Origin of the sequence: Ensifer sp. YR511, from assembly GCF_900103045.1 — a bacterium.
GTDB classification, from domain to species: domain Bacteria; phylum Pseudomonadota; class Alphaproteobacteria; order Rhizobiales; family Rhizobiaceae; genus Ensifer; species Ensifer adhaerens.
The window spans coordinates 1-100,646 of sequence record NZ_FNGR01000024.1 but is presented as its reverse complement, the minus strand read 5'-3'; the positions used below and the strand labels follow the sequence as shown (position 1 = coordinate 100,646).

Here is a 100,646-nt window from a genome sequence, read left to right as displayed (position 1 = left end):
GGGTCCTACATGCAGCCCGTCTAGTAAATTCCCGCGTAGCGAGGAAGGTCTCAGGATGGCATGGCCGAAGAGTTTGAACGGAGCTCGGAAAACCAGATTGAGGATAAGTGCTAGCAGCACGCAAGCCTGAAGTGGACCGAGCTCGCGTAATCCATACTGGCTGGCGGCGGTGTTCTGCCGCACAAGAAGCCGAACACATGTCCGCACCAAACTTTGACGTCACACCCGAAAGATTCTTCTTGCGCGCCCGGAGGCGTCCACACATGTCCTCAAGCCTGTGCTTGAGCCTTTCTGCTTATGCCGACTGTCCGGTCGAATTGGGGGGCAGTTCACCCCACGACCCAGCGGCGGCGGCCAGCGCGCCTCTCGCGAACATGCCGCGATCGAGCGCAGAACGTGAAAGCGTCACCACTTCCTCGCCGGCAGCAAACACAACGCTATGCTGTCCGACGATGCCACCACCCCGCAGGACCGAAAAGCCGATCTCCCCGAGCGGGCGCTCGCCGACGATGCCGTCGCGGCTTCGCCGCTCGACTGATGAGAGCGAGACGCCACGGCCGCGTGCAGCGGCTTCACCTACGTCGGAGCCTGTCCTTGGCCATGTTGCCCTTGTCCTCGATCTTGAGCTTAGCCTTCCAGGCCGCGGTGGCGGCGGGGCCGCTCTGTTCTTGTCCAGTCCGCTCAACGCGCTTGCGGTGGCACGACGTGGCGGCGGTTGATGGTCGCCGGACGGCCCTTGATGGAGAGGGCCGTATCGCGCTTCTCGCGTTCAGCCACGACCTTGCCCTTCGCCACGACACAGAGCCGCTCGGCGCGCAGGCGCACCGCTTCGATGGGGTTGCCTGCATCGAGAACGACAAGGCTTGCCGATCTGCCGACGGCCAGGCCGAGATGATCGAGCCCCATGATCTCGGCATTTACCTTGGTGACCATGTCGAAGCAGGAGTGCATGTCCGCTGGCGAGGACATCTGGGCGACGTGCAATCCCATGAAGGCGACGTCGAGCATGTCGGCTGTGCCGAGGGAGTACCACGGGTCGAGCACGCAATCCTGACCCCAGCCGACGCGGATGCCGGCCTTCAGCATCTCGGGCACGCGCGTCATGCCACGGCGCTTGGGATAGGTGTCGTGCCGCCCCTGCAGCATGATGTTGATCAGCGGATTGGGGATCGCCGAGACGGCGGCTTCCGCAATCAGCGGCAGCAGCTTCGAGACGTAGTAGTTGTCCATCGAATGCATCGAGGTGAGGTGCGAGCCGGCGACCCGGCCTTGCAGGCCGAGCCTTTGGGTTTCATAGGCTAGCTGCTCGATATGGCGCGATAGCGGGTCATCGGTCTCGTCGCAATGCAGGTCGACCATCAGGCCGCGCTTGGCGGCGATCTCGCAAAGCTCGGTCACGGACCGCGTGCCGTCGGACATGGTGCGCTCGAAATGCGGAATGCCGCCGACGATGTCGACGCCCATGTCGAGCGCACGGATGGTGTTTTCGCGCGCATTCGGCGAGCGATAGAGCCCATCCTGCGGAAAGGCGACGAGCTGGAGATCGATATAGGGCGCGATCTCTTTCTTCACCTCGAGCAGCGCCTCCACCGCAAGAAGTCGGTCGTCGCAGGTATCGACATGGGTGCGGATGGCGAGCAGGCCCATCGAGACGGCCCAGTCGCAATAGGCCAGCGCACGTTCCTTGACGGCCTCATGGGTCAGGATCGGCTTGAGCTCGCCCCAAAGCGCGATGCCTTCGAGCAGCGTGCCCGAGGCATTGATGCGCGGCAGGCCGTAGGACAGTGTTGCATCCATATGGAAATGCGGGTCGACGAAGGGCTGGCTGACGAGGTTGCCCGAGGCATCGATGACACGACCAGCCTCTGCATCGATGCCTGGCTCGATGGCCGCGATCTTGTCACCTTTGATGGCGATATCGGCGATGGTTCCATCGGGCAGCGTTCCGCCCTTTACGATCAGATCGAAACTCATCTTTCGCCTTTCTGGTACGGGATCATCAGAGCTTTGGGGTAGGTCGCGCGCCGCGCGACCAGGATCAGTGCCAGGATCGATAGCGCATAGGGCATCATCAGGAAAACCTGATAGGGCACGATGCCGCCGGAAATGTGCTGGAGGCGAACCTGATAGGCATCGAAGGCGGCAAACAGGATTGCGCCGATCAGCGCCTTTCCTGGTCGCCAGGAACCGAAGACGACCAACGCGATGCAGATCCAGCCGCGGCCGTTGATCATCTGGAAGAAGAACGAGTTGAAGGCCGAGGTGGTGAGAAAGGCGCCGCCGACCGCCATCAGCGCGCTGCCGACGGCGACGGCGCCCATGCGGATGCCGGTGACCGAAATGCCCTGTGCTTCGACCGCCGACGGGTTTTCGCCGGCAGCCCGAACGGCAAGGCCAATTGGCGTGCGATAGAGTATCCAGGCAACGGCTGCGACCGATACGAATGCGAGATAGGTAAGCGGCGTCTGGGTAAACAGCGCCTCGCCAACTATGGGAATGCTGGACAGGCCCGGGATCGGCAGGGGCTGGAACGGCTCGATCTTGGGCGGCGACGTCACCTCGGGCAGCACAAGGCGATAGGTGAAATAGGTAAGGCTCGTGGCAAGCAGCGTAACGCCGATACCGACGACGTGTTGCGACAGGCCGAGCGGTACCGTGAGCGTGGCGTGCAGCAGGCCGAACATGCCGCCGACAAGGGCAGCGACCAGCAAGCCGGCCCAGAGATCGCCGCCGGAATAGACGGTGAACCAGCCGGCAAAAGCGCCTGCCGTCATGATGCCCTCGATGCCGAGGTTGAGGACGCCCGCGCGCTCGCAGATCAACTCGCCCATGGTCGCGAAGATCAGTGGGGACGCTATGCGGATGGCTGCAACCCAGAACGAGGCGGTGAAGAGGATTTCAAGCGCGTCCATGTCACCTCCACCTGATCCGGTAGCGCGTCAGAAGGATCGCGACAACCATCGTCAGAAGCGAGGTGGCGACCATGACGTCCGCTATGTAACTCGGCACCTTGGCCGCACGGCTCATGGCATCGGCGCCGACGAAGATGCCGGCGACGAAGATGGCCGATGCGATGACGCCGAGCGGATTGAGCATGGCAAGCATGGCGACGACGATGCCGCTGTAGCCGTAGCCCGGCGACAGATCGAGCGTCAGGTTGCCCTTGAGCCCCGAGACTTCGGAAAAGCCGGCGAGTGCCGCCAGACCGCCCGAAAGCAACGCCGTCTTCATCATCGTGCGATTGACCAGGATACCGACGAACCGCGCGCCTTCCGGGTTATGGCCGACGGCACGCATTTCGTAGCCGAGAACCGTCTTTTTCATGACGAGCCAGACGAGAACGGCCGAAACGATGGCGATGACGAAGCCATAATGCAGGCGCTTGCCCTGGATGATGCGCGGCAGCTGGGCTTCGGCGATGACCTTCTGCGATTGCGGCCAGCCGAGTCCCATCGAATCCTTGAGCACGCCTTCAAGCAGCATCGACACGAACAGCAGCACGATGAAATTGAGCAGCAGCGTGGTCACCACCTCGTCGACGCCGAAACGGGTCTTCAGCACCGCCGGGCCGAGCAGAAGAGCCGCACCTGCGGCCATGGCAGCGATCATGATCACCGGGATCAGAATGACCGAAGGCAACGGCAGTGCGCCGGTTCCCAGCACCACGGTGACGACGCCACCGATGTAGAGTTGGGCTTCCGCGCCGATGTTCCAGAGTTTGGCCCGAAAGGCGACGGCGACGGCCAGGCCGGTGAAGATCAGCGGCGTCGCGCGGGTCAAGGTTTCCACGAGCGCGAACTGTGAGCCGGCCGCACCCTTGGCCACGAGATAGAAGACGGAGAGGGGCGAGGCGCCAGCGGCAAGCACCAACAGCGATATCAGGAAAAGCGTCGTGGCGATGGCCGCCAGCGGAAACATCAGGGTGACCGCCAGGGACGGTGCCGACTTCGGCTCAAGCCGCATGGTCGCTGTGCTCCCCGCTATGGCCTGCCATCAACTCTCCCAGTTCCCGAATGCTCCGCTCGCCGCGCGAAGACGGCGTCGAAAGGCGTCCCTTGGACATGACGATGATGCGGTCGGACAAGGCCAGGACTTCCTCGAGGTCTTCCGAAATCAGCAATATTGCCGCGCCCCTGTCGCGTGCTTCGAGCAGCATGCGGTGGACATAGGCGACGGCGCCGACATCGAGGCCGCGGGTCGGCTGGCTTGCCAGGATGACCGTCGGGTCTGGGTCAAGGGCCCGCCCGAGGATGAGCTTCTGCATGTTGCCGCCCGAGAGGAGCCGTATCCTTGCCTCGGGCGAGGGACATTTGACCTCGTAGTCGGCGATGAGTTTCTCGGCGAACTGGCGGGATGCCTTCCAGTTCAGGAAGCCCATGCGGCTGAACCGTGGGCTCCTGTAGCGTTCGGCGATGACATTCTCCGTCACGCTCATGTCGCCGATGCTGCCGATGGCGTGGCGGTCTTCCGGAATGCGGGCCACGCCATGGGCGAGGGCTGCGCGGGGTGACCAGTCGGCGACGTCTTGCCCGGCGATGGAGATGCGCCCGCTCGTCGGGCGCCAGATGCCGGCGATGAGGGCAGCAAGGACGGCCTGGCCATTGCCGGCAACGCCGGCAAGCCCGGTGATTTCGCCGGCTGTGAGCGTGAGCGATACGTTATCGAGGCCGGAGCCGTTAAACGGCGTCGTGGAGACGCGTTCGAGCGCCAGCAGCGGTGCACCCGGTTTCACCAGGCTGACCTGCGCCGGCTTGACCTCCTGGCCAACCATGAGGGCCGCCAGTTCCTTGCGATCGGTGGAGCCTGTGTCGCGCTCGCCGACGAGCCGGCCGGAGCGGAGCACCAGCACGCGATCGCTGACCGCCATCACCTCGTGCAATTTGTGCGAGATGAAGATGATCGACAGGCCCTTGGCGACCAGCAGCTTCAGTGTCCGGAACAGCGCGTCGGTTTCGGCGGGTGTCAGAACGGCCGTCGGCTCGTCGAGGATCAGGACGCGGGCGTCACGGTAAAGCGCCTTCAGGATCTCGACGCGCTGGCGTTCGCCGACCGAAAGGGTGGAGACGGTGACTGCGGGATCGACGGCGAGGCGGAAATCGCTGGAGAGTTGCTCTATATGTCGTCGCGCTGCGGTCCGGTCGAGCCGCATGCGCCAGAGGCTCTGCGTGCCAAGCGCGATGTTTTCCTGCACCGTCATGTTGTCGGCAAGGGTAAAATGCTGGTGGACCATGCCGATGCCGGCATCAAGGGCAGCGCGCGGATCTCCGGGCGGAAGAGGTTTGCCAAAGGCCTCCACGGTCCCTTCGTCGGCGACGTAGTGACCGAAGAGAATGTTCATCAGCGTCGTCTTGCCGGCGCCATTCTCGCCGAGAAGCGCTATGACTTCGCCCCGCTTCAACTCGAAGGAAATGGCATCGTTGGCCCTGAGCGGGCCGAAACGCTTGCTGATGCCGGACAGACGAAGGGCAGGGGTGCTTGACACGGCGGTGACCGGAAGTGGCGTTGCGGGAAGGCTCCTTTCCCGTCCAGGGAGGTCATGGTCGCTATCGACGGAGGGAGTTCCTCGCCCGCCACGGCCATCACCGTCCCATGAACGGGAGGACAGGCTAGCTCGACTTCGGCTCGGCGTCGTTGACCTCGACGGTGAAAGAGCCGCCCTTGATCGCCTTTTCCTTCTCCGCGACCTTGGCCTTGACGTCGTCGGGAACCTTTCCGTCGAAGGTGCCGAGAGGTGCGAGCGAACAGCCGCCGTTCTTCATGAAGGAATAGTCGCCGTAGTCGTCCGCCTTGAATGTGCCGGCCTTCACTTCGGCGATCGCCTTGTCGAGCGTCGGTTCGAAGTGCCACAACGCGGAGGCGACAACCGTGTCCGGATAGTCCGCCTGGGTATCGATGACATTGCCGATGGCCAGGATCTTCTTTTCCTTGGCGGCATCGGACACACCGAAACGTTCGGCATACAGGAGGTCTGCACCGCCATCGATCTGGGCGAATGCGGTCTCCTTCGCCTTGGGCGGATCGAACCATGAGCCGATGAAGGCAACCTGGAACTTGGTGTCCGGGGCAACTTCCTTTACGCCTGCCATGAACGCGTTCATCAGCCGGTTGACCTCCGGGATCGGATAACCTCCCACCATGCCGATGTTCTTGGACTTGGTCATTGCCCCGGCGATGAGGCCGGACAGGTAGGATGCGTCCTGGATGTAGTTGTCGAACACCGAGAAGTTGGGCACGGCGGCATCGGGCTTGAAGCTCGAGCCCATCAGGAAGGCGACATCAGGATAGTCCTTGGCGACGGCGCGGGCGGCATCCTCGACGCCGAAGACTTCGCCCAGGATCAGCTTGTTGCCGGCCTCGCAATATTCGCGCATGACGCGTTCGTAGTCGTTGTTGGCTGTGTTTTCGGAGTAGACGTATTCGATATCGCCACGTTCTTTGGCGGCGTTGGCCGCCTTGTGGATACGGCTGACCCATTGCTGCTCGACCGGGACGGTATAAACGGCTGCCACCTTGATCGGGTCCGCAGCCAGCGCACGACCTGGTAGACCCGCCGCAGCCACTGCGGCGGATACGCCGGCAACTTTCATCAGGGTTCTTCTGGAAATGGCGGAATTGAAGGAATTGCTATGCATGAAATTCCCCTCTGATTGATTGCGCGTGTTGGAACGCGTCTTTTTTACCACTTGGTCAATGTAAGTGAAGTTGGGGGTGGCAGCAATTGGGTCCCGCGGAAAGATCACCGCGCTTTCAGGAGATGAAAACAAACAGTGGGAGCGCAATGGCCGTTTGATCGTGAACGCCCGGTGTGAGCCACCCCAAGCGTGGTCGTCATTGGTCGCGTTTGTCGGCGCGCCTACACTCTGGGCGTACATCGATTTATAACTTCGACTATAATGGTCATCTTTGATTTGGTGGCGACGGGTGCGGTGGGTTCTCCGAACCGGGGGCCTTTTCCCTGTGAAGAACGCCTCCGCTCTCCATCGCTAACGTTCAGAGTGATTTCATGGGTGTAGGAAACAACGGTGAGCGGTACCAGATGTACCTCAGGCACCGCACTGATCGAGTGTGCCAAGCCCATTGTCGGATCCAGATAAGACGCGGAAGACATCGTCCAGGAGGCCTACGTGCGGTTCGTTCCGAAGCGAAATGATGCGCCGGCATTGTGCGCAGTCTACCCTTCAACAAGAGATCGCATCTAAACCACCAGGAAGCAGTGCATCCCGCGAGGACGAAGTCCTGTTTAACGAGCGGGTGCGGCGAGCGACGAATGCAATGGACCGCCTCCGGAAAACGCACGGCGGTCTCTGGTGATGTATTGCCGCAGGCCGTGGTGGTCGTCGGCTATGGGGAGGAGTTGGTAACGCCGTGCGACGGTTGCCGACAGAAACTGCGCGAGTCGACTCCCGCGACACCTCCGTTCTGGTCGCGGATCGACATGGTATCAGGCGAACCTTCACTTTGGATGAGCCGCTGCCCTCGAGTTTCGACCCTGACAATTTACCGGACCACCTGGCCTGAACGGGACAGGTTAATGAATAGGCCTCTCTCGAAGACATGGCAGATGATGTTCGAAATCGCGGAAACGAAGCGGACCCGCAGTTTCGTTTCCGCGATCCGCTCGAGCATAGTCTGCGCCGCCTCAAGGGGCGGTTGGCTGGTGGGTCACCACAACTGGCGTGACCCAATCCCCCATCACCTCTTACCCTCCTGCAGCCTTCTCATCGTTTCGAGGTTGTTAAGTGTGGTCTCTGACGTGATGCGTGCGCGTTCCGCAGCAAGTAACTGCTCTTGATCCCGGCGCTGTTGCTGCTGGAGCATGCATTGGGTATATCCCTGCGACCCATAACGCGTACCGAAATCGGAGCATGTGCTCCCGTCCTCATACAAGTTGGCCCGGCGTTGCTCTTCCGCGGACATGCATCCGGTGAGCGTCAGGGCGAGCACGATCACGCCGCCGATCGAGAGCGTCGCCCGAGTGACCGTCTTCATTTCGAACTGGTCCATGTAGTTTTCTCATCCTTGCTTGGTTGTGATTGTCAGTTTAAGGCACACGCTTCCGGCCCCATCCAATTGGCGGCGAACGCCACCGGTAGGCTGCCTGGAAGGCGGCGCCCCACTTGAACGAATGTCTCGGAACGGACGCGTGCGTCCATGTTGATAGGGGTTTGGGGGTCGACGGTCCTCGACCGGCGACATGTCGTCGCCGAAACGTTTCGTCCCGACAGGATCACAGGAAAACCAGGCTGCTGACTGCCCGGACGGCGCAAGTCATCTGTGCAATTGTTTGTCTGAAGCGTAGCGACTTGCTAGCGGCGCCCTGTTCGCTACCGCGGGCTCGCTGCAAGCCAACCGTAATCGGAAATCGCCGCGTCTCCAGACTTCACGTCGTACAGACAAATAAGGTCGACGATTTGTTTGGACTTCCCCTTTCCTATCTTCCCCCTCAGCAGGACGGCAACTTTGTCGACCCGGTCACCAAATATTGCCGGCGTTGACGCTATAGACGCTGCCATTCCTGACTGGTCAGTACATCGTTTATTTGCTTTGGCGAACAATTCGTTCCATGCGGAATCGCTGGATGCGACAGCTATGTGAGTGGTCGACAAGATTGTCGCTACGGCAAGGATCAATCCCTTGAACATAAAAACCTCAGATCTTTAAATATGGATTAGCGAGCACGCGGTGCCGATAGAGCGTCGGCGCGTATGGGTGGGCTTACCGGCTGCTTTGAACACGAACATGCCTCTGGATGCCGATCGTGGCCCTGCCGTCCGTATGATCGTTCTAGGCCGTGTCGTATGGCCTCGGTTTAGACGAGATACGGCATCACATAGATCGCCGAGAAGACCTCGTAGATTGCACCCACGAACAAAGCGAGGATCACGAGTACATAGAGCCTGGCGACGAGGTGGAGCCCGGCCTTCCATGCTTCCCAGCGAGCGCTCAGCCGATAGTGGCTGATTTGCAGAAAAGCTCTGCCGTGAACATAGGCGCCAAAGGCCGCAAGCACATAGGCCTGCCCCTCGATCAGGAGCGTGATCGAGTGCGGAATTAATATTGCATTGTAGGGGCCAATCGGGGCGAACATGATGCCCCATAGCAATGCGCGATGCAGAGTTACGAGAATGCCAACAAATGGAATGATTAGCGAAGGCAGCGTCGTCATGGCGGATGCGACGATAAAGTTGATCGTGAAAGTGAGACCTATAGCAACAGGTAAATTCTTGCTGGCGTAGGCGTCGCCAACCGTCTTGAAAATACCGGGCTGCAGGTACGCCTGATCGATGTCCCCTTTGAAGTGGAGCTGGATTTCAGGAACGAGCAACGTGACGGCCATACTGAACGCAAAAAGGCCGTAGAAGGCGACATTCAAACCTATGAACGCTTTCCTGTGCCTTTTGATAATTGAAAACGCGTCTGCCAACAAAGTCATGCTTTTCCCTTTGATGTGAGACGGACAATGCGCTGCCCGCTGCGACCGGCCTGGGTCCGCTACCCAACGCAACGCGACCGACCGAATCGGTTTGCTACCGACCGTTTTGGTATATAAGCCGTTTCGACGGACGTCAATACGATAGTAAGTCGGCCAACTGGGGCTTGCAGGTCGTTCGCCCTAGGCGTGTGTTAGAAGAAACTGTAGGGTATGGGATTGGCTGCCCTTCCGGGGGGGGGTCCTCGTCGGCGCTCTTCTGCGCCTTTGTCGAAGCCCGGACATATCTGGCGAAATCAGCCGGATTCGATGTCCCGCCGTAACGAAACCCGCTCATGAAGGTGAGCGTCGAACAGCTCAAAACAGTGCGATGCGTCAAGTGCGTAGCTTTGCCGGCTCTCCATGTAGCCAACTGTTGATCGCATAAGTATTGCTGAATTATCGCCGGCCGTTCGTACGCCACGCTCCGTTCACAGCTAGACGTGACCCGAAAGGCGCCGTCACTCAAAGCCGGGACGGCTCTCCTCTTGGTGGCAGGCCTGACGAATACTAAACGACGCTTGGAAAGAGCGGTGCACCCAGTGCTCTGCCAGCAGTTCCCTAGAGCGCCGCAGCGGCAATAAATCGCGCTTTTGAAAGCGCGGGGGGAGGTTGCGTAGCCTGTTTTGTACCTCCAAATTTGACTCCCTTGCTTCAACCAGATAGCGTTTTCCTGATGCCTAGACCTACCAGATCTGAAATTAACGCAGAAATCGTTGATCGCGCCGCGGGCCTGTTCGCCAAGCATGGATTCGAACACACCTCAATTCAGCAAATTGCAGATGCTGTTCGGTACTCCAAGGCAGGGCTGTTGCACCATTACCCAAGCAAGAAGTCGATATATGACGCTGTCATAAAGGCTTTATGCGAGCATACGCAGGCGATTCTGGCGAATGTGGACCATATTGCTGTCGGCGCTGAACGTGATCGAGCGGTAGTCGAAGCCTCCGTCGATTTTGCATTCGATTGTCCAGGCGTATCGGCCCTCGGCAATCGCATCGCCGCGACTGAACATACGGTTGATCCGGTGCTAGGCGAAATCGGTCTCATCTTCTATGCCGCACTCGGCATTGACCTCACGAATCTGGAGCTCGAACGAATTATCCGGGTTACGACCGCATTTAGTGGTCTCAGCGTCACTGCTGTCCAGGCTGCTCAGATTGGGCAAGCGCGGGAATGGCGCGGATACATTATTGACGCGGCGATGGATGCACTAGGCCATGCAAAAAACATGGCCGCAAAGGCAAAATAATCTCGAAAAATCGGAATTGGCCGCGCAGCGCCAACGACATAAATTTCAACGCATTTGTGGCGGCAACCGCGGCGCCGACCGCCGCCCCCGATGATCAAGGCGATTGTCAGTCGAGCAGGGCCTTTGCTCGGGATCGTGCCTTACTTTGGGCTGAAAGGTGATCCGCAGTTGCCGGCCAACTATCAAGATTTTTCGCGACAGCACCTTTTGACATTGTTCGAAGACAATGCCTATCGCCTCGCCGCAATCTCCAGTCTTCGATGACTTGTCGGGCGAGTTCGCCCTTCAGGTTTGCGGTTTGGCGGGCAAGGGGTCAATGTCTCATGACGTCAGCGCCATTGGCTGTACGACCCAGAGACAGGAGAAGCCGTTCTTTGGAAATAACGCTGACGTAACCAACGGAAAATCAGCTTCGAAAACGCGAAGACAGGTCGCGCCCCCCGGCTCGGCTTCGGGACGCTGAGCGGTCCGTGCGTCTTGACAGTTCATAAATTGGCTGCAATGTAATAACTAACTAGTTACATACTAAATGCAGACCGCCATATCGACTTGCGTGAATGGATCGTTCAGGGAGGAACCTATGAAAATCTTTGGAGTACAACATATCGGCTTCACCGTGTCTGACCTGGAAGAGGCCGTCGGCTTCTTTGAGGCGGTGTTCGGTGCGGTGACATGCCTGGAAACTGGTCCCATCGATGTGGACGACACTTTCATGCAGAAGCGCCTTGGTGTGCCTGCGGGCCGACGGATCGAGAACATCAAGGTCCTGCGCGTCGGCAACGGCACCAACTTGGAGATCTTTCAATATTCCGGGGAAGGCGACAACGGCGATCCGCTCAAGCGCAACAGTCAGCCGGGCGGCTTTCATCTGGCCTTCGAGGTTGACGATTGCGATGCAGCGGCAACGCGCTTGCGGGCGGCAGGTGTCGAGGTGCTCGAAGGACCGACCTATGTCGATAACGGCGCCATGGAGGGGCTGACATGGCTGTATCTGAAAGCGCCATGGGGGCAGTTCCTCGAGATCGTCAGCATGCGGGGTCCACTTGGCTATGAACGAGCAGGCGGACCGACGCAATGGTCGCCGGTGACCGGTCGTTGACACGCATCCTTGCGGTTTGATCGGCCAGGTCCAACCTCTAAGCTATTCATCAAGCCAACAATATTCATTGCCTCGAACTCGGCCTTCTTCGTCGGTCGGAAAGGACCTTCATGCCTAATGAAATCGTCATCGCCGCAAAGCAGGCCTTTGAGCTGGCGTCCTATGAGGACCTGCCGTTGAAGCCCGGTGAAGTTCGCGGACGAACGCTCTACACCCTTGTCAGTCAGGGGACTGAACTGGGCTGGGCTAACGGCGATGCTTTTCCCATACGCCCGGGTTATGCCGCAGTCTTCAGGGTTGATGAGGTTGCTCAGGATGTCGTCGGTATACGGCCCGGCGAACTGCGGTTTGCGATGGGCGCTCATCGCGCCACTCAAACGCATCTCGCCAGATACACCTTGCCACTGCCGGCTGATCTGGAACCCGGAACTGCGACGCTCGCACGTCTGATGGGCGTGTCGATGACAACGCTGATGACGACGAAGGCCCGCGCCGGCGACCGCGTCGTCATAACGGGCGCCGGCCCGGTCGGTTTTATCGCGGCGCATCTGTTCAAAATCGGCGGCTACCGCGTGACCGTCGTCGATCCCGACGAGCTGAGGCGGGCTCAGCTGGAACAAAGCGGCCTATCCGACTGCCGGGAGCGGATGCCTCTCGAAGACGATGCCTTTGCCGGCAAGGTTGCGCTGGTTGTGGATTGTTCAGGCCACGAAAATGCGGTGCTCGAGGGCTGCCGCCTCGTGCGCAGGCTCGGCGAGGTCGTCATGGTCGGCGTTCCTTGGCGCAAGTGGACGGATGCGTCCGCTCATGAACTGATGAATGCCGTCTTCTTCAATCTCGCCACCTTGCGCTCCGGCTGGGAGTGGGAGATTCCGATCCAGTCGCGTGGCTTTCAATGGGAGGAACTTCTCGAAGGCTACAACAACGCCCCCCATTCCGTGTTCAGCGGTTTCTCGCTTGCGCTCGATTGGCTGGCTCAGTCCCGGATCCCGCTTAACGGTCTGATACGGCGGTTCGTGCCGAACGATCCCTCAGCGCTCTATTCGGATATCGCGGCCAAGCGCATCGAGGAGCCGTTCATCGTTCTCGATTGGGCTCGTCTCGAGGAGGACAAATAGTGGAACATCCTCACCAGAAAGAAGAACTGGTCGTCTCCACCCAGGTGCTGGCTGCAAACGCTGCTTTGCGCCTTGTCGGTCATGTGATTGCGCACGCCACGGCAAATGCTTGGCGGGTGGCCGTTTGCGTGGTCGATACTCAAGGCGTGACACTCGCGGCGGCGCGAATGGATGAGGTGGCACCGCCGATCCTCGACTTCGCGATGGACAAAGCCTTCACCGCGGCAACGATGCGGCGTACGACGGAAGCGTTCTTCGAGCGGATGGACAACAGCCCTTCGTTGCGGCTGGGTCTGGCCAATCGGTCGCGGCTGCTGGTCTGGGGCGGAGGCCTGCCAATCCTGCACCGCGATGGCATCGTCGGTGCGATCGGCGTATCCGGTGCGCGCGACGTCGAAGATATCGAATGCGCCCGTCACGCACTTGAACGTGAGGGGCTGTCTTTCGAGATCTAGGCGCAAACCAGCCGCATGATCGTCTCGATATTGAACCGGAGGCGCTCGTCGACCGCCTCCTTCGCCATCAGGTCACGTTCAAACACGATCGAGCCGGTGAACCGGTTGGTCAGGTAATAGTAGCCGATTGCCGCGATGGTAATGTTCAACTGCACCGGATCAATTCCGTTGCGAAAGACGCCTTCAGAGGCGCCTCGTTCCAGCAACACTTCCACCATGTTGACGAACTTGCGGCTGGCCGTTTTGATCACCACCGATTTTTTCAGGTGCTTGGCGCGATGCAGGTTCTCGCTGTTGACCAGAGTGATGAATTCGGGGTTTTTCAGATAGTATTCCCAAGTGAAGCGAACGAGCTTTTCCAGAGCTGCCTTTGGCTCCAAGTCATCCAGATTAAGCTTCTGTTCGGCCGTGCGTATGTCGATATAGGCGTCTTCCAGGACGGTCTGGAACAGACCCTCCTTGCTTTCGAAATAATGATAGATCATCCGCTTGTTGGCCTTGGCCTTCTCGGCGATCACGTCGACACGGGCACCGCCTAAGCCATTCTTGGCGAACTCTTTTTTGGCAGCGTCGAGAATGCGTGCCTTGGTCGCTTCCGCATCGCGGATGCGCGGTTTGCGGCCCGGCTTTTCGGTCGGTTCGTTGATCATGCTCAAGGCCATTCCTCCGGCGCACTCGCGGCTCATGTTGAGGCAGTCATACACGTGAGCGTGCGTATCCGTCAAAGTGGTCAGTCGAAAATCGTGAAAGCTGCAACCGCGAAAGGCACTTGACTCCGCCCTCATTAACGAAGTAACTAGTTAGTGCGTTAAGTGGGCGTGGGAGAGCTGAGGAGGCTCGGCCCCGAAGGCGTGATCGCCTTTGTTGCCCTCTGAAAAACCCGCCGGATGCGGGGGACGTAAAACGTGGATTTGGGAGGAACACCATGTCGACCTTTATCAAGGACTTTATCGAGCGCGAGACGCTTAGCCGCCGCAACTTCATCCTGGCGGCTGCCGCCGGCGTTGGGGCCATGACGGTTCCCGCCATTATCGGGCGCAGTGGTGCTCATGCCGCCCTGACCGATCCCGCTATTGCATGGAGCTATCGCGATCGCGCCTCCGCCTATTGGAACTCGGTCATCTCGGGTGCCGAGGCATTTGTCGAAACGATCGGCAAGCCGAAAGGCGCGCTTGTCAGCCTGATCAACGAAGGCTCGTCAGAGAAGTCTCTGGCCGACATCAAGGCGTTCCTTGCCAAGAACAACGGCAACTGCGCGATCGCCTGCGACGCCAACGACAGCCCGAATGCAAGGCCGGTGGTGGAGGCGGTGTCTGCCGCCGGTGGTTACATCTCGACAATCTGGAACAAGACAGACGATCTGCATCCCTGGGACTTCGGCGATAATTACGTCTCCCACATGACCTGGTCGGACGAGAAGCCGGCGGAAGAAACCGCTCGCATCCTGTTCGAGGCAATGGGCGGAGAGGGCGGCGTGGTTCACCTTGGCGGCATCGCCGCCAACAACCCCGCGGTCGAGAGGCTCAACGGCCTTAAGAACGCCCTGAAGGATTATCCAAAGATCGAACTGCTCGATGCGCAGCCGGCCGACTGGGACACGCAGAAGGGCGCCGAACTCATGGCATCGTTCCTGACCCGCCACGGCGACAAGATCAAAGGCGTGCACTGCGCCAATGACAACATCGCCTATGGCGTGATCGAGGCTCTGCGGGCCGAAGGCATCGAAGGCATGCCGATCGTCGCTTACGACGGCAATCTCGAGGCAGTGCAGATGGTCCTGGAGGGTCAGCTCCTGGCGACTGTCTTTACCAATCCGCATTGGGGCGGCGGCGTCACGGCGGCGCTCGCTTATCACGCGGCAATCGGCAGCTTCAAACCTTCGGAAGAGCCGAAGGAGCACCGTGAATTCTACGGGCCGACGATCCTCGTCACCGCCAAGGATGCGGCGGAATTCAAGGCAAAGTATCTCGATTCCGTTCCGGCTTACGACTGGAAGGACTTCTGGGGGCCGTCCAACGGCCAGATCCAGTACTGAGCCATCTCACCTGATGGAGGCGGCCGCGTCGCCGCATCCGCCTCCATTTCATTCATCACAGACCGGGCGAAGGGGTGCCTAACGTGACACGTCGCATATCGCGCGAAACCTTGATCAAATGGGCGCCGTTGCTGGTGCTGATCGCGCTGGTGATCTTTTTCACCGCCCTCAATCCGACCTTCTTCTCGGTCCGCAATTTTGCCCGTATCGCTATCGCGGCGGCGCCGGCGCTGATGGTCGCCGTCGGAGTGACATTCATCATCATCATGGGATCGATCGACCTTTCCATGGAAGGAGCAATCTCGCTCACGGCGGTCGTGTTCGCGTTCGCCTTTGCGAAGTTCGGCGGCACGCTGATGAGCGCCGGTTGGCTGGCCATTCCGCTTATCCTTATGGTCGGCGGGCTGATCGGGCTCGTCAACGGGCTCGTTCACGTCAAGCTGCGAATACCCTCCTTCATGGCCAGCCTTGCGATGGGCTTCGTGGGCACTGGCGCTGCAATCCTCCTGACGGGCGGCGATATCGTGAAGGTGAGCGACGCAACGTTTCGGGGACTCTTGACCGTGCGTTGGTTCGGTTTCCCGATCATGGTCTACATCGCCGGATTCTTCCTGCTCGTTGCCTGGTTCATACAGGCCCACACCACACTCGGCCGCAACTTTTATGCCGTCGGTGGCGGCGAGGAACTGGCGCACGCATCCGGTCTCAACGTCAACCGCGTGCGTGTAACAGGTTTCGCGCTTGCCGGCGTCTTTTACGCACTTGCCGCGATCCTGGTCGTGGCGCGCATCGGTCAGGCCGAGTCCGTGACCGGCTCGAACTTTATGTTCATCTCGATCACCTCGGTCGTTGTGGGTGGCGTAGCGCTCTGGGGCGGGATCGGCGGCGTCTGGAACGCGCTCGTCGGCGTGCTGATCGTCGGTGTCATCAACAATGGAATGGTCGTCGTCGGTTTGCCCGATTTTCTCCAGGACGGGGTTCTCGGACTGCTCGTCATTCTTGCCGTCGTGCTGTCGACCGACCGCAAGATGGTTTCCTTCGTGAAGTGAGGCAGGGCCATGTACGAACTGAAAGCCGTCGATAAGAAATTCCCCGGTGTTCACGCACTCAAGGCAATCGATTTTCACATCAAGCGCGGTGAGATCGTCGGGCTGGTCGGCGAGAATGGCGCGGGCAAATCCACATTGATGAAGGTGATCTACGGGGCCTACCAACCCGATGGCGGGCACATCCTGATCAATGGCCAGACCGTGCGCTTTGCCAATCCGCGCCAGGCCATGGAGAAGGGCATTGGCATGGTCTTTCAGGAGCAGTCGCTGATTGCCAACCTGACGGTGATGGAGAACATCTTCCTTGGTTATGAACAGCAGTTTGTAAGGTTCGGCGTCATCAACTGGAAGGCGATGGCCACGGCCGCCAAGGCGCAACTCGCCAAGGTCAAACTCGATATCGATCCCGCGACCATTACCTCGAAGCTATCCTTCGCCCAGCGCCAGCTTGTCGAGCTTGCCAAGGTTCTCACCCTCGAAGAACGCGTTGACGGTGATCTGGTCATCCTTCTCGATGAACCGACTTCGGTTCTGTCCAAGGAAGAGGTGCAACTGCTCTTTAAGCTGGTCCGCGAGCTGGTCACGCGCGCGTCCTTCATTTTCGTCTCCCACCGCATGGACGAGGTTATGGAGCTATCGGACCGTATCTACGTGATGAAGGACGGCCATGTCGTCGATGTCGTCGAACGCGGTGCCGCCCAGACCGAGGCGATCCAGCACAAGATGGTCGGCCGCAATGTCGACAAGGAATACTATCGTGAACAGCTGCAGAAACCCTACGACCGCTCGAAAGTTCTGGTCGAGATGGATGGGGTGGGACTGCCCGGACGCACGAAGGACATCTCCTTAAAACTGCATGCAGGCGAAGTCTTGTGCCTGGTGGGAACGGAGGGGTCGGGGCGCGAGGCGATCCTGCGCATGATCTACGGAATGCTCACCCCAACCCAGGGAAATCTCCAGATCAAGGGTGGCAAGGTGAAGATTTTCTCGCCCCGCCACGCAGTGAGCCAAGGCGTCGGCTACGTCCCTCGCGAGCGCAAGATCGAGGGCATCGTCGCCGGCATGAACGTTTACGAGAACATGACACTCTCGCAAATGAACAAGCATTCTCGCGCCGGCGTGCTGCGGATATCGGAAGAACGCGCGCTTGCTCGCGACTGGATCAAGAAGCTTTCGATCAAGGCGCATTCCGAATTCGCCGATTGCGGAAACCTGTCCGGCGGCAACCAGCAGAAGGTCGTTCTAGCCAAGTGGCGATCGGCGGGATCGGACATCATGCTGCTCGATCACCCGACCCGCGGCCTGGATATCGGAGCCAAGGAAGATGTCTACGACATGATCCGCGAAATGAGCGGTGCCGGTGTCGGCATCGTCCTGGTCGCAGACACCCTGGAGGAGGCCATCGGGCTGTCTCACACGATCGTCGTCGTAAAGGACGGCCGCATTCAGAAGAACTTCGATTGCGTGCCGGGGGCAAAGCCCTCGCTATACGATCTCCTGCATTACATGATCTGAGGGAAACATGGACATTCAGCGTCTCAAACCGCATCTTCCCTGGATAACGCTGCTGGTGCTCGTCGCCCTGGTCGGCGTTACCCACCCGGGCTTCCTGAAGCCAACCAATCTCATGAGCTTGGCGGGTGATATCGTGCCGCTTTTCATCATGGCGCTCGGACTGACCTTTGCCATCTATATCGGCGGAATAGATCTGTCCGCCCAGTCGATGGCGAACATGGTGACTGTCATTGCATCGGTCTACCTTGCCTCAATGGGCGCTTGGGTCGCTGTCGCCTGCGTTGCCGCCGGCTTCCTGCTGGGCACATTGTCGGGGTATGTGACGACGCGGCTCTATGTTCCGTCGTTCATCTCCACCCTTGCGGTCGGCGGTGTAGCGTTCTCGGTCGCGCAATGGCTTTCCGGGCAGCGCGCCCTCAACATGGATGCGACCCAGCGAAACGAGACCTTCGGATGGATGATCGGTCGCACCTGGGGGGTCCCGAACGAGCTTTTGATCTCGGCCGTACTGCTTTGCATCTGCCTGTTCATCGAACGCCGCACGACGCTCGGCCGCGCGCTGAAAGCAGTCGGCGCCGGCGAACTCGCGGCTGCGGCCTCCGGGCTCAACGTGGCACGCTACAAGATCCTTGCCTTTGCAATATCAGGGGCGCTGGCGGCGATTGCCGGACTGCTCTTTGCCGTCAAGCTTTCAGGCGGTGCCCCGACGATTGCGAACGGTTTCCTGCTGCCGGCAATCGTTGCGGTTTTGGTCGGTGGTACGCCCCTGACGGGCGGTGTCGGAGGAGTTCTCAACACGGTCATCGGAACGCTCATTGTCGCCGTTATCCGTGCCTCTATGCTCTATTTCGAGATCGACGCGACACAGCAGCAGATGGTTTTTGGCATCGTGCTGATTGTCGCGATCGCACTCACGATCGATCGCGCCAAGCTGCGCACCGTGAAATAGGAGGCGGTGATGGGCAAGATGCAAGCCGCCATTCTGGTCGAACCAGGTCGTTTCGAGATCATGGCGGTCGATGTTCCGTCGATTGGCCCCGACGATGCGCTTATCCGTGTGACGCGAACGGGCATATGCGGAACCGACGTCCATATCTTCAACGGCCATTATGCTGCCGACCGCCTGCCGCTCGTGCCAGGCCATGAGTTCTGCGGCACTGTCGCCGACCTGGGCGCAAGCGTACGCCATCTGCAGCATGGCATGCGCGTGGTCGTGGACATCAATATCGGCTGCGGCACCTGCTATTGGTGCCGCCGCAACGAGGTCCTCAACTGCGCCGAGGTTGTCCAGGTCGGCATCGGTCGCGATGGCGCCTTCGCCGAATACGTCGCCGTCCCGGCGCGTCTGGTCATCCCGGTTCCAGACACCGTGCCCGATGCCGTTCTTGCCTTGACAGAGCCGGTTGCATGCGTCGTGCGCGCGGCGCGCAAGGCGCAGGCGACATTCGGGCAATCGGTCGTCGTTTTCGGGGCAGGCCCGGTCGGCAATCTGCACGTTCAGATGATGCGTCTGGTGGGCGCTGCTCCGATCATCGTCGCAGACCTGTCGCCCGACCGTTGTCGTATGGCGCTGGAGGCGGGAGCGGATGCGGCCGTGTCGGATCCCGCCACGCTCAAGGCAACGGTTCTGGCCATGACCGACGGTCGAGGCGCCGATATCGTCATTGAAAGCGTTGGAAGCAAGGCTCTTTATGGCCAGGCGTTCGACCTCGCCCGCCGCGGCGGCCATGTCGCCTTTTTCGGCATCACCGCTCCGGGCGAAACGGTGCCGGTCGATATCCTGAAGACCGTGCTGGAAGAGCGCGGTCTGAAGGGGTCGGTCGCCGGCATGGGCGAGGATATGCACGACGCGTTGACGCTGCTTGCTCACCGGCGGTTCGAAACGAAGGATTTCACCGGCGCCGATTATCCGTTGGAGCGGATCCAGGAGGCTTTCGATACGCTTGCCGATCGGCCCCATCACCTCAAGACCCAGATTATGATGGCGTGATCGCGCAGGCGTTGCTAGATCGCGCATAACCGTTCAGTTACTAATCCGTCGCCTGATGGATACGGAATCTCAGAGTGGAGGCATCCCATGGACCAAGTCAAAAACTACCTTCTCCCGCCAAAGGCCCCGCGTGAATTCGGCTTCTTCGTGGACGGGCGGTGGCATGAGGGTCGCGAACAGTTCGAGCGCCTGTCGCCCGGCCATGGTGTAGCCGTCACGCGCACTGTGAAATGCACTCCCGAAGACCTGAACGCAGCCGTTGCTGCGGCTCGTCGGGCTTTCGAGGATCGGCGTTGGTCCGGCCTTTCCGGTGCGGCCCGCGGTGCCGTGCTGCTGCGGGTTGCCGAGATCCTGCGCCGGCGCCGAGATGAGATCGCCTACTTCGAAACATTGGAGAATGGCAAGCCGATCGCCCAGGCCCGCGGAGAGATCGATCATTGCATCGCCTGCTTCGAAGTCGGCGCGGGTGCCGCGCGTCTCTTGCACGGTGACAGTTACAATTCGCTCGGCGACGGTCTGTTCGGTATGGTTCTTCGCGAGCCGATCGGGGTGGTCGGGCTCATTACCCCGTGGAACTTTCCGTTCCTCATCCTTTGCGAGCGCGTGCCCTTCATTCTTGCGTCAGGGTGCACGATGGTGGTCAAGCCTTCCGAGGTGACGTCCGCGACCACGCTCATCCTTGCCGAGGTGCTTGCCGAGGCGGGACTGCCTGATGGCGTCTACAACGTCATTACCGGCTCGGGCCGCACCATCGGCCAGGCTCTGACGGAACACCCTGATGTGGACATGCTGTCCTTCACCGGCTCCACCGCGGTCGGGCGCTCGTGCGTTCACGCGGCCGCAGACAGCAACTTCAAGAAGCTCGGGCTGGAACTCGGCGGCAAGAACCCGATCATCGTTTTTGCGGATTCGGATCTCGAAGATGCGGCCGACGGGGCGGCATTCGGCATCAGCTTCAACACGGGGCAGTGCTGCGTCTCGTCGTCGCGGCTCATCGTCGAACGCTCCGTGGCTGCGGAATTCGAAAAGCTCCTCGCCGAAAAGATGGCGCGGATACGCGTCGGCGACCCGCTCGATGAGGCGACCCAGGTCGGAGCGATCACCACCGAACAGCAGAACACGACCATTCTGGATTATATCGCCAAGGGCAAGGCGGAGGGCGCACAGCTCGTGACCGGTGGTCAGGCCATCGATCTCGGCAAGGGCCAATACATCTCGCCGACGCTGTTTACCGGCGTTTCCCCTGATATGGCGATCGCGCGCGACGAGATCTTCGGGCCTGTCCTCTGCTCAATGTCGTTCGACACGATCGAACAGGCGATCGAGTTGGCCAACGACACAGTCTATGGTCTTGCCGCCAGCGTATGGACCAAGAACATCGACAAGGCGTTAACGGTGACCCGCCGCGTTCGCGCTGGTCGTTTCTGGGTCAACACGATCATGGCGGGCGGGCCGGAAATGCCGTTGGGCGGCTTCAAGCAGTCCGGCTGGGGTCGCGAGGCCGGCACCTATGGCGTGGAGGAGTACACCCAGGTCAAATCCGTTCACGTCGAGATCGGCAAACGTTCGCACTGGATCGCATGATGGTGCAAGGATTCGACTATGTGATCGTTGGAGGTGGCTCCTCGGGCTGCGTGCTTGCTGCCCGCCTTTCGGAAAATCCCGCAATAAGGGTGTGCCTCATCGAGGCCGGCGGTCGTGACAGTCATCCGCTGATCCATATGCCTGTCGGCTTTGCAAAGATGACCTCAGGTCCAATGACCTGGGGTCTGACCACGGCGCCGCAGAAACACGCCAACAACCGGGAAATCCCCTATGCCCAGGCAAAAGTGCTCGGTGGCGGGTCATCCATCAATGCCGAGGTGTTCACCCGCGGCCATCCGAGCGACTACGATCGCTGGGTCGAAGAGGGGGCGGAAGGCTGGGGCTTCAAGGATATCCAGAAGTACTTCCTTCGTTCTGAGGGCAACACCATTCTATCTGGACAATGGCACGGAACCGACGGGCCGCTCGGCGTCTCCAACATCGCCAATCCGCAGCCATTGACGCGGGCTTTCGTTCAAAGCTGCCAGGAGTTCGGGATTCCGTACAATCCGGATTTCAACGGCCCAGTTCAGGAGGGCACGGGCGTCTACCAGACAACGACGCGCAACAGCCGGCGTTGTTCGGCGGCCGTCGGATATCTGCATCCGGCCCTCAAGCGGAAGAATCTAACACTGATTACCGGCGCGTTGGTGCTTCGGGTCGTTTTCGAAGGGCGCCGCGCCGTGGGCGTGGAATACATGGCGGGCGGTGCGCCCAACATCGTTCGCGCCGACAGTGAAGTCATCGTGACCTCCGGCGCTATTGGAACGCCCAAATTGATGATGCTTTCCGGCGTCGGTCCAGCAACGGCCCTGCGCGGCCATGGTATCGACGTGGTCCAGGATATGCCCGGCGTCGGGGAGAACCTGCACGATCATTTCGGCGTCGATATCGTTGCCGAACTTAAGGGGCACGACAGTCTCGACAAGTACAACAGGCCACATTGGATGCTTTGGGCCGGCCTGGAATATGCGATGTTCAAGTCCGGGCCGGTTGCATCGAATGTCGTTGAAGGCGGCGCGTTCTGGTACGCGGACAAGGCCAGTCCCTATCCCGATCTTCAGTTCCATTTTCTGGCAGGCGCTGGCGCGGAAGCCGGCGTGCCGAGTGTTCCCAAGGGTGCCTCCGGAATTACGCTTAATTCGTACACCGTGCGCCCGAAATCGCGCGGCTCGGTTGCCTTGCGCTCCGCTGACCCGCGTGCTCTTCCGATCGTGGACCCCAATTTCCTCGGCGACCCAGATGACCTACGGATCTCCGTAGAAGGCATCAGGATCAGTCGGGAAATCTTCGCTCAGCCTTCGCTGCAGAAGTACATCAAGACCGTGCGTTTTCCAGACCAGAACGTGCGCACCACCGCCGATTTCGAGGCCTATGCACGTCAGTACGGGCGCACGTCCTACCATCCAACCTGTACCTGCAAGATGGGACGAGACGAGATGTCGGTCGTGGATGCCAAGCTGCGTGTTCACGGCCTCGATGGCCTGCGAATCTGCGACAGTTCGGTCATGCCGAGCCTTGTCGGCTCCAACACGAACGCGGCCTCGATCATGATCGGCGAAAAGGCCTCCGACCTGATCCGCGGTAACGCTTGAGGCAACGTTCATGCGAGCGGAAAGGCGGCCTTGCGGCCGCCCTTCCGTTAGTCCCATTCAGGAACCCAAGGCAACATGCCCGGGGTGATGATGCGATACCCGGTATGTGTCATGGAATCGATCCGATCCATATCGATCGAGGACAGCGTAAAGTCCATGATCTCGAAATTCGCCCGGATATTCGCCGGCTTGGTGGACATCGTGTTGAGCGGCACGCCTTTCTGCAGGATCCACCGCAAAGCCACCTGTGCTGCGGATTTTCCATAGGTCGCGCCGATTTCCCCGAAGACCGCGTGCTTGAAGACCTCGCCGCGGGCAACCGAAGCGTAGGACGAGAGCGGAATTCCCGTCTCGGTCGCGGCAGCCAGAAGCGCCCGCTGATCAAGCAGCGGATGAAACTCCACCTGGTTGGTCACGAGCGGGACGTCCGAAATCGCTTGGGCCTCGCGCATCATTCGGGCGGTGTAGTTGGAGACGCCAATATTGCGCGCCATCCCGGCGGCATGCGCCTTTTCCAGTAGGCGCAACGACGGTGCGACATCACCGCCGACCGGCGGCCAATGCAGAAGCAGGACATCCAGCTGGTCGATCTTCAGCGCCTTCAGGCTTTTTTCCACCGAGGGCAGGAACTGAGCCTCGGCGTAGTTGTCGGGATGGACCTTGGACGTGATGCAGAGTTCGTTACGCGCAACACCGCTCTCGAGCAGCGCCTCTCCCGTGTCGGCCTCATTGCCGTACATCTGTGCGGTGTCGAATGCCCTGTAGCCAACCTCCAGCGCGGTCTCGATCGCGGCTTTCAATTCGCCTGCCTTCAGCGGAAAGGTGCCGAAGCCCCGTTGATGGCATTTCTCAAAATAGATGTTCATCGCTCCTCCTTCGCGTTTTGCGGCTTTCCACCGTAGTGGGTCACACAAATTGCCCTTGCCTGCCTCTTGCTGCCGTGTTTAATGTATAACTGGTTAGTTACTTAGCGCAACGAAAAAAGGAGTGTTCAGCAATGTCGAAGGTGAAAACCGCAGCGGAAGCCGCCGGCTTGGTCAAGGACGGCGCCGTGCTTGCGGTTAACTCTTCGTCGGGGCTTTGCTGCCCCGATGCCGTGCTCAAGGCGCTCGGCGAGCGGTTCGAGCAGGAAGGGCATCCCAGGGGATTGACGTCCGTTCACCCCATCGCTGCCGGCGACTTCTTCGGCACCAAAGGTGTCGATCACATTGCAAGGCCCGGCATGCTCTCCAGGATCATTGGAGGATCCTACCCGTCCGGGCCGAGCAATGCTGAACCTCCGCTGATCTGGCAGATGATCTTGAAGGAGGAGGTCGCTGCCTGGAACGTCCCTTCAGGTATTGTCTTCGACATGTTGCGCGAGGGGGCGGCCAAGCGGCCGGGCGTGTTGACGAAGGTCGGAATGGAGACATTTGTCGATCCGGATCAGGAAGGCTGCGCGATGAACGCGACCGCTCGTGCCGCGCCGATGGTAAGCCGTGTGGAATTTGCCGGCGAGGAGTGGCTGCACTTTCCGGCAATCCATCCCGATGTCGCCATCATCCGGGCGACGACGGCCGATGAGAATGGCAATCTGACATTCGAGCAGGAGGGTGCGACCCTCGGTGCGATGGAGATGGCTCTTGCGGCGAGAAATTCCGGCGGACTGGTAATCGCCCAGGTGCGCAGGGTCGCCGCGACAGGGACGCTGCGGCCACACGACGTTCGCGTGCCCGGCATCCTAGTCGACGTCATCGTCGAGGCTCCCGACCAGTTGCAAACGACGGCGACCCCGCACGACCCCGCGATATCAGGTGAACTGTTTCGTCCCTTGCACACGTTCCGAACTCCTGCTCTGGACGTAGGCAAGGTTATTGCGCGTCGCGTCGCACAGGAACTGCAAGCCGGTTGGGCGGTCAATATAGGATTCGGCATCTCGGCCAACGTGCCACGCGTCCTCATCGAGGAGGGACATCACGGCAAGATCACCTGGGTGATCGAACAGGGCGCTGTCGGCGGCGTTCCACTGCTCGACTTCAAGTTCGGCTGTGCCGCCAATGCCGAAGCCTTCGTCGCATCACCGCACCAGTTCTGCTATTTCCAGGCCGGCGGTTTTGACTGCTCGCTGCTTTCCTTCCTCGAAATCGACGCCGAGGGCTCGGTGAACGTCAGCCGCCTTGCCGCCACACCGCACCGCACGGCCGGCGCTGGCGGTTTTGTCGACATCACGGCACGCGCAAAGAAGATCGTCTTCTCCGGAAACTTCAACGCCGGCGCCAAGATGCGTCTCGAAGATGGGCGCCTGATTATCGACAAGGAGGGACGGGTCTCCAAGATTGTGCCGAAGGTCGATCAGGTCAGCTTTTCGGGCAAACGGGCCCGTGCGCAGAGCCAGGATATCACATATGTTACCGAACGTTGCGTCATGCGGCTGGAGGCGGATGGGCTGGTTATCACCGAGATCGCGCCCGGCATCGACCTGCAGCGGGATATCCTGGATCAGGCGACGACGCCGCTGCGCGTCTCCGAAATGGTCAAGACGATGGACGATGCGCTGTTTCGCGCCCCGGTGATGGGGATGTCGCTGTGATCGATCCTCGCCTTGACCTTGTTATTTCCGGGGATATCGCCTGGCTGACAATCAGGCGGCCGGACAAGCTGAACGCGTTCGATGCCGACATGGTCGATGCCCTGATAACGGTCTGTCGCGCAATAGAGCGATCCGCTGCGAAGGTCGCGATCCTGACGGGGGAGGGATCGCGATCATTCTGCGCAGGCGGCGACATCGATGCGTGGAGCAGAGAGCCACCAAAGGCGTTCGCCCGTCATTGGGTGCGCGATGGTCACGCTGCCTTTGACGCGCTCACGCGCCTTTCTATACCGCTGATCGCGGTCCTGAACGGGCATACGCTCGGTGGCGGCCTGGAACTGGCTGCCTGTGCCGATCTGCGGGTAGCCGAAACCCATGTCCGCATCGGTCAACCGGAGCCGGGTCTGGGCATCATCCCCGGCTGGTCAGGCACGCAGCGTGTGGCGCGCCGCTTCGGCGCCCAGATCGTGCGGCGGATGGCGCTCTTCGGTGAGGTCTATACGGCGCAAGAGGCACTTGGGCTCGGCCTGGTCGATCAGGTGGTTGCGACTGGCGAGGGCCTGGCCGCGGCCGAGAAAGCGGCTGCACGGGTGATCGGTCGCTCGGCTCGTGCGGTCGAACTGACCAAGATGCTGATCAACGCGGCCGAAGGCGAGGAAGTCGAGCGGGTCGTCGAGAGCTTTGCTGGCGAGATCGCCGCAGGTTCCGAGGAACTTCAGGAGGGCCTGACGGCATTTCGAGAGAAGCGTCCGGCGCGCTTTGCGCAAAAGCTGCAGCCTTGATTGCCGCAGCCGGGTCTTGTTGGTCGGCGGCGCTCTTTATCGAAAACTATAAATGCGGGACCGATGAACGCCATGGATGGGATTTATGACCCCTGAGGACCGGAAACTCCTGAGTGATCTGTTCAAGGTCGCCGTGAAGGCGGCCGATCCGGAAACGGCGCTTCGCGCGTATCTTCCTTCACGCCCGCGCGGTCGCACGATCGTCATCGGTGCTGGCAAGGGAGCGGCACAATTGGCCGCGGCATTCGAGCGTCTGTGGGATGCGCCAGTGGAAGGGGTCGTCGTCACGCGATACGGCTACGGCGTGCCATGTGAGCGGATCCGCGTCGTCGAAGCCGCTCATCCGGTCCCCGACCTTGCTGGCCTCGAAGCCGCACGCCTGCTTTTCCAGGCGGTTGAAGGGCTGACGGCAGACGATCTTGTCGTTGCCCTTGTCTGTGGCGGCGGATCGGCGCTCCTTCCATGCCCGCCAGGTGGCTTGACGCTCGAGGACGAATCGGCGCTGCACCGGGCCATGCTTGCTAGTGGCGCGCCGATTTCGGTGATGAACGCCATCCGCAAGCAGGTCTCGGGCATAAAGGGGGGCCGGCTTGCCGCCGCCTGCCATCCGGCGAAGGTCGTCAGTCTGGTGGTCTCCGACGTGCCGGGCGATGACCCGGCGCAGGTTGCGTCAGGGCCGACGATACCCGATGCCACTGGCCGCGCGCACGCTCGCGCGATGACGGACGCCTGGCGCATCCCCATCCCGCCTAAGGTTGCCGATTGGCTTGCCGGCGACAAGGGGCTTGCGCCGTCGCCGCACGACCCTGTTTTCGCGGGGCATGAGGTGCATGTAATCGCCTCAGCACGGCTCTCGCTCGAGGCCGCGGCGATGCATGCGCAGGCCAACGGGATCCCGGCGGTCATCCTGTCGGACGCAATCGAGGGTGAGGCGCGGGACGTGGCGCTGGTCCACGCAGCGATCGCGCGCGAGGTTGCCCTGCGCGACAGGCCCTTTGCCCGACCGGTGCTGATCCTGTCCGGTGGTGAAACGACGGTTACGCTTCGCGGCAACGGAAAGGGTGGACGCAACACCGAATTCCTCCTGTCCCTTGTGATTGCTGCTGACGGTGTTCCTTTCACGGCTATCGCCGGTGACACCGATGGTATTGACGGCTCCGAGGACAATGCCGGTGCATTCGCCGATGGACAGAGTGCGGGTCGGCTGCGCGCGCTCGGCCTCGATCCTGTCGCCATGCTTTCCGCCAATGACGCCTGGACGGCGTTTGACCGTCTGGGGGACCTATTCGTGCCTGGCCCGACCGGGACGAACGTCAACGATTTCCGTGCCATCCTGATCAGGTGAGCCCGGAGGCTTTGCAACGCCGCTCCACCCTGCGTCCGGTACCGACGCAAATTGCAGAAGAGGCTGGGCGGAGCCGGCCTCTTCTGCAAGCGTATCGTACTAGTCGGCTGCCGGCGTCGGCGCATCCTCGCGCAATAGCCCCTTGGCCTTCAGATCGATCCAGAAGGCGGCAGGAATGGGATGAGAAAACCAGGCGAGGTTCTGGTTCAACTGCTCAACCGTCCGCGTGCCGGCCATGAATGCTGGCACGGCTGGGTGCGCGACCACGAACTGCAGCGCAGCTGCAGCGAGCGGCACGTTATGGTCCCTGCAGACAGCCTCGATCCTTCCGACCTTGTTGAGGATGTCCGCCGAGGCGGGCGCATAGTTATACTTTGCTCCCTCTTTTGCCCCAGTCGCCAGAATGCCTGAATTGAATCCCCCGCCAACGATCACTGCGGCACCTCGCTCCTCGCATAGGGGCAGGAACGTATCGAGCGCATCTTGTTCGAGAAGCGTGTAGCGGCCGGCGAGAAGGAAACAGTCGAAATCCCTCTGTTTCAGAGCTTCGTGGCAGACCTCCCATTCGTTGACGCCGACTCCGATCGCCTTGACCGCTCCCTCGTCTCTCAGCCGCTCAAGGGCTCGCCACGCTCCGTCCATCGCTTGGCTGAAGACCTCCGGCTGATCCTTGCCGCGTGTGAAGACATCGATGTCATGGATGAAGCAGATGTCCATCCTTTCAAGCCCCATGCGCTGAAGGCTGTCCTCGAAGGCCCGCATCGTGCCGTCGTAGCTGTAGTCGAAATCCATCGTAAAGGGAGCGGCGTCAACCCAGGGCGCGAAGTCGATCGTCTCGCGCCTTGCCGGCTTCAGCCGGCGACCGACCTTGGAGGAAAGAACGAAGTCGCCCCTGTTCTTCCAACGCAGGCTGTGACCCGTGCGCAGTTCTGCAAGCCCATGACCGTACATCGGTGCGGTATCGTAAAACCGCACGCCGGAGTTCCACGCAGTGTCGAACATTGCCTCGGCTGTAGGTTCGTCGATCGGGCGAAAGATGTTGCCAAGCGGCGCTGTTCCGAAGCCGAATGTGGTCACCTCTATATCGACGCGGCCGAGTTTGCGCCTTTTGCTGGGGTTCATGCTTATCCTCCTCAAGTAACTATCTGGTGAATTGTAGGCATGCCAGGAAGGCGGCGCAAGCAGGATGATGGCACCAAGAGAATTTTTCTGACTTGACGGCCATGAGGTTGTAGCAGTATGTAACTAGATAGTTACTAAAATTGGGATGGAGATCATGTATCTGACCGAAACACAGGACCAGGTGCGCGAAATGGCGCGCGCCTTTGCCGATGAAGTCATCCGGCCGATGGCAGAGCAGCTTGATCGGGAGGAGCGCTTCCCGGCCGACCTCTATGATGAGATGGGCAAGCTCGGACTGTTTGGGGTTGGTGTTCCCGAGGCGCTCGGCGGGCCAGGTTTCGACACCTTGACCTATGCCGTGGTGATGGAGGAGCTCAGCCGCGGCTATGCTTCGGTCGCCGACCAATGCGGCCTGATCGAGCTCATCTCCACACTGTTGGTGCGCCACGGGACGCCGAACCAGCAGAAGATGCTGCCCGCCGTCTTGAGCATGCGAACGAAAGTCGCCTATTGCATCACCGAACCGGAGGCCGGTACGGATGTTTCAGGCATTCGCACCACGGCGACGCGCGAAGGCGAAGGCTGGCGACTGAACGGCGGCAAGATCTGGATCCACAATGCGCCGGTCGCAGACGTCGGCTTCGTGCTCGCGAGAACCGACAAGGAAGCGGGCAATCGCGGCATGTCGATCTTCATCGTCGATCTGCACGCGGCTGGCGTCGAGAGGGGACCGAAGGAACACAAGATGGGTCAGCGGGCAAGCCAGGTCGGCGCGTTGACGTTCACGGATGTGCGTCTTCCGGCAGATGCGCTGCTGGGCGAACCAGGCCGTGGTTTCCACATGATGATGTCCGTTCTCGACAAGGGGCGTGTCGGCATCGCAGCGCTGGCGGTCGGCATTGCGCAAGCCGGCCTGGAGGCTGCCGTCGACTACGCCGGTACCCGCAAACAGTTCGGCAAGTCCATCTCCGACTTCCAGGGCGTCCAGTGGCTTTTGGCCGACATGGCAAAGGATATCGAAGCAGCGCGGCTTTTGGTTCATTCGGCCGCATCCAAGATCGACGCCGGCGCGGACGCGACAAAGGCGTGCTCTATTGCCAAATGTTTCGCGGGCGACATGGCCGTTCAGCGCACGGCAGACGCCGTTCAGGTATTTGGCGGATCGGGCTATATCCGTGGTTTCGAAGTCGAGCGCCTCTATCGCGATGCGAAGATCACCCAGATCTATGAGGGCACCAATCAGATCCAGCGCATGATCATTGCACGCGAACTTCTGAAAAAGGGAGCACGGGCATGACGGCGGCCGATATGCGCCCGGTAGCACTGGTGACCGGCTCGTCGCGCGGTATCGGTCTGGCAGCGGCGGAGGCATTGGCGAAGGAGGGGTTCGCAGTGGCCGTCAACGGTCGCGGCGATGATCGCGAACTTGCGGCGGCGGTTGCTCGCGTCGCCGTTCACGGCAATCCCGTGATGGCTGCCTCCTTCGACGTCACCGACATTGCGGCCCACGAGAAGATTCTGGGAAATATCGAGGCCCAACTCGGACCTTTGACGACTCTCGTCAACAACGCGGGCGTCGGGGTCCTGCAGCGGGGCGACCTGCTTGATGTAACGGAGGCGAGTTGGGATCGCTGCCTCGACGTCAATGCGAAAGCCATGTTCTTCCTCAGTCAGGCCTTTGCGCGCCGATTATTGTCTCGTCAGCGGTCCGGCCTGTTTCACTCGATCGTCAACGTGACATCGTCGAACGCAGTCGCAGTCGCCGTTCAACGTTCGGAGTATTGCGCCTCGAAATCTGCAGCGGCGATGATCTCCAAGGCCCTCGCCGTAAGGCTCGGCCCTGAAAATGTCGCCGTTTATGACGTGCAGCCCGGACTGATCGCCACCGACATGACGGCACCAGTCATCGACGCCTATCGTGAGCGAGCCGAGAAGGGCCTGACACTGTTTCCGCGCCTTGGCCAGCCCGAAGACATGGGTGCGATCATCGCATCGCTCGCGACCGGCAAGTTTCCCTACACAACTGGACAGGTGATTTCGGCCGACGCCGGGATGCTGGTCCCCCGCTTCTGAGGTCCATCATGAAGATAGCGCTTCCCGATACGAACGGCAGGCTGACCGACTATTCGCTGACAGGCCGACCGATCGCACAGGCCGTGCTCGGCGAAAATCCTGCCCGGGTTGTCTATTCCGCCGCTCATGTGGTCGCCGATCCCTTCACCGCCAATGACCCGTCGGGACGCGCGACCATCGACTGGGAAAAAACCATGGCATTTCGCCGATATCTCGCCGGTCTTGGCCTTGGGATCGCTGAAGCCATGGACACCGCCCAACGAGGAATGGGGTTAGACTGGCCAGGCGCACTGGAATTGATCCGCCGCACGAAGGCCGAAATACCGGACGCCCTTGTTGCAAATGGTTGCGGCACAGATCATCTGGATCAGGCAACGTCCTATACGCTTGATGATGTCAGGCGGGCCTATCTCGACCAGCTCGAGGCCATCCAGAAGGTCGGCGGCCGGGTCATCCTGATGGCATCGCGAGCATTGGTGAAGGCGGCCAAGACACCCGACGACTATGTCAAAGTCTATTCCGACGTGCTCGCCGCCTGCGACCAGCCCGTCATCCTTCATTGGCTTGGCGAGATGTTCGACCCGCAGCTAGCCGGCTACTGGGGATCGAAGGATTTCAAGCAGGCGATGCCGATAGCGCTTGCCGTCATCAAGGAGAACGCCTCGAAGGTCGACGGCATCAAGATTTCGCTTCTCGACAAGCAGAAGGAGATCGACATGCGCCGGCTCCTGCCGACCGGCGTGAAGATGTATACCGGCGACGACTTCAATTACCCGGAATTGATCGAGGGTGACGCCGAGGGCTTTTCGCATGCGCTGCTGGGCATATTCGATCCGCTCGCACCCGCGGCGGCATTTGCGGTGAAGAGCCTTGGCGACGGCGACACGTCCGCGTTTCGAGCCACGCTGGATCCGACAGTGCCACTGGCGAGGCTGATCTTCCGTGCGCCGACGCAGTACTACAAGACAGGCGTCGTGTTTCTCGCCTGGCTCAACGGCTTCCAGGACCACTTCGTCATGCTGAACGGTGCGCAGGCGATGCGGCCCCTGCCTTACTTTGCCGAGGTTTTCCGGCTGGCAGATGCATGCGGCCTGCTGCGCGAGCCCGAATTGGCCGTCAACCGGATGAAGCAGCTGCTCGCATTGTACGGAGTCTGAGATGAGGGACTTTTCCAATGACCACAGGGCGTTGGCTCTCAACACGGCAAGCCTCGGCCACAATCTCGAAGGGTCCGGCGCGGGATGGTCTGCGGAGCGGATCATTGACGCCTGCGCCGAGCGCGGTCTCGGCGCGGTCGTCTTCTGGCGCCGCGAAATAGGATCGCGAGCGTTCCAGATCGGAGAGCGGGTCCGTGCTGCCGGCATGACGGTCGCGGGTCTCTGCAGAACGCCCTTTCTCGTCGGCTCGCAGGCGAGTGATGCGCGCGCGGTCATGGATGATTTCAAGGCCTCGATCGACATGGCGGCGGCTCTGCGCGCCAATGTCTTGACTATCGTCGTCGGCGGCGTCGAGCCGGGGACCAAGGGTGTCGAGGACAGTCTCAAGATCGTCGCTGACCGTGTCGCGGAGGCCGCACCCTATGCCGCGGCACGCGATGTCAAACTGGCGCTCGAGCCACTCAATCCGGTCTATGCCGGGAACCGCTCCTGCCTGACGACGCTTCGTGACGCCGTCGATCTTTGCGACTTGATTGCCGCGCCGAACATCGGCGTCGCGGTCGATGTCTATCATGTCTGGTGGGACACGGACGTTGCCGCTCAATTGCAGCGGGCGGGCGCCGACCGCATCTTCGGCTTTCACCTCTGCGATTGGCTTGCCGACACCACCGACGTGCTTCTCGACCGCGGGATGATGGGTGACGGAGTTGCCGACCTCAAGGCACTTCGCAACGCGGTGGAAGGGGCAGGCTATTCGGGTCCTTGCGAGGTGGAGATTTTCTCGGCGAACAATTGGTGGAAGCGCGAACCCGGCGAGGTGCTCGACGTCATGGTCGAGCGCTTCCGCACTGTCTGCTGATGACCGGAGAGAATGCCATGAAAATACTTGTGACGGTTAAGCGGGTGGTTGACTACAACGTCAAGATCCGGGTGAAGGCTGACGGCTCGGGTGTCGAGCTTGCCAATGTGAAGATGTCGATGAACCCGTTCGACGAGATCTCGGTGGAAGAGGCGCTGCGGCTGAAGGAAGCCGGCAAGGCCGACGAGGTCGTGGTCGTCTCGGTCGGTCCGGCCAAGGCCGAGGAGACGCTGCGGACGGCGCTCGCCATGGGTGCCGACCGGGCGATCCTGGTCGAGACCGACGACCAGGTCGAGCCGCTCACTGTCGCCAAGATCGTCAAGGGTGTGGCAGACGCCGAGCAGCCGGGGCTGATCATCGTCGGCAAGCAGGCGATTGATGACGACAGCAACCAGACCGGCCAGATGCTGTCGGCGCTGTTGGGCTGGGCCCAGGGCACCTTTGCCTCCAAGGTCGAGATCGGTGACGGCAAGGCGCCAGAGGGTACAGCAAGGGTGACGCGCGAAGTAGACGGCGGCCTGCAGACGATCGACATCAAGCTGCCGGCGGTGGTGACCACCGACCTGCGTCTGAACGAGCCGCGCTACGCCTCGCTGCCCAACATCATGAAGGCGAAGAAGAAGCCGCTCGACAAGAAGAGCCCTGCCGATTTCGGCGTCGACACGACGGCGCGGCTGAAGGTGCTGAAGACCGAGGAGCCGGAAGGCCGCAAGGCCGGCATCAAGGTCAAGTCGGTGGCAGAGCTGGTCGAGAAGCTTAAAGTCGAAGCCGGCGTATTGTAAGTTCAGGAAAGGGAGATTTCATCATGGCTATTCTGCTTCTGGCTGATCACGACGGCAGCCACCTTTCCGACCAGACCGCAAAGACGCTGACGGCGGCCACCAAGATTGGCGGCGACGTGCATGTGCTGGTCGCCGGTGCCGGCGCCAAGGCGGCAGCCGACCAGGCAGCCAGGCTTTCCGGCGTCGCCAAGGTGCTGGTGGCCGAGGATGCAAGCCTTGCCAACAATCTGGCCGAGCCCTTGGCAGCCCTCATTGTTTCGCTGGCCGGCAGCTACGACACCATCCTTGCCGCCGCCACCTCGGTCGGCAAGAACGTGCTGCCGCGGGTTGCAGCGCTTCTGGATGTCGTCCAGGTCTCGGAAATCACCGAAGTTGTCTCTTCCGACACCTTCAAACGGCCGATCTATGCCGGCAACGCCATCCAGACGGTGCAGACGAGCGAAGCCAAGAAGGTCATCACCGTGCGCACCGCCTCGTTCGCCTCGGCCTCCGAAGGCGGCTCTGCCTCGGTCGAAACGATCGCGGCAGCCGCCAATCCGGGTCTGTCGACCTTCGTTGCCGACGCGCTGTCGTCGTCGGATCGCCCGGAACTGACCTCGGCCAAGATCATCATCTCGGGCGGCCGTGCACTTGGTTCGGCGGAGAAGTTCAAGGAAGTGATCCTTCCGGTTGCCGACAAGCTCGGTGCTGCCGTCGGCGCATCGCGCGCCGCGGTCGACGCCGGCTACGCCCCGAACGACTGGCAGGTCGGCCAGACCGGCAAGGTGGTGGCGCCCGATCTCTACATCGCCTGCGGCATCTCCGGTGCGATCCAGCACCTGGCGGGCATGAAGGATTCGAAAGTCATCGTCGCCATCAACAAGGACGAGGAGGCACCGATCTTCCAGGTCGCCGACTACGGCCTCGTCGCAGACCTGTTCGAAGCCCTGCCCGAGCTCGAAAAGGCGCTGTGAGCAAGGACATGAGTGAGCACCAAGACCTACCCGAGCGCGAGAGCATGGAGTTCGACGTGGTGATCGTCGGCGCAGGGCCCGCGGGTCTTTCAGCCGCGATCCGGTTGAAGCAGATCAATCCCGAGCTTTCCGTGGTGGTTCTGGAAAAGGGCGCCGAAGTCGGCGCGCATATCCTGTCGGGCGCCGTCGTCGATCCCATCGGCATCGACCGGCTTTTGCCAGGCTGGCGCGACGAGGCGGATCATCCGTTCAAGACAGAAGTCAAGGACGATCATTTCCTGCTGCTCGGCCCCGCGGGCTCGATCCGCCTGCCGAACTTCGCCATGCCGCCCTTGATGAACAATCACGGCAACTACATCGTCTCGCTCGGCAATGTCTGTCGCTGGCTTGCCGGCCATGCCGAAGCGCTCGGCGTCGAGATCTATCCGGGCTTTGCCGCAACCGAAGTGCTCTATAACGACGAAGGCGCTGTGATCGGTGTCGCCACCGGCGACATGGGCATCGAGCGGAACGGCGAACCGGGCCCGAACTTCGCCCGCGGGATGTCGCTCCTCGGCAAATACACGCTGATCGGCGAGGGCGTGCGCGGCTCGCTCGCCAAGCAGCTGATCTCGAAATTCGATCTCTCCAAAGACCGCGACGTTCCGAAATTCGGCATCGGCCTCAAGGAGCTCTGGCAGGTCAAGCCGGAGAACCACAAGCCGGGTCTGGTGCAGCATTCGTTCGGCTGGCCGCTCGGCATGAAGACGGGCGGCGGCTCGTTCCTCTACCATCTCGAGGACAACATGGTCGCCGTCGGTTTCGTCGTGCACCTCAACTACAAGAACCCCTATCTCTTCCCGTTCGAGGAGTTCCAGCGCTTCAAGACCCATCCGGCCATCCGCAGCACCTTCGAGGGCGGCAAGCGGCTGTCCTACGGCGCCCGCGCCATCACCGAGGGTGGCTACCAGTCGGTGCCGAAGCTGTCGTTCCCCGGTGGCGCACTGATCGGCTGTTCGGCCGGCCTCGTCAACGTGCCGCGCATCAAGGGCAGCCACAATGCGGTGCTGTCGGGCATGCTGGCGGCCGACAAGCTGGCGGAAGCGATCGCATCCGGTCGGGCCAACGACGAGCCGGTCGAGATCGAGAACGAATGGCGCCAGACCGACATCGGCAAGGATCTGAAGCGCGTCAGGAACGTCAAGCCGCTGTGGTCGAAGTTCGGTACGGCGCTCGGCGTGGCGCTCGGCGGCTTGGACATGTGGACCAACCAGCTGTTCGGCTTCTCGTTCTTCGGGACGATGAAACACGGCAAGACCGACGCGCAGAGCCTCGAACCGGCAGCTCAACACCAGAAGATCGACTATCCCAAGCCCGACGGCGTTCTGACCTTCGATCGGCTGTCCTCGGTGTTCCTGTCGAACACCAACCACGAGGAAGACCAGCCGATCCACCTGCAGGTGAAGAACCCGGAGCTGCAGCGCACGTCGGAACTCGACGTCTTTGCCGGTCCGTCGACGCGCTACTGTCCCGCCGGGGTCTATGAATGGGTGGAGAAGGACGGCAAGCCGGTCTTCGTCATCAACGCGCAGAACTGCGTGCACTGCAAGACCTGCGACATCAAGGATCCGAACCAGAACATCAACTGGGTGCCGCCGCAGGGCGGCGAGGGGCCGGTCTATCCAAACATGTGAGGTTCGAAAGGCGGGCCGCACGGAACTGCGTTAAATAAGGGAGGCCCTTACTCTCGAATCAGAGGCGGGACCGTCTTGTGGTTTCGAGGCGGATTGGATAGCGTCGCCTCAAATTCAGGAGAAGGCCTATGATTGCCCTTGTGTTGCTTCCGGAATCGCTGGCCGCAGCGGTGAGCGGAATGGCGTTCGTGTCCTCGGACATAGGCTAACACGCGTTCACTGTTCGGCTTGAACACCTGTTTGGTTATCAGAAAGCCGAAAATGCTCATTGAAGCGATTGCAGATGATTTCAATGCGATACCTGGCGGTATCGTACGACCTGGCCTTCATCTTGCGCCTGACACCGTGATCGCACCACCGGATGTGCTGGACATGCTGCGAGACCTCGCCGACGACATCCGGCAACTGTTCGCGCCGTCGGCGTGGTGGATCGTGAACGGAAGCGAAGTCGTTGGTCTTTGCTCCGTAATCCGCGCTCCCCATGACGGGGACGTGCACATCGGCTACGGCGTCGCACCAACCCATCAGGGGCGGGGCTTGGCCACCATGGCTGTCGGCCAAATTCTCGCCTGGGCGCGGCAGGATCCACGGGTCACGCAGATCTCGGCGGAGTCTGGCCTAGAGAACATCGCGTCACAGCGTGTGCTCGAACGAAACGGCTTCTTGCGTGTCGGAGAACGCCTCGATGCCGATGACGGACCGGTCATCTGCTGGCGTGTGGTCGTGGCGTAAAACTGACGGCCGACGCTTCAGGGCGAAATCACCCTGGAGCGTCGGTTACGTCACCTGAGTATTCGCAGATCGAGCCTCATGCACATCTCTGCCGCAGCGGCTCGCGCGGCCGCTGCCGTTGCGACCGCAAGGGGATCGCCCTTATACGTAAAGTACCTTAGAGCCGAACTCCGAGGTTGCGTCGAAATTCGTCGTCCCAATTCGTTCGCTTTCCCCGGAAAGCTTGGATGTGCCCTGCAAATCCTCATTCTGCTTGGTGTCGGCGTTGGTGCTTTGGGTTTGGGTTTGGGCTGCGATAGCCTTCTGAATTTTGGCTTCCAGTTCAGTTATTGTTTTACGGATCGCCGCTTTCTTTGATTCATCATCGGCCCTCGAGAGCTCTTCGTTTTTCGCTGCGAGATCTTGCTTGAGCTTTGACAACTCGTCTGCCGGTGTTGTCAGCGTAGCCTTGGCTTGAGCGGTGGCGGTGATGGCGGTGATAGTCATTGAGCATACTCCCGTTCATTCATACGATACATTACATGTAATCTACATGCGTAAAGATGCTCTTAAACATGGTGTCCAAAGTCGGAAATGTACGGCAACGCATGGTGGAACGATGAATGGCTGTGCGCTTCCTCGTCCAGCCGTAACGCTAGCTTGCGCAAGCGGGCGTGATCGAGGTCGAAGCCAATTACGCAGCAGTCGTGGGTTTGTTGGTTGACTGCATAGGAATGATGCGTCCAAGCAATCTAATGGTTGCCTCTTTCATCTCGTCGATAACCACATAAACGGCCGGAACAACAACAAGACTGAGGACGGTGGACGTTATTAGCCCGCCAATGACGACCAGTCCCATTGGCTGCCGAAAGCTAGCATCACCTCCGCTCAATCCCAATACGATTGGGACCATGCCGCCAATCATCGCGACCGTCGTCATCAGAATTGGCCGTGCGCGTTTGTGACAAGCGTCCAGTAGCGCCTCGGTTCTGTTCAAGCCATCGCGCTTGCGCGTGGATGCAAACTCCACCAGCAAGATGGAGTTCTTGGTGACGATGCCGATCAACATCAGCGCGCCGATCGCGGTCGCCATCGAGAAGCTGGTTCCCGTGACCACAAGGGGGACCAATCCTCCGACAATCGCAAGCGGCACCGGTGACAAGATGGTGACGGGTTGGAGGAAGTCGTGAAACAGCAACGCCAGAACCGCGTAGATGAACGCTATACCGACCAGGATTGCGAAGACAAAGCCGTCAAACATCGACTCCATACGTTCCAGTTCGCCCTCGTGGACGAGGCGAACGTCGTTCGGAATGTTTTGCATTGCAGACAGTAATTGAACCTGTGCCATGACTGAGCTAACGGTCTGATCGTTGAGTTCGACGCTGATAGTTATGTTTCGTTCGCGGTCAATTCGCGTAATCTTTGCGGGGCCGCTCGAAAGCCGAATGTCCGAAATAGAGCCCAAGCTCACACTTCCGGTTGCCGCCGAAATTCGCAAAGTGGAAAGCAGGCTTTGGTCCGACAGGGATCGTTTATCGAGACGTACTCTTATTGGCAGCTGGCGTTCTTCCAAGTCGAGCTTCGATTGAGCTGCAGCATAGTCCCCGTAGCTGGCGATACGAGCAACGCGCGCGATCTGCGTCGCCGTCACTCCAATTTGAGTGGCATATGGCAATGGTCTGATCTGAACCTCTGGGACCTCCAGCGACGCCGAGGACGTAACAGCTCCGATGTTGCGTAGGCCTCTTATCTGTTGCTCGAGGTTTCGCGCGACGCTGCTCAGCGAATGTTGGTTTTCACTCGTTAGCACGATGTCGAGTTTTTTGCCGTCTCCTTCGGCGCCAACGAGAACTCTGGCACCCGGTAGCTTGTCCAACGCCGATCGGATCTCATTTTCGATTTGCGTTTGCGAGCGAGTGCGGTCCGCGATCGGCAAGAGGTCGACCGTCAAAACAGCGCCGCTGGGATCCAGCCTCATGGCCGCATCCGGTCCCTGACCGTCAATGGAGGATCCCACCAGTGCCAAAACGGATGTTACCTCAGGAGTTTGGGAGATTATCTGTTGGGCGCGATTCGCCACTTCGGCTGTCTTGTGCAACGTGCTTCCCGGCTGAAGCGTGATTTGAACAGACGTTTGCCCGACGTCCGCCGCGGGCACGAAGGCGCTGTCCAACAGAGGGACCAGGCTGATACTGCCGACAACCACGGCAATGGCCGCAAAGATCGTCTTGCGGCTGTGGAAGATGCAAATTCGGACAAGGCGAAGATAGGTCCGCATCCATCGGCCATCGCTCAACGTTCCGCGCATTTTGGGCTTCATCAGCCTTGCCGCGAGCATAGGTGTAAGCAATCTGGCAACCACGAGAGACGTCAATACGGCCGCAGATGCGGTGAGGCCAAACTGCCTGAAGACGATGCCCGGAACGTCACCCATGAAGGCTGTTGGTAGAAACACGGCGACGAGTGTAAATGTAGTGGCTGTAACCGCGAGGCCAATTTCCTGGGTTGCATGGATGGTCGCAGTTGCTGCATCTGTGCCCGCCTCAAGGTGACGGTCGATGTTCTCAACTTCGACAATCGCATCGTCAACCAGGATGCCGACAACGAGGGACAAAGCCAGTAGGGAAATGGCGTTCAAGCTGAAACCCAAATAGTCCATCACGATGAAAGTCGGCAGAATGGACAAAGGCATTGCTATTGCCGAAATGATGGTCGCCCGTACGTCACGTAGAGACAGCCATACAATGACCACCGCAATCGCGATCCCTTCGTAAAGCATCTGCATTGACACGCCGTATTCATCAAGCGTTGGCGCTAACGTTGAACTTGCCTCCACAATGGATACATCCGCATGCTTGGCTGCAAGATTGGCCACGATCGATCGGGCGCCTTCAGCGACCCGCACATCCGAAAAACCGTTCAAGCGCTTAATCTGAACGGCTATGACGGATCTCCCATCCTGGAACGCGAGAGAACTGCGATCCGCGCTCGCATCTGTAACCTTTGCGATCTCCCCGAGCCGCGCGGCGCCCATCCCGTTCAACGGGATCGTCAGATTTGAGAGCTGGTCAAGCTGGTTGATCTGGGAGACGACGCGGATGGATTGTTGCGCATCCCTTGTCTCGAGTTTTCCACCGGGGGCATTGACTTGCATCGCGCCAATACGATCAGCGACCTCGCTGGCGGTCAGTTGGAGGGCGGCAAGTCTTGCCGGGTCGAGTTCTACCAGAACCTCGCGTTCGAGCCCTCCAATTCTCGTGATTGTCCCGATGCCCCTGACCGATCGCAGTGCCTTTGCCATCTCGTTGTCGACAAACCATGACAGCTCCATCTCATCGAGGTCGTCGGAGCTGACGGCCAGAGTTAGAAGCGCCGTGCTCTGGACTGTGGATCGCGCAATCACTGGATCTTGTATATTGGGAGGCAAGTCAGCGCGCACTGCCTCAACGGCGTTTCGTACCTCCTCCAGAGCAATTTGCGGATTGATGTTTATGTCGAATTCGACGGAGATCGATACCGAGCCATCCGTGATCGTCGTGCGTATGTGACTGACACCATTGAGGGTCGCCACGCGATCCTCAAGTTTGCGCGCCATCTCGGTCTCAAGTTGCTGCGGCGATGCCCCTTCGAGTTGGACGTCAATCGAAATGACGGGCAGATCGAGATCAGGGAAACTTTGGACAGCCAGTCGACTGAAGCTGAAAAGCCCGAATGCACACAGGAACGAAAAAAGGAGGACGACGGCGACGGGATTTTTTACGGCCCAAGCAGAGACGTTCATTTCCCGCTCCGCTTCTTGTCCAAGACGAACACGCTTGCGCCATCGAAGAGAAATGCTCCCCCTGTCTGGACGATCTGCGCATGCAGATCGATGGGTGACGTAATTTCTATCAACTCATCCGATTGCCGGCCCGTGGTGACGCTGATCTGCTTCACCTTCGAACCATCAACCACCGCATAGACCGTTCCCACGCCACCACGCATGACCACCGCACTGTGCGGCAGCGCCAATGCCTCTTCGGTTTCAAGATGGATTTTGCCCGTCGCAAAAGCACCTGATCGCAGATCCGCCGAAGAAAGAGCGACGTTTACAACTCCCCGGCCCGTCGCGCGGTCGATGACGGGTGAAACGCTCCTCACCCTGCCCAGGATAGGAGGTTCTCCCATCACATCGATTTTGACCTGCTGTTGAGGCTCAATCTTCGCAAGATCACCGACGGGCACCTCAGCGCGCCATTCCAATCGCTGGTGCCGGATCAATCGGAATAGCTCATCTCCCACTGCGGGGAGCGCTCCGAGGGTAGCGGATTTCGACGAAATTACACCGTCATCTGGTGCCAAGATGACGGTCCTGTCAATGTTGAGTTGTTCGGCAGCGAGCGACGCTCGTTCAGCTGCCAGGCTTGCCGTCGCTATTTTTTCTTCTATCTGCGCGGTTTGCAGCGCCTTCTGCGATTGCGCATCCGGTGCCCTGACGCTGAGTAGCCTCGAACGCTCTGCATTTGCCGCAGCTTGCTCAAGCCGAGCTTGGGCGCCATCGACAGCTGCCAACTTCCTCAATTTTTCAACATTCAGTGGTTCCGCAGAGAGGGTCGCAAGCACCTGACCTTTCCTTACGACGTCGCCTACGTCTGCCTCAATCGTCTCAATCTTTGCCCCGTCAATGTCGGATGACACGAGCGCCTCGCTCCATGGTGCGATCCAACCACCTGCCTCGATGGTCTTTGGCCATATGATCGGCACGGGAGAGACGACTTCGACGGCCAGCGCCGGCTTTTGATCGAGAGTTGTCACGTCCTGAAAGGAATGAGTTGCTGTCGGAACGAGCGCGAAGGAGGCGCTCACGAGTGTGAGATTAACTATCGACCAGTAGCTCGCCATGGCATGCGTCCTATCTTGATGCATTGTATGGTATCGATACGATGTATCGCGATGGCTGCTGTATTGTCAATTGCCGGAGGTTGCTCTAAAAAGCCGTGTATGGAAAAAAACCCTTCTCCGCTCGACCTTTGGGACAGACCCGAACCCGTTGCCAAACCGACACCGGTTCCTCTCTCTAGGAAAATGATCATCGACAGCGCCATCAAGCTCGCAGATAGCTGCGGATTGGATGCGGTCTCGTTGCGGGCTGTTGCCGGGAACCTGAAAGCAGGGCCTATGCGCCTTTACGGCTTCTTCCATTCAAAGGAAGAGATTCTCGATATGATGGTCGACGCGGTCTATGCGGAAATCATTTTGGGCGAGGGGGTGCTTGACGATTGGAGAGAGGCCTGCAAGCATTTCTCCGCGCGTTTACGGGAGGCTTCCGTTCAACACCCCTGGTTTCCTTCACTGCTTGGCGGGCGGCCGCACCAAGGCCCGAACGCCTTGAAATATCTCGAGAACTCGCTCGCGGCAATGCAGCGCTCGGGTGACTTTCGCAGCATTGACGATGTCTTGCTCGCCGTGCGGACGGTGAATGCCTATGTCCTTGGGTTCATCCAGAGCGAGGCCGCCGAGCGGCGCCAGGAATCGGCGACGGGTCTGACGAAGGAGGAGTGGCGAGATAGGACGCATCCCTATCTCCTGAAGAGGCTTGCAACCGGGCAATTCCCGACGATCGAACGGGTGGTGAACGATGCTCGTCACGAAGTAATCGACGGAGGATTCGAAGCAGGGCTTTCTGCCGTCCTGATGGGCATCGAACAGAGTTTTACACATTCGGCAGCAGCGGATGTTAAGCGGAAATAATCTGCTCTTCTGGTCGCTTATCGGAATGACGATAATTGCTGGAGGATTGGTTTACACCTTGACGTTCCGCGGGCAGTCCTGGGTTGGACCTGTCTCCTTCCTGGCGATGGCCTTTCCAGTTGCCTTGCTTGAACGGTCCCGACGAAGCAGTCGTTGCGCGAGCGATGGAGCACATTCTCGTCACACAGAATTATCTCGCTGGGCGTGCAGCAGTCGAACAACCTCCCATGGCACGGATGCTCAATCGAATGGCAAAGGAAGGACTTGTATCCAGGGAGCCGGATCCGTTGGATGGCCGCGCACCCTTGCTCAGCCTTACCGAAAAGGTTCGCTCAAAACGTTCGGCGATCTTCAATGAAATGGCACTCGGCAACCAGTTTGCAAGTCGCGGCTTGAGCGAAGACCAAGTCGAAGTAATGCTGCAACGCCTGGTTCGGATCAACCGCAACTTCGCTGACGCCCACGTCATTCCCCCCATCCCTTGATGCGCGGACCGACGAGGGACGTTGATTGCGGGGCGTCGCATCCCTCCATCAGCCGCAGCGGCCTGCGCCCGCCGGTCGGCCATTGCTCCCGGCCTTTGGCCGGTTGCTCATAGCTGAACCTCCTGGGGCAAGCTTGTAACCAGTCATGGCGCGCGAACGTCCTTGGACCACTTTCTCTGCTGGTGCTTATGAGAACGACGAGGTTCAGATTGTTCCTGGTGATGGCGAGGTCGAGGTCGGAGAGGCGGAGCGCCAATTCCAGATCTGCCAAGATCAACGGGCACCCTGTCCATAGACTGCCAGATCGGATGTGACGTAGTGCGACCTACAGATAAGGACCGCAAAGACGCACTACTTAGGATGACTTCTTCAAGCTCGCCGGCGGTGCATATGGTCGAGCATACCCGCTGGGGCGTCTGCGGAGAACAAGTCTGCGAAGCCGGCGGCGGCCTGATCGGCGGCGCGGGCTGCGCGATTCAGCATGATCGTCTCATATTGCTGGACAGCCATCAGCCAATCGGGTGCATAAACTAAACATTCGGCCAGATTGGCGGCATCCAGCATGGCCAGATTTACGCCGACGCCCACTGGCGGCATCACATGAGCAGCATCGCCAACGAGCGTGAGGCCCGGCCGATACGTCCAACGAAGGCCTGGAGGAAGCGCGACGATCGGGCGGATGGCCGCTATCGCGTAGGCGTCGGAAATCAGCCCCAAAAGCGTGTCGGACCAGCCCTCGAACCGCTTCAAGAGCCCGCCCTTGGTCATCCCGGCGAGTGCGACATCCGGTCGCTGCGTTTCGTCCGGCGAAACGGGAATAGCGGCATAAACACGAACATGCCCTCCGCCATTTCGCTGGGCAACAAGGCCCAGTCCTGCGTGCACAGCGAACATCGTCCCGCGACCGACCATGCGCGCGAGCGCTGGGTGCCGCACATCGATCTCGTCAATCCATAGTTCAACGAAAGTCGTACCGGTGTAGACGGGCTGGACGTCCGTGAGAGCCGGACGCACGCGAGACCAGGCTCCATCGGCGCCGATGACCAGATCGAAGCTCTCACTTTTGCCATTCTCAAAATTCAGGCGATGCTTGCCGCTACCCTCATTCGTTACCTTTTCCAGGCGATGACCCCAGCATACTGAGTCTGCGGCAAGCGATGAAAGGAGAAGTTCTCGCAAGGCGCGACGGTCGATCTCGGGCCTTTGCCCTTCGCCCGGAGCCGGGAGATCCTCCGCCAGCACCATTGCGGATCGATAGTCGAGCACGCGGCTGTCCTGATCTTCATGTCGGGCGATCTTTCGAAAATCAGCAAGCAAGCCAGCCTTTTCAAGGGCCAATTGGCCTGTCCCGGCGTGTAAATCCAGCGTACCACCCTGGTCGCGCGCTCGCGCCGAGGGCTCAGCATCGAATATCGCGATTTGCCAGTCGTGCTGTTGGAGGATCGACGCTACTGTCAGCCCCGCGGGACCGGCTCCGATAATGGCGACGGTGGGATGTTGTAACATTCAATAATCTCACTTATAAAAACATAGTCTCCTATGTTATATAAATAGGATCCTATGCAGATGCAAGCCGGGATGACGCAGATGATGAATGACGAAGCTGATTGGCGGCCACAGGAAATGCCTGCGCTCGTGATTGGGCGGATCGCGCGGCTATTGGCAAGACTTGACGACGAAGGGCTGAAGGACGTCGGGATCAGCGTAGCTCAGCTTCCGGTACTGGTCGCCTTGAAGAACGGCGAAATGCTGACGCAGAAGGAACTTGCTGCGATTGCGGGGGTGGAACAGCCCAGTATGGCGCAGCTACTCGCCCGAATGGAGCGCGACAGCCTAATCCGGCGCACCCGTGATCCGAGCGACAAACGCAGCAGCCTGATATCTCTTGAAGCCGAGGCATATCGCAGACTGGAACCGGGACGCGATGTGCTGCGCGGCAACAACAAGGAAGCGCTCGCCGGGCTTACGCCTGACGAGGTGCGAACGCTGACGGACATGCTCCATCGCATCCACGCGAACCTGGCGGGTCGTTGAAAGTCGAGGTCCCAATCGAACGCTGCTTTCACGCGGCCCCGGCTCACACCATTCTGGAACGCGAATAGCGAGCTACTTTCCACTCGCCGGAAGAGAGCTCCGTCGACGGTGTGAGGCGGCATACTCTTTGTCGCGCAGGCCAGCGATGAGGCGTGCTGGCGCTAGCCTCATCGCGCTAAAGGAGAATGACTAGGTTGCCGGGGGTTCGAGCCAGCTTTCCAGGCGTAAGAGCGAGGTCTAAAGCTTCCTCGCAGATCGTCCGCACCACGGCAGCCCCCGGCTACGAGCCGCCCTGCTGATGGTTGGAGCCATAGGCGTGCATGGCGTTGAGGCCGACACGGTGCAGCGAGATCGTGGTTGAGAAGGCGGGGAGAGGTGCGGTTTCCTGTGGCACCTGGATACGGACCAGATGGTCGTTGGCTGCCCTAAGCGGTGCAAGGTTGGCAGCTTGGGTGCCGCTGACCAGTCGAACACGGCATAAAGGGATTGGTGTTGCGTCCGCAGCTTCCACTCGTCCTTCCAGCCTTCGGCGCGGTGGATCTGCCTGGCTGGCATACGACGAGCATTTGCCTCTGGTGGGGGAGTTCGTCCAGACGGTGTCGGTGAAAGCCCCTTGTATAAGGCCGCCGTCACGGCTCCCGACCTGGCTGGCAAACGCCGTTGCCGCCGGAACTGGCTGGTCGGTGCTTCCTGATTGCCTTGCCGCAGAGTATCTCGCCTCCAGAAGGAAGGCTGAATTGCGCCTATCCACCCATGCCCGGAAAATCTGCTTCATCTCATGAAGAACCGGAATACTCATCGAGCTGGTTCTCGGTTCGGTTCGTTGGTTCGAATCCGGTCGAGCCCAAGGATTCAGGCGGGACGTTGTCCGCGTCCTGTGCGCGGTCAATAGGGGCATTCATGGCCTCGTGCGCTAAGGGCCCAGATGCCGACCTTTCTGCTGACCAGAGGGTTCTGGAGAGATCTTTTTCTCATCAACAGAATATATGATGCATGATATTTGACAATCAAGACTGCCTCTGATACCTCCCAACCATCGCTTGAGGATGCGTGAGGGGGTTGAGTATGGCTTATCGGACAGCGCTGATTGTCGGTGTGACCGGTATCGTGGGGCGCAACCTCGCTGACCGGTTGTTGGAAGATGGCTGGACGGTCTACGGTCTGGCGCGGCGGCCTGAGGCAGCACCTGCCGGCGTCGTCGCCCTCAAGGCGGATCTCAATAAGCCTGAAGAAGTGCGCTCCGTTCTGGCATCAGTGCCGGTGACGCATCTCTTCCAGGCGACGTGGACGCCGGCGGATACCGAAGAGGAGGCGTCGGAAATCAACGCGCGCCAGTTCGACACCGTGCTGGACGCACTTCGCAACGGTCCCGGCAGGCTGGAGCATGTCGTCCTCGTCACCGGCGTGAAGCACTATCTCGGCCCCTTTAAGGAATTCGGGCGCTACTTGCCGGAGACGCCGTTCCGTGAGGACACGCCCCGCCTGCCGCTCGAGAACTTCTACTATGCGCAGGAGGATCGTCTCTTCGCCGCTGCCGAGCGCGACGGCTTCACCTGGAGCGTGCACCGGCCGAACGCGATCGTCGGCTATGCCGTCGGTGCGCTGATGAACACGGGGGTAACGCTCGCCTGCTACGCCACCCTCTGCCGTGAGACTGGTCGACCGTTTGTATTCACCGGCATTCCCGAACAGTGGGACATGCTGACAGAAGTCAGTGATGCACGTCTCATCGCCAAGCAGCTTGCTTGGGCCTCTGTTACGCCAGCCGCGGCCAATACCGCCTTCAACACCGGCAATGGCGATGTTTTTCGCTGGCGCTGGATCTGGCGCGTGATCGCTGACTATTTCGGTATTGAAGTAGCGGCGTATAAGGGTCGGCAGCAATCGCTGCAGGAAATCATGTCCGATGCCGGGCCGATCTGGCGGGACATTTCGGCCCGGCACGGCCTCGTCGAGCCCGATATCAACAGGCTCGCGACGTGGTGGCACAGCGACGCGGACTTCGGCCGCAAGGTCGAATGCATCTCCGACATGACGCGCAGCCGTAAGGCCGGGTTCCTAGAGTATCAGCCTTCCGACGAGACCTTCACCGATCTTTTCCGCCGTCTACAAGCGGAGCGCATCGTTCCCGCCTACTGACTAAACGAAATCTGAAAGATACAGGAAAGTACAATGATCATCTTCGGCTCGCCGTCGAGGTATTATCAGGGGCCCGGCTGCTTCGATCGCATCGGCGATATCGTGAGTGGGATCGGCAAGCGCGTGGTCGTGCTCGCAGACTCCTTCGTGCTGCCGATGCTTGAGGAGCGGCTGCATAGGCGCTTCGCACAGTCGGCGCTTGAGGCGCAGATCCTACCGTTTTCTGGCGATGTCACGCATGGCACTATTGCCACGCTCACAGCGGAAGTGGAGGCGGGGCCCCTCGGCAGACAGGTGGATGTCGTCGTTGCAATCGGCGGCGGTAAGGCGATCGATGTCGGTAAGGCGCTCTGCCACAAGCTTGGCTGCGCGGTCGTGACCGTGCCGACAGCGGCTGCAAACGATGCGCCGACGTCGAAGAACTACGTCGTTTATGACGACCACCATGTGCTCGTCGAAGTCGCCCATCTTTCAGAGAACCCGAAAGCGGTGATTGCCGATACGGACATCATCGCTGGCGCGCCGCGTGCGTTGCTGGTGGCCGGCATCGGCGATGCAGTCACGAAGGCTTTTGAGGCGGCGCAATGCTATGCCGTTCAAGGCAAGACCATGTTCGGCGAGAAACCGTCGCTCTCCGCGCTGGCGCTCGCCGAGGCCGGGTACCGCGTCGTGCGGGACCATGCAGTAGAAGGGTTGGCCATTGCGGGGACAGCTCCGCCGAATGCCGCCTTTGAGAAGCTGGTGGAAGCCCTCTTCGTTATGGGAGGTATTGGTTTCGAAAGCGGCGGTCTTTCGATCGCCCACGCAATGACGCGCGGCCTGTCACTTGTACCGGAGGTGGCAATGGCGATGCATGGGCAGCAGGTCGCCTATGGATTGCTGGTACAGCTGACGCTGGAAGGGCGAAGCGAAGACTTCCTTGCTGACATGCGCGCCTTTTACGATGCTGTTGGGCTTGCGACAAGCCTTTCCACACTCGGTTTTTCCGGTGTGGAGGATGGGGCTTTCCGCGTTATCGCCGGGCCAACGCTCGCCGCACCTCACACCAAGAATTTCACACGCACTCTCAGCGAAGCCGACTTGATCGACGCGATGCGTCGCGTGGAGGCTGCCGGGGTGAATTTCCCTACCCGAACAGGAGATATCTGATGGCTTCATCGACCAGCACGACAGTGGCGCTCAAGTCGAACAGCTTCACGCCGTCCGAAGAAACGGTGGCCATGCTGAAGGAGCGCGCGCGCTTCATCCGCCTCGAAACCGTTCGCCTCATCGACATTGCAAAGACCGGGCATTACACCTCGGTCTTCTCTGCGGCAGAGATTTTCTCAGCGCTCTACTACGACGTCATGCGGCTGCGCCGCGGTGAACCCGGCTGGGCCTCGCGTGACCGCTTTACCATCGGCAAGGGGCATGCGGCCGTGGGTCTCTTCCCTATCTATGCGGACCTCGACTTCTTTCCCAAGGAGTGGCTGGACAGCTACACCCGCCTTGGCAGCCCGCTGGGCGATCATCCCGACATGCGCAAGGTTCCCGGCGTCGATTTCTCGTCCGGCTCGATCGGGCATGCTCTTTCCAACGGTCTCGGAATGGTGCTTGCGCAGCGCTGGACCGGCGAGGACTACAAGGTCTTCTGCATGATGGGCGACGGCGAGATGCAGGAAGGCCAGGTCTGGGAAGCGGCGCTAGCTGCCGCCCAGCACAAGGCGAAGAACCTGATCGCGATCATCGACCGCAACGGTTACCAGCTCGACGGCAAGGTCGACGATGTCATGAACATCGAGCCGCTGGATGAGAAATGGCGTGCTTTCGGTTGGGAGGTGCATGTCGTTGACGGCCATGACGTCGCCGCGACTACCGAACTCCTGCGCCAAGTAAGGGCGGATGACGACCGGCAGGTACCCTGCTGCATCATTGCCAAGACCGTGAAGGGTAAGGGCGTCTCATACATGGAGACCGAACCGGGCTGGCACCTCGGTTATCTCGATCCGTCAGACGCAGACGCCGCAATCGCTGAAATCAACTCCCGGGAGATCTGACATGAACGGCCCCCTTTCCCCCAATTCCTGGCAGTATCGCGGCCTTAACGCAGTCAATCCGGGTCTGGACCACCTTTCGAACGGTCTCATCGACCTGGTGAAGACCGGCCACAATGTCGTCGCCGGTTCCGCCGACCTGCAATACTCCAACGGGCTCAACCGCTTCGCCTCGATCTATCCCGATCGCTATATCTCCTTCGGCATTTCCGAACAGAACATGGTGAGTACGGCAGCGGGCATCGCCACCTGCGGCGTCACGCCTTTCGTCGCTACGTTCGCGTCGTTCATCGCGCTGCTCGCCTGCGAGCAGATCCGCATGGATGTCGCCTACTCTGCACAGCCCGTGCGATTGATCGGTCACCACACAGGGATTTCGCTCGGTTTCTACGGCACCTCCCACCATGCAACCGAGGATATCGCGACCACGCGCTCGATCGCGGACCTTTCGGTGGTTTCGCCCGCGGACGGTGCGCAGCTCGAAGCGGCGATCCGCGCTTCAGCTGACCATGACCGCCCCATCTACTTCCGTATCGGACGCGGTCGCGATCCGGTCGTCTATGAAAAGGGCACTACATTCGCCTTCGGCAAGGCGCACGAACATCTTCAGGGCGAGGAACTGACTATCATCGCCTGCGGCATGGCTGTACACGGTGCTCTCGAAGCGGCGAGAGCGATGAATGCCGAAGGTCGTTCGGTAGGTGTCATAGACATGGCTTCGATCAAGCCGCTCGACCGCGAAGCTATCCTCGCAGCCGCCGCACGCTCTAAGAAGATGATGACTGTCGAAGAGCACAATGTACTCGGCGGTCTCGGAGCTGCCGTTTCCGAAGTTCTGACGGATGAGGGATCGGGCGTCAAGCTGAAGCGCCACGGCATTTATGACGAGTACAGCCTAATCGCCCCACCGACACACCTTTACGCACATTACAAGCTGGACGGCGCCGGCATTCGCAGCGTTGCAGAAGAGTTCCTGAAATCCTGAAGGGAGGAACTGCAATGAAAACGGCCATCAATGCCGGCGGCGATGCCTCTTAAGTGCACGGCGTGGTAATGCCGATCGATGTTGGTTACTCCATCGCGTGATGGGTTTGCGACTAATGATGCATGATGCATCATTAGTCGCCGGAACGACCTCCTTCGTGGCTATGAGACAGCAAAGAGAGGTAGGGGAAGAGAATGGTAACGGCGAACGCCACGATAGATACAGGTTGGGTTTCGGAACGCGCGCGGAGGATTGCGGTTGCAGTCGTCTCCACGCCAGCCTATCCGGCGCTCGTATTGCTCGTCGTGATTGCCGCAATCATGCAGCCACGGCTGCTTTCGATCCCCTTCATGCTTATCGTCCTTCGGCAGGCCGCGCCACTGGCGTTGGCCGCCATCGGTCAGAGTCTGCCGATGGTTGGCCGGTCCATCGACCTTTCAATCGGTGGCGTGATGGCGCTTTCGAACGTCATGCTTGCGCTGCCGCTCGTATCGAAAGGTCCGGCTTGGTGGTCGCTCGCCTTGCCACTTGCCATCGGCGCTGCGGTGGGCCTTGTCAACGCGGTTATGATCGCGGGCATCAGGGCTTCTGCGGTTGTCACCACGCTCGGCATGTCGATCATGTTGATCGGGGCGAGTTACATCGTGAGCGGCGGTGCACCCGGTGGCCAGGTCAATCCCATCATCCGCACCATCGCGACGGGGCGGATCGGTATGATGCCCGTTGCCGGGATCGTGCTGATCGTCGTTGCGGGTGCTGTAGCGGTGCTCATGCGGCGCTCGGTCTTCGGCCATACGCTCCAGGCTGTCGGCAGCAGCCACGCCGCCGCGTGGCTCGGTGGTCTCTCAGTCGCGCCCATATTGTACGCAGCGCATATTCTCAGCGGGATGATGGCGGGCGCCGCGGCGATCGTTCTTACCGGGTATATCGGCACAGGCACTCTCAATCTTGGCAGCGAACTGGTGCTGGCATCCGTTGCTGCAGTGGTGCTCGGCGGTACGAGCTTTGGTGGCGGCCAGGGTGGCATCATCGGTGTGGTCGTCGGCGCGCTGGTGCTGACGTTCCTTGCAAATCTACTGACCGGCATGGGCATGCCGCAACCGGTCCAGCTCATAATCCAGGGAGCCATCATCGCGAGTGCGGCTGCTTTGGCGGTCCGCCGCAGGACATAGGATTTCCGGAGTAACCGGAGGAGAAGGCGCGCTCTAAGCGCGTACATGGGAGAGAGAAAATGAAAACGCATCTTTTAGGACTTCTGGCGGGAGCTGCCCTTCTGGCCTCGACCGCCATCGCCGTTGCCCAGTCCGTCGAGCTCAATCCGGCGCTTCAGCCGGCCGATGGCACACAGACACAGACGTTCGAACCTTCGAAAAAGGAGAGCTTTGTCATCGGCCTCAGCAACATCTCGGTCGTCAACACCTGGCGGGTGCAGATGATGGAAGAGGCCAAGCACGAGGCCACCCAGCATCCCGAGATCAAGGAAATGGTCGTCACGGACGCGGGCGGCGATACCAACAAGCAGGTTGCCGATATCGAAGACCTCTTGGCCCGCGGTATCGATGCCCTCCTGGTGGCGCCCGGTTCCGAGGTAGCGCTCAACGGTGTGCTGGACAAGGCCTATGCCTCAGGCATCCCTGTCATCATCTTCTCCTCCAATGCCAGTCCGCAGAACTATACGTCTAAGATTATCGGCGATGACGCCGACTTCGGTCGCGCCGGTGCGGAATTCCTCGCTAAGACACTGGGTGGCAAGGGCAACATCATTGGCATCCGCGGGATTTCCGGCAACTCAATCGACAACGATCGCTGGCGCGGTGTCGAGGAAGCGCTGAAGAGCTATCCGGACATCAAGATCGTGGATACGGCTTTTGGTGACTGGGCCTACGATAAGGGTAAGCGGGTCTGTGAATCGCTCCTCACCGCACACACGGACCTCAATGGCATCTGGTCGTCCGGCGGCGCGATGACCCAGGCCTGCGCAGAAGTGCTCAATGAGAACGGTCTCCCACAGATTGCCATGACGGGCGAAGGCAACAACGGCTTCCTGCGCATCTGGCAGGAGATGGACCTGACGAGCATCGCTCCGCAGTACCCCACCTGGTTCGGTCAGCAGGCCGTCATTGCAGCTTTGCGCGTCCTGAAGGGCGAACCCGTTGCCAAGGATTACCTGCTGCGTCCGGCCCCGATCACGAAGGAAGAGATTGCAAAATACTATCGCGACGATCTGAACGACTCATATTGGGTTGGCTCGAGCCTGCCCGACGAGACGCTGAAGGGCATCTACGCGAAGTGATGCGACGGGCAGGATGAACACCATGCTTCTGGAAGCGATCGACATCAGAAAGTCGTTCGGAAGGGTGGAGGCGCTGAAAGGCGTCTCCCTCCGGCTCCGTCCCGCAAGCATTCATGCGGTGCTGGGGGAAAACGGCGCCGGCAAGTCGACGCTGATGAAGATTTTCTCCGGCGTCTACCCGGCGTCGGCGGGGATGCTCCGCGTAAAGGGCGAAGAGACGGCCTGGACCCATGCCGAGCAGGCGAGGGCGGCGGGTGTATCGACCATCTTCCAGGAGTTCATCCTTCTTCCCAACCTTTCCGTGGCCGAGAACCTCTTTCTCGGCCGTGAGCCGCGAAAGTGGCACGGTGGCATCGACCGCCGGCGAATGGAGCGTGAAAGCCGGACGGTTCTCGAAAGCCTGAGCCTGTCGATTGATCCGGCCTCGGTGACGTCGCGCCTGCGGGTCTCCGATCAGCAGATGGTCGAGATCGCCAAGGGGGTGATGCGAGATGCGGATATCTTCGTGTTCGACGAGCCCACGGCAGCCCTCGGCGACCAGGAGGCCGAGCAGCTCTTCCGGCTCGTTCGAGATTTGAAAGCCCGCGGCAAGGGCATTCTCTACATTTCCCACCGTCTGCCAGAACTGTTTGACCTCTGTGACGAGGTAACGGTCATCAAGGACGGGCAGTTTGCCGGGCATTTCGAGATGGCGAAAACCAATCCCGATGAGCTCATCGCGACCATGGTCGGGCGAGATCTCGGCCAACTCTACCCACAGAGGAACGGGCAGGCTGCAACCGGGAAGCCGGCGGTCGAGTTGGTCGATGTGGCGGCCGAAGGGCTATCCGGCCCGGTGAGTTTTTCGATCGGCTCGAATGAGATCGTTGGTCTCGCCGGGCTCGAAGGACAGGGGCAGATCGAGATCACCCGTGCCCTTTTCGAAGGGCGTGCGCTGTCGCGGGGCGATATCCGACTGTTCGGCGAAAAGGCGAGCCATCGTGAGCCGAAGACGGGTATCCGTTCCGGCATAGGACTAATCCCGGAGGACCGGAAGGTCGATGGCATCTATCCGACGCTCGGCGTCGACCGGAATATCGCCGCAAGCCTTCTGGCCGGGCGGCAACTGTTTGCGGCCGCGCCCGTGCCCGCCAAAGACATTCTTGCGCAGATAGCGTCTCTCAATATTCGTCTTGGTGGCCCGTCGCAGCCGATCGGCGAACTCTCCGGCGGGAACCAGCAGAAGGCGCTTTTGGCACGCTGGTTGTTGCGCGGCGTGAAATTCCTGATCTGCGAGGAGCCCACTCGTGGCGTCGACATCGGCGCGAAATCAGAAATCTATGCACTGTTGCGCAATCTTGCCGACGGCGGCGTTCCGGTACTCGTAACATCGCGAGAGCTTCCCGAGCTTATCGGCCTCTGCGACCGCATCATCGTGGTGCGCAACGGAGCGACGGTCGGCGTGTTCGACGGCAGGACGGCCACGGAGGAGACGATCATGCAAGCTGCGGTGAAGGGACATTGACGATGAAGATACTGGCTCCAGTTTCCGCCGTTTCGCTTCGCCGCCGTTCCGCCTGGCCCGTTCTCGTGCTCATCGCGCTGCTCGTGGTCGTGCTCGGCACGATGTCGCCGGGCGTCCTGTCGATTAGGAACCTCCTCAACATCCTGAACCAACAGGCAAGCCTGATCGCCGTCACCATCGGTCAGGCGCTCGTAGTTATGACGGGTGGCCTCGATCTTTCGGTAGGGTCGCTCGTCAGCCTGACGACGGCGATAGTGAGCCTGGACAGGCCCTGGGCAGTGCCTCTCGCGATCGTCGTGGCGTGCGCGAACGGTGCCGTCAACGCCTATGGCGTGGTGTGGCTGCGCGTGCACCCGATCCTGATGACGCTTAGCACAATGACAGCGCTGCAGGGTGCAGCCCTCCTGGTTCGCCCCATTCCAGGCGGTGCCGTGCCGGCCTGGCTTGTTGCCTATTCGAACGGTTTATTAGGCGGCATTCCGCTGCCGGTGTGGGCTGCCGCAGCGGTCGTGCTCCTTGCCGCACTGATGTTTGCCCATAGTCGCCTCGGTCTTCACATTCTTGCCAGCGGCGGCTCCGCCGACAATGCGCGGCTCGGTGGTGTGGCTTCAGATGCGGTGGTGGCTTGCGCCTATGTCCTGTCCTCGCTTCTCGCAATGCTGGGCGGCATCAATGTTGCTGGGCGACTGGCGAGCGGCGATCCCCTGGTGGGCTCACAGTTCGCGATCGATTCCGTCGCCGCGACCGCTCTCGGCGGCACGCTGCTTTCGGGCGGCCTCGGCGGCATCGTCGGGCCCGTGGGCGGCGTGCTCTTCCTAGCATTGCTAGCCAATGGGCTGAATTTTCTCAACATCTCGACCTACTACCAGATGATCATCAAGGGTGCCTTGCTCATCGTTGCCGTAAGCGCGCACCGCCGCAAGAGTCCGGGTTTGTGAGCCCGAAGGGAGAAATTCATGAACATCAAGGCCATCGTCGACTGCAAGACAATTCTGGGGGAGGGCCCGCTGTGGGATACGCGTGAGCAAAGGCTCTACTGGATCGATTCCTACGGTGCGAAGATCTTCCGAAGCGATGAGGACGGAGGAGGCGTCGAGGTCTGGGATGTGCCCCAGAAGATCGGCTCTCTCGCTCTGCGGGAGCAGGGTGGCGCCATCCTGTCACTGGCGGATGGTTTCTATTTCTTCGATTTTGCGACCGGTAAGGCGACGCTCATGCATGCAGTCGCGCATAAGGCATCGACCGTGCGCATCAATGACGGGAAGGTCGACCAGCGTGGCCGCTTTGTCTCCGGCAGCATCGAGATCACCGAAAAGGGCGCCGATGCCGAGCTCTACAGCGTCGGCAAGGATCACACGGTTCGTACAATCGATGACAACATCGTCGTCTCGAACGGCCCATGCTGGAGCCCGGATGGGCGCACGTTCTACTTCGCCGACAGCCGCTCTCTGGCGATCTGGGCCTATGACTACGATCTGGAAACAGGCAATGTCAGCAATAAGCGCAAGTTTTGCGAATTCGGCCCGGAAGACGGGTTGCCGGACGGTGCAACGGTCGATGCCGACGGCTATGTGTGGAGCGCTGGCGTCTACAAGAGCAAGATCCATCGGTTCGCTCCGGACGGGACGAAAGCCCTGACAATCGATATGCCGATCGTGTGCGTGACAAGTATCATGTTCGGCGGCAAGAACCTCGATCGCCTTTACGTGACGTCGATGAAGGAAGCCCCGGTGCCCGGGATCGTCGAGACTGGCCCCCTTGCTGGCTCGCTCTTCGTAATCGACGGTCTCGGTGTCAAGGGATTGCCGGAATATCGCTACGGCGGGTGATGATGACGGGTTGCAAACTGCAGGCTGTCAGTCGAACGGAATATGATACACTCTTGCGCTGAATTGTGCCGACCCAACCCTTTTAGGGTGCCAACCTTACTCCTCGCTTTACTAAGCTTGCGACAGGGATTGATGGATGGTGACTTCAAGCCCGGCGAGCGCCTAACCATCGCGGCGCTCGCGGAACGGTATGGCACGAGCATCACGTCCCAGCGCGAAGCGATCTTTCGTCTGGCCAGCGAGCGTTGGAAGTTGGGGCTCCGACCTCAATCGTAGTGCCGAAACTCACTTCGCCCGACCTCCGGGAGATCGGTTCCATTCGTGTGCAGCTTGAGAGCATTGCAGCCCAGCACATCGCGGAAAACGTGACGCCGCCACAGTTCAGGAGTTTGAGACCCCTATCGAAAGCTTCACCAAGTCTGCCGCGACGGATCCCGAACTAGCAGCCGCATAAACCGTGACTTTCACTTCAAGATCCTGAAGCTCGCCGGCACGGCCTATATCGAGTCCATCTGCGAAAGCATGTGGACTCTGATCGATCCCTTCCTGTGGGCATTCCACGAAGAGATCCCCGTTCGCCAGTTGAAGCGGCGCATCCACAAACATTCCAACTTCATCGACGCGCTGAAGGTCGTGATCGGGCTGCTGCCAAGCAGGCAATGCAGGACAATGAGCGCTGGAGTATAAGCTCAATGCCGTGCAGGAAAAGGCGGCTACAGAGGCGGAAACGGCAGCAACACCCGGCTGACCGCGCTTCCGGTCGAGCAATGCTGAATCAACGGAGAGACGAGCGAAGCCGCTCCCATTCAGCCTGCTCACGTTCCTCCAGCCAGTCGATCATGATCTGTCCCCATGCGATATCGGCCTGTAAGGCCTCGCGTGTAGCGACCGAATCCCGGCGGCGCAAAGCGTTGAGGATGTCCTCGTGCCGGTGGCGGTCCTTCTTAAGGTCGCGTGGCGCTGCCCGCAAATGGAAGATCTGGAAGAGCGGGCCCATAACAACCCACAGCGCTTCCAGCATGCCATAGGCTGTCGGCAGGTTGCCCGCTGCCATCAATCCGAAATGGAAGGCGCGGTTGTGCAGGCTGGCAAGCTTGGGATCGAGTGCGGCGGCCGTGACGAATCGGTCCTGGATTTCCTCGAGGGCCTGAAGTTGCTCCGGCGTTATGCGCTCGGCCGCCCGACCGGCGGCCGCCCCTTCGAGATGGAAGCGGATGAGCTGGATTTCCCGCAGGTGCTCGGCCGTGATGATAGGCACATGGACGGCCGTCGCCGCCTTCATCTCCAAGGCACCTTCGCTGACGAGACGGAAGATCGCTTCGCGCACCGGCGTGATGGACACGCCCATCTCATTGGCAAGGCGGCTGATCGTCAGCCGCTCGCCGGGTTCATACTGCCCGTCTATTAGGGCATTGCGGATTTCGGAATAGGCCCGTGACGACAGGTTTTCCTTACCGATCGTCCTGAGTTGGCGTTCCATGGGTCTCTGCTTCTCCCAATGTGCATTCCGTCATTTGATCACCAGCGGGTTTACCGGGGCGCCGGAACCGTTCACCACCTTAAGCGGAGCTGCGGTATAGAGGAAACTCCACTGTGCGTCCTGTGCACAATCCGCTGCCAGAGCGTCGAGCGCGGCAATCTCCGTGAAGGCGACGCCCAGATTGCGCATCAGGGCGCAATGGAGCGGGATCATCACGCCCGTTTCCGGCTCGAGCGTCACTTCGTTGGCGATGGTGTCCGTGACCAGGTTGGGGATTTCCATTTCCTTGAACCAGTCGACAAGCTCCCGGCTGAAGGTGAGGCCGGGTTCGACGAAGTCAGTGTAGAATTCGGCCGGATCACGGCGGTAGAACGAGCCGATCCAACCAGTGCGGACGAGGAGGATGTCCCGCTTCTCGATCTCAATGCCCTGCGCTTTCGCCGCGTCAATGAGGTCGTGGTGGTTAAAGGTCTCGCCCCGGTCGAGGACGTCCTTGCCGCGGTGGCGGGCCATGTCGATGAGGATGCCTCGTCCAACGACGCCGCGTTCGGCGATCGGCAAGACGCTCGCCTTTTGCATGCCGCCGGCAGTCGACTTGGCATCAAAGCCGTTGTAGATGTGGTCGTCGTACCAGACGTGGCCGAGTGCATCGTACTGCGTGGAGCCCTGCAGATACATGATCATGAGGTCGTCAGCGAATTCGTGGCAGCCGGGCGTCTGCGGCCCGTTCCCGCAGATGAAGTCACCCTTGTCCATCAGGTTGATGCGCTGGGCGCCCCGGCGCCCCGGCCACACTGGGTCTCCCTTGGGATTGCCCATCTGGACCTGTAGTGTGAACGTCTTGCCGGAGCGGATGGATGCGACGCCGCGCAGGACTTCCGCCTGGGTCAGGTAGTTGAGGCAGCCGATTTCATCATCGGGCCCCCACTTGCCCCAATTGGTCGGCAGGCCAGCCATGAGTTCGCGCATATGCGGGACGGTTTTCGGGTCGATTTCGGCATTGCACATGAAAGATCTCCTCCGTTTCAAGCGACGTCGCGGGACGTCGCCAGTAGAACCGCAAAAAGCACCAGCCCGCTGGCAATGTAGCGCAGGGCTGAACTGAAGCCCAAGGTTATCAATAGGTTGGTCAAGAGTGTGAAGATGATGGCACCGAGCAGCGTGCCGGCGAAGCCGCCATTCCCTCCACTCAGCGAAACGCCGCCGATGACGACGGCTGCGACGGACATCATCGTGTAAGGTGCGCCGAGGGAAAGGTTCACACTGCCCGCAAAGCCGAAGAGCACCACGCCGGCGAGCGCGGAGAGAATTCCGCTCGCCACATAGGTGCCGATGACGACTCGGGCAGCGGGAACGCCTGCCGCCTGGGCGGCGCGGATGTTGGTCCCTACGAGGTAGAGCATTCTTCCGTAGCGGCTGTGGCGCAGGAGCGCCGTCATGGCGGCAAGCAGCCCAGCGGCGATGACGACCACCCAGGGAACGCCCCAGATCCGGCCGACGCCGATGGTCTCGATGAACTGACCGGGCATCGAGGGTGCTCTTGCCTGGGCGTAGATCAGCCCGAGACCCTCGACCGCAAAGGATATGCCGAGCGTCATGATCAGCGGGTAGAGCCGCAGCACCTGCACGCCAAGCCCGTTCAGCAGGCCGACCAGGCCACCCATTGCGACGGCTGCCGCCGTGGCCGGCAGCATGCCCGCGTCCGACGAGCCGGCAATGCCTGAAACGAGCAGGGCGGCGAAGGTCATGATAGTACCGACCGACAGGTCAATACCCTGGTTGCCGGAAAGGATGACGAGTGTTTGCCCGGCGCTAGCAATCGAGAGCATCGCTGCGATCGACAGGACGCTCCAAACGTTCGCACCGGAGAGAAAGGCCGGGTTTATCGCAAACCCGACCAGGGCGAGGGCGCCGATGATGCCGAGACTGGCGGAATGGGGAATCCTTTTTAGCACCCCTAGAACGCCGTCGAACCAGCGGGGGACAGGACTAGACGCGCTTGCGCTGCTCATGCAGTTTCTCCTCGTCTGATGGCGCTGAGAACGAGCGCGACACGGACGCTTTCGAGGTGATCAATCCAGCGGCGCAGCAGGACGACGCCTGCCAGACCTATGAGAAGCACGGTTCCGACGATGGACTGCTGGTAGAAGGGCGAAAGACCGATCCCAAGTGAGAGCTCGCCGGTAATTCCAATGAACATCGAGCCGAGAATGGCGCCGATGCCGCTACCGGAGCCGCCCATGAGGGCAACGCCGCCGATAACGGCACCGGCGATGGTCAGCAGGGTATAGGGCTGTCCAATTAACGGATCGCCCGCGCCAATGGTCAGCGTGACAAAGATCCCGGAAAGGCCGCAGAAGAAGCCGGCGATGACATAGGCCGAAACCCGCGTGCGCAGGATCGGTACGCCGGAATTGAAGGCCCGCTGCGGATCGCAGCCGGTACTCCTTAGGAGCAGCATGAAACGCGTGCGCGCCAGGACCTGCCACAGGATGATCAGGCCGAAGAGGGCAAGCAATGCGTTCGGCACGCCGAACGTCGCGCCGTTCATCACCATGACGGCGTCGACCGGGGCCATGCCGCCGGGCGCTGGCTGGATCTGAAGGCTCAGGCCGAGCAGCACGAATGACATCGCGAAAGTGGCGAGGAGGGCATTGATCCGCAGGACGGCGATCAGGATGCCGTTGGCAAAACCGATCGCGACGCCGGTGAGCAACGCGGTAGGCAGGACCAGCCAGATCGGCCAGCCAAGACCGAAGAGAGCAATGGCCACCACGTTTACGAGGCTTACTGCTGCGCCGGTAGACAGATCGATGCCGCGACCTATGAGAACAATGGCCTGCGCAAGCACCGCCGCCCAGAGACCAAGCTGAGAAGTCGACCAGCCGACGAGACCGGCCGGGGACGCCAGGCCGGGATTGATGGAGACGGCTAGGCCGAGGCCGATGGCGGCGAGCGCAAGCGCCGGTACGGCGGAGTGCGCCCAGAAGCGCGATGCTGTGGCGGATGAAATCGCGGTCATGCCGCCTTCTCCTGCTTCATGTAGGCAGCAACGATCGCCTGAACTGATAGGCTGCCCGCGCTGCGAGCGAGATTTGCGGCGATGGCGCCGCCCTCCATGACGAGAACGCGATCACACAGATCGGCAAGTTCGAGATCGTCGGATGAGGTCACCAGAACCGTCGTGCCCTTTGCCGAGAGGTCGCGGAACAGCCTGTGCACATCCGCCCGCGCGCCGACGTCGATGCCCTTGGTCGGATCTTCCGCGATCAGGATCGCCGGGTCGGCAAGCAGGCAGCGAGCAATGAGAACCTTCTGCTGGTTGCCGCCCGACAGCGAGTTCATCGGCATGTCGAGTCCGGCATATCGCGTCGACAGAAGCGAGAGTGCCGACCTGAGAGACACGTCATCTGGCAATGGCGCACCACGGGCGATGAAGGGCGCGAGCATGTTTTCTCGAATGCTGCGGGTTGCGAACGCCATCTGATCCCGATCACCGGCAACGAAAACGATCCCGGCGGCAGCCGCGCCCGCAGCAGAATTGAAGGACAGCGGCTTGCCCATTATCGAAATAACCGCATCGCGCCCCGCTGGCGCCAGGCCGGCGAGAATGCGTAGAAGGGTCTTTTGTCCCTGGTCCGGCACCCCTCCAAGGCCGACGATCTCACCGGCCGGTAGCGCCAGTGCGAGCGGCACGGCTTTCCGGCCGAGCGAGAGACGCTCTATCTGAATGGCCGTCGCACGATTTGCCGGTGCAGCGACGGTTACGGCGGACGCAGGAGTTTGTTCGCGGCCGCCGGCCCAGCCGACAAGATCCGCGTCGCTGACCACTTCGAGCCGCTCATCGGCAACATGACGCCCGTTGTGCAGGACGGTGATCGTCGAGCAGAAACGGCGAAGCTCGTTCAGCCGGTGACTAACGAAAAGTGCTCCGCCACCGCCTGCAAGGTGCCGTTCGATCAGGCGGGCAAACACTTCGACCTCCGAAGCGTGCAGCGTCGTCGTGAGTTCGTCGATGATGATGTAGCGCGGCTTAAGATAGAGAGCCTTTGCCAGTTCGGTCAGGTACTTTTCCCCGGTCTGGAGAGCGCTCGCCTTGACGTCGCAGAAATGCGCCAGGCCGATTTCGTTAAGATACTGATAGGCGTCTTCACGCAAGCGGCGACGGTCGACAAAAAAGCCCAAATGCCGGGGCGCATCGCCGATTACGACATTCTCCGCGGCCGTCAGGTCGGGAAGCAGGCTAAGTTCCTGGAAGGTGACGCCGATTCCCATTGTACGGGCACGGCGGGGCGAGGGGATATCCAGGGGATGGCCATCGATCTCCACGCTGCCGCTGGAGGCCGCGACCGAACCGCTGACGATGCGCGCTGTGGTGCTCTTTCCGGAACCGTTGCCGCCGTAGAGCGCGCGGCACTCACCGGGTTCGACCGTCAGCGATACGTCGTCCAGTGCATGCACCGGCCCGTAGATTTTCGATATGTTTCGAAGGATCAATGCCATGATTTTCTCCGCGGGGCGGTGATCGGCGAACCGGGCCCGCGCAAGGCTGGGCCCGGTTCCGTCCTGGGAGGCGTGTTACTTGAAGTAGTGCTTGCGGATGGCGTCGGCCGACATGAAGCTGTCGATCGAATGGTTGTCCGGCTTGCCGTCGAGCATACCGAGCGCCTCATCGAGCGAGAGGCACTTTGTGGTCTCCGTGCACCACGGTCGGCCGGTATTGGCTTCTCGCTCGATGACATAGGGCTCCGGAACGAGGATCGTGTTCTTGTAGGACGGGTCGATCGGATTGGCGACTAGCGCTTCGGCATTCAGCGTTTTGCCGCGCAGGATTTCGGTCGCGATCCGCAGCGCATCCGCACCGATTCCTGGCGGATTGGCGACAACGACGCTCGTGAGATCGGGCGTGTTTTTCCAGAATTTCAAATAAGAATGCACGTAGTCGCCCGTAAGCGGCTTCAGCGCCGTATCCGACGCTGTGAAGGCGCGGATGGCACCTTCCGGCATCACTTCCTGAATAAGGACACCGTCGATGTTGTCATGGGCGGCGAGTAGGCCGGTCATGGCCTCGCGCGCGGTAGCCTGGTCCCATTGGCCCGGTACGGAGGCCAGCAGCTTCACGTCCGGATTCCTGGCCAATACTTCGTCGCGTGCGCGAACACGCCAGTCGTTGGCCGTGTTGCCAGCCAGCCCCTCGATGGCAACGATGTTGCCTTTGCCGTTCAGCGTCTCGACCAGCCACTGGGTTTCGATGCCCCAGTACTGGGTATGGTCGAGTGAAATATTGAGCACATCAGCCATATCGAGCGGGTTGTCTGCGACGACAACCAGTACGCCCGATGCGATCGCGCGAGCAACCACAGGCTTAAGCGCTTCGCCGGACACTGGATTGATGACGAGCGCATCGATGCCACGGGCCAGTAGCGAGTTAATCTGAGAGATCTGCCCGTTGGCGCCGCTGGTGGAGTTTACGACGATCACATCCTTGACGTCGCCATCGGCCTTGAGCTCGGCCGCCACCTCTTCAATATCGGCTACGAACTGTGCTCTCCAGGCATTGCCAATGAAGCCGTTGGACACGCCGATGGTGAACGGCTTCTCATGCCCGCCTGCATTCTTTAGAAATGACAGGTCCTGTGCGCTTGCAGCAGACATGGCGGCAAGCGAAATCATGCCGGCAAAAGCCAGCCACTTCGTAAACTTCATGATGTCCTCCCAAAGACGCTCGGACTGCGGCACTACCCAATCCAATGCATCATACATTATATATGATACAGGATATTTCAAGCGTAAATTTAGCGCAGTCGTTTTACAAGGGGCAGTTGACTTGGTCATCACGACGTCACGATGCAGCCGGTCGAAGCGTTGCTCGATGCCAGTCACGTCATCACTTTCGCGCCCCCGAAATGCTCCGTGCCTACCCTTGAGCGCGTTTCGGCTGTAGCCTGTCAGCTGTGCGCTCGCCCGAATGAGAGTTGACCGGCTATCCGGCACCAGACCAAAGGCGCGCCGCTCCGCCCAATTCAGTCGTCTTGGGGAGATCGCTTTGATCGGATCGGCATAGGAATTGATCGGATGAGGTCAGCAACCGCGCATATGCTATATATGGTTGCGGCTTCAGATAAACGAAGTCAATCTATACCTACCCGACAGGAAAGGTCAGTTGGAAATACCTTTGGAGACAGCGCGGGACGTGACCATTTTCTCAAACCAGCACATCCAGAAATGACTGGACCCTCGGCTTGATAAATTATCATGCTCTAAGCTACCTCGCCGGTTCGATGCTTTCCGGCAGTTTTGCCCACGATTCTCAGTAGAACTCATCGAGAAAGAGTTCAGCTACATCGCAGAAGCAGCTGGTACGCAAACGAATGTTCTTGCTGCTGTACAGGTTTTCAGATCTGCGTTCTCATAGACACGGTGGCGAGAACATGGCCGGTTACGTCTGTTCACAAGATGAACGCATACTAGGACTGCAGACGGAACGTTTCGATAGAAGACCCGGGAGCCGTCTTCCGGGCTGAATTGTGAAAACGCTATCACTTCTAACCAAACAATCTTAAGATGAATGATTTGAAATCACATGATAACGACGACATCACGGGTGCACAGATACGAGCGGCGCGTGCACTGGTCCGCTGGACTGCAAAGGATCTCGCACAAGCGGCCAGAATTGGGATCGCAACCGTAAGCCGCGCAGAGGCAGAAGGACGACGCACGACCTTAACAACCGCGAACTTAAACGCGATCCGGTTGGCTCTGGAAAGCGCCGGAGTAGAGTTCATCCCGGAAAGCGGCGGTGGCGTCGGTGTTCGTTTTAGGGATCGAGGGTAGGAATCGGTCAGAAAGCTGCTTGTAAAGCTTGCCTAATCAGTTCGATCTCGATGGCGCCTGGTGCGGAAACTTCACCATTGAGGTCTGCTGTTTGGATCCAGCTACTATGCCGAAGCAAAGACCACCGCGCTCGCCGAGACATGCTCGTAGTATTCAGCTGGCGCATGTGCCAGGGAATAGTTACGCAGTTTCAAATCATGAGCCGTCGTCATCGCTCCGCTTTGCGAAGCTCGTCGGGGATGCTATCCATAGGTCGCAATCTGCCTTTACCTTGAGCAGACACTGGAAATGGTCAAGCATCAAACCCGATTTCAGCCTCCTGCGACTGGCTACCTTCACATCAGCCGTAGGTCGCTCTTGCAGCAACTACGACGTTCCGGATCGAGGCGGCTAACGACCATCGTTGCGCCCGCCGGCTATGGAAAAACGTCGTTTGCGGCGCAATGGCATAATCTCGTCAAGGGGCATGGAGAGAACGCTGTATGGTTACCGCTCGATCCGGCGGATTGCGATCAAGGGCACTTTCTCCTGTCCCTCCTGGATTGCCTGCAGATTGTTTTGCCAGAGGAGGGCCGGGGCCTTGACGTCAGCAGCATGCCCGTTGCCGCGCTGCATTCAGTTCTTGTCACCCGTTTGCGCCGGATCGAACCGCTCACACTTTTTCTCGACGACTATCATTTTGCTCAGACCGATGCGATTGAGGCGGTTATCGCCAGGCTCCTGGCAGCGGCCGAGCTCGGCCATGTTAGATTCGTGCTTATCTCGCGCAGTGCGCCACGGTTTCCAACGTCGGTACTCCGGCTTAGTGGCGAACTGAGACAAATAGGTGTCGCAGATCTGAGCTTTTCGGATTCGGAGGCGCAAGAGTTTTTTGACAGCGCGGCGAAGGGGCTGACCCACGAGCAGATAGCACGCCTCAACAGACGCACCGAAGGATGGGCAGTGGCCCTGCAGATGGTTCGGGTTCTGGTGGCCGAAAACCTTGACAGGACCGCGATCTTGGACTCCTTCGACGGCAACAATGCCGAGATGGGGCGTTATCTTTCCGAGCAAGTGTTTTCCAGTCTACCCGAAGATATGCGGCGTTTTCTGACGGAGACGGCGTCGCTACCTGCTATCGGTCGCGCACTCGTTGCAGATGTCTTTGACAGAGACGACACCATAGCGATCTTCGGCCGCCTTGGAGAATGCGCATTGCCCATCGCCGTTCTCGACGGGCAGGGGACATGGGTGCGATACCATCCGGTCTTCAACAGCTTTCTCAAGGAGGAAGCGGGAAGGACAGGGATCGATACAGACTCAATTCTGCAAAAAGCTGCGCGCTGGTTTGAGGCCCGCCATGATTGCGATGCGGCGGTGCGGCATGCTCTTCTGGCGGGCGATACGGGACTGGCCGCAGAGATCATCGAAAATGCCGGCGGATGGCGGCGCGTCTATGCCACCACACGCGGCGGTACGCTGCTGTTTGAAACCTTGATTGCAAAAGCTTCCGATATCACTCTCTCGCGCTATCCCCTAACGACGCTTGGGCTGTCCGTGGTCAGTGCCAAGACCGGTCATCTCGACGCCGCCAACCACTATCTGGCGATCGCCGAACGCGCCTGTACTAGCGAAGAGCTGAAACGCGATTTCCGCGTGGTCCGGGTGCTTCTGTCCCTTTATACGGATCGCTGGGTGACTGCCGGCGATCTTTCGGCTCTGGAAGCAGATCTGGTGCAGGAAGACGACATGGAGCTGATCCATCGTGCGCTGGCGCTAAACATGCTCTCCTACAATTTCCTGATCCGCACGGATCTTGAACGGGCGCTGCACTACGGGCAACTCGCCATGCGGGCGTTTCGAGATGGCGGCGCGGACTTTGGCGCTATGCATCTCTACACCCATATCGGCCAGGCTGCATTCTTCAGTGGCGACAGCTCCGGCGCCGCGGACGCCTATCGCTGCCTGATCGCTGAAGCCCAGGAGAATATCGGCGAAGGTAGCGACTTGGATGCAGTCGGCCAGGTGCTGTTGAGCGAGGTTCTATCGATGCGCGGGGAGCCAGACCCAGGATCTGCCGCTCTGTCCTGGGCTTTGCCGCACCTGGAGCGCCACGATACATGGTTCGATCTGCTTGCGGCGGGCTTCATGGCGCAACAGCGCATGTTCCGGCTGAACGGTGACCTACTCGCGGCCGACGCCGCAATCGACAGTGCGCGGGCAACCGCTCGCAGGCGCGGCTTCGACCGATTGACGAAGCTTATTGATGGCGAACGGGCTACACTCCTCATCGCAGCTGGTGACGTTGAGGAGGCGGCACGCTACGCCGACATGAACGGCTTCCCGATGCGAGGCGGCGGCGCCGATGCCGCCAACAATCTCAGCGTTCACCTGCGCGGTTGCGTTCCTGCCCTGCTCTGGGCGCGAATTCATGCGGCACGGGGCGATCTCGTCCGAGCGCGCAACCTACTGGACAGGCTAGTCGTGCAGCAGGCGTCAAAGCCCCACATCCCGCGCAGGATCGAGCTCGGACTTCTTGATATTCGTCTTCTGCTTTGTGAGGATCGGCAGGACATGGCGGCAACCCGGCTTTCCGATCTCATGCTCTCGTTACCGGTGGCCGAGTATCGGGCGACCATTCATATTGAAGGCGTTGATTTCGCAGACAGTCTGCGCCGGCTCGTCGTTCGCATGGATGTCCCCGCCGTGGTTGCGCAACGCCTCTCCCGAGCTCTTGACCGCCCCTGCAGCGCAACTTCGGCGGCGGGGTCATATAGTGCAACTGAGCCGGGCGGCCTTACCGACCGCGAGCGTAGCGTAATGCGCCTTTTGAGCGCGGGGCTCAGCAATAAGGAAATAGGCCGCAGGCTCGGGCTGAGCGATAATACGGTCAAGTTTCACCTGCGTAACATCTTCGCCAAGCTAAATGTGACAACCCGCACGGCTGCGGTGATGGCCGGACGCGATACCGGCCCGCTTGCGTGACCTGCCCGAATGGGTAGGGTGAGCAAAGTACACTCCCACCCATGTGACAGGCTACCACCGCGCCCTGAACGCTCCTAGTCTTTCCTCCACAAGCGTCAGGGAGGTGAAACTGGTGACCAGCGGCGAGAGACTTGTCGATTCCGTAACGCAGGAGATCATCGAGGGTAAGCTGATGGCGACCGTCGATGAAATGGGAATTGTCATGGCTCGCACCAGTATGAGCCCGGTCATTTACGAGGTCCTCGATTTCGCCTGCGGCCTTCTGACGGCTGATGCCGAACTGGTCGCGCAGATGAACGGCATCACACTATTTACCGGGACGTTCGGCGTGCAGGTCAAATCATTGCTTGAAAAGTTCGCAGGCGATCTCGTGGATGGCGACATCCTGCTCACAAATGATCCTTATGCCGGTGGTACGCATGCCTGCGATTTTGCGGTCGTCAAGCCGCTGTTCGTCAATGGCGACATTCTTGGATACGCGATCAATGTCGCGCATTACTTGGATGTCGGTGGGTCAGTGCCCGGAAGCCTTGCACCCGATGCCACGTCTGTTTTTCAGGAGGGCCTCCGGCTGCCTGGCGTGAAAGTCGTACGCTCGGGTGTTTTTGCGGATGAGATTCTGCACATCATCGGTGAGAATGTCCGACTGCCAGAAATTGCACTTGGTGACTTGAATGCGCAGGTGGCTACAGTCCGGGTGGCCGCTCAAAGGATGATGGAGCTTTGCGTCAAGTATGGCGCGGACATTGTCCAGACTGCTTTTGCCAATTTGCTCGACGAAAGCGAAAAACGCAGTCGCAGTGCGATCGCTTCGCTTCCCGATGGGCGGTACGAAGCCAGCGACATCATTGATGGTGATGGCGTGACCACTGCGCCAATCCCGGTGAAGGTCGTGGTGACCATCGCAGGAGACAGCATTACCGCCGATTTCACCGGCTGTCCGCCGGCTGTCCCCGGACCGATTAATTGCGCCCGTGGTGCGCTACAGTCGGCCGTCAAGACCATCGTCAAGGCCATGGTGGGACCTCAGGATCCATCGAACGAAGGATGGTTCCGCCCGCTCACGGTGATCGCCCCCGCGGGCACGATCTTCACTGCAGAGAAACCCTCCCCGACGGGCTGGTACTATGAGGGATCGGTCCATGCGTCCGAACTTGTCTGGAAGGCGCTTGCTCCGTTGATGCCGTCGCGATTTTCCGCCGGCTCCTACTCAAGCCTCTGTGTCGTCTATATTTCTGGGAAGGACAAAAGCGGCCAACCATTCATTCATATCGAGCCCCAGCACGGTGGTTGGGGCGCCAGTCAGCACCGCGACGGCGCTAGCGCATTGATCGCGCTCACCGATGGGGACACATACAATTATTCGGTTGAAGTCATCGAGGCGCGATTTCCGCTACGCGTCAAACGCTATGGCTTCAATATTGAAGGCGGCACGGGGGCGGGGCGCAGGCGCGGTGGCTTCGGCATTGTGCGCGAATATGAGGTTCTCGGCGACCACGCATCCGCCTATGGCAGCTTTGGACGCACTGCTACGCTGCCGTGGGGCATGGATGGCGGAAGTCATGGCACGGCAAATGTCCTGCAGATCGCACCTGCCGACCAGGGGGTGCCACGATCCCATGGTCGAGTCGCCCACATCGATCTAAAAGCCGGTGACATCCTTCGCGTTGTTACAGGTGGCGGTGGCGGATGGGGCGATGCGCGGCAACGCGAAGCCGACTTGATCGAAAATGATCTGCGCAATGGATTTTTAAGCGAGTTCGACGCGGTTAGCCTCTATGGGTATGAAAGAAGGAAAGAGCAATGATCAGGCTCGCAACCGATGTCGGCGGTACGTTTACGGATCTCGTTGGCTATGATGAGCGTAGTGGCGAACTCTTTACCGCCAAGAGCCTTACCACTGTGCAAGACCAATCGATCGGCATCCTTGATGCGATCGCGACTGCCGAGAACAAGGACGGTCTGCGCACGCGCGATGTCACATTCTTTGCTCATGGCGGAACCACAGTCATCAATGCGATAACTGAACGAAAGGGTGTGCGCACAGCGCTGGTCACCACGGCCGGTTTCCGCGATGTGCTGGAGATCGGTCGCGGCAACAGACCGGATCTCTATAACCTGCAATTCCACAGCCCCGAGCCATTTGTCCCGCGCCATCTTCGTTTTGAGGTCCGGGAGCGACTCGATGCCGCCGGCAATGTTCTCGTGCCGCTGGAAATCGACGATCTACGACCGATCATCGAGCGATGCCAGGCTGAGGCGATCGAGGCAGTTGCCATCCTTTTTCTCCACAGCTATGCCAATCCGGAGCATGAAACCCTGTGCGCCAGCATCCTCGCAGACGCCCTGCCGGGGACAACAGTGTGTGCCAGCCACGAAGTGGCTCGGCAATGGCGCGAGTATGAACGCACGAATACGGTCGTTCTCAATGCCTATGTACAGCCAACTATCCGGCACTATTTCGAGCGGTTGGAAAGCGCGCTGACGCGTCGAAATCTTACCTGCCCCTATTATGCGATGCAGTCGAACGGCGGCATATCAACGTTCGATCAGGCGGCGAGGAGCCCTTTGACGCTCGTTGAGTCCGGCCCGGCGGGCGGCGTAGCTGGCGCGGCCAGGATCGGCAGCGCTCTTGGCGAGAGCGAGGTTCTGTCGCTCGATGTCGGCGGGACGACGGCGAAATGTTCGCTCATCCACGACGGGCGCCCGACGCTGAACGTTGACTACAAGCTGGAACACAGCCGCATCGCACCCGGCCATCCCGTGCAAGTGCCGGTCGTCGATATCGTTGAGATCGGATCGGGTGGCGGCTCCATTGCCCGTATTGACGAACGAGGCGCCTTGCGCGTCGGACCGGAAAGCGCGAGCTCGACTCCGGGGCCAGCCTGCTACGGACGCGGTGGCGAAAAGCCGACCCTTTCAGACGCAATCCTGACCATCGGCGTGTTCGATCCCGCGACCTTTGCCGGCGGCAACATGCACCTCGACAGGCAGAAGGCTGTAGATGCGATCGCAACTGTCGCTGCACCGCTTGGAATGCGCATCGAAGACGCGGCGCTTGCCATCATCGACATTGCCCATGCCAGCATGATCAACGCCCTCAAGCTGGTAACGGTACAGCGCGGCCATGATCCGCGTGATGCGGTTCTCGTCGTCAGCGGCGGGGCCGGCCCCGCGCTGGCAACGCGGCTCGGGCGCGAGCTCGCCGTCAAGGCGACCGTTATACCACCTTATCCCGGCATCTTTTCCGCCTGGGGCATGCTGGCCGCAGAACCTCGTGCGGACTTTCGTGAGACATGGTTTTCCCCCCTTTCGCGGGACGCGCTGGGGGAGCTGGCCCGTCGGTTCGATGGGCTGGAGGCGGAGGCCATCGCCTATTTCGCCAACGGCGAGGACGCCGACATACGCTTCACCTATCGGGTCGAGGCCAGGTATCGCGGTCAGGAGCATGGCGTTTTCACGCAACTGCGGCGCAGTGACGACTTCAATGCCTTTGCCGAAGGGTTCCACATCGCCCACGAGCGTGCCTACTCGTTCAGGCTTTCAGAATCGGCGATCGAGATCACCACGCTGCATTTGGAAGCCGTTCTGAATGGCCCGGTCATCGCCTTGCCGAAAATTGACCGGATGTCGACGTCAGCCGCTTTGACGGGACACAGGAGTGTTTATTTCGGCGGCGATCGTGGCTGGGTATCGTGCCCGGTCTACGCGCGCGGTTTGCTGGCGGCGGGCCAGTCCATATTGGGGCCGATGATTGTCGAGGAGGCTACCGCAACGACGCTTGTTCAGGAAAACCAGAGACTGAGCATCAGTGAGACCGGCGTCCTGATCATCCGCGAGAGCAACGGCGAGGCGGCCTGATATGGCGATATCTATTCAGGTCCACGGCGTGAGCCGGGAATACGGTCCGGTCAAGGCGCTCGATAACGTCTCACTGGACATCAAGGCGGGCGAGTTTTTCACGCTGCTCGGATCCTCTGGGTGCGGAAAGAGTTCGCTCCTGAAGCTCATCGGAGGGTTCGACCGGCCAACAACCGGCCGCATTGCCTTTGACGGCAAGGACGTCGTGGACACACCGGCCAACAGGCGCCCGGTCAACACCGTCTTCCAGAACCTGGCGCTCTTTCCGCATATGAGCGTCGAGCAAAATGTCGCCTACGGCCTGCGCCTTCGGGGCCTTTCGGGCAGGACGTTGTCATCAAAAGTCAACGAAGCACTCGATCTGGTGGAACTCTCGGGCTTTGGCCCCCGCAACGTCAATATCCTGTCGGGTGGCCAAAGGCAGCGAGTGGCGCTCGCCCGCGCGCTGGTCATGGAGCCTGGCATCCTGCTACTCGACGAGCCCCTGACGGGTCTTGACGAACGCCTTCGCCAACAAATGCGGGACGAATTCGGCCGGCTGCACAAACGCACAGGCGCGACCTTCATCCTTGTCACTCACAATCAGGACGAGGCCCTAAGTCTCTCAAACCGGATGGCAGTGATGCACCGGGGGCGGATCGAACAACTGGATACACCGGGCCGCTTCTTCGAGGCGCCGGCAAACGCTTTCGTCGCCCGGTTCGTCGGTATTGACACTTTGCTACAGCCAGAGAGCGTCGTCGTGGCCGGCGCCGGCGGGCACGTGATTGTCGCCGGCCAATCGCTGCCAGTCAACATCGTAGGGCCGGTTGACCCGGCGGGGTCCATAGTTGCCATTCGACCCGATCGTCTGTTTCTGGCGCCGCTTGGTACGCCGCCGACGCTGCTGCTAACGGTCGCGGAAGTTACGTTTCGCGGCCTCCATCATGACCTAAGACTGGCATTTTCGGACGGACAGACGCTCGTTGTCTCGATCAAAGCAGACGTATCAATCGAACGGTTTTCAATCGGGCAGCGGATCCGCGTGGGTCTTGGGCCGAATGCGGCAGTACTGGTTTCAAATCGGGGATTTTCGCCCGCCGCTTGATGATATTCATACGGAAAAACAGTGCATGCAAAAAGCAAAAGGGGAACAAAGATGAAACAGGATGACAGACAGATTCTCTCCCGACGGCACAGCAATGTGCAACGACGCGATTTCGTTAAGTTGATGGGTGCAGGCGGGCTCGCCCTTTCTGCGGCAAGCCTTGGCTTTGCCTCACGCCTTGCTGCGCAGGAGACCAAAACCGTGGCCTTCTGGGCGACGGCGACGCTGGACATCGGAGACAAATGGCAGGAACTTGCCGCTCAAAGCGGAGTTGCTCCTGAATTCACGGACAATGGAAACGATCTCGGTCCGGTTATTGCCCGCTTGGCGGCTGGCAACGCCAATGACCTGTTTGACGTCGGCGGTTTTCAGGGCGGTGCGGAAAAAGAACTGGCGCGCCAGGGCGCCATCATTCCGTGGGATCTTCCTAAGATTCCAAATTACGAGAGTGTCTGGACCTGGGCCAAGGACATTCCGTATCTGAAGCTTGAAGGTAAGCAGTACGGGATTCCGACTGTCGTCAATGCGGACTCCATCATCTATCGTCCGGACAAACTCGGCAAGGTTGACAGCTACGGCGCGATTTTCGATCCAAAGCTCAAGGGCAGGGTCGCAATGGAGGATGCATGGATCAACAGCGCCATCTTTACTGCAATGTATTTGAAGGAAAGCGAAAACAAGCCAATCGCAGATCCGGGAAATCTCAGCGAGTCTGAACTTGGTCTCGTCATGGAATTCCTGATCAAGCACAAGAAGGATGGTCAATTTCGTACGTTTTGGAACGGCTGGGAACAGGGCGTACAGCTCGTTGCTGACCAGGAAGTCGATGCCATGACAGGCTGGGAACCCATCGTTTATGAGGGCCGCAAGCGTGGACTCCAGGTCGAGTATGCAGCCCCTGTAGAGGGTTACGAGGGTTGGGGCAACAACACCGTTCTTCTCAAGGGTGCCGGCGATCGCGGCGTTTCGGATGCTGCCCACGCATTTGTAAATGGGCTGCTTGGCGGCTTCTATGGCTGTGAACTTGGCCAGGCGCGGGGTTATCTCGTCCCGACCGACAACAATTCGGCCTATGCCAAAGCGCACCCGGATCAATACAAGCTGGAGGAAATCGAGAGGCTCGCCAATCACGTCAAGGCGAAGTTCGCTGGGAAGGTCTACTGGCAGAACGCCCGGCCGGACAATTTTCAGCTTTACGAGGAATGGTGGCAGAAACTGCGCAACGCCTAGACCCATTATCGGCAGCGACCATCTCCTGCTCGCTGCCGGCTACCTGGCTACCTGAAGGAAGCGCATGCCCGGACCCCGACCGATGATAACCACGCTCTTGATAACGCCACCGATGGCGGCGATCCTTGCGCTTGCGCTGGTGCCACTTAGTGTCGTCGTTATCTGGAGTTTCTGGAGTTGGGATCCGCAGACCTACTGGATCAGGCCTGATCTGAGCCTTTCTGGATATGCGGCTGTGCTTGAAGCGGGGCGCTGGACCGTCATCGTCTCCACGCTGGTGAAGGCTTTTGCAACGGCATTGATTTGCCTTTTGATCGGGTATCCTACCGCCTATGCGGTCCATTTCCTGGCGGGACGCCGGTTGAGCGTCGTTTTGATGGCGCTTATCACCATTCCGTTCTTCACATCTTATTTGATCCGGTCTTTCTCGTGGCGGCTCGTGTTGGGGCGCACTGGTGCCGTCAACAACGCGCTACAGGACCTCGGCCTCACCGCAGCGCCGCTCGATTGGCTCCTCTTCAGCAATTTTGCGGTTCTGGTCGGGCTGGTCGCCTCTTATCTTCCCTTTGCCATCTTTCCGCTCCTTCTGTCGATGCGCCGTGTCGATCGGACCCTCATGGCGGCGGCACAGGATCTAGGTGCCGGCTTCTGGACAACGATGGCTACCGTTCTCTTGCCGCTGACGGTTTCAGGCATTTTTGCGGGGTTCCTTTTTGTTTTCGTGATGGTGGTGGGGTCTTCGACCGAAGTCCAGATGTTGGGCGGGGCCGGGGCGTCGATCGTATCGGTAATGATCAACGATGTTATGCGTGTCGCAAACTATCCGCTGGCCTTTGCCATCTCGACCATCGTACTCGCGGCTATCTTCGCTCTTGTCCTGATCGGGAACCGGATCTTTAGACTTTCGTCCCTGTTTGAGGATCACGCGCCATGATGCTTCAAGAAGGCTGGGTCAATCGCATTTTCCTCTGGACGGTGACCGTCGTCGGATTGCTCGTGATATACGCGCCACCGCTTTATTTGCTGGCGGTCTCGTTCAATCCGGCCCTTCAGCCGGGTCTGCCGGACGTGTCGGATCTGAGCCTGAAATGGTATCTGGCGCTTCCGAGGGAAGGTGCACTTGTCGGTGCTCTGGAACAGTCACTGATGATCGCGACCGTGACGGCGGTCCTTGCGACGGGGATGTCCCTACTGGCTGCTCTTGCTTACTTCGAGATACGCGCACAGAGAACGACGTGGTTCTTGATAGTGATCCTGCCGATGTTTGTGCCCGGTGCTATTCAGGGGTTGGCATTGTCGGCCGTCTTCACGCACTCAGGTATCAAGGCGTCCGGCCTGACAGTTATCGCCGGTCATTTGCTTTGGGCGATGCCTTTTTCGTTCATTGTCATCTTGACGAGCTTTGCTGCCGTGCGGCGTTCCTATCTACTAGCCGCCGCGGATCTGGGCGCGACGCGTTGGTCTCAGTTTTACGATATCACTCTGCCTTTGATCCGTCCGGGACTGGTGAGCGCTTTTATTTTTTCATTCCTCCTATCGCTCAATGAATTCACACGCGCTTTCTATTTGGCAGGCCGACAAAACACCCTGCCAGTGGCGCTTTTCGGTAAGATGAACTCGGGAGCCTCGCCGGTTATATATGCCATGTCCGGGGCGATTTTCCTTATTTCGGTCGTCTGCGTCGTGATTATAACCGTTTATTCCCTCCTGGCCGCGGCAAGAAAACACTCGGTTTAGAGACTGGAATGACGTGCTCACTACGAGACCAGCAAGGCTTGGATGAGCCGGACCTCGCTGACAATTATGTTCAGCCATCGTCGTCTCGGTATCGCGAAGAAACCTACGAGGAAGGGCGAAATCTGGCCCTAAGTTGAGGTAGCGCATACGATCAAGATAGCTTGCAATCGAGGCCTGCCAGGTTTTGGCATCCCCGGCACGGATCTTGCCCGCCGGGCGCTGTGTGAAACAGATACGTCACACAACTTCAAAAACACCACAGCCGCGATGCACAAAATACCCGCGAAAGGTCTGCAACCCTCCGCTCGTCCGGACCTGGTCCCATGCCGCCATATTGGGAGTGAGTGGGCGGTGTCCATCTCAGCGTCTATCCCCGGCTTAGCAGATCCATGTGAAATGTTGCGTCGAGTGAGCTCATGAAACCTTCAACACAATGCATGTGCTCGGACATTACCCGGCGCACGGCTTGAGCATCCTTGCGCCTCAACGCATCAAGTAGGCCGATGTGAGCACCGATGTTGTGTTGGCCAAACTCGGTATGCTCTCTGAGGCTGTCGGTTCGCCGGATGACCAAGTCACGGGCCAGAGCGTTCAAGAAGCGGCACATCAACACCAGAATCGGATTGTCACACGCCTCGCACAAGATGTCGTGGAACTCGATCTCGACGATGCGACTAGTTTCCCGATCGTCCACTCGGGAGGCCTCTATGCACGTGTCGATATTTGCTTGAAGCCTTGTGAATTGCTCTTCGTTTAACCGGCCTACCACGTTTTCCGCGACCATCACCTCGAGCGTCTTGCGCAATTCGTAGACGTCCTTGAAATCGAGATCCTGGAAATGGAAATATTGGCGCATCTGCTGGATGACCGTTCCCATCGACGTCGCTTGGATTTCCGGGCCGCCGTTTGGACCCGCCTGCATGATCAGCAGTCCTTCAACCTCTAGAGCCTTGAGTGCTTCACGGATCGTGCCTTTGGAACATCCATAGTGTTGCATCAGTACCTTTTCCGGCGGCAGGCGGTCCTTCGGCCCCATATTTTCGCGCGCGATCCAGCGGCGAAGATCCTCGGCGACCTGATCTGATAGCTTGATGCGCCGCATCTTTCGCGCCGTTTGAGGTCGGCTCCCGGCCCCATCCTGCGCTGGTCTGGTCTTTACGGTACCGGTGCCTTGCTCCGGCACGTCTGCTGTTTGGCGTTTAGCCATCGGGTTGCTCCCAGGTCGCGTCCGCGTCGATCGGATAGATCGGTCGCCGCAGCTTGCGGAACGGGAACAGACTGTAATCCGAGCCTGTTACGCCGCCACCGGCACATTCGATCACCGCCTTCGCTAGCGGTTCGAAGACCGGACGGCAATACATACGTGACTTCAGGATCAGATAGGTAGCCGATTGAGGCTCGATGCCGAGCGACGTGAACACCGCCTGATCCCAAGGTTCGTGGGCTTCCTCACAGATCAACACGCGCGCGGTCCCGGTATCGATCACGGCCGAACGTCCCATATCGCAGACCATGCCGGTGTAGATTGGGCCGGAAATTGTGTAGCGACCGTCGCCGAGTGCGCTGATTCGACCCTTGAGCTTGAGCGACGGATCTGGAGGGGAGAACCCATCGGCGAAAATCTTGTTACCAACTTCGATTTCGATTTCGGCTCCCATGCCGGCTGCGAAGGCTTGTGCAACAACTCCGCGATCGTTGATAGGGCCGGCGACGATACCGGTCAGCCCGGCTTTCAACGCCGCTTGCAATACATCCATGTTCTCGCACGTGCCGCCCGACATGCAATTGTCGCCGTGATCAAGCATCAAAACCGGTCCGGTTCCAAAACGACGTGCGGCGGCGCTTGCTAAGCTGATAGACTGGCCGAGCGGCTTCTGATCGTAAACAAAGCCTTCGCGGCGCGACCATGCTTGGCGCGCAATGTCCTCGGCGATCTCGTGCGGACTAAGGTGATGTTCTGTCACTGCGACAATGCTCGCACCCGCGTCATGAATGTCTGCCGCGGGAAAGCCACCGAAGAAACTGACCGCCAGAACTCCGGGCTGCCGTTCTGCCCGGACGGCGCAGTCGATCACCTCGGCCATGGCACCAGGAACGGTTGTGTTCATCGCGAGCGTGTGGGCTATGAGCGGTGGTTGAGCCAGCGCTATCCTTGGCCTTGGTTCGCCACGGCGGATGCGCTCCATGATCGAGCAAACGAGCTCACCGGTCTCAACCATATCGACATGCGGGTAAGTCTTGAAGCCGGCGAGCGCATCGCAGTTTTCAATCATGCGCTGCGTAATATTGCCATGCAGGTCGAGCGCCACACCAATCGGAATGCCTTGCGCTGCATTCCTTACTCTGCTCAACAGTTCGCCTTCGCCGTCGTCATAGCTCTGTGTGACCATCGCACCATGGAGATCGAGCAGGATCATATCACAGCCCTTGGACACGTCTGCGAGGATCGCGGTGCTCATGGCCTCGAAGGCGCTATCGTCTACCGGCCCGCTGGGCCAAGCATGGGCTATCAGCGGGCAGGAGATCTCAGCGCCTACGCGTTCGGCGTAGGCGTGGAATGCTCCCAGCGCAGCTTTCATTCCGCGTGATTCATCCACCGCCCGTTCGCCCCAAGTCGGACGGAAAGCCGCAAGCGGCGTTAGTATGGGTGAGAACGTGTTCGTCTCGTGATTGAGACGAGCGATGACTATGCGCAATGCATTGCTCTCCTATTTTTCCAATGTCTCGGTCCATCGCCAGCTATTTGACGCCTACGCCAGGTCGAGTGCAGAAATTGCATCCCGTAGGCGCATTCTTCAGACGTCGAGTATTCGGCGGGGTTGTGGATTAGACCACCGGCGCAGGGCACGAAGATCACGTTGGTTGGCGCAACCGCCGCGACGACGGCGATCGGGGCGAAGTCCAGGTTTCTTCCGTGTAACTGGGCAAACATGTCGCTCACTTCGCCCACGATAACGCGCAAGCCAAGTTCGGCCACCCAGTCAGCCAACGATTGCGCGCCGTCGCGTCCTCCATAGACAATGACAGCCGCGCGATGTCACCGTCGGCTGTGCCGCAGATCCTCGCTGTTTCCAGCAGGCTGCCACACAGCCGGCCTGCGTCTATAGGGAGGCTGGACATGGCTTATTCTGCCTTGACGCCGAGATATCTATCCCGGGCTTTGCTGTCTGCGATGAAGTCCCGGGCCGAGGCCTGATAGACGATGCGGCCGAGCTCGATGATGTGATGGCGATTGGCGAGTGCTGTACAGACCGCGAGGTTCTGCTCAACCAGAAGGATTGCGATCCCCGCCGCTGCGATCTTGCGGACCTGGTCGACGATTTCCTCGACGATGACTGGCGCAAGGCCTTCGACTGGTTCGTCGAGCATCAGCAGCTTCGGCCCCGTGAGCAGTGCGCGGGCGATTGACAGCATTTGTTGCTCTCCTCCCGAAAGCTGGCCGCCACCATTGCGCTTGCGTTCTTCCAATCGGGGGAAAACGGCGTAGATGTCTTTAAGCGACCAGGGCGACCCCTTGCGCTCGGCAATACGGAGATTTTCCTCGACCGAAAGCAGCGAGAAAATGCCCCGATTTTCTGGAACCAGGGAAACACCTGCTTGCGCTATCCGGAAAGCCGACTGGCCTGTGAGGTCGCGGCCAGACAATTGCACGCTACCCCGTGCCGGGCTGACCAGGCCGGCGATACTCTTGAGCGTGGTTGATTTGCCGGCGCCGTTGCGGCCAAGCAGCGTGACCACTTCGCCTTCTTCGACCGAGAGGGAGACACCCTGCAAAATGTGGCTTTTGCCGTAATAGCTGTGAAGATCCTCTACCTTGAGAAGTGCGCTCATGCGATATCTCCGGTGATCATGTTGCCGAGATAGGCGCGCTGCACCTCCGGGTCGTCGCGAACGACAGCCGGCGTACCCTCGACCAACTTGCGCCCGAGCCGCATGACCGTAATCGTATCCGAGATGTTCATCACGATGCCCATGTTATGCTCGATGAACAGCACCGTATGGTCGCGGCCGAGGTTGCGGATCAGCGCCTTCATTTCCTCGATATCCTCGATCCCCATTCCGGACGTCGGTTCGTCCATCAGGATCAACGACGGGCGTGAGGCCATGGCCATACCGACCTCCAACCGACGCTGCTGGCCATGTGACAGCTCGCCTGCTGGCCGGCGGGCGACGCGGGTGAGGCCGAGCCTTTCCATCACCTCGCTAGCGGTCGCAAGCGCGGCTTGGTTGCTTTCCGCGCTTCGCCACGGAGCGAGCGCTTGCCAAGGCGTCTTGCCCTGTGCGGCAAGCCGGAGGTTCTCAGCGACATCGAGCGTTGGGAAAAGGCTCGTCACCTGGAAGGAGCGAGCGATGCCGTGACGCACGCGTTCGTCGTCGCGTGTGCGCGTGATATCCACGCCATTGAGCACGATCGAGCCGGACGAAGGCATGACCCGTCCGGTCAATGCGTGGAACATGGTCGTCTTGCCCGCGCCGTTCGGGCCAATAATGGAATGGACCGAGTTGCGACGGATATCGAGGTCGACATCGGCGAGGGCGACGAACTTTCCGTAGGAGACACCAAGGCCGCGAGTGGACAAAGCCATGGATGAATCGGAACCTGGATTTATCATATTGAATGCTCCTCGGTCCGGGGTTGGCGTTTGTTTGCTGTTGTCCCTGCGTAAGCCAGCCAGATCTTTTCTACCAAACCCCACAGGCCCTTTTGCAGGAACAGCGCAACGAGAATGAGTGCCGCGCCGAGAAGGAGCAGCCAGCGTGGCCAGATTTGCGACAGCCAGTCCGCCAGCAGCATGTAAGCCGATGCGCCGAGAACTGACGCAAACAAAGAGGTGGAACCACCGATGATCGTCATGATCAGGATCATTTCCGAGGTGTGGTATTCAATATTCGACAACGGTGCGACGCCGATCAGCATCGCGTGCAGAGCGCCGGCGTAGGCAGTGACCGCGCCAGAGATGGCGAAGGCCGCGGTCTTGAACGCCTTGACGGGAAACCCGATGGCAGCGGCGCGCTCCGGATTGTCGCGCACCGCAATGAGCGTGCGACCGAATGTGGACTGCGTCACGCGAAGCATCATGGCGAAGAGGACCAGGAACGATAACGCCACGAAGATATAGTAGGTCCACGGGGTGTTCAGAGCGTTGCCCGCTGGACGCGGCACATCCAGCAGGCCGTTGTCGCCACCCGTGATCCCTGAGAACGTGTAGGCGAGGAAGTAGAAGAACTGCGCAAAGGCGAGCGTCAGCATGACGAAGTAGACGCCCTGGCGCCGGATCGACAGCCATCCCACGATGGCGGCAATCAATGCACCGAGAACGCTTGCCAACGTCAGCATCAGCCAGGTCGGCAAACCGTAGCGAGTGAGGAAGATGCCGGCGGTGTAGCTGCCGACCCCGAAGAAAATGCCCTGTCCAAAAGACAGCAGGCCTGTGTAGCCGAGCAAAAGGTTGCAAGCCGCTGCAACCAGCGCAAAGATCAGGATCTCGGATGCATGGATGCCGGATTTGAGGAAGAGTGGCAACAGCACCACAGTTGTGAGCGCCAGTGCGAACTGGACGATGGGTTTGTTGATCGCGAGCATGGATCAAGCCCTCCCAAACAGGCCACGGGGCATTATGACAATGACCGCCGCCATGCAGATGTAGATCATCAGCCTGGCGCCTTCAGGCCAGATCGTAGCCATCAGCGATTGCACAACGCCGACCAGTATCCCTGCGACCAGCGCCCCCACATAGGAGCCCATTCCGCCTATGACCACGACGACGAATGCGATTGCCAGCGCTTCGACGCCCATGAACGGCTCGACGCCGCGAATGGGAGTGGCCAGTGCTCCAGCGAGGCCAGCGAGCCCGGCGCCTGCGGCGAAAACCGCCGTATTGATGCGCAGGGTGTTATAACCGAGCAGCGCCATATTGTCGGCGGACTCAGAGCCCGCGCGCACGATGGCTCCAAGACGCGTACGCTCAAGCGCCCAGTAAAGTGCAAGAGCCAGGGTCGCGGTGAAGCCAATGGTGAAGAGGCGATACTTGGGATAGATGAAATCGCCCCAGATTACGACGCCGTTTAGGCCGTCAGGTGCAGCGACATTGCCGCCGAGCGGCCCCCATAGGATGATGACGAGTTCCTGGACGAATAGCGCCAACCCGACCGTGACCAATATGTGGAACGTGTGGGGCAGCTTGTAGATTTTGCGCAGCAGAAGCGCTTCGACGGCTCCGGCCACGATTGCCACGATCGCGGCCGCCAGCACCATGGCCAGCCAGAGGTTCATTCCCCGCTCGACGAGATCGTAAGTCAGATATGCGCCGAGCAGGAAGAAGGCGCCATGGGCGAAGTTCACGAATTGCAGAAGGCCGAAAATAATGGTCAGACCGACGGCAAGCAGGAAGTAAAGCATGCCGAGCCCGACGCCGTTCAGCACCTGGAAGAAATAGGTCAACGGACATCTCCCGTGAATATTGGAGAAACTGCATGGCGCGCCCTGCCGACGGGGCCGACAGGGCGCTGGTCGTCCACCGTCGCTATCCAAGCTTGCAGCCGGCAGCCTCCGGGGTCAGGAACGACTGGCCTGTCGAAACGATCTCCGCATAGTCGTCCTTATCGGCCATGCTGGCCTTCGCGCGCGCTTTTAGCAGGTAGTAGTTCTTCAGGACTTGATGGTCGCCAGCGCGGATGGTTTCTTCACCCGTAAGGCCAGCATAGGTCAGGCCCTCCAATGCCTTGCGGACCGCAGGCCCGTCATCCGATCCTGCCTTCACTGCGGCATCGATCATAAGCTTCGTGCAAATATAGGAGCCTGCGAGCGAATAGTTCGGATTGATACCGTATTTTGCCTGGGTGAGTTTGGTCAGCTGCGGGTTTAACCCAGCGTCGACCGTATGCCAGTACTGTGCTCCGAAATAGATGCCCTCGCAGAGATCGGCGCCAAGCGCCTCGAACTGCTCCAGGCCCGATGCCCAGGCCACAACAATGGTCATGCGTTCCTTCATGCCGAAGGATACGGCCTGGCGCAGGGTATCGGCACATTGAGCGCCAAAGTTCAGGATCAGCAGCACGTCCGGCTTTGCCGCCAGCGCGTTTGTGAGATAGCCGGAGAACTCCTTTTCGGTCAGCGAATGATAGCTGTTGCCAACCAACTCCAACTGCTTCTCCGCCAATACATCTTGCGTCGCCTTGAGGAGGCCTTCTCCGAACACATATTGCGGAGTGATCGTGTACCAACGCTTGGCGTTCGGCAGCGCATCGATGATCGGGCGGACGGTTCGATTGACGGCGCCGAAAGTCGGCACGGACCAGCGGAACGTTGCCGCGTTGCAGTCGCTTCCGGTGATTTCGTCGGCACCTGCGGTGGTGATGAAGCTCGACGAGCCCTTTGCCGTCTCCTTGCCCATGGCAAGCGATTCAGATGACAGGATGCCGCCGGCGAAGAGCTTGATCCCTTCTTGCGCCATCGCATCCTGCACCTTTCGCACAGCGGTTGCGGGTTTGCCTTCTGTGTCGAGGTCGAAAGTTCTCACCTCACGCCCGTAGGCCGCGGCGGCTTCCTCGGCGGCCAGGATCGCGCCCATCGACGCGAATTTGCCGTTCGCGGCATTGCCGCCGGAGATTGGCACCGGGATCCCGACCTTGATCGGATCGCCGGCGGCGCGGGCGCGGGTGATCAGCGCAGGGCCGGCAAGCAGGGCGCCAGCGACACCCGTGAGCAATGTTCGTCTGTCTAGCATGGTAGTTCCCCTTTTGGTGTTGTTATGCGAACTATACGTATAATTATGATCATTTGTCTAGATGCGTTTGTAAGGGCACGGCATCGGGCCCTTCTGATCGCGGATCATGTACCGACCAAAATATGGCAACCTGAACAGCGCACTGAAATCCAAAACGGCTTTTGCTGTTGGCAGTTCTTTCCGACGGGCAGTTGTCTGCCAGCTGGCTCGCGGCGGCGGTCGAGCTGACGATTGGAATACCTTCATAAGCTCGTCGAAATCGGAGTGCGCACTTTGAGCGCCAAGTCCGCAGGCAGGCGCTGTTGCGTTGCTTCTCCACAGACCACTTTCAAACACATGGAGCTCCAGGCCGAGCAGGCGGCACAGATATCTCGTAATGTCCCCTGTAACGTCAGTGGGCGACGCCCGAGCTTTAATAGCCAATCCAATGTATCGGAAAGAAAAGGCCCCGCCGCTGTAGCGGCGAGTATCGCACCCAGACGGCGCAGTGACCGCGGGGATTGCGTCCAACGGAAACTGCACACCTGGGCTATCGGCCAAGCGCAGGGGAGGGATGGTCTGTTTCAGCGATTCCGGTACGCTCCGAAAAAAATCTTGGCTACCAGCGGACCAGCCTATCGGTCAAACCGGGCGGGAACCGGCACTGGTCGCTTGCGCGGCAGCCGCCGCACATTCTACTGTTACCATGGCGATCTCGGCGACGGCCTCATGCGACAAAGCATAGATCGCAGACGTCTCGATGACGTTGTCGGGTCCAATTATTGACTCTGTTGTCCGCCCGGTGGAAAAGAATGTATGGTTTGAGAGGGAAAGCAACCCATGGCTGATGAGAACGATACTGTTACCACGGAGACCGCATCACCGGCGGAAGTAGCGCCGCTTAAAAAGCGTCGAGGGCCGCGGCCGAAGAATGTCGTTTTAGGCACAACAGCTGAAACACCGGAGGCAGATGCTGCCCAGACGGTAAGGGGACGCAGGAAGGGCGCAGACAAATCTGCAGACGGCAAGGCCCCGGGAAAGGCGCCAACTGTTGCCAAGAGCAAGGCAAAGAACGTTGCCAAGAGCACCGGGAAAGCCCCTGCTGCAAAGCAAACGATTGAGACGCTGGTTCCAACTCCAGTTCTCGACGACATTGCTGATCTTCTTCAGCTTGAAGAAGAGAATGCTCGGCTCCGCAAGGCGCTGTCCGAAAAACTGCGGGCTGAGAATACCGAACTGCGCAAGCGGTTAGGTCTTGCCTGACCATACGGTGAAGGGCCGATCGAATTGCTCGATTGGCCCCCCGCGATCGCATTGTTGCTGGAGTTCCTTTGGGGATTGTAGGAATGGATGCCGATGGCATTGCTTGGGGTAACGGCGCACCATGAAATCACCATGGAAGTATCTGGTTCAGCTGACGTCTCTGGGACGGACGGTTAAGGAGCCGGAGGGCCCGCGTGAAATCAAGACCGAGAAGTCGGAGGGCGTTGTTGCCAACCGGATCGTGGAAGTCCCGGACGGGGTTGTTGGCGATCGCGGTGCCGCAACCACCGACACTACTGTTGTCGCAGTTGACCGAAATGAGGGGGCGCCGATAACCACGCTCGATCGGGCAAGTGCCAACGAACACGCAGGACCACCGCCGACGAAGAGGCGACGTCGCAGGAGGAAAGCGAGCGCCAGCGATGTTGCGGTGGCAAACGTCGTTGAATACGGAGATGGTGAGAGCGGCGCTCCCCATCCGCCGATAACCTTCATCGATGAAATGACCATACTGGACGAGGATATCAGGCAACTGAGACGCCGGCTGTCAGAAAAGTTGCGGTTGCAGAACACGCAGCTCAAGAAAATGCTTGCGCGGTTTCACACCCTAAGCTGATGGCAAATACTTCAAAGTGTAGACGTAAGACTTCGAACCTTTCCGGCTGACCCAATCGCCCTCAGGCGGATGGTCTCCTTGTTGGTAGTGTGTCCACGGTCGCCCCATACAAGTGTTGCTTGCTTGGTCCCAGGCAATCCGGCCCCATTCCGAACGATATACAATCCAGAGGTCTTGGTCTTGTCGCTGGTAACCCGATTGCCCGTCGGCCATCTGTTTTCGGATGAAAGTGTAAATCAGGTCGTCGCTTAGCCTTCGCAGCTGGAATATTCCCCGGCGATCATTACACTGCATCGAAATTTGCTTTGAGTATTATTACAAATTCGAATTATCGTTAATCACGGTGCGTGCCGAGTTTTTTGGGGGGGCGTGTTAAACGCCTATTTTCAAAACCTGCATCGACGATCACGCGTTCGGATTTTCAGGCGCCATATGCGCAAACCTTGCTTCCTTCAAAAGGCGTTTGCATAAGGCTTGTTGTGCCCCCTTCGGGTCCCCGAATGTTCGTCCTGGCTAAAACAGACAGTGCCGTCTTCGGGCAAGCGGGCCTCCTGGTTGGGCTGCGAAGTGCAGGGCCCGCCGACGGTGGTAGATCGCCCTCGCACTTGGGAGGGTCAGGGCCCCCATTGTCGCCAACCGCGGCAAAAATGCCACCGTTCCCTGACCTGGAAGACCTCAACGATGCGCCAGATAGAAAGATGTCAACTAAGCTCGAAAGGAAACAACCCGCTGACGCTGCTCTCCCAAACCGGCGATGCCCAATCTCATGACATCCCCCGGCATTAACCAGATTGGCTCGGGTTTTACGCCCATCCCTACTCCTGGAGGTGTCCCGGTTGCAATGATATCGCCCGGGTACAACGTCATGTAGCCACTGACGTAAGCGACCAGCGTCTTAACGTCGAAGATCATGGTTTTGGTGTTGCCGTCCTGCATGCGCTTGTCATTCACGTCCAACCACATCTTGAGATCCTGAGGATCGGCTACTTCATCAGTGGTGACGAGATATGGCCCCACCGGACCGAAGGTATCGCAGCCTTTTCCCTTGTCCCATTGAGAGGATTGCAGTTGGAAGGCCCGTTCGGAAACATCATTGACAATGCAGTATCCGGCGACGTGCGATAGCGCGTCTGCTTCTTCGACATAGCGAGCTTTTGTGCCAATGATGACGCCAAGTTCAACCTCCCAATCCAGCTTCGTTGAACCTCTTGGCTGAATAACGTCATCGTTGGGTCCGCTCAGGGCCGACAGCGCCTTCAAAAAGATGATGGGCTCCGTCGGCTCTGAGAGGCCAGATTCGCGCGCATGATCAGAGTAGTTCAAGCCGATACAAATAAACTTTGACATGCCTTCAAAAGGAGTGCCAAAGCGCGGCTTTCCTTCCACAATAGGCAAAAGTGCAGGGTCGATCATTGCAAGCCGTGACAGACCATCAGGAGATAGGCATGCCGTGTCGATTTTCTGCACATGCCCCGAAAGATCACGCAGCCTTTCGTCACGATCAATCAACCCGGGCCTTTCTCTGCCGTAGGGTCCAAATCGGCATATCTTCATTGGGCGTTCCACATCGGTTACCGGCTTACAAACCAGCGCGGTTTTTACCGCGAACGTCTGGATTGACCACGTTTGTCGGCCAACGGCGGCACAGGACATGTTGAACTTCCGACGGCGCCCCTGATTGGAGACCGATCATAGAATCCTCACTGTACCAAGCCGAGTGCGGTGTGATGATCGCATTAGGGCGATCGCGCAGAGGATGCGGATTTGGCAAGGGTTCCGGGTCGGTGGTATCCAACGCACAGCCCGCAATCAATCTCTCGTCGAGGGCGCGCACGAGCGCGTCTGTATCAACGATTGGGCCGCGAGCGACGTTGATTAGGTGGGCAGTAGGCTTCATCAATTTAAACGCGTCGTCTCCAATAAGGCCCCGCGTTTTCGGAGTGAGCGGAGGATGCAGCGATACAACGTCCGAGATGCGCAGCAATTCTTCAAATGCCACCTTTGAATGGGGGCTGGAAGCCAGGGACGCACCCACGAATGGATCGTAAAAAACCACGCGCATCGCAAATGCCTCGGCGCGTCGAGCCACTGCCCTGGCGATATTTCCGAAACCCACCAAGCCTAACGTCAATCCGGATAGACGATGTATCGGCTTGCCGGAAGAAACGTCCCAGCTTCCATTCCGAACTTGACGGTCGAAGAAGGTGATCTTGCGAAGACTGGCGAGGAGCATCGCCATGGCGTGATCGGCGACTTCTTCGACGCAATAGGTGGGATTGTTGGTCACAATTATCCCAGCCGCAGTCGCAGCGTCAATGTCAATCGTATCAACACCGATTCCGTAGCGCGCAATGATCTTACAGTTGGGCATAGCCGCCATAACATCTGCCGTGATCGGCCCAGCATAAGTGTTCAACAATGCATCACAGTCGGTAGCTTCATTGACGAAGTCTGCTGCTGACTTTGTCTGGAGCGGACGGAGTACAGCGTATTCGTCCAAAAGCCGATGTTCGACATCAAGCGAATTCCACACATAGTCTGTCAAGACGACTTTGGCTTTTCTCATGCGTGAACCTCCAAAGGGGACCCAAATGAAGCCGTGGCGCTGTGTGGCGCACATTGTGCCATTTCAGTGAACGGTCGCGCCAACTGATATCTGAGATATTTGTTTGTTGACGTCAAGTGGAATGTTCTCTATTGGTGCTTCATCAGAAAGGTATGAAGTGTCGGGCACGGAGGTCGTTGTGACCAGGGATCTTCAGTTTTTCATTGGTGGGAAATGGTGCGATCCAATTCATTCGCGCGCATTTAACGTCATCGACCCATCCAGCGAGGAAACGTTTCGCACCATCAGTCTGGGCTCGAATGAAGATGTTGAGCTCGCAGTCGCCGCCGCTAGGAAGGCGCTGCCTTCCTATAGTGCCACGAGCATCGCCAACCGCGTTGACTTGTTAAAGAGTATCGCGGCTATCTACGAGCGTCGCAAGGAACACCTCGCGTACGCTGTCCATCGTGAGATGGGTGCCCCGATGGGTCTGGCCAGAAGCGCTCAGGTTGCATTGGGTGCGGCGCACCTAGCAAAAATGATAGAAATCTTGCCGAAGTACGCGTTTTCTCAACGCCGCCGGTCTTATCATCTTCATAGGGAGCCAATCGGTGTATGCGCGCTAATCACGCCGTGGAATTGGCCGTTGAACCAGATAGCCGCGAAAGTCGCGCCCGCACTAGCTGCAGGTTGCACAGTCATCCTCAAGCCAAGCGAATACGCTCCCATAAGCGCTATCGTCTTTGCCGAGATCCTGGAAGAAGCGGGCATCCCCGCTGGTGTCTTCAACCTGATCAATGGCGACGGACCTGGTGTGGGCGAGGCCTTGGCGCGGCATCCCGACGTCGACATGGTTTCCTTCACGGGCTCGACGCAGGCCGGCGTTCGTGTTGCTCAGTTGGCGGCGGAAACCGTAAAGCGTGTGTCGCAGGAACTTGGTGGTAAGTCTCCAAACATCATCCTTGAGGATGCGGACATAGAATTGGCCGTGATGAAGGGGGTGGTATCGTGCTTTGGCAACAGTGGGCAATCGTGTAACGCGCCGACGCGAATGTTTGTGCCGGCAGCGCGGCGGGAAGAGGCGTACAAGATAGCAGCGAAAACCGCAGAAGCTTTTTCCTCCGGATCCGGTACCCCTGCCTTGGGACCTGTTGTCAACAAGCGGCAATACGATCGGATTCAGGGTCTCATTCAAGCTGGCATTGACGAAGGCGCCACTCTGCTTGCAGGCGGGAAAGGAAAGCCGCACGGGGTCAGTCGAGGCTTCTTCGTCCGACCGACGGTTTTTGCCGATGTCGGCCACGACACGCGCCTGTCGCGCGAAGAGATTTTTGGGCCGGTTCTGAGTATAATTACGTATGAGAACGAAGAAGATGCGATCCGGATGGCGAACGACACAGTATACGGATTGGCTGCTTACATTCAGTCCTCTGATGAAAAACGCGCAAGGAAACTGGCATCGGAGTTGAAGGCTGGCAACGTATACATCAATTACCCAGCCTGGTCTCCTGACATGCCGTTTGGTGGTTATAAACAGTCCGGAAATGGACGCGAATTTGCGGAATTTGGTCTTGAAGACTTTCTGGAGGTCAAGGGAGTTATTGCCTCAACTGCCCTTAGCGAACGGAGAGCCTGATGACTGCGCTGGAAAGACCCAAGTCGTTGACAGAACGGGTTTGCGACGAGCTGCTGACATCGATCATGGACGGGACGATCCCTTTCGGTCGACTTCTCAGTGAGAAGGCGCTGGCCTCGCAATACGGGACCAGTAAGACACCCGTACGGGAAGCCTTTGTTAGTCTCCAGTCGCTTGGTCTCGTAGAAGTTCTTCCGCAAAAAGGGTGTTTGGTCTTCTGTCCGACAATCAAGCAGGTCGAAGAACTTTGCGAAGTACGCATCATCCTTGAAAGCGCGGCAATTCGGTTTTCCATGGCCCATCGCAAGAAGGACTTTTTGGAGAAACTTCAGCAAGCTCACCTATGTGCCCAAGAGAAGGCCAAGTCAGGGCCAGTAAAAGAATACAACGCCTTTGACGACGGTTTCCACGAAGTGTTCTTTGCCTGCTGCGACAATGAAGCCCTACGCAGTGCTTACGATCTTTTCCGGCCCAGAATTCAGACGCTGCGGATTAATCTCCAGTCCACGCACAGTTACCTGATCGCGATGTCAGTAGATGATCACGGGGAGATCGTAGAGCGGTTGAAAGCCGAGCAAGTTGAGGAGGCCATCGCACTCGTCTCCGTGCATGTACGCCGGATGAGCAACGCATATGCTTCAAACTGGGCGCAGTTGATGAAGACAGCACCAGAGCCTTAGGCGTAAGCGCTCGCCCCGAAGCAACCGAACTGTGACTATGATGGCGGTGAGGAGCCGCTTGCCGATGGGTATACGGGTGTTCCGCCCTTCGCTGCGTGTAGAATTGCAGCTCGACTGGATTTCTTGGCAAACGAGTTGGGCGCATGTCTCACAAACGGCGTGCGTTCTGGCCGGCAACTGGAGAATCCACGCAACTGCTTGGAAGCGACCAATCCTAAAGCGAAGAGCAAGGATAACGACATGGACTTCGGCAAATCAGTAAGAATTTCGGATATTTGTCTTCTGGTCGACGATATAGACCGCACCGTGGATTTTTATGTTGACAAGCTTGGGTTTGAACTGCGTCGGCAGGCAGAAGGCTTCGCTGATTTCAAGGGTAATGGCGTCACCCTTGCAGCTTGGGAGCTCAACCACATTAACGCCCACGCCGGAGTTTCAAATCGACGCGCAGACGAATGCGTTCACAAGGCCTGCGTGGCAGTGGAACTTGAGCGCCCGGCCGATGTTGACCGCTATTACGGGGAACTCTCCGCAAAGGGAGTACCCTTCTATAGTCCGCCTGATGACTACGTCTGGAACGCGCGGTGTGCGTATTTCACCGATCCGGACGGAACGTTATGGGAGATCTATGCGTGGCTTGAGGGCGGGCCGGAAGACTACCACAAAGTCAGCTAGAACCGGCCTTGCAGTTTGCACCATCCGCAAAAACAATGGGAACAAGGAGCAGCATGATGGCGTACGATACATTCTCATTGAATAGACGTAACCTCTTGAAAGGTGCGCTTGGCGTTGCAGCGTTTGCGCCTGGCATCCAACTACTTCTTCCGAAGGACGCTCATGCCGCTGCAAAAGTGGTCATCCAGTATGACTGGCTCGTATCGAATGGACAGATCGGCGACGTAATTGCCGCACAAAACGGCTATTTCAAAGAAGCAGGGCTCGACGTCGAATTCAGTCCCGGCGGCCCGAACTCCGCTACCGTGCCGCCGGTCATCTCAGGTTCGGCTTTGCTGGGGCAGTTCTCAGAGACTCCTCAGCTTTTTTCTGCGCGTGCCAGCGGAATCCCGGTCAAGATCTTGGCTTGTGGATTCCGCACTGGTCCCTATGCTTTGACCTCAAAACCATCCAAGCCTTTGAAGTCGGCTAAAGATCTCAAGGGTTTGAAGATTGGAATCCAACCAACAGCGCGTTTCGTCATCGAGGCGATCGCTGCCAAAAACAGTATCGACATCGCGGATCTCCAAATCATCAATGTCGGTTTCGACAAGGGGCCGTTGGTGCGTGGGGAAGTCGATGCCTTGGGTGGCTGGATTACCAACACGCAAGCCCTAAGCGTCGTGGGGGATGACCGGATAGACCTTTTGGTTCGTGACCTGGGCCTAAATTCTTACGCCGACGTTTACTTTTCCACCGATACGGTGATCGAGGAGAGCGCTGACGTCCTTGCAAAATTTGTCGGCGCGGTGGCCAAGGGCTGGGGCTGGGTTCATGCCAACCCGCAGGAAGCAGTCAGGAAGCTTGTTGCTGCCTATCCACAGCTGGACGCCGGTTGGGAAGCCAAAACCATCGACCTAGTCCTGAAACTCAGCTTCGATGCCGACACCGCCAAAGGAGGATGGGGAACATTCAATCCAGCATCTCTCGAAGAACAAATCGCGCTCTATGATAAGATCGGCCAGTATCCAAACGGGCGCCCGGCTCTGGATGATGTAATGACGACGAAGATCCTCGAGCTTTGCGCGGCTGAGCGGCCGAAGCTCGATGCACCGGCGATCTGAGACGAACAAACTGATGTCCTTTGCCATAAACTCAAAAGCTCTTGACGTCGGATATCAAGGTGTCAACAGCAACATAACGGTCCTTTCGGGCCTCGATCTTAAAGTCGAGACCGGGCGGTTCTTGTCGATCCTTGGACCGTCCGGCTGCGGCAAATCGACGTTCTTGCGGGTCGTGGCCGACCTTCTAAACCCGCTCGCCGGTCATCTGGAGGTTCTCGGTGGAAGCCCGTACGCGGCGCGCAGCCGCCGAGACGTCGGTTTCGTGTTTCAGGAGCCGACGCTGTTGCCGTGGCGCACCGTGCGTGACAACGTTCTGCTGCCGGTCGACGTCGGAAGGGCGAAATTGACGCGGTCGATCACCGACCGGAGCGACGAGCTACTGGAGCTGATGGGGCTGACACCCCTTGCCAAACGTTTGCCGCATGAGCTTTCCGGAGGTCAGCGCCAGCGTGTAGCGATCGCGCGGGCTCTGCTCGGCGAACCACGTCTCCTACTGATGGACGAGCCTTTCGGCGCGCTCGATGAAATCACACGAGACCGCCTGAATGATGAGTTGCTCAATATTTGGCGGCAGACTGCAACGACGGTTCTTTTCGTCACCCACTCCGTGATGGAGGCTGCTTATCTTGGGGAACGCGTGATCGTCCTTGCCGCCAATCCCGGTCGCGTCGTGTTTGACCTGGACATGACCGCAACAAAGCAACCGGGTAATCGGTGCCACCGGGAGGACAGCAATATCGTGCAGGCGATGGGAACATTACGAGCGGCTCTGGAGCGTGCATCATGAACCAGTTCTTCAGTTTGCGGCTAGCCAACCTCCTTTTGCCTGCGGCTGGCGCATTTTCGATCCTTCTCGTCTGGCAATTCATTGTTCCGCTTGTCGGAGTTCCACCCTACATCCTGCCGACGCCTGGCCGCATCGCTGGGGTGTTCCATTCCCAGAGCATACTACTTTTCACTAACTTCTGGCCGACCGCCCTCGAGGCAACCGTAGGCTTCCTGCTCGGAAATCTTGCCGCCATTTTGATGGCCATCGTCTTCGTCCACAGCCAAACGCTGCGGGATATGTATTTTCCCATTGTTCTGTTCTTCAATACAATCCCAGTGCTCGCACTCTCACCGATTATTATCCTGACCTTCGGTCTCGGCATGACACCCAAGATAGTTATTGCCGCGTTCATCTGCTTTTTTCCAACACTGGTGAACATGATCCGCGGACTGGAATCGGCCACCGCCAATGAGCGGGAACTCTTCCGTGTCCTTTCGGCAAGCCGCTCCGAAGTGTTCTGGCGTCTAAGGTTCCCGCGATCGCTGCCCATGCTATTCGCATCACTTCGTATCGCCTCGGCGACGGCCGTCATCGGCGCTATCGTTGGCGAATGGATAGGGTCGGAGAGGGGGTTGGGCGCACTGATCATTCAGGCTACTTTCAACTATCAGTCAGAGCGCCTCTACGCGGCGATCGCGCTATCTTCCGCGCTTTCCATTGTGCTTTTCGCGCTCGTTGTCCTGGTGGAACGTCGCATCCTTAAGTTTGAGGGTATATCCCCGTGAAATTTGACCTACTTGTTGGCGACGCAGGCTTGGTCTTAGATGTGGGCGGAAATGCGCGAGCGGCGGCGCATCAGATTGTTATCTTTGATTTTTGTTAATATCAGACGCAATCGTCAGCTACCGGCGCCGCGCTAAAGGTTATCGAAGGCTATATAGTTATTATCAACCAGCACATGGACGCGATCGCTACGTCCGCAAGGGAGCAATCAGTCGGCCTGGGAGAACTCAACACAGCAGTCAACCAGATGGATCAGGTAACTCAACAGGACGCTGCATAGGTTGAAGAAACCAGCGCCGACGGCGCTACACTTGTCTATGAGAGTGTTAAGTTGCGGGAATTGATCTCGCAGTTCCGATTGCGTTCCGTCGCAGTCATCGCCTTTGATGGCCGCAGCTTAAAACCACCGTGCGTCGGCATCTCCAGTCCACAGAAAGGCTGGTCAGGTAAAACAAAACATTTTCGGGAAAGGCTGCCCTAAAACAAACCTGGGAGGATTTTTGATGAATGTTCATGGCCGCCTGATGCGCATGCTGGACGTTACATTTGGGATCATCGCATTCCGTTTACACAATCAAGAGTACTGTGTTCGTATAGCATCGAACAAGATTTGCGGGTGGGGCCGTGTAATGCCCTTACCGCGATCGTCGTATTCAACCTGCGTGGAACACGCCATGCGGCCTGAAACCAAGGTTTCCGCATCAATCATTCACAAAGAAAGGGATGTCGCAGAATGGCAGAGATTATAGCGTTCCCGCACCGTGTGTCGGACACTGGGGCCGAGCATGTGGCGGAGCAAAAGGACCAATACACAAGGGTCGAACAGAGTATCGATTTAATGATGAAGCAGATCGAAATAACAAAGACGGCAATAGCGAACTTCATCTCCTCGCATGGCCCCAACTCCAAAGATCCCTGAAAAAACAAGTTCACTGCGCGTTTCTACCAGATACGATTGCAATTTTTTCGTACAACTAAACACCTGTCCTAATCGGGATATTCCGAGGTTCAAATGGTCAAGCGCATAGAAAAAAGCCAGCTTCGCCAGGGAATGTTCATAGAAGCGGTGGAGGGCTTCTTGCTCGACAGCCCTATTCTCAACCGTCGATTTTTGGTGACCAACCACGCCGACGTTGAGACCATCAAAAGCAGTAACGTCACAGGGGTGTTTATAAACCCAGCCAAAGGCGCAGATGTAGTTGCAGTCAACAAACCAATTGCCGCGCGCAAACAAACTGCGATGCCCAAAAGTCAACGGCGCTCCGGCGAGAGAACACCCAAAAAAATTGCTTTCGATACGATAATTGAAACAACGGCTGCGTTGAAAACCATCTTCCACGATGCAGGGAAAGGCGAGCCACTGACGGCCGAAATGGTCGCGCCGGTCGTTAGGCGGATAATAGACTCCATAGATGTCGACCCGACGATTTTGGTCTCGATGACGAGACTAAAATCTCGAGATCAGACGAGTTTCCTTCACTCGATAGCAGTTTGCGCATTGATGGTAAGATTCGGGCGCGATTTGGGTTGTGACGAACAGACCGTTCTTGTTCTGGGAATGAGCGGACTTCTTCACGACATTGGCAAGGTCAGCATCCCGCTGAGAGTGCTCAACAAAGCTGGCGCGCTTTCTGATGCGGAAATGACGCTGATAAAGCGGCACCCTACGGTAGGACATGAGATCCTTTCGCGCAAACCTGGCATGCCAGTCGTTGTTCTGGATGTGTGCCTGCACCATCATGAGCGCTTGGACGGAAAAGGGTACCCGGAAGGAAAAAAGGAGCACGAAATCAGCCGAGCCGCCCGGATGAGTGCGATCTGCGACGTGTACGATGCGTTGACTTCCGCCAGGCCCTATCGTGAACCGTGGACATCAGATCGGGCAGCCGCCTGGATGCGAGATACTACAGGAGTTTTTGATCGATCGCTACTTTCAAAGTTTTTTCAGAGTGTTGTAGGGTTCTGAACAGGCGACGTCTAGGCAGTGGTCTTAATCCCCATATCGTTCCTAGCGATTTAACGCGTTGGCCGAAACAGCTATACAAACGGCGTTTGAGGACCTTTGTCGGAACACTGATGGCAACTCGCCAAATGTCGCTAGAAAAATCTGGTTCGATCTTCCTGAGTACTAGAACCCCCATCGACAGGCTATATCGCTTACGGAGGCGTCTTTGTCCAAGACCAGATCGTTTCGAACGCACTGCAGGCGTAGCCGAGTTGGTATTCCGCAATTGTGAATCCGGAGTACTGCTTGAACCCGTATTGCATGCTGCGAACGCTGACCCGGCTAAGTTCAGCCATGAACTGAGCCGAAGGACACTCCAGAAGGTGGCCGTGATATGTGGTCGAACACCAAGCCAGACTAAATTCCGGCGGCTAAGTCCATAGGACAATCGGATCGACGCTTCTCAATCTCGGCACCGCGCGCTTTTGATGGGATGCATGCAGATTATACTCAACCCTTCTAATCGTAGTGTTTAGCGATTTTGCAAACGCCAAGGATTTTCCGCAAGCGAGGCTTGGCATTTCAACCGCCAAGATTTTCGGTTTGCCCTTGTTATCTTTACAAGTCCGGCGGCGCGTTTGTTGCTGACAGATCCCAATATTGAGCTCGCTTTGGGCGGGGAGATCAATTGGTCTATCGATGTTCCGATGCGGTAGGGTGTAGTTGTTCCTCGCCCGCGATCTAGTCAATGTGAAACCTCGTTGCGCACGATGATCGCAGACATGTTGGAAATGCGCCCGGAGCCCACCGCGGGAGAAGCGGAATATCGAATGGTTGGATTTCTACGTAACTTAAATAGCGGTGATTTATCGCAATTCTTCATTCACCACCCCGAGGTAAAGCGTGAGAAACAGGCAATTCAACTCACAAAATTTTGCAGCAATGCCGCAAGGACTTCATCCGTTGTCAATAATCATCCTTCATTTTGCGCCCATCCGATAAGCGGACCGTTGTTTCCGAGCCGTTCCCAGGCAGGTAGGGCTTTCCGGGCTTGACGGCGGGGCGCGTTGCCAGTCGTCGGTAGCTGGACCCATAGCTAGCGGTACAGGGTCATTGTGATGTGTGGAGGCTTATAGGATATGCGACAGGAGGAGGTATCGACTGTGAGCGGCTTTCTATATGTCCAGGAACGAACGTCCGAGGACGCTAGGCTTGCCGCGCTGCAAGATCTCCAAATCTCAGGTGGCGGTCCGGAAGAAACACTCGACCGCATGGCTCGGCTATTAAAGACGAGCCTAGGTTTCCCGGTTGGCTACGTCGCACTTATCAATCTGGACAGACAAATCATCAAGAGCAGGCTCGAGCTTTCAGTCTGCGACGGGACGAGAGCCGGCGCCTTTTGTTCCCGCACCATCGACATGAGTACGCCCCTGATTATTCCAGATACTTTACAAGATCCAAGAGTTTCGACGCTCCCGCAGGTCAGATCAGCGCCGTTTATTCGGTCGTATTGGGCTTGCCCTCTTACGACGCATTCTGGCTTCAATATCGGAACTCTCTGCGTCGTCGATTTTGTGCCAAGATTTCCTCGAAATGGCGATGACGCTATTCTGAGAGATTTCGGTCGACTTGCGATCGAATACATCGAGCTACGTGCGCAGGTTTCTACTGATCCTCTAACGGGTGTCCAAACCAGGCGCACGTTTTTTGCAGATGGCGAGCACATCTTTGAGAGCTGCCGCTCGCGGCGTGACGCATTGAGCTGCATAGTTTTCGACCTTGATTACTTCAAGGCCATAAATGACACGTGGGGCCACTCGATGGGAGACGATGTTCTTCGCATGACAGGAAATCTGCTTCGCAAGGAGCTGCGCTCTGACTTCATCATTGGACGTGTCGGTGGTGAGGAGTTCGCAGTACTGCTTCCCAGTGAAAGGCTCGATGGTGCTTTTAGATTGGCCGAAAGACTGAGGTGTTTGTTGGAGGGTTACGCGTCGCCCAGTTGTCCTACGATAACCGCGAGCTTCGGAATTGCCGAATGTCTGGCTTCTGACAGATCCATTAATGACCTAATTGAGCGCGCTGACGCCGCAGCTTACACAGCTAAAGCGGCAGGGCGTAACTGCACGTTTCCGAGGGTCTGTTCCAGTCCGGCCGAATAGGGTTCCGAGTGGAACGTTCCGAATTTACGTTTTAAGGTTTCACCGGGGCCTTCCGCGTCAAGCGGCTGCTTGCCCTTTTACCTCGAATGAACTTTCATCCGGCTTCAATCCGCTAGGCGGGCTCGGGGCGCCTCTCGAATTCATCAGCCATGAATTGGCACCTTGTTGCGATTTCAATCCATGGGGCTGTTCTTCGTCATACTATCTACGCCAATCTTCATCGTTCGCGGGTATCCGCAAGGGGTAGGAACCAAGCTGGCTTAGACATTCCGCTCGCAAGCAGCCGCTTCAATGAACGCATTATAGCTCGGCTTGCCTAGGCGTGAGGGCGTCTACCGTTACGCACTACACATAGGCCAGAGATCGAGATCGCGGGACACGGCAATTATGGTCGTCGCATATCCGGCTTGTCGACATTTGTTCAAGGGTTTGTACGACAACTTCACCTCTATAGGGTTAGGTGCCCAACGCTCGCGTTCTCACGCACGCGGGCAGATCTCAGCGGCTGCCGGTAGCCCTTCGCCACACCGCTACAGAATGTTCTGCATGTCCAAGAATGTCTTCAATGTGCTCCGTACTTTTCCCAGCCGGGAAAATCACCGGGAAACGCTGACCCAAATTGGCGCAGTTTGAAGAGTTCAGATCAATCCCTTCGCTAGCAGACTTGCTGCTGTGTAATACGTGAAGATATGGCGGGACGGTCTGAGATCCGAGATGTTATCTAGTCGAGGGAGTTTTTCTAGGGCATCGCTAAAGTGCATTGGAGCCAAAAACGCCAAGCGTTGTATAGGTTCAACGCAATTCACAGCTTACTTCGTTTTGCCAGAGACAACCAAGAGTTTGTTTATTGTGAAATCTCTGTGTTTTCGTGACGCATTATAAATTCCTTAAACATATTATATATCATATATTGAAGTTGCATCCGAGATGCTTGTCGGAGCACCCCCGCTGACGATGCTGACATGAGGTCGCGGTCGTTTTGCCTTCTGCATCGTTATCCAGGAGTTCATAATGTCACGGCCGAAAATCAAATCTGCATTAACGCTGCTACTAGTGCTCGTCGGCTGCGTGTTCGTCGCATTTGCCGGATTCGCAGTCTACAGCATGAACACGCTAAACAATAACGTCGCGGAGGTTGCAACCGAATGGTTGCCCGGTGTCTCTGGGGCTAAGGAGATGAATATTGCCTTGTCAGCGATGCGTCGCGACTATCTTAACCATATCATGGCTCTCGATGATGCCAGCCGCAAAGAGGTCGAACTGACCCTCGATAGCGATTCAAATCATTTCCTAGAAGAGCTGTCCAAGAATGAGATGTTGACTAGAGATGGTGCAGGGCAAGCCTTAATGAAAGACATCCGCTCCATGTTTACCGCCCTGCAAGGTCTTGCAGCACCCATGCTGGCATTGTCCAGCGAGGGGAAATTCACTGAGGCGAAGATCTATCAGCAAACGAAGGTTCGGCCGGCCGCATCTGAATTGACGAAGGCCATCGATCAGATCGTAACGATCAAAACCGAGGGATCCAACGTTTCTTTTGAAACGAGCAAGCAGGTCTTCCGAACAACTATGACTTTCACTCTCGTTGCAGTTCTGGTTGGTCTGACCGTGATCGCCGGAGGCATCTATTTCGGTTTGTCGGGAATAGCGATGCCGATCGAAGCGATCACTGTCTCAATGAAGCAACTCGCTACGGGAAATACGTCGACACCGATCCCCTACGAGGGAAGGGCGGACGAAATTGGTGATATGGCGGCTGCGGTTGCCGTCTTCAAGAAAAACGCATTGGCAAATATTGAACTTGAGGCAGAAGCCGCCCACGAACGGAGCATGACGGAGAGCGAACGGGCTCGAAGCGCGGAGTCCGCTCGTGTAAAGGCCGAGGAAATGCGCGCTGCGACGGACGGCCTTGCTGCCGGTCTGTCACAACTGGCGAAAGGTGACCTCTCATTCCAACTAAACCATGCCTTCGCGCCTGACTTTGAGACTTTGCGTCAGAATTTCAACGCTTCTGTACTTCAGCTTGCGCAGACACTTCAGTCTGTCGCTACTGCTGCAGCGTCCATAGACAGCGGATCAAAAGAAATTAGCCAGAGTTCCGACGACCTGTCAAAACGAACAGAACATCAAGCAGCGTCGCTGGAAGAGACCGCTGCAGCGCTCGACCAGATCACCACAAACGTCTCGAACTCTTCGCAGCGCGCAGAAGAGGCGCGGGTAATCGCTGGCCAAGCCAACGCTAGCGCCATGCAATCCGGACTGGTTGTGGCGAATGCGGTCAATGCGATGGAACGCATTGAGCAATCGTCGGGCCAGATCTCCAACATCATTTCTGTGATCGACGAGATCGCATTTCAAACCAATCTGCTTGCCTTAAATGCCGGCGTGGAAGCGGCCCGCGCAGGCGAAGCAGGCAAAGGGTTCGCAGTCGTCGCGCAAGAGGTCCGCGAACTTGCTCAGCGCTCGGCTCTGGCTGCAAAGGAGATCAAGGATCTGATTAGGAACTCTACTCTCGAAGTTGAAAGTGGCGTCAAACTCGTTCGAGAGACGGGCACTGCCTTGAAGATAATTGGAGACTACGTAGGGACAATCAATCAACATATGGACGCAATTGCACTGTCCGCGCGCGAACAATCCGTTGGTCTTGCTGAAGTCAATACCGCCGTCAACCAAATGGATCAGGTCACCCAGCAGAATGCGGCAATGGTGGAGGAAATGAATGCCGCAGGTGCGACTCTGGCCCAAGAGTCCAACCGGTTGAGAGAACTCATATCGCAGTTTTCACTTGCTTCAGCCGTAAAGGGAAATCAGCACGGATCGCTCGGGCGCGAACAGTGGGCCGCGTAGGCCAGTTATGTCAATGTTGGACTAACCAGGTGGCAGCCAAAGAGCGACGGCGGGCCTGAAAATCTCCTCTCACACTCCCAAGCGTCAAGTCAACGACCCGCCGCGTAGAACGCCGCGGGTCGTTTGTTTCCATGACTATGTTTTCGTCCCAAACCACGAGAATTCAATCGTCCGAGTGACTCTATTGACCTCGGTTTGGCACCCCTCCATTCGCGGAGATCGAAACGGAATAGAGGTAAGCGCGAATTTCTCCGCACCTTCTGCAATTGAGTGAGCTTTGGCATGAGGTGTCCACCTAAAAGAGGTGGACACCAAGTGATGGATGAAGGTCAAAAACTCGCGGTACGACTGGTCGGTCGGAATGGAAGGCGGCGCTTCGATCAAGGGTCGAAAGATCGCCTTGTTACAGCCTGCCTTGAGCCCGGTGCATCAGTATCGAAACTTGCGCGAGAACACGGGGTCAATGCGAACCTCGTTTGGAAATGGATCAGGAAACACACC

The 100,646-nt window shown here is 58.9% G+C and carries 85 protein-coding genes and 1 pseudogene; 55 read left to right on the top strand and 31 right to left on the bottom strand.

The window, feature by feature from the left end; genetic code table 11:
• Positions 1-295 precede the first annotated feature (295 nt).
• From BLU15_RS28870 to BLU15_RS28830, 8 genes and pseudogenes are all read right to left on the bottom strand, one after another.
• Positions 296-580: pseudogene (locus tag BLU15_RS28870) on the bottom strand (dihydrodipicolinate reductase C-terminal domain-containing protein); the annotation flags it as partial.
• 101 nt (positions 581-681) lie between these two features.
• Positions 682-1,974: an amidohydrolase family protein gene (locus BLU15_RS28865; protein ID WP_090300075.1), complete on the bottom strand. Its 1,293-nt coding sequence runs from the start codon at positions 1,972-1,974 to the stop codon at positions 682-684.
• Positions 1,971-2,912, bottom strand: coding sequence for an ABC transporter permease (locus BLU15_RS28860; RefSeq protein WP_090300073.1), 942 nt, complete (start codon positions 2,910-2,912; stop codon positions 1,971-1,973). Before BLU15_RS28860 ends, BLU15_RS28865 begins: the two co-directional genes overlap by 4 nt.
• Position 2,913: 1 nt before the next feature.
• Positions 2,914-3,963, bottom strand: coding sequence for an ABC transporter permease (locus tag BLU15_RS28855; protein ID WP_090300071.1), 1,050 nt, complete (start codon positions 3,961-3,963; stop codon positions 2,914-2,916).
• Positions 3,953-5,482, bottom strand: a complete 1,530-nt coding sequence (locus BLU15_RS28850; protein ID WP_090300069.1) for an ABC transporter ATP-binding protein — start codon at positions 5,480-5,482, stop codon at positions 3,953-3,955. Before BLU15_RS28850 ends, BLU15_RS28855 begins: the two co-directional genes overlap by 11 nt.
• Positions 5,483-5,606: 124 nt before the next feature.
• Complete coding sequence (locus BLU15_RS28845; protein WP_090300066.1) at positions 5,607-6,632, bottom strand: BMP family protein; 1,026 nt, start codon at positions 6,630-6,632, stop codon at positions 5,607-5,609.
• A 1,060-nt stretch (positions 6,633-7,692) separates the two neighbouring features.
• On the bottom strand, positions 7,693-8,004 hold the full coding sequence (locus tag BLU15_RS28840) for a hypothetical protein (protein WP_090300064.1): 312 nt from the start codon (positions 8,002-8,004) through the stop codon (positions 7,693-7,695).
• An 805-nt stretch (positions 8,005-8,809) separates the two neighbouring features.
• Complete coding sequence (locus tag BLU15_RS28830; RefSeq protein ID WP_090300060.1) at positions 8,810-9,433, bottom strand: hypothetical protein; 624 nt, start codon at positions 9,431-9,433, stop codon at positions 8,810-8,812.
• Positions 9,434-10,145: 712 nt separating this feature from the next.
• Here BLU15_RS28830 and BLU15_RS28825 point away from each other — a divergent pair.
• From BLU15_RS28825 to BLU15_RS28810, 4 genes are all read left to right on the top strand, one after another.
• On the top strand, positions 10,146-10,721 hold the full coding sequence (locus BLU15_RS28825; RefSeq protein ID WP_090300104.1) for a TetR/AcrR family transcriptional regulator: 576 nt from the start codon (positions 10,146-10,148) through the stop codon (positions 10,719-10,721).
• 529 nt (positions 10,722-11,250) lie between these two features.
• On the top strand, positions 11,251-11,820 hold the full coding sequence (locus BLU15_RS28820; protein WP_244546838.1) for a VOC family protein: 570 nt from the start codon (positions 11,251-11,253) through the stop codon (positions 11,818-11,820).
• Between the two features lie 110 nt (positions 11,821-11,930).
• A complete protein-coding gene (locus tag BLU15_RS28815; protein ID WP_090300055.1) occupies positions 11,931-12,938 on the top strand; it encodes a zinc-binding dehydrogenase in 1,008 nt (335 codons plus the stop codon).
• Entirely contained in the window at positions 12,938-13,393 is a 456-nt protein-coding gene (locus BLU15_RS28810; protein ID WP_176960378.1) for a GlcG/HbpS family heme-binding protein, read from the top strand. The genes BLU15_RS28815 and BLU15_RS28810 overlap by 1 nt, the downstream gene beginning before the upstream one ends.
• On the opposite strand, the gene BLU15_RS28805 is transcribed toward BLU15_RS28810, so the two are convergent.
• Positions 13,390-14,043, bottom strand: coding sequence for a TetR/AcrR family transcriptional regulator (locus tag BLU15_RS28805; protein WP_090300102.1), 654 nt, complete (start codon positions 14,041-14,043; stop codon positions 13,390-13,392). The two genes, BLU15_RS28810 and BLU15_RS28805, sit on opposite strands and share 4 nt — an antisense overlap.
• Before the next feature lie 275 nt (positions 14,044-14,318).
• On the opposite strand from BLU15_RS28805, the gene BLU15_RS28800 reads away from it, so the two are divergent.
• The 7 genes from BLU15_RS28800 (at position 14,319) to BLU15_RS28770 (ending at position 23,161) form a co-directional block, all read left to right on the top strand.
• Positions 14,319-15,428 carry a sugar ABC transporter substrate-binding protein gene (locus tag BLU15_RS28800; protein WP_090300051.1) on the top strand — a complete coding sequence of 370 codons (1,110 nt, stop codon included), beginning with the start codon at positions 14,319-14,321 and terminating at the stop codon, positions 15,426-15,428.
• An 83-nt stretch (positions 15,429-15,511) separates the two neighbouring features.
• The gene (locus BLU15_RS28795) at positions 15,512-16,477 is read left to right on the top strand and encodes an ABC transporter permease (RefSeq protein WP_057217544.1); all 966 of its coding nucleotides are present in this window, start codon (positions 15,512-15,514) and stop codon (positions 16,475-16,477) included.
• A 9-nt stretch (positions 16,478-16,486) separates the two neighbouring features.
• Entirely contained in the window at positions 16,487-17,992 is a 1,506-nt protein-coding gene (locus tag BLU15_RS28790; protein WP_090300049.1) for a sugar ABC transporter ATP-binding protein, read from the top strand.
• A 7-nt stretch (positions 17,993-17,999) separates the two neighbouring features.
• Positions 18,000-18,941 carry an ABC transporter permease gene (locus BLU15_RS28785; protein WP_090300047.1) on the top strand — a complete coding sequence of 314 codons (942 nt, stop codon included), beginning with the start codon at positions 18,000-18,002 and terminating at the stop codon, positions 18,939-18,941.
• 9 nt (positions 18,942-18,950) lie between these two features.
• Complete coding sequence (locus tag BLU15_RS28780; protein ID WP_176960377.1) at positions 18,951-19,982, top strand: zinc-dependent alcohol dehydrogenase; 1,032 nt, start codon at positions 18,951-18,953, stop codon at positions 19,980-19,982.
• An 87-nt stretch (positions 19,983-20,069) separates the two neighbouring features.
• Positions 20,070-21,566, top strand: a complete 1,497-nt coding sequence (locus BLU15_RS28775; RefSeq protein ID WP_090300045.1) for an aldehyde dehydrogenase family protein — start codon at positions 20,070-20,072, stop codon at positions 21,564-21,566.
• Positions 21,566-23,161 (top strand): GMC family oxidoreductase, encoded by a 1,596-nt coding sequence (locus BLU15_RS28770; protein ID WP_090300098.1) that lies wholly within the window; start codon positions 21,566-21,568, stop codon positions 23,159-23,161. Before BLU15_RS28775 ends, BLU15_RS28770 begins: the two co-directional genes overlap by 1 nt.
• A gap of 47 nt (positions 23,162-23,208) precedes the next feature.
• On the opposite strand, the gene BLU15_RS28765 is transcribed toward BLU15_RS28770, so the two are convergent.
• Positions 23,209-24,027 carry an aldo/keto reductase gene (locus BLU15_RS28765; RefSeq protein WP_090300043.1) on the bottom strand — a complete coding sequence of 273 codons (819 nt, stop codon included), beginning with the start codon at positions 24,025-24,027 and terminating at the stop codon, positions 23,209-23,211.
• Between the two features lie 131 nt (positions 24,028-24,158).
• Between BLU15_RS28765 and BLU15_RS28760 the strand changes: the two genes are divergently transcribed.
• From BLU15_RS28760 to BLU15_RS28750, 3 genes are all read left to right on the top strand, one after another.
• Positions 24,159-25,730 carry an acyl CoA:acetate/3-ketoacid CoA transferase gene (locus BLU15_RS28760; RefSeq protein WP_090300041.1) on the top strand — a complete coding sequence of 524 codons (1,572 nt, stop codon included), beginning with the start codon at positions 24,159-24,161 and terminating at the stop codon, positions 25,728-25,730.
• On the top strand, positions 25,727-26,512 hold the full coding sequence (locus BLU15_RS28755) for an enoyl-CoA hydratase/isomerase family protein (protein WP_176960376.1): 786 nt from the start codon (positions 25,727-25,729) through the stop codon (positions 26,510-26,512). Before BLU15_RS28760 ends, BLU15_RS28755 begins: the two co-directional genes overlap by 4 nt.
• A gap of 76 nt (positions 26,513-26,588) precedes the next feature.
• Positions 26,589-27,857, top strand: a complete 1,269-nt coding sequence (locus BLU15_RS28750; protein ID WP_371590132.1) for a glycerate kinase type-2 family protein — start codon at positions 26,589-26,591, stop codon at positions 27,855-27,857.
• A gap of 99 nt (positions 27,858-27,956) precedes the next feature.
• Here BLU15_RS28750 and BLU15_RS28745 read toward each other — a convergent pair whose 3' ends face one another.
• Positions 27,957-28,979, bottom strand: a complete 1,023-nt coding sequence (locus BLU15_RS28745; RefSeq protein ID WP_090300039.1) for an aldo/keto reductase — start codon at positions 28,977-28,979, stop codon at positions 27,957-27,959.
• Positions 28,980-29,133: 154 nt separating this feature from the next.
• On the opposite strand from BLU15_RS28745, the gene BLU15_RS28740 reads away from it, so the two are divergent.
• The 8 genes from BLU15_RS28740 (at position 29,134) to BLU15_RS28705 (ending at position 37,208) form a co-directional block, all read left to right on the top strand.
• Positions 29,134-30,276 carry an acyl-CoA dehydrogenase family protein gene (locus BLU15_RS28740; protein WP_090300037.1) on the top strand — a complete coding sequence of 381 codons (1,143 nt, stop codon included), beginning with the start codon at positions 29,134-29,136 and terminating at the stop codon, positions 30,274-30,276.
• Positions 30,273-31,052, top strand: a complete 780-nt coding sequence (locus tag BLU15_RS28735; RefSeq protein WP_210187467.1) for a 3-ketoacyl-ACP reductase — start codon at positions 30,273-30,275, stop codon at positions 31,050-31,052. Before BLU15_RS28740 ends, BLU15_RS28735 begins: the two co-directional genes overlap by 4 nt.
• A gap of 8 nt (positions 31,053-31,060) precedes the next feature.
• Positions 31,061-32,209 (top strand): dihydrodipicolinate synthase family protein, encoded by a 1,149-nt coding sequence (locus BLU15_RS28730; RefSeq protein ID WP_090300034.1) that lies wholly within the window; start codon positions 31,061-31,063, stop codon positions 32,207-32,209.
• A gap of 1 nt (position 32,210) precedes the next feature.
• Positions 32,211-33,068, top strand: a complete 858-nt coding sequence (locus BLU15_RS28725; RefSeq protein ID WP_090300031.1) for a sugar phosphate isomerase/epimerase family protein — start codon at positions 32,211-32,213, stop codon at positions 33,066-33,068.
• Positions 33,069-33,085: 17 nt separating this feature from the next.
• Positions 33,086-33,850, top strand: coding sequence for an electron transfer flavoprotein subunit beta/FixA family protein (locus BLU15_RS28720; protein WP_090300029.1), 765 nt, complete (start codon positions 33,086-33,088; stop codon positions 33,848-33,850).
• 23 nt (positions 33,851-33,873) lie between these two features.
• The gene (locus tag BLU15_RS28715; RefSeq protein WP_090300027.1) at positions 33,874-34,803 is read left to right on the top strand and encodes an electron transfer flavoprotein subunit alpha/FixB family protein; all 930 of its coding nucleotides are present in this window, start codon (positions 33,874-33,876) and stop codon (positions 34,801-34,803) included.
• 8 nt (positions 34,804-34,811) lie between these two features.
• Complete coding sequence (locus tag BLU15_RS28710) at positions 34,812-36,476, top strand: electron transfer flavoprotein-ubiquinone oxidoreductase (RefSeq protein ID WP_090300089.1); 1,665 nt, start codon at positions 34,812-34,814, stop codon at positions 36,474-36,476.
• 261 nt (positions 36,477-36,737) lie between these two features.
• The gene (locus tag BLU15_RS28705; RefSeq protein ID WP_090300025.1) at positions 36,738-37,208 is read left to right on the top strand and encodes a GNAT family N-acetyltransferase; all 471 of its coding nucleotides are present in this window, start codon (positions 36,738-36,740) and stop codon (positions 37,206-37,208) included.
• Between the two features lie 141 nt (positions 37,209-37,349).
• On the opposite strand, the gene BLU15_RS28700 is transcribed toward BLU15_RS28705, so the two are convergent.
• The 3 genes from BLU15_RS28700 to BLU15_RS28690 all read right to left on the bottom strand — a co-directional run bounded on the left by BLU15_RS28700 (position 37,350) and on the right by BLU15_RS28690 (position 42,071).
• Positions 37,350-37,694, bottom strand: coding sequence for a hypothetical protein (locus BLU15_RS28700; protein ID WP_090300023.1), 345 nt, complete (start codon positions 37,692-37,694; stop codon positions 37,350-37,352).
• Positions 37,695-37,881: 187 nt separating this feature from the next.
• Positions 37,882-40,971: an efflux RND transporter permease subunit gene (locus BLU15_RS28695; RefSeq protein ID WP_090300021.1), complete on the bottom strand. Its 3,090-nt coding sequence runs from the start codon at positions 40,969-40,971 to the stop codon at positions 37,882-37,884.
• Positions 40,968-42,071, bottom strand: coding sequence for an efflux RND transporter periplasmic adaptor subunit (locus BLU15_RS28690; protein ID WP_176960375.1), 1,104 nt, complete (start codon positions 42,069-42,071; stop codon positions 40,968-40,970). Before BLU15_RS28690 ends, BLU15_RS28695 begins: the two co-directional genes overlap by 4 nt.
• Before the next feature lie 183 nt (positions 42,072-42,254).
• Between BLU15_RS28690 and BLU15_RS28685 the strand changes: the two genes are divergently transcribed.
• Both BLU15_RS28685 and BLU15_RS28680 read left to right on the top strand, forming a co-directional pair.
• A complete protein-coding gene (locus tag BLU15_RS28685; RefSeq protein WP_176960374.1) occupies positions 42,255-42,920 on the top strand; it encodes a TetR/AcrR family transcriptional regulator C-terminal domain-containing protein in 666 nt (221 codons plus the stop codon).
• Positions 42,921-43,084: 164 nt separating this feature from the next.
• Positions 43,085-43,405 (top strand): MarR family winged helix-turn-helix transcriptional regulator, encoded by a 321-nt coding sequence (locus BLU15_RS28680; RefSeq protein ID WP_090300018.1) that lies wholly within the window; start codon positions 43,085-43,087, stop codon positions 43,403-43,405.
• A 369-nt stretch (positions 43,406-43,774) separates the two neighbouring features.
• Here the strand turns inward: BLU15_RS28680 and BLU15_RS28670 are convergent, their stop codons facing one another.
• Positions 43,775-44,911, bottom strand: a complete 1,137-nt coding sequence (locus tag BLU15_RS28670; protein ID WP_090300015.1) for an FAD-dependent oxidoreductase — start codon at positions 44,909-44,911, stop codon at positions 43,775-43,777.
• Positions 44,912-44,992: 81 nt separating this feature from the next.
• Between BLU15_RS28670 and BLU15_RS28665 the strand changes: the two genes are divergently transcribed.
• Entirely contained in the window at positions 44,993-45,439 is a 447-nt protein-coding gene (locus BLU15_RS28665) for a MarR family winged helix-turn-helix transcriptional regulator (protein WP_371590129.1), read from the top strand.
• 280 nt (positions 45,440-45,719) lie between these two features.
• Here BLU15_RS28665 and BLU15_RS28660 read toward each other — a convergent pair whose 3' ends face one another.
• Positions 45,720-46,238, bottom strand: coding sequence for a hypothetical protein (locus BLU15_RS28660; protein ID WP_090300013.1), 519 nt, complete (start codon positions 46,236-46,238; stop codon positions 45,720-45,722).
• Between the two features lie 266 nt (positions 46,239-46,504).
• Between BLU15_RS28660 and BLU15_RS28655 the strand changes: the two genes are divergently transcribed.
• The 11 genes from BLU15_RS28655 to BLU15_RS40940 all read left to right on the top strand — a co-directional run bounded on the left by BLU15_RS28655 (position 46,505) and on the right by BLU15_RS40940 (position 56,909).
• Positions 46,505-47,578, top strand: coding sequence for an SDR family oxidoreductase (locus BLU15_RS28655; protein ID WP_090300011.1), 1,074 nt, complete (start codon positions 46,505-46,507; stop codon positions 47,576-47,578).
• A 33-nt stretch (positions 47,579-47,611) separates the two neighbouring features.
• On the top strand, positions 47,612-48,727 hold the full coding sequence (locus BLU15_RS28650) for a glycerol dehydrogenase (protein WP_090300010.1): 1,116 nt from the start codon (positions 47,612-47,614) through the stop codon (positions 48,725-48,727).
• Positions 48,727-49,614 carry a transketolase gene (locus BLU15_RS28645; protein WP_090300008.1) on the top strand — a complete coding sequence of 296 codons (888 nt, stop codon included), beginning with the start codon at positions 48,727-48,729 and terminating at the stop codon, positions 49,612-49,614. Before BLU15_RS28650 ends, BLU15_RS28645 begins: the two co-directional genes overlap by 1 nt.
• 1 nt (position 49,615) lies before the next feature.
• Positions 49,616-50,596 carry a transketolase family protein gene (locus BLU15_RS28640; RefSeq protein WP_090300006.1) on the top strand — a complete coding sequence of 327 codons (981 nt, stop codon included), beginning with the start codon at positions 49,616-49,618 and terminating at the stop codon, positions 50,594-50,596.
• Positions 50,597-50,790: 194 nt separating this feature from the next.
• Positions 50,791-51,768, top strand: a complete 978-nt coding sequence (locus BLU15_RS28635) for an ABC transporter permease (RefSeq protein ID WP_090300004.1) — start codon at positions 50,791-50,793, stop codon at positions 51,766-51,768.
• Positions 51,769-51,827: 59 nt separating this feature from the next.
• Positions 51,828-52,889: an ABC transporter substrate-binding protein gene (locus BLU15_RS28630; RefSeq protein ID WP_090300002.1), complete on the top strand. Its 1,062-nt coding sequence runs from the start codon at positions 51,828-51,830 to the stop codon at positions 52,887-52,889.
• Positions 52,890-52,911: 22 nt separating this feature from the next.
• The gene (locus BLU15_RS28625) at positions 52,912-54,393 is read left to right on the top strand and encodes a sugar ABC transporter ATP-binding protein (RefSeq protein WP_176960372.1); all 1,482 of its coding nucleotides are present in this window, start codon (positions 52,912-52,914) and stop codon (positions 54,391-54,393) included.
• Positions 54,394-54,395: 2 nt separating this feature from the next.
• The gene (locus BLU15_RS28620; protein ID WP_090299998.1) at positions 54,396-55,331 is read left to right on the top strand and encodes an ABC transporter permease; all 936 of its coding nucleotides are present in this window, start codon (positions 54,396-54,398) and stop codon (positions 55,329-55,331) included.
• 18 nt (positions 55,332-55,349) lie between these two features.
• The gene (locus BLU15_RS28615) at positions 55,350-56,222 is read left to right on the top strand and encodes an SMP-30/gluconolactonase/LRE family protein (RefSeq protein ID WP_090299995.1); all 873 of its coding nucleotides are present in this window, start codon (positions 55,350-55,352) and stop codon (positions 56,220-56,222) included.
• Positions 56,223-56,264: 42 nt separating this feature from the next.
• Positions 56,265-56,498: a GntR family transcriptional regulator gene (locus BLU15_RS40945; protein ID WP_090299994.1), complete on the top strand. Its 234-nt coding sequence runs from the start codon at positions 56,265-56,267 to the stop codon at positions 56,496-56,498.
• A gap of 174 nt (positions 56,499-56,672) precedes the next feature.
• Entirely contained in the window at positions 56,673-56,909 is a 237-nt protein-coding gene (locus BLU15_RS40940; protein ID WP_143034275.1) for an FCD domain-containing protein, read from the top strand.
• A gap of 88 nt (positions 56,910-56,997) precedes the next feature.
• Here the strand turns inward: BLU15_RS40940 and BLU15_RS28605 are convergent, their stop codons facing one another.
• From BLU15_RS28605 to BLU15_RS28580, 6 genes are all read right to left on the bottom strand, one after another.
• Positions 56,998-57,702 carry a GntR family transcriptional regulator gene (locus BLU15_RS28605; RefSeq protein WP_090299992.1) on the bottom strand — a complete coding sequence of 235 codons (705 nt, stop codon included), beginning with the start codon at positions 57,700-57,702 and terminating at the stop codon, positions 56,998-57,000.
• A gap of 30 nt (positions 57,703-57,732) precedes the next feature.
• Entirely contained in the window at positions 57,733-58,710 is a 978-nt protein-coding gene (locus tag BLU15_RS28600) for a cyclase family protein (protein WP_090299990.1), read from the bottom strand.
• 17 nt (positions 58,711-58,727) lie between these two features.
• Entirely contained in the window at positions 58,728-59,714 is a 987-nt protein-coding gene (locus tag BLU15_RS28595; RefSeq protein ID WP_090299988.1) for an ABC transporter permease, read from the bottom strand.
• The gene (locus tag BLU15_RS28590) at positions 59,711-60,724 is read right to left on the bottom strand and encodes an ABC transporter permease (RefSeq protein ID WP_090299986.1); all 1,014 of its coding nucleotides are present in this window, start codon (positions 60,722-60,724) and stop codon (positions 59,711-59,713) included. Before BLU15_RS28590 ends, BLU15_RS28595 begins: the two co-directional genes overlap by 4 nt.
• Complete coding sequence (locus tag BLU15_RS28585; RefSeq protein ID WP_090299984.1) at positions 60,721-62,205, bottom strand: ATP-binding cassette domain-containing protein; 1,485 nt, start codon at positions 62,203-62,205, stop codon at positions 60,721-60,723. Before BLU15_RS28585 ends, BLU15_RS28590 begins: the two co-directional genes overlap by 4 nt.
• 75 nt (positions 62,206-62,280) lie before the next feature.
• Positions 62,281-63,585 carry an ABC transporter substrate-binding protein gene (locus BLU15_RS28580; protein WP_090299981.1) on the bottom strand — a complete coding sequence of 435 codons (1,305 nt, stop codon included), beginning with the start codon at positions 63,583-63,585 and terminating at the stop codon, positions 62,281-62,283.
• Between the two features lie 1,239 nt (positions 63,586-64,824).
• On the opposite strand from BLU15_RS28580, the gene BLU15_RS28570 reads away from it, so the two are divergent.
• The 7 genes from BLU15_RS28570 (at position 64,825) to BLU15_RS28540 (ending at position 75,415) form a co-directional block, all read left to right on the top strand.
• Positions 64,825-67,500, top strand: a complete 2,676-nt coding sequence (locus tag BLU15_RS28570; protein WP_090299977.1) for a LuxR C-terminal-related transcriptional regulator — start codon at positions 64,825-64,827, stop codon at positions 67,498-67,500.
• 112 nt (positions 67,501-67,612) lie between these two features.
• Positions 67,613-69,307 carry a hydantoinase B/oxoprolinase family protein gene (locus BLU15_RS28565; protein WP_256386683.1) on the top strand — a complete coding sequence of 565 codons (1,695 nt, stop codon included), beginning with the start codon at positions 67,613-67,615 and terminating at the stop codon, positions 69,305-69,307.
• Complete coding sequence (locus tag BLU15_RS28560; RefSeq protein ID WP_090299975.1) at positions 69,304-71,361, top strand: hydantoinase/oxoprolinase family protein; 2,058 nt, start codon at positions 69,304-69,306, stop codon at positions 71,359-71,361. Before BLU15_RS28565 ends, BLU15_RS28560 begins: the two co-directional genes overlap by 4 nt.
• A gap of 1 nt (position 71,362) precedes the next feature.
• Entirely contained in the window at positions 71,363-72,448 is a 1,086-nt protein-coding gene (locus BLU15_RS28555) for an ABC transporter ATP-binding protein (RefSeq protein WP_090299973.1), read from the top strand.
• Positions 72,449-72,499: 51 nt separating this feature from the next.
• On the top strand, positions 72,500-73,678 hold the full coding sequence (locus BLU15_RS28550) for an ABC transporter substrate-binding protein (protein ID WP_090299971.1): 1,179 nt from the start codon (positions 72,500-72,502) through the stop codon (positions 73,676-73,678).
• Positions 73,679-73,760: 82 nt separating this feature from the next.
• Positions 73,761-74,612 (top strand): ABC transporter permease, encoded by an 852-nt coding sequence (locus BLU15_RS28545; protein WP_090299970.1) that lies wholly within the window; start codon positions 73,761-73,763, stop codon positions 74,610-74,612.
• On the top strand, positions 74,609-75,415 hold the full coding sequence (locus tag BLU15_RS28540; protein WP_090299968.1) for an ABC transporter permease: 807 nt from the start codon (positions 74,609-74,611) through the stop codon (positions 75,413-75,415). The genes BLU15_RS28545 and BLU15_RS28540 overlap by 4 nt, the downstream gene beginning before the upstream one ends.
• A gap of 367 nt (positions 75,416-75,782) precedes the next feature.
• Here BLU15_RS28540 and BLU15_RS28535 read toward each other — a convergent pair whose 3' ends face one another.
• The 7 genes from BLU15_RS28535 to BLU15_RS28500 all read right to left on the bottom strand — a co-directional run bounded on the left by BLU15_RS28535 (position 75,783) and on the right by BLU15_RS28500 (position 83,142).
• The gene (locus BLU15_RS28535) at positions 75,783-76,622 is read right to left on the bottom strand and encodes a FadR/GntR family transcriptional regulator (RefSeq protein WP_090299966.1); all 840 of its coding nucleotides are present in this window, start codon (positions 76,620-76,622) and stop codon (positions 75,783-75,785) included.
• A complete protein-coding gene (locus tag BLU15_RS28530; RefSeq protein WP_090299964.1) occupies positions 76,615-78,111 on the bottom strand; it encodes a M81 family metallopeptidase in 1,497 nt (498 codons plus the stop codon). The genes BLU15_RS28535 and BLU15_RS28530 overlap by 8 nt, the downstream gene beginning before the upstream one ends.
• 427 nt (positions 78,112-78,538) lie before the next feature.
• Entirely contained in the window at positions 78,539-79,246 is a 708-nt protein-coding gene (locus BLU15_RS28520) for an ABC transporter ATP-binding protein (RefSeq protein ID WP_090299960.1), read from the bottom strand.
• Positions 79,243-80,001, bottom strand: coding sequence for an ABC transporter ATP-binding protein (locus BLU15_RS28515; protein WP_176960370.1), 759 nt, complete (start codon positions 79,999-80,001; stop codon positions 79,243-79,245). Before BLU15_RS28515 ends, BLU15_RS28520 begins: the two co-directional genes overlap by 4 nt.
• A 23-nt stretch (positions 80,002-80,024) precedes the next feature.
• Positions 80,025-80,999, bottom strand: coding sequence for a branched-chain amino acid ABC transporter permease (locus BLU15_RS28510; protein WP_090299956.1), 975 nt, complete (start codon positions 80,997-80,999; stop codon positions 80,025-80,027).
• Between the two features lie 3 nt (positions 81,000-81,002).
• Positions 81,003-81,857, bottom strand: coding sequence for a branched-chain amino acid ABC transporter permease (locus BLU15_RS28505; RefSeq protein ID WP_090299954.1), 855 nt, complete (start codon positions 81,855-81,857; stop codon positions 81,003-81,005).
• Positions 81,858-81,939: 82 nt separating this feature from the next.
• The gene (locus BLU15_RS28500) at positions 81,940-83,142 is read right to left on the bottom strand and encodes an ABC transporter substrate-binding protein (protein WP_090299953.1); all 1,203 of its coding nucleotides are present in this window, start codon (positions 83,140-83,142) and stop codon (positions 81,940-81,942) included.
• 819 nt (positions 83,143-83,961) lie between these two features.
• On the opposite strand from BLU15_RS28500, the gene BLU15_RS28495 reads away from it, so the two are divergent.
• Positions 83,962-84,384, top strand: coding sequence for a hypothetical protein (locus BLU15_RS28495; RefSeq protein ID WP_090299950.1), 423 nt, complete (start codon positions 83,962-83,964; stop codon positions 84,382-84,384).
• Positions 84,385-84,505: 121 nt separating this feature from the next.
• The gene (locus BLU15_RS28490; RefSeq protein WP_090299948.1) at positions 84,506-85,000 is read left to right on the top strand and encodes a hypothetical protein; all 495 of its coding nucleotides are present in this window, start codon (positions 84,506-84,508) and stop codon (positions 84,998-85,000) included.
• A gap of 705 nt (positions 85,001-85,705) precedes the next feature.
• On the opposite strand, the gene BLU15_RS28480 is transcribed toward BLU15_RS28490, so the two are convergent.
• Positions 85,706-86,554, bottom strand: a complete 849-nt coding sequence (locus BLU15_RS28480; protein WP_090299945.1) for a fumarylacetoacetate hydrolase family protein — start codon at positions 86,552-86,554, stop codon at positions 85,706-85,708.
• Positions 86,555-86,579: 25 nt separating this feature from the next.
• Positions 86,580-87,566, bottom strand: coding sequence for a C-terminal binding protein (locus BLU15_RS28475; RefSeq protein WP_176960369.1), 987 nt, complete (start codon positions 87,564-87,566; stop codon positions 86,580-86,582).
• Between the two features lie 178 nt (positions 87,567-87,744).
• On the opposite strand from BLU15_RS28475, the gene BLU15_RS28470 reads away from it, so the two are divergent.
• The 10 genes from BLU15_RS28470 to BLU15_RS28415 form a co-directional block, all read left to right on the top strand.
• Positions 87,745-89,181 (top strand): aldehyde dehydrogenase family protein, encoded by a 1,437-nt coding sequence (locus BLU15_RS28470; RefSeq protein WP_090300081.1) that lies wholly within the window; start codon positions 87,745-87,747, stop codon positions 89,179-89,181.
• A complete protein-coding gene (locus tag BLU15_RS28465) occupies positions 89,181-89,861 on the top strand; it encodes a GntR family transcriptional regulator (RefSeq protein WP_090299942.1) in 681 nt (226 codons plus the stop codon). Before BLU15_RS28470 ends, BLU15_RS28465 begins: the two co-directional genes overlap by 1 nt.
• A gap of 240 nt (positions 89,862-90,101) precedes the next feature.
• Complete coding sequence (locus BLU15_RS28460; protein WP_090300079.1) at positions 90,102-90,536, top strand: VOC family protein; 435 nt, start codon at positions 90,102-90,104, stop codon at positions 90,534-90,536.
• A 56-nt stretch (positions 90,537-90,592) separates the two neighbouring features.
• Positions 90,593-91,639, top strand: a complete 1,047-nt coding sequence (locus BLU15_RS28455) for an ABC transporter substrate-binding protein (RefSeq protein WP_090300077.1) — start codon at positions 90,593-90,595, stop codon at positions 91,637-91,639.
• A gap of 13 nt (positions 91,640-91,652) precedes the next feature.
• The gene (locus BLU15_RS28450; RefSeq protein ID WP_090299940.1) at positions 91,653-92,426 is read left to right on the top strand and encodes an ABC transporter ATP-binding protein; all 774 of its coding nucleotides are present in this window, start codon (positions 91,653-91,655) and stop codon (positions 92,424-92,426) included.
• A complete protein-coding gene (locus BLU15_RS28445) occupies positions 92,423-93,193 on the top strand; it encodes an ABC transporter permease (RefSeq protein ID WP_090299937.1) in 771 nt (256 codons plus the stop codon). Before BLU15_RS28450 ends, BLU15_RS28445 begins: the two co-directional genes overlap by 4 nt.
• Positions 93,194-94,203: 1,010 nt before the next feature.
• A complete protein-coding gene (locus tag BLU15_RS28430; protein ID WP_090299934.1) occupies positions 94,204-95,157 on the top strand; it encodes an HD-GYP domain-containing protein in 954 nt (317 codons plus the stop codon).
• A gap of 1,142 nt (positions 95,158-96,299) precedes the next feature.
• Positions 96,300-97,298 (top strand): sensor domain-containing diguanylate cyclase, encoded by a 999-nt coding sequence (locus tag BLU15_RS28425; RefSeq protein WP_176960368.1) that lies wholly within the window; start codon positions 96,300-96,302, stop codon positions 97,296-97,298.
• 1,011 nt (positions 97,299-98,309) lie between these two features.
• Complete coding sequence (locus tag BLU15_RS28420; protein WP_090299930.1) at positions 98,310-100,145, top strand: methyl-accepting chemotaxis protein; 1,836 nt, start codon at positions 98,310-98,312, stop codon at positions 100,143-100,145.
• A 315-nt stretch (positions 100,146-100,460) separates the two neighbouring features.
• A partial coding sequence (locus BLU15_RS28415; protein ID WP_143034273.1) for a transposase occupies positions 100,461-100,646 on the top strand: 186 nt, incomplete at its 3' end.

Coding starts and splice junctions, on each gene's coding strand:
- BLU15_RS28735 (WP_210187467.1), top strand. CDS start 30,273: ATGACGGCGGCCGATATGCGCCCGGTAGCACTGGTGACCGGCTCGTCG.
- BLU15_RS28670 (WP_090300015.1), bottom strand. CDS start 44,911: ATGTTACAACATCCCACCGTCGCCATTATCGGAGCCGGTCCCGCGGGG.
- BLU15_RS28620 (WP_090299998.1), top strand. CDS start 54,396: ATGAAGATACTGGCTCCAGTTTCCGCCGTTTCGCTTCGCCGCCGTTCC.
- BLU15_RS28450 (WP_090299940.1), top strand. CDS start 91,653: ATGTCCTTTGCCATAAACTCAAAAGCTCTTGACGTCGGATATCAAGGT.
- BLU15_RS28465 (WP_090299942.1), top strand. CDS start 89,181: ATGACTGCGCTGGAAAGACCCAAGTCGTTGACAGAACGGGTTTGCGAC.
- BLU15_RS28655 (WP_090300011.1), top strand. CDS start 46,505: ATGGCTTATCGGACAGCGCTGATTGTCGGTGTGACCGGTATCGTGGGG.
- BLU15_RS28715 (WP_090300027.1), top strand. CDS start 33,874: ATGGCTATTCTGCTTCTGGCTGATCACGACGGCAGCCACCTTTCCGAC.
- BLU15_RS28630 (WP_090300002.1), top strand. CDS start 51,828: ATGAAAACGCATCTTTTAGGACTTCTGGCGGGAGCTGCCCTTCTGGCC.
- BLU15_RS28725 (WP_090300031.1), top strand. CDS start 32,211: ATGAGGGACTTTTCCAATGACCACAGGGCGTTGGCTCTCAACACGGCA.
- BLU15_RS28710 (WP_090300089.1), top strand. CDS start 34,812: ATGAGTGAGCACCAAGACCTACCCGAGCGCGAGAGCATGGAGTTCGAC.
- BLU15_RS28695 (WP_090300021.1), bottom strand. CDS start 40,971: ATGAACGTCTCTGCTTGGGCCGTAAAAAATCCCGTCGCCGTCGTCCTC.
- BLU15_RS28800 (WP_090300051.1), top strand. CDS start 14,319: ATGTCGACCTTTATCAAGGACTTTATCGAGCGCGAGACGCTTAGCCGC.
- BLU15_RS28600 (WP_090299990.1), bottom strand. CDS start 58,710: ATGTGCAATGCCGAAATCGACCCGAAAACCGTCCCGCATATGCGCGAA.
- BLU15_RS28665 (WP_371590129.1), top strand. CDS start 44,993: ATGATGAATGACGAAGCTGATTGGCGGCCACAGGAAATGCCTGCGCTC.
- BLU15_RS28685 (WP_176960374.1), top strand. CDS start 42,255: ATGATCATCGACAGCGCCATCAAGCTCGCAGATAGCTGCGGATTGGAT.
- BLU15_RS28820 (WP_244546838.1), top strand. CDS start 11,251: ATGCAGACCGCCATATCGACTTGCGTGAATGGATCGTTCAGGGAGGAA.
- BLU15_RS28475 (WP_176960369.1), bottom strand. CDS start 87,566: ATGAGAAAAGCCAAAGTCGTCTTGACAGACTATGTGTGGAATTCGCTT.
- BLU15_RS28460 (WP_090300079.1), top strand. CDS start 90,102: ATGGACTTCGGCAAATCAGTAAGAATTTCGGATATTTGTCTTCTGGTC.
- BLU15_RS28640 (WP_090300006.1), top strand. CDS start 49,616: ATGAACGGCCCCCTTTCCCCCAATTCCTGGCAGTATCGCGGCCTTAAC.
- BLU15_RS28445 (WP_090299937.1), top strand. CDS start 92,423: ATGAACCAGTTCTTCAGTTTGCGGCTAGCCAACCTCCTTTTGCCTGCG.
- BLU15_RS28555 (WP_090299973.1), top strand. CDS start 71,363: ATGGCGATATCTATTCAGGTCCACGGCGTGAGCCGGGAATACGGTCCG.
- BLU15_RS40945 (WP_090299994.1), top strand. CDS start 56,265: ATGATACACTCTTGCGCTGAATTGTGCCGACCCAACCCTTTTAGGGTG.
- BLU15_RS28515 (WP_176960370.1), bottom strand. CDS start 80,001: ATGGCTTTGTCCACTCGCGGCCTTGGTGTCTCCTACGGAAAGTTCGTC.
- BLU15_RS28545 (WP_090299970.1), top strand. CDS start 73,761: ATGATAACCACGCTCTTGATAACGCCACCGATGGCGGCGATCCTTGCG.
- BLU15_RS28815 (WP_090300055.1), top strand. CDS start 11,931: ATGCCTAATGAAATCGTCATCGCCGCAAAGCAGGCCTTTGAGCTGGCG.
- BLU15_RS28825 (WP_090300104.1), top strand. CDS start 10,146: ATGCCTAGACCTACCAGATCTGAAATTAACGCAGAAATCGTTGATCGC.
- BLU15_RS28490 (WP_090299948.1), top strand. CDS start 84,506: ATGAAATCACCATGGAAGTATCTGGTTCAGCTGACGTCTCTGGGACGG.
- BLU15_RS28500 (WP_090299953.1), bottom strand. CDS start 83,142: ATGCTAGACAGACGAACATTGCTCACGGGTGTCGCTGGCGCCCTGCTT.
- BLU15_RS28840 (WP_090300064.1), bottom strand. CDS start 8,004: ATGGACCAGTTCGAAATGAAGACGGTCACTCGGGCGACGCTCTCGATC.
- BLU15_RS28660 (WP_090300013.1), bottom strand. CDS start 46,238: ATGAGTATTCCGGTTCTTCATGAGATGAAGCAGATTTTCCGGGCATGG.
- BLU15_RS28700 (WP_090300023.1), bottom strand. CDS start 37,694: ATGACTATCACCGCCATCACCGCCACCGCTCAAGCCAAGGCTACGCTG.
- BLU15_RS28550 (WP_090299971.1), top strand. CDS start 72,500: ATGAAACAGGATGACAGACAGATTCTCTCCCGACGGCACAGCAATGTG.
- BLU15_RS28830 (WP_090300060.1), bottom strand. CDS start 9,433: ATGACTTTGTTGGCAGACGCGTTTTCAATTATCAAAAGGCACAGGAAA.
- BLU15_RS28740 (WP_090300037.1), top strand. CDS start 29,134: ATGTATCTGACCGAAACACAGGACCAGGTGCGCGAAATGGCGCGCGCC.
- BLU15_RS28495 (WP_090299950.1), top strand. CDS start 83,962: ATGGCTGATGAGAACGATACTGTTACCACGGAGACCGCATCACCGGCG.
- BLU15_RS28855 (WP_090300071.1), bottom strand. CDS start 3,963: ATGCGGCTTGAGCCGAAGTCGGCACCGTCCCTGGCGGTCACCCTGATG.
- BLU15_RS28625 (WP_176960372.1), top strand. CDS start 52,912: ATGCTTCTGGAAGCGATCGACATCAGAAAGTCGTTCGGAAGGGTGGAG.
- BLU15_RS28585 (WP_090299984.1), bottom strand. CDS start 62,205: ATGGCATTGATCCTTCGAAACATATCGAAAATCTACGGGCCGGTGCAT.
- BLU15_RS28650 (WP_090300010.1), top strand. CDS start 47,612: ATGATCATCTTCGGCTCGCCGTCGAGGTATTATCAGGGGCCCGGCTGC.
- BLU15_RS28535 (WP_090299966.1), bottom strand. CDS start 76,622: ATGGCTAAACGCCAAACAGCAGACGTGCCGGAGCAAGGCACCGGTACC.
- BLU15_RS28775 (WP_090300045.1), top strand. CDS start 20,070: ATGGACCAAGTCAAAAACTACCTTCTCCCGCCAAAGGCCCCGCGTGAA.
- BLU15_RS28770 (WP_090300098.1), top strand. CDS start 21,566: ATGGTGCAAGGATTCGACTATGTGATCGTTGGAGGTGGCTCCTCGGGC.
- BLU15_RS28760 (WP_090300041.1), top strand. CDS start 24,159: ATGTCGAAGGTGAAAACCGCAGCGGAAGCCGCCGGCTTGGTCAAGGAC.
- BLU15_RS28720 (WP_090300029.1), top strand. CDS start 33,086: ATGAAAATACTTGTGACGGTTAAGCGGGTGGTTGACTACAACGTCAAG.
- BLU15_RS28645 (WP_090300008.1), top strand. CDS start 48,727: ATGGCTTCATCGACCAGCACGACAGTGGCGCTCAAGTCGAACAGCTTC.
- BLU15_RS28730 (WP_090300034.1), top strand. CDS start 31,061: ATGAAGATAGCGCTTCCCGATACGAACGGCAGGCTGACCGACTATTCG.
- BLU15_RS28765 (WP_090300043.1), bottom strand. CDS start 24,027: ATGAACATCTATTTTGAGAAATGCCATCAACGGGGCTTCGGCACCTTT.
- BLU15_RS28790 (WP_090300049.1), top strand. CDS start 16,487: ATGTACGAACTGAAAGCCGTCGATAAGAAATTCCCCGGTGTTCACGCA.
- BLU15_RS28570 (WP_090299977.1), top strand. CDS start 64,825: ATGGTCAAGCATCAAACCCGATTTCAGCCTCCTGCGACTGGCTACCTT.
- BLU15_RS28590 (WP_090299986.1), bottom strand. CDS start 60,724: ATGACCGCGATTTCATCCGCCACAGCATCGCGCTTCTGGGCGCACTCC.
- BLU15_RS28615 (WP_090299995.1), top strand. CDS start 55,350: ATGAACATCAAGGCCATCGTCGACTGCAAGACAATTCTGGGGGAGGGC.
- BLU15_RS28635 (WP_090300004.1), top strand. CDS start 50,791: ATGGTAACGGCGAACGCCACGATAGATACAGGTTGGGTTTCGGAACGC.
- BLU15_RS28455 (WP_090300077.1), top strand. CDS start 90,593: ATGGCGTACGATACATTCTCATTGAATAGACGTAACCTCTTGAAAGGT.
- BLU15_RS28690 (WP_176960375.1), bottom strand. CDS start 42,071: ATGGCGAGCTACTGGTCGATAGTTAATCTCACACTCGTGAGCGCCTCC.
- BLU15_RS28745 (WP_090300039.1), bottom strand. CDS start 28,979: ATGAACCCCAGCAAAAGGCGCAAACTCGGCCGCGTCGATATAGAGGTG.
- BLU15_RS28605 (WP_090299992.1), bottom strand. CDS start 57,702: ATGGAACGCCAACTCAGGACGATCGGTAAGGAAAACCTGTCGTCACGG.
- BLU15_RS28865 (WP_090300075.1), bottom strand. CDS start 1,974: ATGAGTTTCGATCTGATCGTAAAGGGCGGAACGCTGCCCGATGGAACC.
- BLU15_RS28480 (WP_090299945.1), bottom strand. CDS start 86,554: ATGAAGATATGCCGATTTGGACCCTACGGCAGAGAAAGGCCCGGGTTG.
- BLU15_RS28540 (WP_090299968.1), top strand. CDS start 74,609: ATGATGCTTCAAGAAGGCTGGGTCAATCGCATTTTCCTCTGGACGGTG.
- BLU15_RS28430 (WP_090299934.1), top strand. CDS start 94,204: ATGGTCAAGCGCATAGAAAAAAGCCAGCTTCGCCAGGGAATGTTCATA.
- BLU15_RS28785 (WP_090300047.1), top strand. CDS start 18,000: ATGGACATTCAGCGTCTCAAACCGCATCTTCCCTGGATAACGCTGCTG.
- BLU15_RS28780 (WP_176960377.1), top strand. CDS start 18,951: ATGGGCAAGATGCAAGCCGCCATTCTGGTCGAACCAGGTCGTTTCGAG.
- BLU15_RS28520 (WP_090299960.1), bottom strand. CDS start 79,246: ATGAGCGCACTTCTCAAGGTAGAGGATCTTCACAGCTATTACGGCAAA.
- BLU15_RS28750 (WP_371590132.1), top strand. CDS start 26,589: ATGGGATTTATGACCCCTGAGGACCGGAAACTCCTGAGTGATCTGTTC.
- BLU15_RS28560 (WP_090299975.1), top strand. CDS start 69,304: ATGATCAGGCTCGCAACCGATGTCGGCGGTACGTTTACGGATCTCGTT.
- BLU15_RS28510 (WP_090299956.1), bottom strand. CDS start 80,999: ATGCTCGCGATCAACAAACCCATCGTCCAGTTCGCACTGGCGCTCACA.
- BLU15_RS28705 (WP_090300025.1), top strand. CDS start 36,738: ATGCTCATTGAAGCGATTGCAGATGATTTCAATGCGATACCTGGCGGT.
- BLU15_RS28595 (WP_090299988.1), bottom strand. CDS start 59,714: ATGAGCAGCGCAAGCGCGTCTAGTCCTGTCCCCCGCTGGTTCGACGGC.
- BLU15_RS28420 (WP_090299930.1), top strand. CDS start 98,310: ATGTCACGGCCGAAAATCAAATCTGCATTAACGCTGCTACTAGTGCTC.
- BLU15_RS28845 (WP_090300066.1), bottom strand. CDS start 6,632: ATGCATAGCAATTCCTTCAATTCCGCCATTTCCAGAAGAACCCTGATG.
- BLU15_RS28680 (WP_090300018.1), top strand. CDS start 43,085: ATGGAGCACATTCTCGTCACACAGAATTATCTCGCTGGGCGTGCAGCA.
- BLU15_RS28805 (WP_090300102.1), bottom strand. CDS start 14,043: ATGATCAACGAACCGACCGAAAAGCCGGGCCGCAAACCGCGCATCCGC.
- BLU15_RS28860 (WP_090300073.1), bottom strand. CDS start 2,912: ATGGACGCGCTTGAAATCCTCTTCACCGCCTCGTTCTGGGTTGCAGCC.